117 protein-coding genes, 3 tRNA genes and 1 pseudogene (1 of these 121 running past the window's edge) are annotated in these 113,258 nt (G+C 50.5%); 56 read left to right on the top strand and 65 right to left on the bottom strand.

Going from position 1 to position 113,258, the window contains the following annotated elements; all coding sequences use genetic code 11:
- From R3E63_03000 to R3E63_02990, 3 genes are all read right to left on the bottom strand, one after another.
- On the bottom strand, positions 1-117 hold the 5' end (the start) of the coding sequence (locus R3E63_03000; GenBank protein ID MEZ5538929.1) for a hypothetical protein. It extends 711 nt beyond the left edge of the window; the window shows 117 of its 828 coding nt (coding positions 1-117); the start codon lies at positions 115-117; the stop codon falls past the left edge of the window.
- Positions 118-182: 65 nt separating this feature from the next.
- The gene (locus tag R3E63_02995) at positions 183-1,346 is read right to left on the bottom strand and encodes a hypothetical protein (protein ID MEZ5538928.1); all 1,164 of its coding nucleotides are present in this window, start codon (positions 1,344-1,346) and stop codon (positions 183-185) included.
- Positions 1,347-1,362: 16 nt separating this feature from the next.
- The gene (locus tag R3E63_02990) at positions 1,363-2,721 is read right to left on the bottom strand and encodes a cytochrome P450 (protein MEZ5538927.1); all 1,359 of its coding nucleotides are present in this window, start codon (positions 2,719-2,721) and stop codon (positions 1,363-1,365) included.
- A gap of 118 nt (positions 2,722-2,839) precedes the next feature.
- Between R3E63_02990 and R3E63_02985 the strand changes: the two genes are divergently transcribed.
- The 8 genes from R3E63_02985 (at position 2,840) to R3E63_02950 (ending at position 8,128) form a co-directional block, all read left to right on the top strand.
- Positions 2,840-3,196 carry an Rrf2 family transcriptional regulator gene (locus R3E63_02985; protein MEZ5538926.1) on the top strand — a complete coding sequence of 119 codons (357 nt, stop codon included), beginning with the start codon at positions 2,840-2,842 and terminating at the stop codon, positions 3,194-3,196.
- A 219-nt stretch (positions 3,197-3,415) separates the two neighbouring features.
- On the top strand, positions 3,416-5,086 hold the full coding sequence (gene hcp / locus R3E63_02980) for a hydroxylamine reductase (GenBank protein MEZ5538925.1): 1,671 nt from the start codon (positions 3,416-3,418) through the stop codon (positions 5,084-5,086).
- Between the two features lie 108 nt (positions 5,087-5,194).
- Positions 5,195-5,545: a histidine triad nucleotide-binding protein gene (locus R3E63_02975; protein MEZ5538924.1), complete on the top strand. Its 351-nt coding sequence runs from the start codon at positions 5,195-5,197 to the stop codon at positions 5,543-5,545.
- A 42-nt stretch (positions 5,546-5,587) separates the two neighbouring features.
- Positions 5,588-6,223, top strand: a complete 636-nt coding sequence (locus tag R3E63_02970) for a glutamate--tRNA ligase family protein (protein MEZ5538923.1) — start codon at positions 5,588-5,590, stop codon at positions 6,221-6,223.
- Complete coding sequence (locus R3E63_02965; GenBank protein MEZ5538922.1) at positions 6,220-6,498, top strand: glutamate--tRNA ligase family protein; 279 nt, start codon at positions 6,220-6,222, stop codon at positions 6,496-6,498. The genes R3E63_02970 and R3E63_02965 overlap by 4 nt, the downstream gene beginning before the upstream one ends.
- A complete protein-coding gene (locus R3E63_02960; GenBank protein MEZ5538921.1) occupies positions 6,441-7,085 on the top strand; it encodes a hypothetical protein in 645 nt (214 codons plus the stop codon). The genes R3E63_02965 and R3E63_02960 overlap by 58 nt, the downstream gene beginning before the upstream one ends.
- A gap of 41 nt (positions 7,086-7,126) precedes the next feature.
- Positions 7,127-7,202: transfer RNA gene (locus tag R3E63_02955), tRNA-Ala, on the top strand.
- A gap of 122 nt (positions 7,203-7,324) precedes the next feature.
- A complete protein-coding gene (locus R3E63_02950; protein ID MEZ5538920.1) occupies positions 7,325-8,128 on the top strand; it encodes a hypothetical protein in 804 nt (267 codons plus the stop codon).
- Here R3E63_02950 and coaE read toward each other — a convergent pair.
- From coaE to pilB, 4 genes are all read right to left on the bottom strand, one after another.
- Positions 8,066-8,674 (bottom strand): dephospho-CoA kinase, encoded by a 609-nt coding sequence (gene coaE / locus R3E63_02945; GenBank protein MEZ5538919.1) that lies wholly within the window; start codon positions 8,672-8,674, stop codon positions 8,066-8,068. The genes R3E63_02950 and coaE overlap by 63 nt on opposite strands.
- Complete coding sequence (locus R3E63_02940; protein ID MEZ5538918.1) at positions 8,671-9,426, bottom strand: A24 family peptidase; 756 nt, start codon at positions 9,424-9,426, stop codon at positions 8,671-8,673. Before R3E63_02940 ends, coaE begins: the two co-directional genes overlap by 4 nt.
- A gap of 122 nt (positions 9,427-9,548) precedes the next feature.
- Complete coding sequence (locus tag R3E63_02935) at positions 9,549-10,811, bottom strand: type II secretion system F family protein (GenBank protein MEZ5538917.1); 1,263 nt, start codon at positions 10,809-10,811, stop codon at positions 9,549-9,551.
- 3 nt (positions 10,812-10,814) lie between these two features.
- Positions 10,815-12,533 carry a type IV-A pilus assembly ATPase PilB gene (gene pilB / locus R3E63_02930; protein MEZ5538916.1) on the bottom strand — a complete coding sequence of 573 codons (1,719 nt, stop codon included), beginning with the start codon at positions 12,531-12,533 and terminating at the stop codon, positions 10,815-10,817.
- A 434-nt stretch (positions 12,534-12,967) separates the two neighbouring features.
- Between pilB and R3E63_02925 the strand changes: the two genes are divergently transcribed.
- The 7 genes from R3E63_02925 to aceF all read left to right on the top strand — a co-directional run bounded on the left by R3E63_02925 (position 12,968) and on the right by aceF (position 20,019).
- Positions 12,968-13,480, top strand: coding sequence for a pilin (locus R3E63_02925; GenBank protein MEZ5538915.1), 513 nt, complete (start codon positions 12,968-12,970; stop codon positions 13,478-13,480).
- A 92-nt stretch (positions 13,481-13,572) separates the two neighbouring features.
- Entirely contained in the window at positions 13,573-14,706 is a 1,134-nt protein-coding gene (locus R3E63_02920; GenBank protein ID MEZ5538914.1) for a DUF4124 domain-containing protein, read from the top strand.
- Positions 14,687-15,220, top strand: a complete 534-nt coding sequence (locus R3E63_02915; GenBank protein MEZ5538913.1) for an NUDIX hydrolase — start codon at positions 14,687-14,689, stop codon at positions 15,218-15,220. Before R3E63_02920 ends, R3E63_02915 begins: the two co-directional genes overlap by 20 nt.
- A 218-nt stretch (positions 15,221-15,438) precedes the next feature.
- Positions 15,439-15,720 (top strand): BrnT family toxin, encoded by a 282-nt coding sequence (locus R3E63_02910; protein MEZ5538912.1) that lies wholly within the window; start codon positions 15,439-15,441, stop codon positions 15,718-15,720.
- The gene (locus R3E63_02905) at positions 15,717-15,974 is read left to right on the top strand and encodes a BrnA antitoxin family protein (GenBank protein ID MEZ5538911.1); all 258 of its coding nucleotides are present in this window, start codon (positions 15,717-15,719) and stop codon (positions 15,972-15,974) included. The genes R3E63_02910 and R3E63_02905 overlap by 4 nt, the downstream gene beginning before the upstream one ends.
- Positions 15,975-16,053: 79 nt before the next feature.
- Positions 16,054-18,690, top strand: coding sequence for a pyruvate dehydrogenase (acetyl-transferring), homodimeric type (gene aceE / locus R3E63_02900; GenBank protein ID MEZ5538910.1), 2,637 nt, complete (start codon positions 16,054-16,056; stop codon positions 18,688-18,690).
- A 9-nt stretch (positions 18,691-18,699) separates the two neighbouring features.
- Positions 18,700-20,019: a dihydrolipoyllysine-residue acetyltransferase gene (gene aceF / locus R3E63_02895; protein ID MEZ5538909.1), complete on the top strand. Its 1,320-nt coding sequence runs from the start codon at positions 18,700-18,702 to the stop codon at positions 20,017-20,019.
- A 26-nt stretch (positions 20,020-20,045) separates the two neighbouring features.
- On the opposite strand, the gene hemB is transcribed toward aceF, so the two are convergent.
- From hemB to thiE, 3 genes are read right to left on the bottom strand one after another with little or no spacing between them, the layout of a single operon-like run.
- The gene (hemB, locus tag R3E63_02890) at positions 20,046-21,056 is read right to left on the bottom strand and encodes a porphobilinogen synthase (GenBank protein MEZ5538908.1); all 1,011 of its coding nucleotides are present in this window, start codon (positions 21,054-21,056) and stop codon (positions 20,046-20,048) included.
- 3 nt (positions 21,057-21,059) lie between these two features.
- On the bottom strand, positions 21,060-22,346 hold the full coding sequence (hemL, locus tag R3E63_02885; GenBank protein ID MEZ5538907.1) for a glutamate-1-semialdehyde 2,1-aminomutase: 1,287 nt from the start codon (positions 22,344-22,346) through the stop codon (positions 21,060-21,062).
- Positions 22,333-22,965: a thiamine phosphate synthase gene (gene thiE, locus R3E63_02880; protein ID MEZ5538906.1), complete on the bottom strand. Its 633-nt coding sequence runs from the start codon at positions 22,963-22,965 to the stop codon at positions 22,333-22,335. Before thiE ends, hemL begins: the two co-directional genes overlap by 14 nt.
- Before the next feature lie 58 nt (positions 22,966-23,023).
- Here thiE and msbA point away from each other — a divergent pair, with 58 nt between their 5' ends.
- Positions 23,024-24,784 (top strand): lipid A export permease/ATP-binding protein MsbA, encoded by a 1,761-nt coding sequence (gene msbA, locus R3E63_02875; GenBank protein ID MEZ5538905.1) that lies wholly within the window; start codon positions 23,024-23,026, stop codon positions 24,782-24,784.
- Here msbA and R3E63_02870 read toward each other — a convergent pair.
- From R3E63_02870 to rpsF, 7 genes are all read right to left on the bottom strand, one after another.
- A complete protein-coding gene (locus R3E63_02870) occupies positions 24,754-25,536 on the bottom strand; it encodes a hypothetical protein (GenBank protein ID MEZ5538904.1) in 783 nt (260 codons plus the stop codon). The two genes, msbA and R3E63_02870, sit on opposite strands and share 31 nt — an antisense overlap.
- Positions 25,537-26,167: 631 nt before the next feature.
- Positions 26,168-26,929: a glucose 1-dehydrogenase gene (locus R3E63_02865; protein MEZ5538903.1), complete on the bottom strand. Its 762-nt coding sequence runs from the start codon at positions 26,927-26,929 to the stop codon at positions 26,168-26,170.
- 31 nt (positions 26,930-26,960) lie between these two features.
- The gene (locus R3E63_02860; GenBank protein MEZ5538902.1) at positions 26,961-27,974 is read right to left on the bottom strand and encodes an LLM class F420-dependent oxidoreductase; all 1,014 of its coding nucleotides are present in this window, start codon (positions 27,972-27,974) and stop codon (positions 26,961-26,963) included.
- 45 nt (positions 27,975-28,019) lie between these two features.
- The gene (gene dnaB / locus R3E63_02855) at positions 28,020-29,423 is read right to left on the bottom strand and encodes a replicative DNA helicase (protein MEZ5538901.1); all 1,404 of its coding nucleotides are present in this window, start codon (positions 29,421-29,423) and stop codon (positions 28,020-28,022) included.
- A gap of 90 nt (positions 29,424-29,513) precedes the next feature.
- A complete protein-coding gene (rplI, locus tag R3E63_02850) occupies positions 29,514-29,960 on the bottom strand; it encodes a 50S ribosomal protein L9 (GenBank protein ID MEZ5538900.1) in 447 nt (148 codons plus the stop codon).
- 12 nt (positions 29,961-29,972) lie between these two features.
- Positions 29,973-30,212, bottom strand: coding sequence for a 30S ribosomal protein S18 (gene rpsR, locus R3E63_02845; protein ID MEZ5538899.1), 240 nt, complete (start codon positions 30,210-30,212; stop codon positions 29,973-29,975).
- A gap of 14 nt (positions 30,213-30,226) precedes the next feature.
- The gene (rpsF, locus tag R3E63_02840) at positions 30,227-30,646 is read right to left on the bottom strand and encodes a 30S ribosomal protein S6 (GenBank protein ID MEZ5538898.1); all 420 of its coding nucleotides are present in this window, start codon (positions 30,644-30,646) and stop codon (positions 30,227-30,229) included.
- Between the two features lie 199 nt (positions 30,647-30,845).
- Between rpsF and tsaD the strand changes: the two genes are divergently transcribed.
- The 10 genes from tsaD to R3E63_02790 are packed head-to-tail and all read left to right on the top strand — an operon-like array spanning position 30,846 to position 38,171.
- Positions 30,846-31,871 carry a tRNA (adenosine(37)-N6)-threonylcarbamoyltransferase complex transferase subunit TsaD gene (tsaD, locus tag R3E63_02835; protein ID MEZ5538897.1) on the top strand — a complete coding sequence of 342 codons (1,026 nt, stop codon included), beginning with the start codon at positions 30,846-30,848 and terminating at the stop codon, positions 31,869-31,871.
- A gap of 39 nt (positions 31,872-31,910) precedes the next feature.
- Positions 31,911-32,270: a dihydroneopterin aldolase gene (gene folB, locus R3E63_02830; GenBank protein MEZ5538896.1), complete on the top strand. Its 360-nt coding sequence runs from the start codon at positions 31,911-31,913 to the stop codon at positions 32,268-32,270.
- Entirely contained in the window at positions 32,267-32,785 is a 519-nt protein-coding gene (gene folK, locus R3E63_02825; GenBank protein MEZ5538895.1) for a 2-amino-4-hydroxy-6-hydroxymethyldihydropteridine diphosphokinase, read from the top strand. The genes folB and folK overlap by 4 nt, the downstream gene beginning before the upstream one ends.
- Positions 32,782-32,976, top strand: a complete 195-nt coding sequence (locus tag R3E63_02820) for a hypothetical protein (GenBank protein MEZ5538894.1) — start codon at positions 32,782-32,784, stop codon at positions 32,974-32,976. The genes folK and R3E63_02820 overlap by 4 nt, the downstream gene beginning before the upstream one ends.
- A 13-nt stretch (positions 32,977-32,989) precedes the next feature.
- Entirely contained in the window at positions 32,990-33,673 is a 684-nt protein-coding gene (locus R3E63_02815; GenBank protein ID MEZ5538893.1) for a M15 family metallopeptidase, read from the top strand.
- A gap of 21 nt (positions 33,674-33,694) precedes the next feature.
- Positions 33,695-34,516, top strand: coding sequence for a serine O-acetyltransferase (cysE, locus tag R3E63_02810; protein ID MEZ5538892.1), 822 nt, complete (start codon positions 33,695-33,697; stop codon positions 34,514-34,516).
- Complete coding sequence (locus R3E63_02805) at positions 34,506-34,904, top strand: diacylglycerol kinase (protein MEZ5538891.1); 399 nt, start codon at positions 34,506-34,508, stop codon at positions 34,902-34,904. The genes cysE and R3E63_02805 overlap by 11 nt, the downstream gene beginning before the upstream one ends.
- Before the next feature lie 18 nt (positions 34,905-34,922).
- On the top strand, positions 34,923-35,315 hold the full coding sequence (locus tag R3E63_02800; GenBank protein MEZ5538890.1) for an MAPEG family protein: 393 nt from the start codon (positions 34,923-34,925) through the stop codon (positions 35,313-35,315).
- 39 nt (positions 35,316-35,354) lie between these two features.
- Positions 35,355-37,730 carry a DUF1631 family protein gene (locus R3E63_02795; GenBank protein MEZ5538889.1) on the top strand — a complete coding sequence of 792 codons (2,376 nt, stop codon included), beginning with the start codon at positions 35,355-35,357 and terminating at the stop codon, positions 37,728-37,730.
- 57 nt (positions 37,731-37,787) lie between these two features.
- The gene (locus R3E63_02790; GenBank protein ID MEZ5538888.1) at positions 37,788-38,171 is read left to right on the top strand and encodes a PilZ domain-containing protein; all 384 of its coding nucleotides are present in this window, start codon (positions 37,788-37,790) and stop codon (positions 38,169-38,171) included.
- On the opposite strand, the gene ung is transcribed toward R3E63_02790, so the two are convergent.
- From ung to miaA, 12 genes are all read right to left on the bottom strand, one after another.
- Positions 38,168-38,845 (bottom strand): uracil-DNA glycosylase, encoded by a 678-nt coding sequence (gene ung / locus R3E63_02785; protein ID MEZ5538887.1) that lies wholly within the window; start codon positions 38,843-38,845, stop codon positions 38,168-38,170. The two genes, R3E63_02790 and ung, sit on opposite strands and share 4 nt — an antisense overlap.
- A 13-nt stretch (positions 38,846-38,858) precedes the next feature.
- On the bottom strand, positions 38,859-40,370 hold the full coding sequence (lysS, locus tag R3E63_02780) for a lysine--tRNA ligase (protein MEZ5538886.1): 1,512 nt from the start codon (positions 40,368-40,370) through the stop codon (positions 38,859-38,861).
- A 27-nt stretch (positions 40,371-40,397) separates the two neighbouring features.
- A protein-coding gene (gene prfB / locus R3E63_02775) for a peptide chain release factor 2 (protein MEZ5538885.1) occupies positions 40,398-41,493 on the bottom strand; the annotation gives its coding sequence in 2 pieces (ribosomal slippage) (positions 40,398-41,429 and positions 41,431-41,493; 1,095 coding nt in all).
- 89 nt (positions 41,494-41,582) lie between these two features.
- The gene (locus R3E63_02770) at positions 41,583-41,963 is read right to left on the bottom strand and encodes an aspartate 1-decarboxylase (protein MEZ5538884.1); all 381 of its coding nucleotides are present in this window, start codon (positions 41,961-41,963) and stop codon (positions 41,583-41,585) included.
- 50 nt (positions 41,964-42,013) lie between these two features.
- Positions 42,014-42,862, bottom strand: a complete 849-nt coding sequence (gene panC / locus R3E63_02765) for a pantoate--beta-alanine ligase (protein MEZ5538883.1) — start codon at positions 42,860-42,862, stop codon at positions 42,014-42,016.
- Between the two features lie 11 nt (positions 42,863-42,873).
- Positions 42,874-43,473: a GTP cyclohydrolase II gene (gene ribA / locus R3E63_02760; protein MEZ5538882.1), complete on the bottom strand. Its 600-nt coding sequence runs from the start codon at positions 43,471-43,473 to the stop codon at positions 42,874-42,876.
- Between the two features lie 78 nt (positions 43,474-43,551).
- Complete coding sequence (locus R3E63_02755) at positions 43,552-44,199, bottom strand: TIGR02281 family clan AA aspartic protease (GenBank protein ID MEZ5538881.1); 648 nt, start codon at positions 44,197-44,199, stop codon at positions 43,552-43,554.
- Positions 44,183-45,058 (bottom strand): protease modulator HflC, encoded by an 876-nt coding sequence (hflC, locus tag R3E63_02750; protein ID MEZ5538880.1) that lies wholly within the window; start codon positions 45,056-45,058, stop codon positions 44,183-44,185. Before hflC ends, R3E63_02755 begins: the two co-directional genes overlap by 17 nt.
- Positions 45,055-46,194, bottom strand: a complete 1,140-nt coding sequence (gene hflK, locus R3E63_02745) for an FtsH protease activity modulator HflK (GenBank protein ID MEZ5538879.1) — start codon at positions 46,192-46,194, stop codon at positions 45,055-45,057. The genes hflC and hflK overlap by 4 nt, the downstream gene beginning before the upstream one ends.
- Entirely contained in the window at positions 46,194-47,525 is a 1,332-nt protein-coding gene (hflX, locus tag R3E63_02740; protein MEZ5538878.1) for a ribosome rescue GTPase HflX, read from the bottom strand. The genes hflK and hflX overlap by 1 nt, the downstream gene beginning before the upstream one ends.
- Before the next feature lie 17 nt (positions 47,526-47,542).
- Entirely contained in the window at positions 47,543-47,848 is a 306-nt protein-coding gene (gene hfq, locus R3E63_02735; GenBank protein MEZ5538877.1) for an RNA chaperone Hfq, read from the bottom strand.
- A gap of 76 nt (positions 47,849-47,924) precedes the next feature.
- Complete coding sequence (gene miaA / locus R3E63_02730) at positions 47,925-48,899, bottom strand: tRNA (adenosine(37)-N6)-dimethylallyltransferase MiaA (GenBank protein ID MEZ5538876.1); 975 nt, start codon at positions 48,897-48,899, stop codon at positions 47,925-47,927.
- Positions 48,900-48,924: 25 nt separating this feature from the next.
- Between miaA and R3E63_02725 the strand changes: the two genes are divergently transcribed.
- Together R3E63_02725 and mscL are read left to right on the top strand one after the other, a co-directional pair.
- Complete coding sequence (locus R3E63_02725) at positions 48,925-49,701, top strand: ParA family protein (GenBank protein MEZ5538875.1); 777 nt, start codon at positions 48,925-48,927, stop codon at positions 49,699-49,701.
- Positions 49,698-50,102 carry a large-conductance mechanosensitive channel protein MscL gene (gene mscL, locus R3E63_02720; protein ID MEZ5538874.1) on the top strand — a complete coding sequence of 135 codons (405 nt, stop codon included), beginning with the start codon at positions 49,698-49,700 and terminating at the stop codon, positions 50,100-50,102. The genes R3E63_02725 and mscL overlap by 4 nt, the downstream gene beginning before the upstream one ends.
- On the opposite strand, the gene ilvD is transcribed toward mscL, so the two are convergent.
- Genes ilvD through R3E63_02705 form a run of 3 tightly spaced genes read right to left on the bottom strand, consistent with a single transcriptional unit; the run spans position 50,099 to position 56,258 of the window.
- Positions 50,099-51,934 (bottom strand): dihydroxy-acid dehydratase, encoded by a 1,836-nt coding sequence (ilvD, locus tag R3E63_02715; GenBank protein ID MEZ5538873.1) that lies wholly within the window; start codon positions 51,932-51,934, stop codon positions 50,099-50,101. The two genes, mscL and ilvD, sit on opposite strands and share 4 nt — an antisense overlap.
- Before the next feature lie 12 nt (positions 51,935-51,946).
- On the bottom strand, positions 51,947-53,281 hold the full coding sequence (gene argA, locus R3E63_02710; GenBank protein MEZ5538872.1) for an amino-acid N-acetyltransferase: 1,335 nt from the start codon (positions 53,279-53,281) through the stop codon (positions 51,947-51,949).
- Positions 53,282-53,321: 40 nt separating this feature from the next.
- Positions 53,322-56,258: an insulinase family protein gene (locus tag R3E63_02705; GenBank protein MEZ5538871.1), complete on the bottom strand. Its 2,937-nt coding sequence runs from the start codon at positions 56,256-56,258 to the stop codon at positions 53,322-53,324.
- Positions 56,259-56,398: 140 nt separating this feature from the next.
- Here R3E63_02705 and R3E63_02700 point away from each other — a divergent pair, with 140 nt between their 5' ends.
- Positions 56,399-57,313: an SdiA-regulated domain-containing protein gene (locus tag R3E63_02700; GenBank protein MEZ5538870.1), complete on the top strand. Its 915-nt coding sequence runs from the start codon at positions 56,399-56,401 to the stop codon at positions 57,311-57,313.
- 5 nt (positions 57,314-57,318) lie between these two features.
- On the opposite strand, the gene R3E63_02695 is transcribed toward R3E63_02700, so the two are convergent.
- Genes R3E63_02695 through R3E63_02680 form a run of 4 tightly spaced genes read right to left on the bottom strand, consistent with a single transcriptional unit; the run spans position 57,319 to position 61,805 of the window.
- Positions 57,319-58,086, bottom strand: coding sequence for a glutaminyl-peptide cyclotransferase (locus tag R3E63_02695; GenBank protein MEZ5538869.1), 768 nt, complete (start codon positions 58,084-58,086; stop codon positions 57,319-57,321).
- Positions 58,083-58,715 carry a TIGR01621 family pseudouridine synthase gene (locus R3E63_02690; protein MEZ5538868.1) on the bottom strand — a complete coding sequence of 211 codons (633 nt, stop codon included), beginning with the start codon at positions 58,713-58,715 and terminating at the stop codon, positions 58,083-58,085. The genes R3E63_02695 and R3E63_02690 overlap by 4 nt, the downstream gene beginning before the upstream one ends.
- On the bottom strand, positions 58,712-60,112 hold the full coding sequence (gene cysS, locus R3E63_02685; protein ID MEZ5538867.1) for a cysteine--tRNA ligase: 1,401 nt from the start codon (positions 60,110-60,112) through the stop codon (positions 58,712-58,714). The genes R3E63_02690 and cysS overlap by 4 nt, the downstream gene beginning before the upstream one ends.
- 7 nt (positions 60,113-60,119) lie before the next feature.
- Positions 60,120-61,805 (bottom strand): glutamine--tRNA ligase/YqeY domain fusion protein, encoded by a 1,686-nt coding sequence (locus tag R3E63_02680; protein ID MEZ5538866.1) that lies wholly within the window; start codon positions 61,803-61,805, stop codon positions 60,120-60,122.
- A gap of 100 nt (positions 61,806-61,905) precedes the next feature.
- On the opposite strand from R3E63_02680, the gene R3E63_02675 reads away from it, so the two are divergent.
- The 3 genes from R3E63_02675 to R3E63_02665 are packed head-to-tail and all read left to right on the top strand — an operon-like array spanning position 61,906 to position 63,549.
- Complete coding sequence (locus R3E63_02675) at positions 61,906-62,403, top strand: peptidylprolyl isomerase (protein ID MEZ5538865.1); 498 nt, start codon at positions 61,906-61,908, stop codon at positions 62,401-62,403.
- Positions 62,404-62,412: 9 nt separating this feature from the next.
- Complete coding sequence (locus tag R3E63_02670; GenBank protein ID MEZ5538864.1) at positions 62,413-63,159, top strand: UDP-2,3-diacylglucosamine diphosphatase; 747 nt, start codon at positions 62,413-62,415, stop codon at positions 63,157-63,159.
- Between the two features lie 27 nt (positions 63,160-63,186).
- Positions 63,187-63,549 carry a hypothetical protein gene (locus R3E63_02665; GenBank protein MEZ5538863.1) on the top strand — a complete coding sequence of 121 codons (363 nt, stop codon included), beginning with the start codon at positions 63,187-63,189 and terminating at the stop codon, positions 63,547-63,549.
- 71 nt (positions 63,550-63,620) lie between these two features.
- Here the strand turns inward: R3E63_02665 and R3E63_02660 are convergent, their stop codons facing one another.
- Together R3E63_02660 and rnk are read right to left on the bottom strand one after the other, a co-directional pair.
- Positions 63,621-64,238 (bottom strand): glutathione binding-like protein, encoded by a 618-nt coding sequence (locus tag R3E63_02660; GenBank protein ID MEZ5538862.1) that lies wholly within the window; start codon positions 64,236-64,238, stop codon positions 63,621-63,623.
- Between the two features lie 75 nt (positions 64,239-64,313).
- Positions 64,314-64,724, bottom strand: a complete 411-nt coding sequence (gene rnk / locus R3E63_02655; protein ID MEZ5538861.1) for a nucleoside diphosphate kinase regulator — start codon at positions 64,722-64,724, stop codon at positions 64,314-64,316.
- 200 nt (positions 64,725-64,924) lie between these two features.
- Here rnk and R3E63_02650 point away from each other — a divergent pair, with 200 nt between their 5' ends.
- The 3 genes from R3E63_02650 to R3E63_02640 are packed head-to-tail and all read left to right on the top strand — an operon-like array spanning position 64,925 to position 66,832.
- Positions 64,925-65,551 (top strand): energy transducer TonB, encoded by a 627-nt coding sequence (locus R3E63_02650; GenBank protein ID MEZ5538860.1) that lies wholly within the window; start codon positions 64,925-64,927, stop codon positions 65,549-65,551.
- A gap of 52 nt (positions 65,552-65,603) precedes the next feature.
- Complete coding sequence (locus tag R3E63_02645) at positions 65,604-66,386, top strand: MotA/TolQ/ExbB proton channel family protein (protein MEZ5538859.1); 783 nt, start codon at positions 65,604-65,606, stop codon at positions 66,384-66,386.
- Positions 66,386-66,832, top strand: coding sequence for a biopolymer transporter ExbD (locus R3E63_02640; protein ID MEZ5538858.1), 447 nt, complete (start codon positions 66,386-66,388; stop codon positions 66,830-66,832). Before R3E63_02645 ends, R3E63_02640 begins: the two co-directional genes overlap by 1 nt.
- Before the next feature lie 7 nt (positions 66,833-66,839).
- Here the strand turns inward: R3E63_02640 and R3E63_02635 are convergent, their stop codons facing one another.
- Positions 66,840-67,370 carry a hypothetical protein gene (locus R3E63_02635; protein MEZ5538857.1) on the bottom strand — a complete coding sequence of 177 codons (531 nt, stop codon included), beginning with the start codon at positions 67,368-67,370 and terminating at the stop codon, positions 66,840-66,842.
- 146 nt (positions 67,371-67,516) lie between these two features.
- Here R3E63_02635 and R3E63_02630 point away from each other — a divergent pair, with 146 nt between their 5' ends.
- Positions 67,517-68,266 (top strand): TorF family putative porin, encoded by a 750-nt coding sequence (locus tag R3E63_02630; protein ID MEZ5538856.1) that lies wholly within the window; start codon positions 67,517-67,519, stop codon positions 68,264-68,266.
- Between the two features lie 27 nt (positions 68,267-68,293).
- Positions 68,294-68,458 carry a winged helix-turn-helix domain-containing protein gene (locus tag R3E63_02625; GenBank protein MEZ5538855.1) on the top strand — a complete coding sequence of 55 codons (165 nt, stop codon included), beginning with the start codon at positions 68,294-68,296 and terminating at the stop codon, positions 68,456-68,458.
- Between the two features lie 63 nt (positions 68,459-68,521).
- On the opposite strand, the gene R3E63_02620 is transcribed toward R3E63_02625, so the two are convergent.
- A tRNA-Arg gene (locus tag R3E63_02620) sits at positions 68,522-68,598 on the bottom strand.
- Between the two features lie 110 nt (positions 68,599-68,708).
- On the opposite strand from R3E63_02620, the gene R3E63_02615 reads away from it, so the two are divergent.
- Positions 68,709-68,831 carry a hypothetical protein gene (locus R3E63_02615; protein ID MEZ5538854.1) on the top strand — a complete coding sequence of 41 codons (123 nt, stop codon included), beginning with the start codon at positions 68,709-68,711 and terminating at the stop codon, positions 68,829-68,831.
- A gap of 86 nt (positions 68,832-68,917) precedes the next feature.
- On the opposite strand, the gene R3E63_02610 is transcribed toward R3E63_02615, so the two are convergent.
- The 4 genes from R3E63_02610 to R3E63_02595 form a co-directional block, all read right to left on the bottom strand.
- Complete coding sequence (locus R3E63_02610) at positions 68,918-70,009, bottom strand: acyltransferase (GenBank protein MEZ5538853.1); 1,092 nt, start codon at positions 70,007-70,009, stop codon at positions 68,918-68,920.
- Between the two features lie 71 nt (positions 70,010-70,080).
- Positions 70,081-70,173, bottom strand: a tRNA-Ser gene (locus tag R3E63_02605).
- Positions 70,174-70,304: 131 nt separating this feature from the next.
- Positions 70,305-70,550: a carbon storage regulator CsrA gene (gene csrA / locus R3E63_02600; protein MEZ5538852.1), complete on the bottom strand. Its 246-nt coding sequence runs from the start codon at positions 70,548-70,550 to the stop codon at positions 70,305-70,307.
- Positions 70,551-70,687: 137 nt separating this feature from the next.
- Positions 70,688-71,908 carry an aspartate kinase gene (locus R3E63_02595; protein MEZ5538851.1) on the bottom strand — a complete coding sequence of 407 codons (1,221 nt, stop codon included), beginning with the start codon at positions 71,906-71,908 and terminating at the stop codon, positions 70,688-70,690.
- Between the two features lie 155 nt (positions 71,909-72,063).
- Here R3E63_02595 and R3E63_02590 point away from each other — a divergent pair, with 155 nt between their 5' ends.
- Positions 72,064-73,545 (top strand): FAD-dependent oxidoreductase, encoded by a 1,482-nt coding sequence (locus R3E63_02590; GenBank protein ID MEZ5538850.1) that lies wholly within the window; start codon positions 72,064-72,066, stop codon positions 73,543-73,545.
- A gap of 60 nt (positions 73,546-73,605) precedes the next feature.
- Here the strand turns inward: R3E63_02590 and cofD are convergent, their stop codons facing one another.
- Genes cofD through npdG form a run of 3 tightly spaced genes read right to left on the bottom strand, consistent with a single transcriptional unit; the run spans position 73,606 to position 76,008 of the window.
- The gene (cofD, locus tag R3E63_02585) at positions 73,606-74,562 is read right to left on the bottom strand and encodes a 2-phospho-L-lactate transferase (GenBank protein ID MEZ5538849.1); all 957 of its coding nucleotides are present in this window, start codon (positions 74,560-74,562) and stop codon (positions 73,606-73,608) included.
- Positions 74,559-75,326 (bottom strand): coenzyme F420-0:L-glutamate ligase, encoded by a 768-nt coding sequence (gene cofE, locus R3E63_02580; GenBank protein MEZ5538848.1) that lies wholly within the window; start codon positions 75,324-75,326, stop codon positions 74,559-74,561. Before cofE ends, cofD begins: the two co-directional genes overlap by 4 nt.
- A gap of 10 nt (positions 75,327-75,336) precedes the next feature.
- Complete coding sequence (gene npdG / locus R3E63_02575) at positions 75,337-76,008, bottom strand: NADPH-dependent F420 reductase (GenBank protein MEZ5538847.1); 672 nt, start codon at positions 76,006-76,008, stop codon at positions 75,337-75,339.
- A gap of 99 nt (positions 76,009-76,107) precedes the next feature.
- Between npdG and R3E63_02570 the strand changes: the two genes are divergently transcribed.
- The 10 genes and pseudogenes from R3E63_02570 to R3E63_02525 all read left to right on the top strand — a co-directional run bounded on the left by R3E63_02570 (position 76,108) and on the right by R3E63_02525 (position 87,722).
- The gene (locus R3E63_02570) at positions 76,108-77,121 is read left to right on the top strand and encodes a hypothetical protein (protein MEZ5538846.1); all 1,014 of its coding nucleotides are present in this window, start codon (positions 76,108-76,110) and stop codon (positions 77,119-77,121) included.
- A 10-nt stretch (positions 77,122-77,131) separates the two neighbouring features.
- A complete protein-coding gene (locus R3E63_02565; GenBank protein MEZ5538845.1) occupies positions 77,132-77,926 on the top strand; it encodes a carbon-nitrogen hydrolase family protein in 795 nt (264 codons plus the stop codon).
- Between the two features lie 33 nt (positions 77,927-77,959).
- A complete protein-coding gene (locus R3E63_02560; protein ID MEZ5538844.1) occupies positions 77,960-79,348 on the top strand; it encodes a DEAD/DEAH box helicase in 1,389 nt (462 codons plus the stop codon).
- A gap of 33 nt (positions 79,349-79,381) precedes the next feature.
- The gene (locus R3E63_02555; protein ID MEZ5538843.1) at positions 79,382-80,959 is read left to right on the top strand and encodes a peptide chain release factor 3; all 1,578 of its coding nucleotides are present in this window, start codon (positions 79,382-79,384) and stop codon (positions 80,957-80,959) included.
- Positions 80,960-81,071: 112 nt separating this feature from the next.
- Positions 81,072-81,362 (top strand): ribosome-associated translation inhibitor RaiA, encoded by a 291-nt coding sequence (raiA, locus tag R3E63_02550; GenBank protein MEZ5538842.1) that lies wholly within the window; start codon positions 81,072-81,074, stop codon positions 81,360-81,362.
- A gap of 59 nt (positions 81,363-81,421) precedes the next feature.
- Positions 81,422-82,717, top strand: a complete 1,296-nt coding sequence (locus tag R3E63_02545) for an ATP-binding protein (protein MEZ5538841.1) — start codon at positions 81,422-81,424, stop codon at positions 82,715-82,717.
- On the top strand, positions 82,714-83,250 hold the full coding sequence (locus R3E63_02540) for a response regulator transcription factor (protein MEZ5538840.1): 537 nt from the start codon (positions 82,714-82,716) through the stop codon (positions 83,248-83,250). The genes R3E63_02545 and R3E63_02540 overlap by 4 nt, the downstream gene beginning before the upstream one ends.
- A 71-nt stretch (positions 83,251-83,321) precedes the next feature.
- Positions 83,322-84,644, top strand: coding sequence for a homoserine dehydrogenase (locus tag R3E63_02535; protein ID MEZ5538839.1), 1,323 nt, complete (start codon positions 83,322-83,324; stop codon positions 84,642-84,644).
- A gap of 1 nt (position 84,645) precedes the next feature.
- Positions 84,646-86,054 (top strand): annotated as a pseudogene (gene thrC, locus R3E63_02530) (threonine synthase).
- A gap of 318 nt (positions 86,055-86,372) precedes the next feature.
- Entirely contained in the window at positions 86,373-87,722 is a 1,350-nt protein-coding gene (locus R3E63_02525) for a hypothetical protein (protein MEZ5538838.1), read from the top strand.
- Positions 87,723-87,726: 4 nt separating this feature from the next.
- Here R3E63_02525 and R3E63_02520 read toward each other — a convergent pair whose 3' ends face one another.
- Both R3E63_02520 and rpe read right to left on the bottom strand, forming a co-directional pair.
- Positions 87,727-88,191 carry a nitroreductase/quinone reductase family protein gene (locus R3E63_02520; protein MEZ5538837.1) on the bottom strand — a complete coding sequence of 155 codons (465 nt, stop codon included), beginning with the start codon at positions 88,189-88,191 and terminating at the stop codon, positions 87,727-87,729.
- Positions 88,192-88,203: 12 nt separating this feature from the next.
- Positions 88,204-88,872 carry a ribulose-phosphate 3-epimerase gene (gene rpe / locus R3E63_02515; protein MEZ5538836.1) on the bottom strand — a complete coding sequence of 223 codons (669 nt, stop codon included), beginning with the start codon at positions 88,870-88,872 and terminating at the stop codon, positions 88,204-88,206.
- 80 nt (positions 88,873-88,952) lie between these two features.
- Between rpe and R3E63_02510 the strand changes: the two genes are divergently transcribed.
- The 3 genes from R3E63_02510 to R3E63_02500 all read left to right on the top strand — a co-directional run bounded on the left by R3E63_02510 (position 88,953) and on the right by R3E63_02500 (position 91,228).
- Positions 88,953-89,123 (top strand): hypothetical protein, encoded by a 171-nt coding sequence (locus R3E63_02510; protein MEZ5538835.1) that lies wholly within the window; start codon positions 88,953-88,955, stop codon positions 89,121-89,123.
- 1,191 nt (positions 89,124-90,314) lie between these two features.
- Complete coding sequence (locus R3E63_02505; GenBank protein ID MEZ5538834.1) at positions 90,315-90,725, top strand: hypothetical protein; 411 nt, start codon at positions 90,315-90,317, stop codon at positions 90,723-90,725.
- Complete coding sequence (locus tag R3E63_02500; GenBank protein MEZ5538833.1) at positions 90,641-91,228, top strand: hypothetical protein; 588 nt, start codon at positions 90,641-90,643, stop codon at positions 91,226-91,228. Before R3E63_02505 ends, R3E63_02500 begins: the two co-directional genes overlap by 85 nt.
- On the opposite strand, the gene gnd is transcribed toward R3E63_02500, so the two are convergent.
- On the bottom strand, positions 91,206-92,129 hold the full coding sequence (gene gnd / locus R3E63_02495) for a decarboxylating 6-phosphogluconate dehydrogenase (GenBank protein MEZ5538832.1): 924 nt from the start codon (positions 92,127-92,129) through the stop codon (positions 91,206-91,208). The two genes, R3E63_02500 and gnd, sit on opposite strands and share 23 nt — an antisense overlap.
- A gap of 30 nt (positions 92,130-92,159) precedes the next feature.
- Positions 92,160-93,161 (bottom strand): folate-binding protein, encoded by a 1,002-nt coding sequence (locus R3E63_02490; GenBank protein ID MEZ5538831.1) that lies wholly within the window; start codon positions 93,159-93,161, stop codon positions 92,160-92,162.
- 37 nt (positions 93,162-93,198) lie between these two features.
- Between R3E63_02490 and R3E63_02485 the strand changes: the two genes are divergently transcribed.
- Positions 93,199-93,447: a succinate dehydrogenase assembly factor 2 gene (locus R3E63_02485; GenBank protein ID MEZ5538830.1), complete on the top strand. Its 249-nt coding sequence runs from the start codon at positions 93,199-93,201 to the stop codon at positions 93,445-93,447.
- A gap of 12 nt (positions 93,448-93,459) precedes the next feature.
- Here the strand turns inward: R3E63_02485 and nadB are convergent, their stop codons facing one another.
- The 8 genes from nadB to nadD are packed head-to-tail and all read right to left on the bottom strand — an operon-like array spanning position 93,460 to position 102,167.
- Entirely contained in the window at positions 93,460-95,082 is a 1,623-nt protein-coding gene (gene nadB / locus R3E63_02480; protein ID MEZ5538829.1) for an L-aspartate oxidase, read from the bottom strand.
- A 36-nt stretch (positions 95,083-95,118) separates the two neighbouring features.
- Complete coding sequence (locus tag R3E63_02475; GenBank protein ID MEZ5538828.1) at positions 95,119-96,066, bottom strand: septal ring lytic transglycosylase RlpA family protein; 948 nt, start codon at positions 96,064-96,066, stop codon at positions 95,119-95,121.
- A 57-nt stretch (positions 96,067-96,123) separates the two neighbouring features.
- Entirely contained in the window at positions 96,124-97,167 is a 1,044-nt protein-coding gene (gene mltB, locus R3E63_02470; protein MEZ5538827.1) for a lytic murein transglycosylase B, read from the bottom strand.
- Positions 97,167-98,309 (bottom strand): rod shape-determining protein RodA, encoded by a 1,143-nt coding sequence (rodA, locus tag R3E63_02465; GenBank protein ID MEZ5538826.1) that lies wholly within the window; start codon positions 98,307-98,309, stop codon positions 97,167-97,169. Before rodA ends, mltB begins: the two co-directional genes overlap by 1 nt.
- Positions 98,306-100,225 carry a penicillin-binding protein 2 gene (gene mrdA / locus R3E63_02460; protein MEZ5538825.1) on the bottom strand — a complete coding sequence of 640 codons (1,920 nt, stop codon included), beginning with the start codon at positions 100,223-100,225 and terminating at the stop codon, positions 98,306-98,308. The genes rodA and mrdA overlap by 4 nt, the downstream gene beginning before the upstream one ends.
- Positions 100,226-100,234: 9 nt before the next feature.
- Positions 100,235-100,702 (bottom strand): 23S rRNA (pseudouridine(1915)-N(3))-methyltransferase RlmH, encoded by a 468-nt coding sequence (gene rlmH, locus R3E63_02455; protein ID MEZ5538824.1) that lies wholly within the window; start codon positions 100,700-100,702, stop codon positions 100,235-100,237.
- A gap of 14 nt (positions 100,703-100,716) precedes the next feature.
- The gene (gene rsfS / locus R3E63_02450) at positions 100,717-101,508 is read right to left on the bottom strand and encodes a ribosome silencing factor (GenBank protein ID MEZ5538823.1); all 792 of its coding nucleotides are present in this window, start codon (positions 101,506-101,508) and stop codon (positions 100,717-100,719) included.
- Positions 101,505-102,167: a nicotinate-nucleotide adenylyltransferase gene (gene nadD, locus R3E63_02445; GenBank protein MEZ5538822.1), complete on the bottom strand. Its 663-nt coding sequence runs from the start codon at positions 102,165-102,167 to the stop codon at positions 101,505-101,507. Before nadD ends, rsfS begins: the two co-directional genes overlap by 4 nt.
- Positions 102,168-102,256: 89 nt before the next feature.
- On the opposite strand from nadD, the gene R3E63_02440 reads away from it, so the two are divergent.
- Positions 102,257-102,736 carry a MaoC family dehydratase gene (locus R3E63_02440; GenBank protein ID MEZ5538821.1) on the top strand — a complete coding sequence of 160 codons (480 nt, stop codon included), beginning with the start codon at positions 102,257-102,259 and terminating at the stop codon, positions 102,734-102,736.
- Between the two features lie 60 nt (positions 102,737-102,796).
- Positions 102,797-104,251: a bifunctional D-glycero-beta-D-manno-heptose-7-phosphate kinase/D-glycero-beta-D-manno-heptose 1-phosphate adenylyltransferase HldE gene (hldE, locus tag R3E63_02435; GenBank protein ID MEZ5538820.1), complete on the top strand. Its 1,455-nt coding sequence runs from the start codon at positions 102,797-102,799 to the stop codon at positions 104,249-104,251.
- A 10-nt stretch (positions 104,252-104,261) separates the two neighbouring features.
- On the opposite strand, the gene R3E63_02430 is transcribed toward hldE, so the two are convergent.
- Genes R3E63_02430 through R3E63_02410 form a run of 5 tightly spaced genes read right to left on the bottom strand, consistent with a single transcriptional unit; the run spans position 104,262 to position 111,410 of the window.
- Complete coding sequence (locus tag R3E63_02430) at positions 104,262-108,131, bottom strand: DUF3971 domain-containing protein (GenBank protein ID MEZ5538819.1); 3,870 nt, start codon at positions 108,129-108,131, stop codon at positions 104,262-104,264.
- A gap of 33 nt (positions 108,132-108,164) precedes the next feature.
- Positions 108,165-109,643 (bottom strand): ribonuclease G, encoded by a 1,479-nt coding sequence (rng, locus tag R3E63_02425; protein MEZ5538818.1) that lies wholly within the window; start codon positions 109,641-109,643, stop codon positions 108,165-108,167.
- A 40-nt stretch (positions 109,644-109,683) separates the two neighbouring features.
- The gene (mreD, locus tag R3E63_02420; GenBank protein MEZ5538817.1) at positions 109,684-110,181 is read right to left on the bottom strand and encodes a rod shape-determining protein MreD; all 498 of its coding nucleotides are present in this window, start codon (positions 110,179-110,181) and stop codon (positions 109,684-109,686) included.
- Positions 110,165-111,007 (bottom strand): rod shape-determining protein MreC, encoded by an 843-nt coding sequence (gene mreC / locus R3E63_02415; GenBank protein ID MEZ5538816.1) that lies wholly within the window; start codon positions 111,005-111,007, stop codon positions 110,165-110,167. The genes mreD and mreC overlap by 17 nt, the downstream gene beginning before the upstream one ends.
- A gap of 55 nt (positions 111,008-111,062) precedes the next feature.
- Complete coding sequence (locus tag R3E63_02410) at positions 111,063-111,410, bottom strand: DUF1820 family protein (GenBank protein MEZ5538815.1); 348 nt, start codon at positions 111,408-111,410, stop codon at positions 111,063-111,065.
- A 94-nt stretch (positions 111,411-111,504) separates the two neighbouring features.
- Between R3E63_02410 and miaB the strand changes: the two genes are divergently transcribed.
- On the top strand, positions 111,505-112,839 hold the full coding sequence (gene miaB, locus R3E63_02405; GenBank protein MEZ5538814.1) for a tRNA (N6-isopentenyl adenosine(37)-C2)-methylthiotransferase MiaB: 1,335 nt from the start codon (positions 111,505-111,507) through the stop codon (positions 112,837-112,839).
- A gap of 15 nt (positions 112,840-112,854) precedes the next feature.
- Here miaB and R3E63_02400 read toward each other — a convergent pair.
- Positions 112,855-113,258: phosphoadenosine phosphosulfate reductase family protein (locus tag R3E63_02400; GenBank protein ID MEZ5538813.1), on the bottom strand; the 404-nt coding region annotated here is incomplete at its 5' end.

The following is a 113,258-nucleotide window of genomic DNA, read 5'->3' as shown; positions in this document are numbered from 1 at the left end:
TTCTTGCCAAGACACGGGGCATTTTTCGCGCAGGGTTTTGAAATCTTCGAACGGCACGCCTTTCGCCATGCGCTCGGCATTCATCAAATCAAACTGGAAGGGACATTTCTCAGTCATGGTGGCGCTCTCCTTAAATAGTGTTGCCGGTACGCTAAAGGGCGCGTCACCGGCAAACAAGTTAGCTATTGCGCTGACTGACCGGTAGTGACAGCTATTTCACTGCTGTTTTCTGTTGGCAGTGTTTGCAGTAGGTAGTGGCGTGCGGCGCTGCGTGCGGGTGCATCCTCAGCAAACACGCTCTCCAAAAAGCTGTAGGCCGCTAGCGTGGTAAACATGTGTTGCCTGGCGGCTTGCATGGTGCGAGGTGGAATCTCGCCTGTGCAGGGCAGGGTGTGGTCACTGAGGTCGATGCCATCTGCCGCTGCATCCAGCCCGGGCAGGAATTCAATTTCCTTTTCATTGGCTGGTTTGTTTTTCAAACCTTTGATGACTTGTCGGCAGCCGAGCGTATCCGGGTTTGCCATGAAGCGCATGAAGGTAGAGGCCGGTTGTGCAAAACCGGCGTGCGAGGCATTTTTCAGATTGACGAGAATACTTCCCGGGTCTTTTTGCGAAATGGGTGCGGCATTTTTATCGAAGGGAATAATGGCATCGCCGTCACCGGCAATCATCATAAATGGTGTGTTCGTGCTGGTGAAAAAATCGGCGGTAAACATATTGGCCGGCCCTGCAATCGAGATTGCAGCCGTGATGCGTGGGTCGCGCACCTTGCGATGGAACGTGACGAGGGTGGATGTCATGCCGCCGAGCGATACACCGGCCACCGCAATTTTTTTCTCGTCAATTGTGTTGTGCAGTACATCGCTGGCATCACTGTTGCGTTTGAGCAAGGCGGTGATGAGAAAGCTCACATCGCCGGGCTGGTTTACCACATCACTGCCCAGTGGTTTGCCCGGCGCAAAGAAATTCGTCAGTGGATAATTAACAGCCACTACGGTGTAGCCGTGACTGGCGAGAAAGCGTACAAGGTACAGACCTTCCTGATGGAAAGACATAAAACCGTGACTGTAAACGAGCAGTGGCCCCGGTTTTTGCAAACCTTCCGGCCGCCAGATCTTGCCTTTCAATACACGCACATCGCTGCCTGCAAACGCGTTATTGGCTTGCGTTTTGCGCGAGGTGTCAACCGCTTTGAAATTTTCCGTGATGACTTTGTATTCACCTGTTTGAAACCATTGCAGACTTTCGCTGCCATCGGGCAAAACGCGTGCGGGAATAGCGGCGAACCAATACGCCGCACCGCTGAGTAATACCAGAATCAATAAAATGATTTGCCATTTGTTCATAAAAATATCTCGTTATTTAAGGTATTTGTCGATGGCTAATTTTCATGCGAAACCGATTCGGCAAGCTGGGCCCTGGATTAAAAATCATCGGGTAGCGTTTGCCGGGTTCGGTGGCGCTGAATTCATAATGCCGCAGCAGGCAAGCGGTGGTGGAGAGAAAAATGCTTTCTGCCAGCGCTGCGCCTAAACAAATATGCGGGCCGCGACCGTAAGGTGAGAAGGCGTAGCGTGCACGCTGTTCCATGCGCGGTTCGAGGAAGCGATCAATGTCAAATTGATCTGCGCCGCGAAAATAGCGTTCATCAAAATGCGGCGCCGCAGTGAAGAAAAAGATTTGTTGCCCTTTTTTTACTGCATGACCTTGGTATGAAAAATCTTGTGCCGCGTGGCGCAGTGTGCCAAACGCTACGGGGTAGCGACGCAGTGTTTCTTGGCATACGGCAAACAGCGCGGGAATGGTGCGCATATTTTCTGGTAGCGGCAACTGGCCATCATTTGCATCACATGCAGCATCAATTTCGTCGCGCACGCGTTTGAGCAAAGCGGGATTGTTGAGCAATTCCTGTAGTAAGAAAGTGAGCGTGCTGGCGAGTGTGTCGAGGCCAGCGATAAACGGCGTAATGAGGATGGGCAGTAATTCCGCCTCACTGCGTGATGGGTCGGCATCGACGCGTTTAATCATCATAGAAAACAAACTGTCTTCGTCTAATTTGCCGCGTGCGCGACGCAGTAAATCTGCGCCAAAGGCTTTGACGCGTTTTTCGTGACGGCGAAAAGAAGGAAAGTGCAATACAAAACTCGGCAAACTTTTATTGAGTTTGACCACCAATAACATTTTTAGGTATTCACCGATGGATTCGGATAAATCATCTGGTAACTGAATGATTTCACCGGTAAATAAGTAGGAGAGTTCGCGTGTTACCAAGGCGCGACTGAATAAGTTGGCGGATACTTCGTTTTGTTCAGTGTAGCCGTCCACTAATTGCCGAATCACGGTAAACATTTGATCTTGTTCACCGTGTGCCACTTCACGGGAAAGATAGCGTTTCCATTGGCGGCGCTCCTCAATGTGCGGCTGGCCATCCATCGCAATCAACATACGAGGTGATTCCCAGTAATCGCGCAAATCTTTCCACTGCTCACCCGAGATAATGCAGTCTTTGCCTTCTTCACTCATAAAACGGTTGACATCTACCCCGCCCATCACCAGCACTTTTTTGTGCAAAACCTTGATGAAGAACATGGAGCCGTTCTCTTGTGTCATTACCATGAGAGCAGTGAGAGGGTTGCGCGCCAGTTGCAGTATGGAGCCGATGATGGGCAGCCCTTTTGCGGTGGGTATGGTGTTGGCGTGCGGCGTGGTGGCTTGATTCACAGCAGTCTCCGCGAGCTGTTGTCATCGAATGGGTTCGACTATACGCGGCGGCTCGTTGTGCGTCAGCACGACTTATAGATGAATGAGTGATAGATAAGTGATTGAGAGTGGTTAAATCATGCGATTGAGTCGTTTTACAGATTATGCAGTGCGCGTACTGATGTATTCCGCGATGCATTCGGAGCGATTGGTAACACTGCATGAGTTGTCGAGTTTTTACGATATTTCGCTCGCGCATTTGCGCAAGGTCGTCCACAAATTGGGCAAGCTGGGCTACCTCAAAACGGCGCGCGGTAAAGGTGGCGGGCTGCGTCTGCAACAAACCGCAGAGTCGATCAATATCGGTGTCGTGGTGGCTGAGTTTGAAGGCAGAGCGCCACTGGTGGATTGTCTCACAATCCTGCGTCATATTGCCCGCGTGTGCTTTGCCTCCGTGCGCTGCGTCGCGCACAGACAGCTTTTTATAAAGAATTAGAGTGTTACTCATTAGCAGATATCGTGCGACAAGAGAAATTTTCTTGTGTGATTGATGCTGTTTCTACGCGCAAAGCGCAGAAAGAAGTTATCGCTTTTTCTTAAAAAAATAATCCAAATCAATAAATGGCCAGTTTGTTTTTTATGGCTGCTGGCAAACGGTCTTTTTAGATATATCTTTAATCCCGCACTTATCAAAACACTTCTGGAGCGTTTCTGTATGTTCTGTATTCAATGTGAACAAACCCTTGTTAATGAAAAAGTTACTGGCTGTCAGTTCAAGAAAGGAAAATGTGGCAAGGAAGCAGAAACAGCAGAATTACAAGATATTTTGATTTACCTACTGCAAGGCATTGGACAGTACGCGCATAGAGCGCGGCAGCTCGGTGCTGTGGATCCTGCTGTCGATCGTTTTATTCCACCAGCGTTATTTTCTACGCTGACTAATGTCAATTTTGACGCAGAGCGTTTTGTAAAAATGATTGCCGACGCAGAAAAAGTGCGCGGCTGGGCAAAAGCGATGTATCTCGCTTCTTGCGAGAAAAAAGGCATCGCACCAGAAGTGTTGTCAGGGCCAGCCGTGTTCCAACCAGCTAAAACACTGGATGGTTTGATGGAGCAATCGCATGAAGCGACGATCAAGCGTGAAGATTTAGATGTGCGCGGTTTGAACTGTCTGGCGCTGTACGGATTGAAAGGCAGCGCAGCGTACTGCGAACACGCCATGATGTTGGGCAAAGAAAGTGAAGAAGTATTCGGTTTATTTCATCAATATTTTTCTTACCTCGCGGATCAGCCAGAAGATATCGCAACGCTGTTGGACACTTGCTTAAAGATTGGCGAAATGAACCTCAAAATTATGGAGCTGTTAGATGCAGGGCATCGCGATAATTTTGGTATTCCAGAGCCGACGCAAGTGCGCGTTACGCCGTTGAAAGGTAAAGCCATTTTGGTGAGCGGTCACGATATTGTCGATCTGTATCATCTGCTGGAACAAACCGAAGGCAAAGGCATCAACATCTACACGCACGGTGAAATGCTGCCGGCGCACAGCTATCCACAGTTGAAAAAATTCAAACATCTGGCGGGTAACTTCGGCACAGCTTGGCAAAACCAGCAAACAGAATTTGCGGCATTTCCTGGCGCAATTTTGATGACATCCAACTGCTTGATCGACCCGAATATGAATGGCTACGGCGATCGAATTTTCACCACGGGCCCTGTGGGTTGGAATGGCGTGCCGCATATCGATATGGGTACTCACGGTAAAAAAGATTACAGTCAGTTGATTGATTGCGCTCTGCAACAAGCTGGTTTTGCTGAAGATCAAATCGAACAATTTATTACGATTGGTTTTGGTCGTGAAGCAGTACTCGGTGTGGCGGATAAAGTGGTCGATGCCGTGAAAAGCGGTGCTATTGAGCATTTCTTTTTAATTGGCGGCTGTGATGGCGCAGCGCCTGGGCGTGATTACTATTCAGATTTTGCGACCGGCGCGTCGGATCGCAGCGTGGTGATGACGATTGGCTGTGGTAAATACCGTTTTAACCGTCACAATTTCGGCGACATCGGTGGCATCCCGCGCCTGCTGGATGTCGGTCAGTGCAATGATAGTTATTCCGCCATTCAAATCGCTTTGGCATTAGCGAAAGCCTTTGATTGCAGCGTAAATGATTTGCCGCTGACGCTGGTGATTTCATGGTTCGAGCAAAAAGCGATTGCGGCGTTTTTGACGCTGTTGGCCTTGGGTGTGCGCAACATTCATCTTGGCCCAACACTGCCGCATTTCCTCACGCCCAATTTGCTCAATGTCTTGGTGGAGAAATTCGCTGTGCGTCCTTTGGGCAATGTGGAAGAAGATCGTGCTCGTGCGATGACGCGCGCTGCCTGATTTTCACGCGGTTAGTGCTCCGTTGCTGCGGTGTGGCTCTGCTCAGGGCGTACACCGCAGGCTTGTTTTGTCGGACAATGTGCGTCTTCCTCGTTTTTGGAGTGCACCATGTCCGACACTATTTTTGGCAAGATCATTCGCGGCGAAATTCCCGCCGAAAAACTGTACGAAGATGAGCACTGTATCGCCATTCGCGATATTCATCCGCGCGCGCCCGTGCATTTGTTAGTCATCCCTAAAAAAGCGATTGCGCGTTTGGTAGATGCCCAACCGGATGACCAAGCCCTGCTCGGCCATTTGATGTTGGTGGCTGGCAAATTGGCCGAGCAGCACGGTGTGGGCAATTCTTTTCGCTTGCTGATCAATAACGGCGAAGGTGCGGGGCAGACGGTATTTCACCTGCATCTGCATATTCTGGGTAATGACAAATACAGCGAAGCGGATATGGCGCAGGCTTAATCTATAATTCGCCTCCTTTCGCACACTCAAATGCTTGCCGCCATGACCACTGTTCGCACTCGTATTGCTCCTTCCCCTACTGGTGATCCGCATGTCGGCACCGCCTACATCGCACTGTTTAATTTGTGTTTTGCGCGCCAGCACGGCGGACAATTTATTTTGCGTATTGAAGACACCGATCAAGCGCGCAGCACAGCGGAGTCCGAGCAGGCTATTTTTGATTCGTTGCGTTGGTTGGGACTGAACTGGGACGAAGGCCCTGATGTCGGCGGCCCACACGGCCCGTACCGCCAAAGCGAGCGCATGGCGATTTACAAAGATTACGCGCTGCAACTGATCGAAAAAGGTCACGCGTTTTATTGTTTTGCCACGCCAGAAGAACTCGACCAAATGCGTGCCGAGCAGCAAGCGCGCGGTGAAACGCCTAAATACGATGGTCGCGGTTTGTTGTTGTCGTCAGAAGAAGTGCAACGCCGTTTGGCGGCGAACGAGCCTTATGTTATTCGCATGAAAATTCCCGCAGAAGGGCAGTGTGAAATTGATGATTTGCTGCGTGGAAAGATTGTCATCGACTGGCAACAAGTCGATATGCAAGTGCTGATGAAAGCGGATGGCATGCCGACCTACCATTTGGCAAATGTAGTTGATGATCATTTGATGCAAATTATACACATGTGATTCGCGGTGAGGAGTGGATTAATTCCGCGCCGAAACATTTGTTGTTATCAATATTTTGGCTGGCAAGCGCCGGTGTTGTGTCACTTGCCGCTGCTGCGCGCAATCCCGATAAATCCAAGCTCAGCAAACGCAAAAATCCCACTAGCATTAACTACTATCGCCGTATGGGCTATTTGCCGGAAGCCCTGCTGAATTATTTGCGCGCATGGGTTGGTCTATGCCCAATGAAGCTGAAAAATTCACGCTGGCTGAAATGTTTCAGCATTTTGATTTGAAAAATATCACGCTCGGCGGCCCCGTTTTTGATGTGGAAAAACTGGATTGGCTGAACGGCTGTTGGATTCGTGAAAACCTCGATGCAGAGGCTTTTGCGCAGCGCGTGCAGCAGTGGGCGCTGAATGCGGATTATCTCAAGCCGATGATTCCCTTGATTCAAACGCGCATTGAACGCTTCTCGCAACTGCCTGCACTGCTGAGTTTTTTCTTTTCTGGTATGCCGCCGGTGAGTAAAGCGGATTTTGATGTACTGAAAATGGATGAAGAGCAGTTGCGGCGCGTATTGCAGTACAGCAGTTGGATGCTGGATACCCAGCGCAGTTGGCAGCGAGATGATTTGTATGCATCGTTAAAAGGCTTGGCGGATGCGATGAACCTCAAAATCAAAGTGTTCTTGCCACCTCTGTTTATTGCGCTGACCGGCTCCACTTCCGCGCCGCCGCTGTTTGATGCGATGGCGCTGCTCGGTGCCGATCTCGTGCGTGCGCGCTTGCGTGAGGCTTTGCAATTAGTGGGCGGTGCATCCAAGAAAGAAGCCAAACAGTGGGAGAAAGATTACCGCGCGCTGGGCTTGACTGAGCGTTGATTGCGGGGCGGATGGCCAGTAGAATGCCGCCTCCCTATTTTGGGGCTATAGCTCAGCTGGGAGAGCGCTTGCATGGCATGCAAGAGGTCAGCGGTTCGATCCCGCTTAGCTCCACCAATTTCCAAGGCCAACTTTAGTTGGCCTTTTTTATGCCCCGTTGAAACACAGCGCGTGTTTGCTTGTCATCATTGTTCAATGGTAAAAAACAACTTCGTACCGACGCTTATTAGGAAACCATCATGTTCATCCGCCCCGCTAATCGTTGGCAGGCTTTTGGGATACACATCGTAGTAAGTGTGTTTCTGTTTCTTGTTTTAGCGTCCATTATTTATTTCTTTTGGTATCCCGGATTGTTGTTTCACTACGATGGCGGGCTTGAGGGCATCAAATTAATTGCTGGCGTGGACTTTTTTATTGGCCCTGTGTTGACGCTGTGCGTTTACAAGGTGGGTAAAAAAAGTTTGCCCTTTGATTTGTCTGTTATTGCTGCATTGCAGGCGGCTTGTCTAGCGGGCGGTATGTGGACGGTGTGGCAAACCCATCCCGCTGCTGTCGTTTATGCCGATGGTTTTTTCCGTTCAGTTTCTTATCAAACGTTTAAAGATTACGGTGTTGAGCCCAAGCAGGTGAAGCTGCTGCAAACTCTGAGGCCAACATGGATTGCAGTGGATATGCCGCCTGAAGAATTAGCAAAATGGCGAAAAAAATCAGCAGTCGCAGGAATGGTCGATCCAGATCTATTTTTTCAAACAAATTATTATGTGCCGTTGCAAGCTGCTCAGAAAGACATCGCGCAAGCTGGAAAAAAATCTACAGAAATTCTCGGTTTTCCTGTAGATCGCGCGAATGAAAGTTATCTGCAAGGTGAGAATATTCGCTATTACTATGCGGGATTGGGTGCTGGCGCGGGTTATATGGCCGTAGATATTTCAACAGTCGCCCCTGTTGGCTTTGTTGTACAGATGGATCGAGAAAAATCGCTATTGGAACGCGTGCGCCAAGTCGAGGTAGCTTTGATGAAGCTGATCGACAGCCTGCGTTAACGAATGAATATCCTTGTCGTTGAGAATGACATCATCTGCCTTGGCGAGTCGCTGCTCACGCGTTGCTTGCGTTGCCATGATGGCTTTCACTTGCTCGGCTGAATTGTTATCGCGAGACATGGCGCGCGCGAGTTGTAGTGCTTCAGGCGCATCAACCACCAAGGTGCGCTGACAAATAGCGTGCTGCCCCGCTTCAATCAACAGCGGTGATTCCAGAATGGCGTAAGGACTGGGGGCGGATTGCAGTTGCGCCCACAGTTCTTCAAAAATGAGTGGGTGGAGCAGAGCTTCCAACCATTTGCGTTCGGCTTCGTCGGCAAAAACTTTTTGGCGCAGTGCCGCGCGATTCAGTGTGCCATCTGCCTGCAAAATCTCGTTGCCAAAATGCTCCGCAATGGCCTGCAGAGCGGGCTTGCCAATTTCTACAACAATGCGCGCACAGACATCGGCATCGACCACGGTGATGCCGAGTTGCCTAAATCGTTCTGCTACTGCCGATTTTCCGCTGCCTATGCCGCCCGTGAGGCCGACGATGTAGCGGCTCACGGCGCTAGCCCACTGAACTGCCAGTACCAGTTTGTGATGTCATTGCCCCACATTAGGCTGATCCAGCCGGCGATGGCCAGATAAGGGCCAAAAGGAATGGGAATTTGCCGATCACGACCGCGCAGCACCATCATCAGCAGACCCAATACCGCGCCAGAGCAGGCAGAGAACAAAATGATTTGCGGTAAAGCCTGCCAGCCCAGCCAAGCGCCGAGTGCGGCCAGTAACTTGAAATCACCGTAGCCCATGCCTTCTTTGCCGGTGGCAAACTTGAACAGCCAGTACACGCTCCATAGCGATAAATAGCCCGCCGCAGCGCCGATCACAGCGGATTCTAAGGAGGTAAAAACATTGCCGAGTGCGAGTAGCAGGCCAGCCCACAGTAGCGGCAGTGTGATGTCATCGGGCAGTAGTTGTGTGTCGAAGTCGATAACCGCCAGCGTCAGCAAACTCCAAGTCAACACCAAGGCGGCAGCGCACTGCCAAGTAGCGCCAAAATGCCAAGCCACCACTGCGCTCAACAACCCACAGGTGGCTTCAACCACGGATAGCGCAGAAATTTTTACTTGGCAACCGGAACAGCGGCCTTTTAAAAATACATAGCTGATGATAGGAATGTTTTCCCAAGCACAAATCACATGCCCGCACTGCGGGCAGCGAGAAGGTGGGAAGGCAAGATTGAGCGGTGGTTCTTCAATCAGCGGTGTGCCAGTTAGCTCAGCACACTGCTCACGCCATTCGCGCTCCATCATGCGCGGCAGGCGTAAGCACACCACATTCAAAAAGCTGCCGATGGTGCAGCCCAATAAGGCCGCAAACGCAGCAGAATCAGAATAGTGATATTGCCTGCCACGAGGTTTGCTGTTACCACCACTTAGACGACAGAGCCGAGCTGGAAGATAGGCATGTACATGGCGATCATCAGGCCGCCGACCAGAATACCGAGCACCGACATAATCATCGGCTCCAGCAGGGCTGTCAGGTTATCGACCTTGTTGTCCACTTCGGCCTCGTAGTGTGTCGCCACTTTATCCAACATGGTGTCCAGCGCACCGGATTCTTCACCAATAGAGGTCATCTGTATCAGCAAAGTTGGGAACACACCCGCGCTGCGGAACGCGACATTGATCATGGTGCCGCCGGTTACATCATTGCGCACACGCTTGATGGCATCGCGGTACACGGCATTACCGGCAGCACCAGACACTGAATCCAAAGCATCTACCAAAGGCACACCGGCGGAAAAAGTGGTGGACAGTGTGCGTGAAAGCCTCGCAATAACGGCCTCGTTCACAATGTCGCCGACAACAGGCATTTTGAGGGTGACGCGGTCAACGGCATCCGAGAAGCTTTGGCTAGTTTCCCTTGCTTTGGAAAAAGCGATAAAGCCTACAACCGCTACAGCGAGTATGGGGAACCAATACGCCTGAGCGAGATTGGATAGGTTTAACACAAACAAAGTAAACGCGGGAAGGTTGGCGCCAAAAGAGGAGAAAGTTTGTGCGAATACTGGCACTACTTTGACTAACAAAATACCTGTAACAATGAAAGCAACGCACAATACCGCGATGGGGTAGGTGAGCGCTTTTTTGATTTTCTTTTTCAACGCTTCGGTTTTTTCTTTGTAAGTGGCTACGCGATCGAGCATGGTTTCCAAAGTACCGGATTGCTCGCCGGATTCGACCAAGCTACAAAACAATTCGTCAAAGTGTTTAGGAAATTTTCGCAGCGCACCGCCAAAACTGCCACCACCAGAAACCTCATCGCGGATGCTGAATATCATTTTTTTCATGTTGGGATTTTCCAAACCGTCCCCAACCAGCTCGAAAGATTGTACCAGCGGCACACCGGCTTTCATCATCGTCGCCATTTGGCGCACAAAGACAGCAATGTCAGCTGGTTGAATCGCTTTGCCTGCACCACCAAACAGCGGTTTAGGTTTTTTCTTGATTTTAGGATTGGTGTAGCCCTGTTTGCGCAACTGTGCTTTTGCATCAGTCATTGTTTGCGCTTTGAGCTCGCCTTTAGTGACTACCCCCTTGGGGTTTTTAAATTCCCAGAGGTAAATATCTGGCTCTTTGCCTTTTGGCTTTTTAGGTGCTGTTTTTGTTGCGGGTTTTGTTGTTGTAGTGGCCATGTTTTAATCCTTGGTAACACGGTTAATTTCTTCGAGGCTGGTTAAACCCCATGCGCATTTGCGTAAGCCGGAACGGCGTAAATCAAAAAAGCCTTCTTCTTTGGCAGCTTGGGCAATCTGTAAGGAATTGCCTTCTTCCATAATAATTTGTGAAATTTTTGGCGTGATGCGAACCACTTCGTAAACGCCCACACGGCCTTTATAACCGCCATTGCACAATTCGCAACCCACAGGTTTGAACACGGTGACTTCACTGCGTTCTAAACCGCAGTCAAACAAGCCTTCTTCTTCCAGTACGGATTCAGGAATATCCGTTGCCGGCTGTTTACAAGCGGGGCACAAACGGCGCGCCAAACGCTGCGCGATAATCAAGTTCACGGAAGTGGCCAAGTTAAATGATGGCACACCCATATTGAGCATCCGCGTCAGTGTTTCCGGTGCAGAGTTGGTGTGCAGGGTGGACATGACCATGTGCCCTGTTTGCGCTGCTTTAATCGCGATGTTGGCTGTTTCCAAATCTCGAATCTCACCCACCATGATGATGTCTGGATCCTGCCGTAAGAACGCGCGCAGGGCGGATGAAAAGTCGAGGCCGATCCTTGTGTTGACATTCACTTGGTTGATGCCTTCCAAGTTGATTTCTACAGGGTCTTCAGCGGTGGAGATATTGCGTTCTTCGGTGTTGAGAATATTCAAACCGGTGTACAGAGAAACCGTTTTACCAGAACCGGTAGGTCCTGTTACCAAGATCATGCCTTGAGGCTGCATCAGCGCCTTCATGTACATTTCTTTCTGGTAATCCTCGTAGCCGAGCGCATCGATACCCATTTGCGCGCTCGTAGGATCGAGAATCCGCATAACCACTTTTTCGCCCCACAGTGTGGGCAGCGTGTTCACACGAAAATCGATGGCCTTGGTTTTGGAGAGCTTCATCTTGATCCGGCCGTCTTGCGGCAGCCGGCGCTCAGAAATGTCCATTCTGGACATAACTTTTAAGCGCGATGACAATTTTGGCCCCAGTGACAACGGCGGGCGCGCCACTTCGTGCAGCACGCCGTCGGTGCGGAAGCGGATACGATAGGCTTTTTCATAAGGTTCAAAGTGCAAATCCGACGAACCGCCTTTGATGGCATCCAACAAAATTTTATTCACGAACCGCACAATCGGTGCATCATCCACGCCGGATTCACCGCCGTCACCTTTCGGTTCATCGTCGTCAACGGCTTCAACATCCAGATCGAAATCTTCGTCTAAACCTTTGAAGGCTTCATTGGCATCCTCCTCGGTGTCGTTGAGGAATTTTTCAATGGCTTTTGCCAGTTGGTCTTGCTGCACCAAAACGGCTTCTGAAGTGAGCCCTGTTTGAAAGCGCACTTCTTCCAGTGCGCGTAAATCCGTTGGGTCTGTCATGCCTAAAAATAGGCGGCTGCCGCGCTTGAACAGTGGCAACACTTGGTGTTTGCTAATCAATTCACGCTTCACCACATCCTTCGGTATTTGCGCAAGGTTGTGGCTGCTGATGTCGTATAAAGGCACACCAAATTCATCCATCGCCGCCAAGGCAATGGCTTTTGCGGCGACCACTTTGTTATCAACCAACCACTGCGTCAGCGGTATTTTGGCCTTGCGCGATTCCAGCAGCGCATTTTGTGCCTGCTCCATGCTGATGAGGCCATCATTGACGAGGCGTCGAGGAAGACCACTGACAGAAACTGTATTCATGTGTGTTGTTAAGGGCGCAAGCGAGTGAATAGGGGTTGTTTTGGGTGCAACGCCTTGAGTCTATCGGCAAAGTATTACCGGCGCAATAATTCAGATTTTACAATGTGATAGATGTCGCAGTTGAAGTGAAGTCACGCTAACACTGTAGGAGCGCCGCCTCGGCGCGATGTTTGGTTGCGGCAATAGGTCGCGGCAAGGTGCCGCTCCTACAGGAACAACACCTGAAGCGGCAACAACTGACCATTTTGGTCACAATGCAACGGTGTTCTTGGTGTGTGATACGCGCTATTTTTGCGTAACACATTGAATTTTAATAGGGTTGCCAAAGTTGGCACGGCATTTGTATTCTAATACGCAGAGGCGATGGCTCCCGCTGGGTGGCTAAAGTTTCTGTCCCATCCGGGCAAAAAACTAAACTTTTCGAGGTATACACCATGAAAAAGCAACTACAACAAGGTTTTACTCTGATCGAACTGATGATCGTAGTAGCGATTATCGGTATTTTGGCTGCTATCGCGCTGCCTGCGTACCAAGACTACACCGTGCGCACTAAAGTCACTGAAGGCTTGGTGTTGGCGGGTTCTGCTAAAACCACAGTATCTGAAGCGTATCAGTCCGGTGGTGCTACTGGTTTGCTCGCTGCGGCAACTGCATGGAACGCTGATTTCCTCGCGAATGGCGCAACCAAGTATGTAGCAACTATGACCATTGACGATACTACCGGCGTTATCACCATTGGTTACGATACTGCTGAAATCACGCAATTGGCCGGTGGCAACTTGCTGGTTCTGTCTCCTGGTATTGGTGGTGCGGTTTTGGCTGGCCAGTCTGGCAGTATTGACTGGGCTTGCTCTGGTGCCAGTGGCACAACAGCTGCTGCTCGCAGTCTCTATGATGCAGGTGGCGGCACTTTGGAAGTGCGCTACTCACCTACCGAGTGCAAATAAGGTATAGCTTGCTATAGGTTAGGAAAACCCCGCTTCGGCGGGGTTTTTTTATGGTGGAATAGAATGGATACATCAACAAAGAAAGGAGCTTTATGTATATTGTCTTAGTAGCATTCACAGGCTTACTTACGGCTTTCTGGGGCTGGCACAAAGGCTTGCTGCATTTACTGTTGCGCCTATTGGTATTGTTGTTGGCCTATGGGCTGGCTTGGCAACAAACGCCAGCGTTGGCGGCTTACTTCATAAAAGCCATGGCGCTTTCTGAGGTGGCAGCTTGGCCGGTTGCAGGAGTGTTGTTATTTTTAGGCGGCAGCATAGTCTTTGGCGCAGTAGCGAAAGGTATTTCGTTTTTGCTGGTTGAGCACTGGGAAGTGGGTAAAAAACGCTGGAGTGGCGGTTTGTGTGGCGCGTTCTTGGGGTGCGGCGTGGGTTTGTTGCTGGTGTGGACAGTGGGCACACTGCAAGACAGCCAGCGTTTGCGTCAACACGAGCCAGTTGTGCAAGCGACAGCAGCGCCCAGTTTGGACGATGAAGTTCGGCAGCTGTCGGGCGATATGATGGCTGCGCTTGCCGGTCAAGCCTTGGAGGGCAGTGCGGCTGCTCCGGTCGCGCAAGCGCTGGTGCGCAACCCAGTATCCATCGGCCAAGAATTGCAGTACCTCGCACAAAAACCAGAGTTGCAGCAGCTGTTTCAAGATCCTCACAATTATGCGGTGTTGGTGCGTGGTCCAGCCAGTGCGGTGGCGCAATTACCGGCATTTCGTGCGTTGGTAGCTGATGAGCGCGCCATGCAATTTTTAGCCTTGGTTGGGCTGCAAGGAAAAGACTTGGGTGAACAATCGACAACGCTTGCCAGCACACTGATACGCTATGCAGGCAACTACGAACGCCTGCGCGCGGAACCCCAGTTTCAAGCTCTGATGAATGACGCAGCTTTGCGTGAGCAATGGCAGCAGGGTAATTTGCTGGCGCTACTGACCAACCCCAAGGTACGGCAGATGACGGAGTTGCTATCACGCGATGAGGCGCAATCCAAAGAGTTATCGCCCGTGTTATCGGCAGTAGAAAGCAGCGACACAAAGCCAATGGTGGAGCCGATTTCTGCGGATCAAACAAAAGAACCCGCAAAGCTGCTGTATCGCTGGAAGGATGAGAAGGGGCGATTGCACATCACGGAACAAGCACCGCCAGAAGGAGTGAAAGCGGATGTCATCCAGCCCGAATAAAGAAGCGCCATTTCCGCGCCGCCGAGGTTCTTGGCAACAACTCGACCAGCAAACGGTTTACGACAATCCATGGATTCAGGTTACGCACGAAAATGTGCTCACGCCCGCCGGTACCGCCGGCATCTACGGTGTAGTGCATTTCAAAAGCCGCGCCGTGGGTGTGGTGCCGCTGGATGAGCATGGCAATGTGTGGCTGGTGAAGCAATTTCGCTACACGCTGAATCAATACAGTATTGAGATTCCCGAAGGCGGCTCGCCGCCGTGCGAGGAGATGCTCGCCACCGCGCAGCGCGAACTAAAAGAAGAAACCGGCTTAACAGCAGGTTCTTGGCAGCATTTGTTGGATTTGCATACCTCCAATTCCGTGACCGATGAAAGCGGCGCGATTTTCCTCGCGCACGACTTGGTGCATGGTGAAATGGCGCTGGAAGCCACGGAAGATATCGAGGTGTTGTGCGTGCCGTTGGTGGAAGCCATCGACTGGATTTTACGGGAAAAATCACCGATTCGCTAACGGTGATGGGCTTGTTGGCGGTAGAGCGCCAGTTGCGTATTCAGTAGATTGTTCCGTAGGAGCGGCGCTGCCGCGACAATTCCTAGCAGTGTTTATTCGCGGCAAGGTGCCGCTCCTACGGTGTTTTGTGTGCAGTGCAGTCGCGGCAAGGTGCCGCTCCTACGGTGTTTTGTGTGCATTGACAGAAATCGAGTCATACATACAATGTACATATGATTATGTTTGAGTGGGACTCAGCCAAGGCAGCCTCCAACCGAAAGAAGCATGGCGTTTCTTTTGAAGAGGCGCAGTCGGTCTTCTATGACGAATTTGCCGTCCAATTCTTTGACGGTGAGAGTGCAGAAATGGAAGACCGCTTCCTTATGCTTGGGCTAAGCAGTAACGCTCAATTGTTGATGGTTTGCCATTGCGAGCGACATGAAGGTAATGTCATTCGCATCATTTCTGCTCGCAGAGCCACAAAGAACGAAAGCCAGTTTTACCAAGGTGCCGTGCCATGAAAGCTGAATATGACCTCTCAAAAATGAAGTCCCGCAAGAACCCTTATGCAGCGAAGCTCAAGCAACCTGTCACCATGCGCCTGAGTGGAGATGTCATTGGTTACTTTAAAGAAATGGCAAACGAAGCTGGCGTGCCTTATCAGAGTCTCATCAATCTGTATTTGCGAGATTGCGTTGCACACCACAGAAAAATAGACATTTCATGGCAGGCAGCACCCAAATCGCTTGCTCAAGGCAGTGTGAATGCCTCTTAGCTAGGGTGTTTTGTAAAAAGTTTACCTATACTGCCGCCAGTGTTGGCGGTTTTATTGTTCGTATCGAGAGGTGTAGGTCGTGGACGATATTGATGTGCAAGAAACACAGGAATGGTTGGATGCCATGGAGTCGCTGGTGCGGCACGGCGGTAAAGATCGCGCTGCATTTATTCTCTACACCTTGGCAGCAAAAGCCTACGAGCAGGGCTTAAAACTGCCCTCGGCCATCACCACGCCCTATCGCAACACCATTCATTTTACCGATGAAAAACGCATGCCTGGCGATGTGTTCATCGAACGCCGTATTCGTTCGTTAATTCGCTGGAATGCGATGGCCATGGTGATGCGCGCTAATAAACGCGAAAGCGGTTTGGGTGGCCACATTGCTACTTTTTCTTCAGCAGCAATGCTGTATGACATCGGCTTCAATTATTTTTTTCGCGGCGGTGAAAAAGCCGATTTAATTTATTACCAAGGTCACAGTGCGCCGGGGATTTACGCGCGTTCGTTTTTAGAGCGTCGTTTAACCGAAGAACAGTTGGATAATTTTCGCCGTGAAGTGAATGGCGGCGGGCTGTCTTCTTATCCGCACCCGCATTTAATGCCGGATTACTGGCAGTTTCCTACCGTCTCCATGGGGCTGGGGCCGATTCAGGCGATTTATCAAGCGCATGTGATGAAATACCAACATTTACGCGGCTTGGTGGATCAAGGTGATCGGCGCGTCTGGGCATTTTTAGGTGATGGTGAGTGCGACGAGCCGGAATCTTTAGGTTCGATTTCTTTGGCAGGGCGCGAAAAACTCGACAATTTAATTTTCGTGATCAACTGTAATTTGCAAAGGCTGGATGGCCCTGTACGCGGTAACGGAAAAATTGTACAGGAGTTGGAAGGTGTATTCCGTGGTGCCGGTTGGAATGTTATTAAAGTGTTGTGGGGCAGGCTGTGGGATCCGCTATTAGAAAAAGATAAAACGGGCTTGCTGCAAAAACGCATGGACGAAGTGTGCGATGGCGAATTGCAAAACTATAAAAATATGGGTGGCGCTTACACGCGCGAACATTTTTTTGGCAAATACCCTGAGCTGTTGAAACTGGTTGAAGATTTATCCGATAACGATATTGCTGAACTCAATCGCGGTGGGCATGACCCCTACAAAATGTATGCCGCGTATTGGGAAGCTGTAAACAATAACGGTGGCAAGCCGACGGTGATTCTCGCGCAAACTGTAAAAGGTTATGGCATGGGAACATCGGGTGAAGCGACCAACGATACGCACGCCGTTAAAGAGTTGGACGAAAAAAATCTGCATTTATTTCGTGATCGTTTTGATATTCCTCTTTCAGATGAGGAATTGGAAAACATCCCGTTTTATTTGCCGCCAGAAGATAGCCCGGAAATGGAATACATGCGCGAGCGCAGGCAGGCCTTAGGCGGTAATTTGCCTGCTCGCCGCGCACAAGCAGATGAAGCATTAGTCATTCCACCACTTTCAGATTTTGAACCAATTTTAGCGGGCAGTGGCGGTCGTGCAATTTCTACCACGATGGCTTTTGTGCGTTTGTTATCCATTTTGGTGAAAGATAAAAATATCGGTCAACGCGTGGTGCCTATCGTGCCGGATGAAGCGCGCACTTTTGGTATGGAAGGGATGTTTCGCCAACTCGGTATTTATTCGCCGATCGGTCAAAAATACACGCCGGTTGATGCCAGCCAAATGCTTTACTACAAAGAATCTAAGCAGGGACAAATTTTAGAAGAAGGCATTAACGAAGCCGGTTCGATGGCAGCGTGGATGGCGTGTGCGACTTCCTACAGTACGCACAATTATCCGTTGGTGCCATTTTTTATTTACTACTCCATGTTTGGTTTTCAACGCTTTGGTGATTTGGCGTGGGCAGCCGGTGATAGCAGTTGTCGCGGCTTTTTAATTGGCGGCACAGCGGGTCGCACCACATTGGCGGGTGAAGGTTTGCAGCACCAAGATGGCCACAGTTTGATGCTGGCAGCCACCATTCCTAACTGCGTGACTTACGATCCGTGTTACGCCTATGAAATGGCAGTGATTATTCATCGCGGTTTGCAAGAGATGATGGTGGAGCAAAAAAATTGCTATTACTACATCACCGCGATGAATGAAAACTACGAGCAACCGGCTATGCCTGCCGGCGTAGAAGAAGGCATTGTGCGTGGTATGTATTGCTTGCATCGCGCTGAAAAATCACAAGTACAGTTATTGGGTTCTGGCACTATTTTGCGTGAAGTTGAAGCGGCTGCTGTTATTTTACTCGAGCAGTTTTCTATTGCGGCCAATGTGTGGAGTGTGACCAGTTTTAATGAATTGTGTCGTGATGGTTTTGAAACGGAGCGCTGGAATCGATTAAATCCAACGGCTACGCCACGCGTTGCTTATGTGGAATCTCAGTTAGCTAATGAGCAGGGGCCTGTGGTTGCTGCGACAGATTATATGAAGTTGTATGCGGGGCAAATTCATGCGTGGGTGCCTCATCGTTATGAAGTATTGGGAACCGACGGTTTTGGACTCAGCGATACACGCGCCAGTTTGCGACAGCATTTTGAAGTGGATCGCTCTTATATCGTGTTGGCAACACTGCACGCTTTGCAAAAAGAAGGCAAAGTCAAAGCGGATGTCGTTGAAAAAGCGCGTGTTCAATTTTCAATTGCGGCAGATAAAAAACCGCCGCTATACAGTTGAGGTGAGATCGTGGCAAAAGAGTCGGTAGCTATTCCAGATCTCGGTAATGCTGATGATGTGGAAGTCATAGAATTAAGCGTAAAAGTGGGTGATACCGTTGCTGTCGATCAATCATTGATTGTATTAGAAAGCGCAAAAGCCACCATGGAAGTGCCGAGTTCTGCAGCAGGAAAAGTGCTGGCACTGACGGTAAAAGTAGGGGACAAAGTCACCAGCGGCACCGTGATTGCTGAAATTGAAACCACGGCGAGTGCCGAGCCTGCACCAACAAGCGCTGCACCTGCACCAGCCGTAGCTGAAGAAAAAGTAGAAAAACGCGTAGAGCCTGTTGTTGCAAAACAGCCTGTTGCAACGCTGCCTACTGCAATGCCTTCTACAGAACAGCCGCAAGCCAATTCAGTAAAAACAACCAAATCAACCACGGAAATTTATGCAGGCCCTGCGGTGCGACAGTTGGCGCGTGAGTTGGGTGTCGAGTTGCACGATGTACAAGCCAGCGGGCCGCGCGGGCGTATGACGCAGGATGATGTGCGTCGTTATGTCAAACATTTGGTAGGAAAAATGGCGACGGTAGGTGCTGCGGTACAAGGCAGCGGCATCCCACCGATTCCCGCTGTCGATTTCAGTAAGTTTGGTGAAATTGAATTGTTGCCGATGACGCGTGTCGACAAAATTACGCGCGACAATATGCATCGCTCGTGGGTTAATTTACCGCATGTCACGCAATGGGATGAAGCGGATGTCACGGATCTCGAAGAGTTTCGTGCGGACATGAAATCCGATATGGAAAAACGAAAAATAAAACTAACGCCGTTGGCTTTCTTGTTGAAAGCGGCATCTAACGCATTGCGCGAATATCCAAAATTTAATCGCTCACTGCATGAAGATGGCGAACACTTTGTGCAGAAAAGTTATGTGCATATCGGCATCGCAGTTGATACGCCCATGGGTTTAATGGTGCCAGTGATTCGTGATGTCGATAAAAAAGGCTTGTGGGATTTGGGCGCAGAAGTTGCGCAGATGTCTGAAAAAGCGCGCAATGGCAAATTAATGCCGGCGGATATGCAAGGTGGCTGCTTCACAATTTCCAGCTTGGGCGCAATGGGCGGTAATGGTTTTACGCCTATCATCAATGCGCCGGAAGTGGCGATACTCGGCGTATCCAAAACACAAATGAAGCCGATGTGGAACGGCAAAGATTTTGCGCCGCGCAAAATGCTGCCATTAACTTTGTCTTACGATCATCGTGTGATTAACGGTGCAGACGCAGGACGCTTCTTCACTTTTCTGGTGGAAGAAATGTCGGATATTCGGCGTTTGGTGTTGTAGTAATTTAGTAGCTATTTATTCAGCAATTATTTGTTTAAGAGCAGCGCAGCTTCTTTCGCAAAATAAGTCAGCACTGCATCAGCACCAGCGCGTTTGAACGCGAGCAGTGATTCCAAAATCACTGCTTCACGCGCCAACCAGCCCTTTTCAAATGCCGCGCAATGCATCGCGTATTCACCGCTCACTTGATAAACAAAAGTCGGCGCTTTCAATTCATCTTTCACGCGGCGCACTACATCCAAATACGGCATCCCCGGCTTCACCATGATGATGTCGGCGCCTTCAGCGAGATCCAACGCACATTCGTGTAGCGCTTCATCGCTGTTGGCGGGATCCATTTGGTAGCTGTATTTATTGCCTTTGCCTAGATTGCCTGCCGAGCCAACCGCATCGCGAAACGGCCCGTAATAACTGGATGCATATTTGGCGGAGTAGGCGAGGATGGCGGTGTTCACAAAACCGTTGCTTTCCAACACGCGACGCACTTCGCCGATACGACCGTCCATCATGTCAGATGGCGCAACCACATCAGCACCAGCAACGGCGTGTGATAGCGCTTGTTTGACCAATGCTTCCACGGTGGCATCGTTCAACACATAACCGTTTTTATCGATCAAGCCGTCTTGACCGTGCGTGGTGAACGGATCGAGCGCCACATCCGTAATCACACCGAGTTCCGGCACCGCATTTTTCAGTGCGATAACGGCGCGTTGTGCGAGACCGTCAGGATTCCACGCTTCGCGTGCGTCGAGTGATTTAGCAGAAGCTGGCGTGACCGGAAATAAAGCAATCGCAGGAATGCCTAATTTATAAAGCTGCTTGGCTTCTTTGACTAACAGGTCAATGGATAAACGCTCAATGCTCGGCATGGAAGCAATCGCTTCGCGCTGATTTTTTCCTTCCAAGACAAACATCGGATAAATCAAATCTTTAACGCTCAATACATTCTCACGCACCAAATCGCGTGCAAACGAATTGGCGCGCAAACGGCGCAAGCGTGTGTGAGGGTATGCCGTGCGCGTTGGTTGGAAAGCCATGATTTACCCCTTCAAGTTGGCGAACACTTTTTCAGCCGCGTGAATGGTTTTTTCAATATCGGCATCGGTGTGTGCGCTGGACATGAATGCTGCTTCGTAACTGGCGGGCGCGAGATAAACGCCTGCTTGCAACATGCCGTGAAAGAAACGGTTAAAGCGTTGTGTGTCGCAAGCCATTACTTGTTGATAATTGCTCACGGTTTTTTCTGTTGTGAAAAATAATCCCCACATACTGCCCACATGATTGCTGGTTAGCGGAATGCCTGTTTTTTCAGCGGCGGTACGCAAGCCGCGTACCAGTGCGTCTGTTTTTGCAAACAGTGGCGCGTAAAAGTTATCTTGCGAAATGATATCGAGTGTCGCCAATCCCGCTGCCATCGCTACCGGATTGCCAGACAGCGTGCCCGCTTGATACACAGGGCCGAGTGGCGCAATTTTTTCCATGATGGCGCGCTTGCCGCCAAAAGCACCGACCGGCATGCCGCCGCCAATCACTTTACCCAAGCAAGTGAGATCCGCTTCGATGCCGTAAAAACCCTGCGCGCCTTGCAAACCTAAACGAAAGCCAGTCATCACTTCGTCGATGATAAAAACGCTGCCGTATTGCGTGCACTGTGCGCGAATTTCTTCCAGAAATCCTGCGACAGGTGGAATGCAATTCATGTTGCCCGCGACGGGTTCCACAATCACACAAGCGATTTGTTCGCCGTATTGTGCAAACGCATCGCGCAGGCCATTGATGTCGTTGTAGGTAAGCGTCAGTGTGTGATCAGCGAGTGCTGCAGGAACGCCGGGGGAGCTGGGTACGCCGAGCGTAAGCGCGCCGCTGCCTGCTTTGACGAGCAGCGAATCGGAGTGGCCGTGATAGCAGCCTTCAAATTTAATAATTTTGTCGCGACCGGTGTAGCCGCGCGCTAAACGAATTGCACTCATGGTGGCTTCGGTGCCGGAGCTCACCATGCGCACCATGTCCATGTTGGGCATGATGGAACAAATTTTTTCCGCGAGTTCAATTTCAATTTCTGTCGGCGCGCCGAAACTTAATCCGTCGCGCATTTTTTTCTCAACCGCCGCTAACACTTGCGGGTGTGCGTGACCGGCAATCATCGGCCCCCAGCTCAACACATAGTCGATGTATTGTTTGCCGTCTGCATCCCACAAATAAGCACCGTTGGCGCGTTTAATGAAAACGGGTGAGCCGCCGACAGCGCGAAAAGCACGCACGGGTGAATTCACGCCGCCAGGAATACTGCGCGCCGCGCGAGAAAATAAATCTTCAGAATGCGTCATAAGTGTGCTCATTAAACAGCGCGGTGTAAGCTCGCGCTTGTGCTGCGATATCGGGTGCGAAAAATAAATCGCCAACAACGGCGAGCATGTCTGCGCCTTCGCGTAAAACCATCGGCGCATTATCCAGCGTAATACCCCCTATCGCCACCACGGGAATACGCAACTGAGTTTTTGCGTCACGCAAAATTGATAAATCGGCTGACGGTGCAGATTGTTTAGTGTTGGAAGGAAAAAATCGTCCGAAGGCGACATAGTTCGCGCCGTCTCGCTCTGCTGCCTGCGCTAGCGCCAAGGAATCGTGGCAGGTGATACCAATGATGGCTTGATCGCCCAACACGCGCCGCGCTTCAGTGAGGGGTAGATCGTCTTGCCCCAGATGCACGCCGTCAGCACCGACGGTTTGTGCCAGCGCAACATCGTCGTTGATGAGCAGACTTGCTTGATAGCGATGACAAAGAACCAATAGCTGCTTGGCATCTTGTTCGCGCTGCTTGGCGTTGCGCTTGCTGCGATATTGCACCCAGCGGCAGCCACCAGAGAGCGCGGCTTCAACAGCAAAAAATAATTGATCGTCCAATGTGTCGTCAGTAATAGCGTAGAGACCGTGATAGCGCAGCATGATGATGTTTTTCCTGTCGGGCTATAATCGCCGTTCGAATCACGAGCCATTATCGCCCATGAAAAAAATTGTTTCAGCCAGCCCAGACAGCGATATGCAGGTCTATTGGCGTTTATTGCGCTACACCAAACCGGTTTTGGGTTTGTTTGCTATCAGCATGGTGGGTTTTGTTGCATTTGGATTGCTGCAGCCGTTGTTGCCGGAATTGTTAAAGCAAATGGTGAAAGCGATTGAAGTGAAAGATGTGTCGCATCGCTGGCAATTGCCACTGATGGCTGTGGGAATTTTTGCCGCACAAGGTGTTGCATCCTTTATTGGTAATTATTTTATGGCACAAGTTGCTGGTGCGATTGTGCGCAATATCCAGATAGAGATTTTTAATAAATTAACCATACTGCCATCAAGTTATTTTGATACCACACCCGCCGGACAAAGTATTGCGCGTATTACTAGCAGTGTAGGTATGGTCACCGGCGCAATCACCAGCGCAATCATTATTGTGATTCGTGAAGGTACAGTAGTGATCGGCATGATTGGTTATATTTTTTATCAAAATTGGATGCTGTCTCTGGCATTCGTGGTTATCGCACCGATCATCGGTTTACTGGTGCGTTATGTGGGAGGTCGTTTCCATAAAATCAGTCACAAAATGCAGGATGTCGCCGGTGATACTTTACAAGTGGCGGGTGAAATGATTCATGGGTATAGAGTCATGCGTAGCTTTGGCGGTGAAACTTATGAAAAAAATCGCTTTGCTGATGCTACGCATCGCAATTTTTTGCTGTATATGAAAATGCAAAAAGTGGCAGCATTAAATACACCCGTGATGCAGCTAATTGTTTCGCTGGCGATTGCAGGAATTCTTTACATGATTCTAAGCCCTGCCATGTTGGAGAAATATAGTACGGCGGATTTGGTGGCCTACCTCACGGCAGTGGCGATGCTGCCAAAACCCATTCGCCAATTGAGTGGCACCAATGGCGCGATTCAAAAAGGTATTGCCGGTGCACAGAAAATTTTTGAAATTTTGGATATGCAGGCAGAGCACGATGAAGGTACTGTTTTATGTTCGCGTGCAAAGGGCGATATCGAGATTCGTGGTTTAAGTTTTTCTTATCAAGGTGCGCAAGATTTGGCGTTGAAAAATATCCAAGTCACTATTCCTGCGGGGAAAACGGCAGCACTGGTAGGTCGTTCCGGTAGCGGCAAATCTACTTTAGCGAGTTTGCTACCGCGCTTTTATGATTACGAACAGGGCGAAATTTTGTTGGACGGTGTGCCGATTAAACAGTACACCTTGGCAAGCTTGCGTCAGCAAATCGCTTCCGTTACGCAGCATGTGGTGTTGTTTAACGATACGGTGGCTAACAATATCGCTTACGGCGATTTGGCGGGTATGCCGCGTGAAAAAATTCTCGCAGCTGCACAAGCGGCGAATGCGATGGAGTTCATCGAGAAATTACCGCACGGCTTGGATACAGAAATTGGTGAAAATGGTTTGCAGTTATCGGGCGGTCAGCGCCAGCGTTTAGCGATTGCGCGTGCATTGTTAAAAGATGCGCCAGTGTTAATTTTGGATGAAGCAACTTCGGCGCTGGATAATGAATCGGAAGCAAAAATTCAGCAGGCGTTAGAACGCGTGATGGAAAATCGAACCACTTTGGTTGTCGCGCATCGTTTATCCACCATTGAAAACGCCGATTTAATTTTGGTCATGGATCATGGCAATATTTTGGAACGCGGCACCCACGCTGAATTGTTGGCACAGGATGGATACTACGCGCGACTTTATCGTTCAGGATTTGATGAGGTAGGTTGAGCTACGCGATATGCTGGTGATGTAATTTCTCTAGCTACAAAAGCCCATAACATGGCAGGAATAACAAATTTAATCTGCTCGAAAAAATAAAGTGCTGCAGTTAGCGGATAGTGCTGCAGAAATATAAGAGAAGCTTTGGTGGTTTTATCTTGTTGTATTGCGGTGAGGATTTTGTTTCCTGTTTCATCAAGTTGATTGATGTCTTTAAACCATGTGGGTGCATATATATGTAGCCAACTTTGGCTTTCTATAAGTATTGCACCTGCACATAAAAGCAGGGCGCTTACACCTAGACTGGTTGGCCGTGCAATAACCCGATAAATGGCAATACAGAAGGCTGGAAAAAGCATGATGAGATAACTTAGCCAGTAGTTTGGAATGCAAATTAGCATCAGCGTTATAAAGAGAGCAAAAAAACTAATATCATGCGAAGCGGAGCGATATTTAATCGTGATCAGCAGGCTGATGCCTAACAGTATGAATCGGTAAAACTGAAATGCAATTTGCGCAAAGTTTAGATTTTGAGTCAGTCTAAATAATTCACTACCAAAACTGAGACTAAATTGAACGGGAGCAACTTTTTCTTGGAAGAGAAGCGTAAAAATATTTTTGGCGTAGAAAATATTTTCATCGATACCGAAGAGTGCTAGGGCTATCAATGAAAATAAAAGGGTCGACAGCAGAAAAGTTGGGATTGTTTTCTTTATTGTAGGTGTTCGCAGCAATAGTGCGGCCATAAAAGCTGGATATATTTTTGTTGCAGCTAAATATCCTATGGTTGTCGCTGATAGCCTTGGGTGCTTTCGTAAAGAAAAAAACTGGTGTTAAGAAAACAAAAATTGGAATTTCGTAGTTGGCATTGAGTATGCAGTCCCAAAAAGCGGGGTTGGATGTGGCTATGACGCTCGACAATGTAAATACTAAAAAAATATTTGTGATGGGCTGCTGGTGCTTGTTCATGGTCAAGCAGATTGAAGTTATTAGTATTAGGCATGCGGCTAAGTAGCTAATAATCATGGAGGTTCTGAGTGGGCGTAGTGTTTCTGGTGTCCAGTGATTTACAAAAGGTAGTATTTGAAGCTGGAAGGCGGGTGGGAATTTGAACACAGGTGCCATTGGGTAATAGGTTGAGGCAAAGGTTTCGCCTTGTGCTGGACGCTTATATAGCTGTTTCGTTTCCTGATATTGTTTTGCCGCATCAACATAAAAATTGAAGTCTGTATAAAACTGTGGCGTTCCAGATGTTTTTTCCATTGCAGCTATGTAAGAAAGCTTGTTTGTGCAGTGAGCAATAGAAAGTAATAAGCTGATAAACGCAAGACAACACAGAATCAGTGTCGATAGTTTTTTTAGTTGCTGCATATCTTAAAAGAGTTATATTTTTTATAGATTGGTATTTTCTGTTCCGCCATCCACTTGCAGATCTTTTCCCGTCACCCAACGGGCAGCGGGTGAGGCGAGATACAGCGCAGCCATGGCGATATCTTGCGGTTTGCCGAGGACTTGCATGGGTGTCAGTTTGCGCATTTTTTCGCGGTTATCGGTATCAATAAACGCTTCCAACGCTTCCGTCATGATGGAGCCGGGGCTGATGACATTGACGCGCACATCAGGTGCTAATTCTGCTGCCATCATTTTGGTTAAATGAATTAAGCCTGCTTTGACTGTGCCGTAGGAAGTAAATAATGGCTGCACTAAACGACCGGCAGCCGAGGCAATGTTGATGATATTGCCGCGACTGGCGCGCAAATGCGGCAGTGCGTATTGCGATAATAAAAATGCGCTGGTGAGATTGAAATCCAAAGCGCGGCGAAAAGATTCTGCGCTGATTTTTCCCATTGGTTTTGGCATTGTGCCGCCGGCATTGTTCACCAAAATATCAATGCGCTTGAAATGCTCTACTGTGGTGATAACCAATTGCTGCAGTTGTGCATCAACCAAAACATCACACTGCACGCCGAGTGCATTGCCACCAAAAGTTTTGGCTTGCGTGACCACTGCATCTAAATCCGCTTGTGTGCGCGCAGCAAAAACCACCGTTGCGCCCGCTTCAGCAAAGGCAAGGCCGATGGCTTTGCCGATGCCTTTGCCGCCACCGGTGACGATGGCGACTTTTCCTTTCAGTGAGAACTGTTCAGCGAGCATGGCGTACTCCTCGTTACAGGATTATTTTGCGTTACAACACCATTTCCGCAAATTGACGAATGCGGCTGACATCGGCATTTGGATCGTCGGTGCGGCTGATCATGATGGTAGTGACTTGTGATTTTTTCCAATCGGTAATGCGTTCTTTGATGCGATCGATGGAGCCCGAGAGAGAAATTTCATCCGCTAATGCATCGGGCACCGCTTCAAACGCGCCCATGTGATCGCCAGCGAGATATTTGTCTTGCACTTCCTGTACATCAAAACCCATGCGTTCCATCAAATTTTTGTGGAAGTTTTCATCTTTCGCGCCCATGCCGCCGACATACAGTGCCAACATCATCTTGGTGGGGAACAGCGCGTCTTTGAGGTTGTCGTTGACATTCACTTGCACCATCGCCGCAATTTCAAAATTGTCGGGTTTGTTTTTCAACGATTCGTCAAAAATGTTCATGCGATACGGCGACACAAAAATAGGAAACCAACCGTCAGCAATTTGTGTGGCGAGCTCAATATTTTTAGGGCCTTCCGCACCCATAAAAACAGGGATATGTGGGCGCAGTGGATGCGTGATGGATTTCAGCGGTTTGCCCAAGCCCAGTGAGTTTGCGCCTTGGAAAGGTAGTTGATATTGGTTGCCTTGAAATTGTAGCGGCTGTTCGCGCTTGATCACTTGGCGAAAAATATTCATCCATTCTTTGGTGCGTTCCAAAGGTTTTTTGAAACCTTGCCCGTACCAACCTTCCACCACTTGTGGGCCGGAAACGCCGATGCCCAATTGAAAGCGGCCGTTGGACAAATGATCCATCGTCAATGCCGTCATCGCAGCGCAAGTGGGCGTGCGTGCAGAAATTTGCATCACCGAAGTGCCGAGTTTGATTTTACTGGTGTGTGAGCCGAGCCAAGCCAGCGGTGAAACGCAATCAGAACCGTAAGCTTCTGCTGTCCAAATGGAATCGTAGCCAAGATTTTCTGCTTCTTTCGCAATTTCAATGCCAGGGTAAGGGTTGCGGTTCCAGTAACCGAGATGTAAACCAAGTTTCATAAAAAATACCTCTAAAGTGAAAATAAAAATTAAAATTTACGGTAATCAGTATTTGTTAGCAGAATCGGATGAGCTGGCTAAGTTATCAAAACGCGTGAAGCGATCTTGAAACGCGAGCTTGAAATCGCCGATGGGGCCATTGCGGTGTTTGCCGATAATGATTTCTGCTGTGCCTTTGTCCGGCGACTCTGGGTTATATTTTTCGTCGCGATAAATAAACATGATGAGATCCGCATCCTGTTCGATGGCGCCGGAATCACGCAAGTCGGCATTGGTGGGTCGTTTGTTGGGGCGGCTTTCTACGGCGCGGTTGAGCTGTGAGAGTGCGATCAACGGGCAATTAAATTCTTTGGCGATTGCTTTCAGTGAGCGCGAAATTTCCGAGACTTCCGCTGTTCTGCCTTCAGAAGCGCTGGGTGCGCGCATCAATTGCAAATAATCCACAACGACCAAGCCAATCTGGCCGTGATCGCGCTCTAGTTTGCGAATTCGTGCGCGCATTTCTGCGGGAGAAATAGCTGGCGTGTCATCAATAAACAATGGGCGATCTTGTATTTTGACCATGGCGGCAGATAGCTTCTCCCACTCGTCTAGTTCTAATTTTCCGTTGAGCATGTGTCCTTGGTTGATGCGCCCGACAGAGGACAACATACGGAAAATGATAGAGCGTGCTGGCATTTCCAAGCTAAAAATCAGCACGGGCTTTTCTTGACGCAACAAAATATTTTCAGCGAGATTTACAGCCAATGCTGTTTTGCCCATTGAGGGGCGCGCAGCAAGAATGATGAGGTCTGCGGGTTGCAGTCCAGCTGTCATTTCGTTCAGTTTGTAAAAGCCTGTATCTAGACCGGTGATCGCGCTGTCAGATTGAGACAACTCACTGATGCGTTGTAGTGCATCTGACAGCAATACATTTGCTGTGGTGAAGCCACCTTCATTGGGGCGTTGCTCAGCAAGGTCTGCGATACTTTTTTCCGCTTCCGCCAAGATGTCGCCGCTGTCGCGACCATCCGGTGTATAGCCGCGATCGGCGATAGTGTGCGCGGTGCGAATGAGTTGGCGCAACACGGAGCGTTCGCGCACGACATTGGCGTAAGTCAGCAGGTTGGCTGTGCCTGGGGTGTGTCGTGCGAGTTCAGCGAGATGCGCAATGCCGCCGACTTTGCTGAGTTCGCCGCTTTGATCTAACAGCTCGGAAACGGTGACGATGTCCAGCGGCTTGCTGTTTTCCGACAGCCGCATCATGGTGGTGAAAATCAGGCGGTTGTCTGGGTTGTAGAAGTCGCGCGCTTGCAGCACTTCTAGCACTTGATCAAAACTTTGGTGATCGATCAGCAGGCCGCCAATCACGGCTTGTTCGGCTTCTAGCGAGTGCGGCGGTGTGCGCAGCAGTGCGCTGTCAGCGGTGCTGTCACTGCCGGTGATGGCTGTGTCGAAACTGGTGGTCATGCGGTGTGGTTTCCCTGAAAAAGCGCAGTCCCAAAAACAAGACAGGCACCCGAGAGTGCCTGTCTTTATACCCTAAATTGCCGTTGCCAATCACTCAGCAATAACAACAACCTTCACGGCTTGCATCACATCGCTGTGCAGTTGGATGTCGATTTCAAACTCACCCACTTCACGCAGAGGACCGTTAGGCATACGCACTTCGTTTTTGCCTGTCGCGTGACCGGCTTTGGTCAACGCTTCCGCAACATCGCGCGTACCGATAGAGCCGAACAGCTTGCCTTCATCACCCGCGTTAGCGGCGATGGTGATGCTCACTGTCGCCAATACTTCAGCGCGTTTTTGTGCTTCAGCGAGTTTGGCAGCGGCAGCAGCTTCCAATTCAGCGCGACGGGTGGCGAAATCAGCGATGTTGCTCGCTGTGGCCGGAATCGCTTTGCCAAACGGGAACAGAAAGTTGCGCGCGAAGCCAGGCTTCACATTGACTTGAGTGCCTACGCCACCGAGGCGACCCACTTTATCCAGCAGAATAACTTGCATGTGTGTGTCTCCTTATCTGAAATGTTGATCGGTGTAAGGCAGCAGAGCCAAGTAGCGTGCGCGCTTGATGGCTGTGGCCAACTGGCGCTGATATTTGGCGCTAGTACCGGTGATGCGGCTAGGAACGATTTTGCCGGTTTCGGTGATGTACGCTTTGAGCACATCGAGATCTTTGTAATCGATCTCTACGGTCTTCTCAGCGGTGAAGCGGCAGAACTTGCGGCGACGAAATTGCTGTTGTTGGCGTGACATAGTCTGTTTCTCCCTTATTCAGCGTCGTCGCTGTCGTCAGCGGCGTCGTCATCTTGTGCTGCTTCAGCGCGTGGAGCGCGGGCAGGCTGTTCAGCCTTGCGGCGGCGATCTTCGTTTTCAGCTTTCATGATCAACGATTCGTCGAGCACAGCTTCGTCACGGCGCATCACCATGTTGCGCAACACAGCATCGTTGTAGCGGAAGTTGGTGGTCAGTTCATCCAGTGCTGCTTGGCCACACTCGATGTTCATCAGGATGTAATGCGCTTTATGAATGTCGTCGATCGGGTAAGCCAGTTGACGGCGACCCCAGTCTTCTAAGCGATGGATTTTGCCGCCGGTGGCTTCGATAGCGCTTTTGTAGCGATCGACCATGCCGGGGACTTGTTCGGATTGATCTGGATGAACCAGAAATACGACTTCGTAATGTCTCATGGATGACTCCTTGTGGATTAAGCCCCCCAGCGAGGCTGGTGGAGCAAGGGAACCGTTGTTGGCAAACAGCGCCTAGCAAACGGGGCGGCAATTCTAGGGGAAGGCATGGCGCATTACAACCGCGCCGATAGACCGCCGCGAGGGCGAAGGACTATCATGCCGCACTAATTTCGAGTGCAGTTTTCGGCGGTGATTTTGCATGCGTGTGCTGGGCATAGAAACTTCTTGTGATGAGACCGGCGTTGCTGTTTACGACAGCGAGCAGGGCTTGCTCGCGGAAGCTCTGCACAGCCAAATCGCCATCCACAATGAATACGGCGGCGTCGTGCCGGAACTCGCCTCGCGTGACCATGTGCGCAAGTTGCAGCCCATGGTGGAAGAAGTGTTGGCGAAGGCAAATTGCACCAAGCAGGATATCCATGGTATTGCCTACACCGCAGGCCCTGGCTTGCTGGGCGCGCTGTTAGTTGGTGCCACTTTTGGGCGCACGCTGGCGTGGGCTTGGGGTGTGCCAGCCGTGGGTGTGCATCACATGGAAGGGCATTTGCTGGCGCCGATGTTGGAAACACCGGCACCGGCTTTTCCTTTTGTCGCGCTGTTGGTTTCTGGTGGTCACACGCAGTTGGTGGCTGTGCGGGGTATCGGCCAGTACCAGTTGTTGGGCGAATCGCTGGATGATGCCGCTGGTGAAGCTTTCGATAAAACCGCCAAATTATTGGATTTGGATTACCCCGGTGGCCCGCAGATCAGCAAGTTGGCGGAACGCGGCCAACCGGATCGTTTTGTATTTCCGCGCCCGATGACCGATCGCCCTGGATTGGATTTCAGTTTCAGCGGCTTAAAAACTTTTGCGCTTACCACCATTCGTCAGCATGCACAGGAAAATGGTTTGCCGGATGCGCAAACCGCTGCTGATATTGCGTGGGCGTTTCAGGAGGCGGTGGTGGATACGCTGGTGATTAAATGTCGCCGCGCCATCGAGCAGACTGGTATGCCGCGTTTAGTGATTGCCGGCGGTGTGAGTGCCAATCGCCGTCTGCGTGAAAAATTGCAGCAGGCCTTGTTGGGCAAAGCTGAAGTGTTTTATCCGCGTCCGGCTTTTTGTACCGATAACGGTGCGATGATTGCGTTCGCCGGTTGTCAGCGTTTGCTGGCAGGGCAATCGGAGCCGTTAACCATCAGTGCATTTCCGCGTTGGTCGCTGGAATCACTCCCCGCTATTTGATCGCGTATTTTAATAACGGTTTTAACAAACGAGAGTGTTATGGATATTGTTTACATTCGTGATCTGCGTATCGAAACCATCATCGGCATTTTTGCGTGGGAGCGCGAAGTGTTACAGGTGGTGAGTTTAGATTTAGAAATGGCGACTGACATTCGCGCCGCTGCCGAAAGCGATGACATCAGCGACGCGCTGGATTACAAAACCATTTCTAAGCGTCTGATTCAGTTTGTCAGCGAAAATCACTACCAATTACTTGAAGCTTTAGCCGAAGCGGTTGCCGATATCGTGCGCACAGAGTTCGGTGTGCAATGGTTGCGTTTGCGTATCAGCAAACCCGGTGCATTGCGCGGCGCGCAAGATGTGGGCTTAGTGATTGAGCGTGGAGAAAAACCAGCGTGAACAGGGTTTATCTCGGCCTAGGCAGCAATATTGAGCGTGAGCAACGCATCACAGCGGCGTTAGATGCACTGCAAAAACAATTCGGCCAGTTGGTAATTTCTTCCGTGTATGAAAGCGAAGCGGTGGGTTTTGCTGGCGATCATTTTCTCAACTTGGTGGTGGGAATTGATACGGTGATGAGCGTGGGTGAGCTCTCTACTTGTTTGCGTCATATCGAACATGAAAATGGTCGCGCGCGCAGTTCAGAACGTTTTGCCGCGCGCACACTGGATATCGACATCCTAACTTACGGCAACACGAGTGGAAAAATGGATGGCATTCAGTTGCCGCGCGATGAAATTTTGAAAAACGCTTTCGTATTGCTGCCCTTGGCGGAAATTGCTGGCGAAGAAATTCATCCCACAGAAAAACAGAGCTATGCCGCCTTGTGGCGCGCTTACAGCAAAGAGCAAAAATTATGGGCGATCGATTTTTCTTGGCGCGATAAAAAAATCAGCAGTGGGAAAGCGCTGTGAGCGAAGTCGTTTCTCTGTCGCAATTTAAGAAAGCGGCGCTGAAGAAAAAAGGCAAGCAATCAACTTTATGCGGCAACGGCTTTCACAGCTGGGAAGTGGTGAAAGACAGTGTGTTTGATGTGAAGCAGGGGAAGCTGGTAACGCAGTATCGCTGCAAGCGCTGTGGCGCGGAAAAGAACGAAGCGAAATAAGTCTGTGCAGGTGATGATGGAAGTAAATTGGGAAGCATGGGTTGGGCAGTCGCGGGATGCTTTGGTGCAGGTTGATGAACAATCTGCATTGCTGCTGCACAACGAAGTGTTGCCGCATTGGCAAGATCTAGTGGTGCGTGCTGCAACAGCAGGCTTTGATTTGCAGATCGCCAGCGCGTGGCGCGGTTTTGATCGTCAGCTAGCGATTTGGAATGGCAAGGCCTCAGGGCAGCGTCCGGTATTGGATGCCCAAAGCCAGCCGCTGGATATTGCCTGTTTGTCAGAGGATGAACTGTTGTTTGCGATGCTGCGCTGGTCCGCTATCCCCGGCTGCTCGCGTCACCATTGGGGCACGGACTTGGATGTGTACGACGCCGCTGCCGTGCCTGCAGACTACCGCGTGCAATTGACGCCGGATGAATGTGTAGGCACAGGGCCTTTTGCGAAATTTCACTGCTGGTTGGACGAGCAGCTACAAGAGCCGAACGCGGTTTTTTATCGCCCGTATCACACAGACTGCGGCGGCATTGCGCCTGAGCGCTGGCATTTATCCTGTAAACCAATTGCTGATCGCTACGAGCATTTATTGGATGAGAAAAAATTATTGGATTGGTTGATGGCGCAAGACATCGTGCTGAAAGAGCGCATTCGCGTACACTGGCGCGAAATTTTTCAACGCTTTGTGCAGATTCCTTGAGAAAGGGCGAGGAGTTTTTTGATGACTGTTGCACTGAAATCGGATGCTTTGTGGCAAGTGCTGCGTGAAGAAGCGCAGACCATCGCGGCGAGCGAGCCGGTGTTGGCGAGCTATATTCACAGCACGATTTTGCATCATCGCAATTTGGCGGAAGCGATCAGCTTTCATTTGGCGCGTTTGCTGGATAGCGCGGCTGCGCCCGCGTTGTTGTTGCGCGAAGTGTGTGCCGAAGCGTTGGAGCAAAATCCAGAAATTTTGCAGCAAATTTGTCGCGACATTGTCGCGTGCTACGAGCGCGATGCCGCTTGTGATCACTATTTAATGCCGCTGCTGTATTTCAAAGGCTTTCAGGCGTTGCAGTCGTATCGTATCGCGCATTGGTTGTGGCGGAACGATCGACGCTTGTTGGCGCTGCACATCCAAAGCCGTATGAGCGAAGTGTTTGCGGTGGATATTCATCCGGCTGCGGTGATTGGTTGTGGCATTTTGATGGATCACGCCACTGGTGTTGTGATCGGCGAAACTGCCATCGTCGAAGACGATGTTTCTATGTTGCACGAAGTGACATTGGGCGGCAGCGGTTTGGCGCGCGGTTGCCGTCGTCATCCCATCATTCGTCGCGGCGTATTGCTAGCCACGGGTGCAAAAATATTGGGGCCGATTGAGATTGGTGCAGGCGCAAAAATTGGTGGAGGCAGTGTGGTGTTGACCGATATTCCTGCACACACCACGGCAGCGGGTGTGCCAGCTAAAGTAGTCGGCGCAGCCAAAGTGACGCAGCCAGCGTTAGAAATGGATCAGGCTTTAGACGAACACGACGAGGAAAATAACGGTGACAAATGAGCAAGTACAGGGTTCCTGCAAACCGGGGCGAACGGGGATAGCACGCATCATTGCGGCGACGGGCTATTCTTGGGCGGGTTTTAAACAAGCATGGAAATGCGAAGCAGCGTTCCGCCAAGAATTGGTACTGACTCTGCTGTTGATACCAGCTGCCTTTTGGCTTGGCAGCAGTGCAATAGAAGTTGCATTGCTGATCGGCAGCTGTTTTGTGGTTTTAATCACGGAGCTGTTGAACTCGGCCGTGGAAGCGGTGGTGGATTTGGCGAGCCCTGAGCAACACCCATTAGCCGGCCAAGCAAAAGACATGGGCTCAGCAGCAGTATTTGTTTCACTGACGCTGGTGGCGTTAGTATGGGGCGCGTGTGCGTACCAACGATTTTTTGCCTGATCAGGTTAGGAGACCGATATGACTTCCTCCGTTGTTTTAACTGTCGCTGACTGGTGTATTTTGCTGGCAGGTCTCATTGTTCCATTTGTTTTTACGGTGTATGCCAAAGCCAATAAAGGCTTTGATAATGCCAAGCCGCGCGAGTATATGGCGCAGTTGGAGGGTGCGCGTAAACGCGCGTCGTGGGCGGTACAAAATGGCTACGAAACTTTTCCTCTGTTTGTCGCCGCCGTGTTATTGGCGGAACGCGCTGGTGTGGTGCAATCGACAGTCGATATGTTGGCAGTTGGGTTTGTTGTGAGCCGCGTGGTGTACGGTGTGTTGTATATGTTGGATCAAGCAACACTGCGCAGTGTGGTGTGGATGGCTTCAATGGTTTGTGTTGTTTCGCTATTTGTTTTTGCGGCTTGAAGTTTTTTAACAATTCATTCTAAAAAAATAGGAACTATCGTGGACGCAGGTCAAAGCGCTAAGCACATTACTATGCTGCAAAACATGGCGCAGCAGTTTGGTATGAAGGTGCAGGATCTTTTTTTTCAGGCAGCAGAAGCGCGCTTGCAAGAAATGATGGATGCAGCAAAAAGTAACGATGATCAATGGCTTTTGTTACAGATGCAAAGAGAATTGCGTCGTCAAAAATCAGCGATGGTGGCAGCGTTTAAGTTGAGTTTGTCTGAATGTTTTCAGTTATTTAGAAAAGATCAGCTGGGCGGTAAAGACACTAGCCAGCAAGATATGTCGCGTGACTTATCGCTGCTGGCAGATGATGAACTTGAACAAGATATTGCTATCTCTTCGATTGCTCGCCGTGCGGATACGCGCTTCTCAGAAGAGTTGTTTGGCCTAACGCAGCGCTTGGCTATTTTGCGTGGTGGAAAAAAATTACCCGATGATGGCAATCCGTTAGGGGCAAATCAGTTTGCGACGGCACTACAGGCAGAGTTGCAGTTATTGAAGTTAAATATTCGTTTTACGGTTATATTCTTTCGTGTTTTTGAGAAAATTTTATTGGAAAATTTGGGCGAGCTTTACCATTCGTCTAACGCCTATTTGAAACAACAAGGCGTACTGCCCAATTTACGCTTTGGTGCGGGTATTGTCAGATCAAGACCGGATGCAGCTAAAAAAACATCGACTACCGAAGAAAGTGCTGATGGTGCAGCCGCAGAGCAAGCAGAAGCCGGTGCGACGCCACAAAATACGGCTGAAGTTGTGCCGCATCCAGCGCGTTTAGAGCTGACTAAACGCGTTGAAATGGAAACGCTACAAAACCCTGCTTTTCAGCAATCTTTAGCGGCAGAGCGGCAGTTGTATGCGGATATCAGTCGCCTACAACAAGGTAATGTTGCCGAGTCAACGCATTCACCTTCTCCGCCTTCGCCGAACTCTCCAGGTTCTCCAAGTTCGCCTAGCTCGCAGCCCTCAGCAACGACAGCGCATCCACAGTTTTTTAGTCAGCCAGCTTTTGCAGGGGCGACAAACACGGCTGCTGCGGCCTGCTCATCCAGCGAAGTGGTAACGGCCTTGTCGCAGTTGCCTACGCTGCAACACGCTGAGGCATTGAGTAGCGACGCTGTGCCTCCTGCAATGACAGTGGAGCAGTATCAAGATGTTGCACGACAGATGCGCGAAAATTTGGGCGATGACAAGCGTATTGCCGAAGAGGATGGTCGCATCATCGACTTGGTGGGGATGATTTTTGAGTACATGTTGGGTGATAAACAATTGCCGGACGCAGTAAAAGCGGTACTCAGTTATTTGCACACGCCTTATCTTAAAGTGGCGTTTCTTGAAAGAAAATTGTTTGAAAAACCAGAGCATTCATCGCGCCAACTTTTAGATTGTTTGGCGGAGGCGGGGATGCGTTGGGTGAATACCGATGGCGACAGCCAATTCAAAGTATTCCCTAAAATTAAATCCATTATTCGTCGAGTTCTAACAGATTTTCACAGCGATACCAGCTTGTTTGATGAATTACTGTTAGAAATGCGCGAGTTTAATCAGAAGGTTGCTCGCAGCGTCGATGTTATGGAACGGCGCGCACGAGAAAAAGCTGAAGGTGAAGCCCGCTTGCGCGCAGTCAAACGACGCGTGCTGCATGAAGTGCGCACCCGTATGTCTGGGTATGATCTGCCCGCACACATCATTGTATTGTTGCTACACCCTTGGTTGGATTACTTAACTTTTATTTCATTGCGCTATGGCGAAGACTCTAGTCAGTGGCATGAAGGTGTGGGCGACATCAGTGAAATTATTTGGAGTGTGCAGGAAAAGTCAGATATCAACGAGCGCAATCGCTTGCTGATGATTCAAGAATCTTTATTGCATCGCGTGCAAACTGGTTTAGAAACCATTGCGCACGACCAAGTAAAAAGCAATAAATTATTAGAAGCGTTATCCAAATCCCAAATGCTGGTTTTACAAAGCTTGATTGCCGAACCGGTATCAGCAGAAAAACGCGCAGCAATGGAAGAAGAGGTCTGTGCTGATCTTATAGAGGTTGAGATTGATAAGGACGCGCTGACAAACGAAGAGCGAAATATGTTGGAGACGCTAAGCCAAGTTCCCATTGGTACATGGTTGGAGTTTGATCGTTTAAATGACAGCAGTGCAGTGCTGGCACGCGTCGCTTGGTTTAATCAACAAACAACCAATTTTATGCTGGTGGATCGCGGCGGAAAGCAGATTGCCATGAAAAATGGATTGGAGATTGCGCGAATGATTCTTGCGAGTCAGGCTCGAATAGTTGTCGAGTCAGGCAAGCCATTTTTTGAAAGAGCGTTAGAAAATATTTTGTCGCGCTTAAAATCCATTATGGCTAATTAAGAGAAAAAGTAGTCGTATTGATCGCGGTAACTCTTGAGGTTTTTTGAGGATGATTCAATGGATGATGACAGCAAACATTTAAATAGGCGCAAACATCCTCGTCATGCACTGCATGATGCCGTGCGTGTTATTGATAGAGTCACAGGGCAGTCCGTGGGTACTCTGGCTAATCTATCGCTTGATGGATTGATGTTGGTGAATAACGATCCGCTGAATGCTGATTGCTTGTACCAGCTAAAAGTGTCAGTCAATGGCAGTGTGATTGGCGATGACGCAAATAAAACTTACGAATTGCATGTGGGCGTGGATTGCTTGTGGAATAGCCCCGCCGCCTCCGTAACGGCTGCTGCGTATTGGTCCGGCTGTCAGATTATCGATGTGTCTGATGAAGATTTAGCCGTGATACAGCGTGTGGTTGATGTGTTGGCAGAAGACAGCTAAGGCAGCTGCCAGTTGATCGCTGATACGCCGTGTTGCTGCAAATAACGATTTGCCTGCGAAAAATGCCCACAGCCAATAAAACCGCGATACGCAGAAAGCGGTGAAGGGTGCGGCGCGGTGAGCACCAAATGTTTTTTGCGATCAATCAGCGCGCCTTTTTTTTGCGCATGACTGCCCCACAATAAAAACACCAAATGCTCACGCTGCGCATTGAGCAGAGAAATAATTTTATCGGTAAATAATTCCCAGCCTTTGCCTTGATGCGAACCCGCTTGGCTGTGCTCCACCGTGAGTGTTGCATTGAGTAATAGCACACCTTGATCGGCCCACGCGGTGAGATCCCCATGTGCGGGTGGATCAATATGCAAATCGCGTTTTATTTCAGCAAAAATATTCACCAGTGACGGCGGCTGCTTCGTACCAGCTAACACAGAAAAGCAAAGACCGTGTGCCTGCTGTGGGCCGTGATACGGATCTTGTCCGAGTATCACCACTTTTACCGCAGAAAAAGGCGTGTGATTGAGTGCGTTAAACCATTGTGAGCCTGCTGGGTAAATGGTTTTCCTTGCTGCTTTTTCTGCGGCGAGAAACGCGCGCAGTTGTTGCATATAAGGCGCATCAAACTCCGATTGCAGAAGTTGCCGCCATTCTGCGTCGAGTTGAATGCTGCTCACAGGTGTAAAACAATCAGTGTTGTGGACGCATGTGAGGGAATAACACGACATCGCGAATGGAGGGCGAATCCGTCAGCAGCATCACCAGTCGATCAATACCGATACCTTCGCCTGCCGTTGGCGGCAAGCCGTATTCTAATGCAGTGATGTAATCCGCATCGTAGTGCATAGCCTCTTCATCACCTGCGTCCTTGTCTTCCACTTGTTTGCGGAAGCGTTCGGCTTGGTCTTCGGCGTCGTTTAACTCGGAAAAGCCGTTGGCAATTTCTCGGCCGCCAACAAAAAATTCAAAGCGATCCGTGACAAACGCGTTGTTGTCATTGCGGCGCGCCAGTGGTGAAACTTCAGTCGGGTATTCAGTAATGAAAGTTGGCTGAATCAAGCGGTGCTCAACCGTTTTTTCAAAAATTTCAATTTGTACTTTTCCTAAGCCGTACGAATTTTTTAGCGGAATGTTCAAGCGCGTGGCGATGGCGCGTGCGCCTTCCAGTGTGGCGAGCTGTTCAGCGTTGATATCGGCATTAAAATGCAGAATGGAATCAAACACGCTCATGCGCGTGAACGGTTTATCAAAATCAAAATCAATCTGCTCAATAACTTCGCCCGCTTCGTTGCGCACCGTGTTACAAAATTGTGCGCTGCCCAAAGCGCGGTGTGCGACATAGCGCAGCATCGCTTCGGTGCGATCCATTAAATCGCGATAATCAGCATACGCTTCGTAAAACTCCAGCATGGTGAACTCTGGGTTGTGGCGCGTGGATAAACCTTCGTTGCGGAAGTTGCGATTGATCTCAAACACTTTGTCAAAACCTCCGACCACCAAGCGTTTGAGATATAACTCGGGCGCGATGCGCAGATACATCTGCTGATCGAGCGCGTTGTGATGCGTGACAAACGGTTTTGCTGTCGCACCACCTGGGATCACTTGCATCATCGGTGTTTCCACTTCGAGGAAATCGCGGTCAGTGAGAAAGTCGCGGATAGCATCAATCACGATAGAGCGCGTGCGAAACACGCGGCGCACATCGTCGTTCACAATCAGATCGACATAGCGTTGGCGGTAGCGCATTTCGGTATCTGACAGCCCGTGCCATTTGTCAGGCAGCGGGCGCAGTGCTTTCGTGAGCAGTTGCGCGGATTCAATCAACACATACAAATCACCTTTGCCGGATTTATGCACGGGGCCTGCCGCGCCGACGATGTCGCCAATGTCCCAGCTTTTGATTTCTTCGGCTTGCGCGTGTGTTTTGTCGATGTAGAGTTGAATGCGTCCAGCGACATCTTGTAGCACCAAGAACGGGCCGCGTTTTGCCATGATGCGACCGGCAACAGCGGTTTGGCGATTTAACGCTTCTAGCTCTTCTTTGCTGCGTTCGCCCAATTCGTTTTGCAGCGCAGTGGTGAGGTCTTGCGGGCGAAAGCTGTTGGGAAAGGCAATGCCTTTTTCACGAATCGCAGCCAGTTTTGCGCGTCGTTCAGCAATCAATTTGTTTTCTTCTGGCTGTGTATTGGTTTCTTCAGTCATAGGGGTATCCATATTTGCTTGCTAATTTTAGAGTCCACTTTTCAAACTGGCTTCGATGAATTTATCCAAATCGCCGTCGAGTACGGATTGTGTGTTGCGCGTTTCCACGCCGGTGCGTAAATCTTTGATACGCGAATCATCCAATACATAAGAACGGATTTGGCTGCCCCAGCTGACATCGGCTTTGCTGTCTTCCATTTTTTGTTGTTCTGCTTGCTGTTTTTTGATTTCCATTTCATACAACTTCGCTTTCAACTGCTTCATGGCAAAATCGCGGTTGGCGTGCTGTGAACGCTGCGATTGGCATTGCACCACAATACCGCTGGGCATGTGTGTGATGCGCACCGCAGATTCAGTTTTGTTGACGTGCTGACCGCCCGCGCCAGATGCTCGGTAAACATCGGTTTTCAAATCCGCAGGATTGATTTCAATTTCGATGTTGTCATCAATTTCCGGTGAAACAAAGACGGATGAAAACGAAGTGTGGCGGCGATTGCCTGAATCAAACGGCGATTTGCGCACTAAACGATGTACGCCCGTTTCCGTGCGCAGCCAGCCGTAAGCGTATTCGCCTTGAAAACTGATAGTGGCGGATTTAATGCCGGCGACATCACCTGCGGAGGCTTCTACCAATTCGGTTTTGAAACCTTTGGCATCACCCCAACGCAAATACATACGCAACAGCATTTCTGCCCAGTCTTGCGCTTCCGTGCCGCCGGAACCGGCTTGGATATCGAGGAAGCAGTTGTTGGGATCCATCTCGCCAGAAAACATGCGGCGAAATTCAAGCAGTGCTAATTTTTTTTGCAGTGCATCTAAATCAGCTTCAATCGCGGCGACGGTATCGGTGTCGTCTTCCGCTGCGGCCATTTCCAATAAATCGGTGACATCGTTGAGGCCGGACTCCATGTCGTCCAGCGTGCTGACAACAGCGCTGAGCGCAGAGCGTTCGCGGCCTAATTCTTGTGCGCGCTCAGGTTTATCCCAAACGCTGGGATCTCCCAGTTCTAACTCAACTTCGGTTAAACGCTCTTTCTTGTTGGCGTAGTCAAAGATACCCCCTCAGCACATCGGAGCGCTGGCGCAAGTCTTTGATTAAGTTGAGCAGTGGATTAATTTCCAACATAACTATTCTCGAAATTTTTTGAAAAAACAGCAGTAGTAAAAACGCGAAAGCCGACCCGAAGGTCGGCTTTCGCACGAGCAGTGTGGTCAGGCTGCTTGAACAGGAATAATGTTGGCAGTGCGCACAACTTTATTTTGTTCGTTGAGATAAACCAGTTTCGGTGCATGATCTGTCAGTTCATTTTCGTCGTAGTTGGCGTAGGCGCAGATAATGACGCGGTCACCGGGTTTAGCGCGATGCGCGGCAGAGCCATTGACAGAAATGATGCCAGAGCCCGCACCACCCAAAATAATGTAAGTAGTAAAACGCTCACCGTTAGTGATGTTGTAAATTTGAATCTGTTCAAATTCACGCATGCCAGCCAGCTTGACCAAATCGCTATCAATGGCGCAGGAGCCGTCGTAGTCGAGTACAGAATGTGTCACGCAGGCTTGATGGAGTTTGCCTTTCAGCATGATATTTTGCATGGAGAGTCTCCGTAGGAACTAGGAGGAAATGGTCGGCGCATATCCTACCGTTAAACGGTCAAAGTTACATTATCAATCAGGCGGGTTTTTCCGAGATAAACCGCGCCGAGTATGACTAAATCGGTATCACCTGCCGCCGCAGGTTCTAGCGTTTTGGCTTGGCGAATAGAGAAATAATCGGGACGCATATCCACTTGTGTCAGTTGTGCCAGCGCCTCGTTTTCGAGCTGCGCGTAATCGCGACGGCCGGCCTGCACAGCCGCACTGGTTTGCACCAAAGCTTGGTACAGCGCCGTGGCGCGAGGACGCTCCTCAGCGGTGAGATAGCCGTTGCGAGAGCTGAGCGCGAGCCCATCTTCCGCGCGGGCGATGGGTGCTGCCACCAGCTGCACGGGGATGCTGAGGTCTTCCACCATGCGACGAATTACGGTCAGTTGCTGGTAATCCTTAATGCCGAAGATGGCGATGTCGGGTTGCGTCATGTTGAGCAGCTTGGCGACCACGGTGGTGACGCCAAGGAAGTGGCCAGGGCGCGATGCGCCGCAGAGGATGTTGGTCATGGTGGGGACTTCGACCTTGGTCTGTGTCTCCATGCCGTTGGGGTACATGTCGTTTTCGGTGGGGCAGAACAGCAGGTCACAGCCTTCGGCGGTGAGCATGGCGCTGTCGCGCTCCAGAGTGCGCGGGTATTGCTCCCAATCTTCATTGAGGCCGAATTGCAGGGGGTTGACGAAGATGCTCGCCACCACAAAATTCGCTTGTGCCTTGGCCAGTCTGATCAGTTGCATGTGGCCTTCGTGCAGGTTACCCATGGTGGCAACGAGGGCGATGCGTTTGCCGGCGTGGCGCTCTTGATTGAGTTGCTCGCGCAGGGTGCTGAGGCGTTGACAAGTCTGCATAGCGGCTCCGATCAGGGGGAGGGCGGTGTTAACAGGTGTCCCAGTTTGCCGGCCTTGGTCGCTAGGTATTGACGATTGTGCGGGTTCACACCCACTTGCAGCGGGATGCGTTCTTCGATGGTGATGCCTGCGGCTTCCAGTGCTGCCAATTTGCGAGGGTTGTTGGTCATCAAGCGCAGCTTGCGTACGCCCAGATGGCTGAGCATGGTGTTGAGCATATCGTATTGGCGCAGGTCAGCTTCGAAGCCGAGCTGTTTGTTGGCCTCGACCGTATCCGCACCTTGGTCTTGCAGGTGGTAGGCGCGAATTTTGTTAACGAGGCCGATGCCGCGTCCTTCTTGGCGCAGATAGAGCAGAACCCCGCGCCCTTCTTCTGCAATCGCTTGCATGGCGGCATTGAGCTGTGCGCCGCAATCACAGCGCAGGCTGTGCAGCACATCGCCCGTGAGACACTCCGAGTGGATACGCGCAAGCACAGGGCTGCCGTCACTGACATCGCCCATCGTCAGCGCAATATGCTCTTGTTGCGTATCGCTATCTTCAAAGCCGTGGAGCGTGAAATCACCCCAGGTAGTCGGCAGCTGAGAGGATGCTACGAAATGAAACGGCACGGGAGAACCCTCAATTAAGGCCGCGCATTTTACGCGCATTTATCGCGTGAGCGCAGTGTTTGGGTGTAAGGCGGAGAGTCAGTATTTTTTGCGCAGGATGAGGACATTGTTCTCCTCACGCATTTCTGTTTTTTCCAAGAAACTCATGCCGAGCAGAATATCGGGCGAGGAGTCGGCGACGATAACGGCAGCCGTAATGTTGTGCAGCGTGATACTGCCTACGCTGACGCTATCGAGCGTGATTTTGTAGCTAGGCGTGCCACCGCCCGCCGTATTGGCAACAAACCGTTCACCGCTGCGCCAGTTCAAGCCGAGGCGATCCGCTTCAGGCGGTGTCATGGCGATGGCAAACGCGCCGGTATCGACCATGAAGCGCACAGGCTGGCCGTTGATGTTGCCGGTGGTGAAGAAATGCTTGTCGCGCCCGCGTTGGATGCGGGCTTCTTGTTCTGTACGCACGGCATAGCTCGATTGGATTTCACGCGACAGCGTGCGTTCCACGCGCTGCCCCTGCCATTCCAGCACAGCTTTCTGGCTGTCGGCGGAAATCAGTGTGACACCTTCCGCGCTAGGTACGCCTGCTTTGAGGATGCGCTGCTTGCCGTCGATCGTCACCACGGCTTGGTTGGGCATCAAGCCGTTGACGCGGATATCGGGCATAGCCGCTGCTGCTGCGCTGAGCAACAGCAAGAACAGATTGGCAATGTATTTAGCGCGCTGTGCCATTGGGGTTTTTTAGGTAGCTGAAAAAGCTGTCGTTGGGATCGAGTACCAACATATCGCCACCCGATTTAAAACTGTCGCGATAGGCTTGCAAGCTGCGTGTGAAGTTAAAAAATTCTGCGTTCTTGCCGTAAGCTGCTGCATAGATCGCTGTCGCTTTAGCGTCGCCTTCACCGCGAATTTTTTCGGCTTCACCGTAGGCTTCAGCTTCCAAAACAATTTTTTGGCGATCGGCATCGGCACGAATGCCTTCAGCCACTTCTTTACCTTCCGAGCGATGTTTGCGCGCTTCGCGTGCGCGTTCGGAGTTCATACGATTGTAAACATCGACGCTGACTTCGTCGGGCAACTCGATGCGTTTGACGCGCACATCCACCACTTCGATACCCAGTTCTTTGCTGGTAATTTCCGTGAGTTTTTTCGTCATGTTAACCATCAACGCGTCGCGCTCACCGGAAACCACTTCGTGCAGCGTGCGCACGCCAAACTGGTTGCGCAAACCTTCGTTGATACGCTGCGAGATCAGCAGTTCTGCGCGAATAGCATCGCCACCGGTTGCTGTGTAATAGCGAGCGACATCGGTAATTTTCCAGTGCGCGTACAAATCCACCATCACCGATTTTTTCTCGACAGTGGGATAGCGTTCTGCGCGTGTGTCGAGTGTTTGAATACGGCCATCAAAACGGTGCACTTCATCCACGAAGGGAACACGAAAATGGATGCCGGGTTTAATATCCGATTTCACCAGTTTGCCGAATTGCAGCACCACGGCTTTATCAAATTCATACACCACAAAAATAAACTGCCCAGCCAACCAAACGACAGCCAAGATGGTTAATAAAATATTGCCGATGCGGTTCATGGGCGGCCCTCTCGACGGCTGGTGCGCGTTTCATTGCTGGTACTACGCGTTGCTACATTGCTATCGTCAATAGCGGTTGGCGTAGTGCGTGTTGCATTGTTGTTTGCGTCGTTGCCGCTGTTGTTTGTGATGCCGTTGCGATTGGCTAAGCGATCAAGCGGTAAATAAAACACATTGTTGCCATTTTGCTGTGTATTGATCATCACTTTGCTGTTGTCTGCGTAGAGTGATTGCATGGTTTCCAGATACAACCGCTTGCGTGTAATTTCTGGCGCTTTGTTGTATTCAGCAAGCAGTGCTTCAAAGCGTGCTGCTTCACCGGTGGCGCGCGCAACGACGCGGTCGCGGTAGGCCAGTGCTTCTTCATGCACGCGTTTCACTTGGCCACGCGCTTCGGGGATGACGGTGTTGGCATAAGTTTGCGCTTCGTTTTGTACACGCTGTTCGTCTTCACGCGCTTTGATTACATCGTCAAATGCCGCTTGTACCGCAGTCGGTGGTTGTGTTTTTTCGATGTTCACAGTGCTGACGATAATGCCGGTTTGATACGCATCGAGATATTTTTGCAAACGCGTTTGCACATCGGCAGCAATTTTGTCGCGCCCCGTCGTTAAAACATCATCCATTTTTGAACTGCCGATGGCATGGCGCACCGCGCTGTCGGTTGCTTCTTCCAACGCGTGTTGCGGATCGCGAATGCCTAAAATAAATTTTTGCAAATCGCCAATGTTGTATTGCACGGATACTTGCACTTCAACGATGTTTTCATCTTCCGTCAGCATCGCGCCCTGCGTAGTGTAAGAGCGCTGTTGCGTGACATTTTCTTTCAAAATGGTGTCAATCAAAGGTGGATTCCAGTGGATACCGGGGCCGACGATGGAATGAAATGCACCTAAGCGCAAAACGACGGCGCGTTTTTGTTCATCCAACTGATAAACACCCAGTGCAGCCCACAGCACAGCCAGCACGACGATGATTAATGCGGCAAGTTTGCCTAAAGGTTGTTCGTTACTCGGACCGCCATTGCCAAAAATATTGTTTAATTTTTTGAACAGTGCGTCCAACTCATTTTTGCTGTTCGGTGGGCCGCCCCAAGGGTTGCCGCCGCCTTTGTTGCCGGGTTCATTCCAAGCCATTAGTGACTCCGAGAAGTTTTTTTCGTGCGCTTGCCGCGTGAAGGAGGGGATTCTAACAGTTCTTGCTCGCTCAACTTTTCAGTCGTGAGCAGGCGTTGCCAATCTTTTTGCGCGAGGCGCACGGCGATGGTTTGGCTGCCATCGTCATTGAATTGCTCTTGCGTAATGGCTTGCAGTGCAAACAGTTTTGCACGCAGGCGTGCTTGCTCTGGTTTTAGATGCAGTGTGCCAGTGAATTGTTCATCGGCGAGGTATTCGTCCATCGCCTGCCGCAATAAATCCAGCCCTGTGCCTTCACGCGCGGAGAGCCACACGCGAATCGCACGACCTTCGTCATTGCGATCAATGCGTGGTTCCATTTCCAGCAAATCAATTTTGTTAAACACTTCCAAGCGTGGCACATGGTCAGCGTGAATTTCACCGAGCACATCTTCCACTTGATACATTTGTTCAGCGCGTTCGTCGCTGGCGGCATCGACCACATGCAGCAGCAAATCAGCCAGCGCGACTTCTTCCAGTGTGCTGCGAAACGCCTCCACCAATTGGTGCGGCAGATGGCGCACAAAGCCCACGGTATCCGCCAACACGGTGGTGCCGGTGTCGGGCAGGTTGATGCGGCGCATGGTGGGGTCTAGCGTGGCGAACAACTGGTTGGCGGCGTAAACATCCGCTTCTGTGAGCGCGTTGAACAGCGTGGATTTACCGGCGTTGGTGTAACCGGCGAGGGAAACGGTGGGCGTGGCGCTGCGTGAGCGACCGCGCCGCCCCTGCTCGCGCTGGCTGCGTACTTTTTCTAATCGCGCCTCAATGAATTTAATGCGGGCGCGCAGTAAACGACGGTCCGTTTCCAGCTGCGTTTCACCGGGGCCGCGCATACCGATGCCGCCTTTTTGTCGCTCCAAGTGCGTCCAGCCGCGCACCAAGCGCGTGGACATATGTTGCAGTTGCGCCAGTTCCACTTGCAGCTTGCCTTCGTGCGTGCGGGCGCGTTGAGCGAAGATGTCGAGTATCAAACCGGTGCGATCCAACACGCGACATTGCAGGGATTTTTCCAGATTGCGTTCTTGGCTGGGTGAGAGCTCGTGATCAAAAATCACCAGCTGGGCACAGTGTTCTTGTACGGCGGCTTGGATTTCTTCCAGCTTGCCTTTGCCGACAAAATGGCGCGCGTTGGGCGAAGTGCGTGAACCGCAGATCAGCGTGACGGGGTCGCCGCCTGCGGACAGGACGAGCTCCTCAAATTCGCGCAAATCTTCGTGGGTGTGCGGACGGTGCAGATCCAAGTGAACCAGCACAGCCAGCTCACCGGATGCGGGGCGATCAAAAAACAAGTGCAGTGGTTTCCAAATTAGCTGCCGAGGTCGGTGTAACCGTCATCGTCGTCATAGTTGTCGTAGTTGCCTGAGCCTGGGTTAGAGCCACCAGCAGGAGGATTCATCATCGGCAGGCGCACAGGGCGCGAAGGTACGACGGTAGAGATGGCGTGCTTGTAAACCATTTGGCTGACAGTGTTTTTCAGCAGCACGACGAATTGGTCAAAGGAGTCAATTTGGCCTTGCAGCTTGATGCCGTTGACCAAATAAATGGACACAGGCACGCGCTCTTTGCGCAGCACATTCAAATAAGGGTCTTGTAAGCTCTGCCCTCTGGACATAGGAAATCTCCTCAAAATAAAAAAAAGAAAAAGGCTCGAAAACCGAGTATCAAAAAGAAAAGCACTTGCAAGCTGACTATATGCCGACTTCGGTCAGTATTTTCAAGGCTGTCTGTGTGACTTTTTCTAAGCAAAAAGGTTCCGCCACAGGAATTGTGTGGAGATTGGGCCAACCGCGCAGCCAAGTAAGCTGGCGTTTGGCGAGCTGGCGCGTGGCGGCGATGCCTGCAGAGCGCATTTCTGCCTCGGTGGTGTTGCCCGCCAGATGCTCCCACACCTGCCGATAGCCCACTGCGCGCATGGACGGCAGGTCGGTCGATAGGTCGCCGCGTTGATACAACTGTCGCACCTCCTCGATAAACCCCGTGGCGAGCATCTGATCAAAACGCCGTTCTATGCGTTGATGTAGCGCTACTCTATCGCTGGGAATCAGCGCGAGTTGGATGGGGCGAAAAGGCAGCGGTTCGGCTTGCTGTTGTTTTTGCTGTTTCTGTAGAGAGGAGAGCGGCACGCCGGTGAGCGTGTGCACCTCCAGCGCGCGCAAAATGCGCTGCGAATGATTGGGGTGCAGTTGTGCTGCTGCGATGGGATCCACCTCGGCTAATTTCGCGTGCATGGCCGGCCAGCCGCATTGTTCCGCTTCTGCACTGAGTGCAGCGCGCAAGGCGGCATCAGCAGCGGGCATTTCGGCGATGCCTTCCAGCAAAATTTTGAAATACAACATCGTGCCGCCAACAAAAAGTGGAATGCGTCCGTTTTGCACAATGTTGGTGCTTTCGCACAGCGCATCACGACGGAACTGCGCCGCAGAATAAGGCTCTGATGGATCAAGAAAACTGATTAAACGATGTGGTGCGCGCGCTAAAGTTTCTGCATCCGGTTTTGCGCTGCCGATATCCATGTCGCGATACACCAGTGCAGAATCCACGCTGATGATGTCGCAAGGTAATTGCTCGGTGAGCGCAACAGCGAGATCCGTTTTTCCCGATGCAGTAGGGCCCATCAGAAAAATGGCGCGCGGCAGAGTTTGTGTGGGGTTTGCTGATAACATGGCAGGCAGTTTACAGGAGTGGTCTATGAAACGAGTCGTTTTTAATCAAAAAGGCGGCGTGGGTAAAACCAGTATCAGTTGCAATTTGGCAGCGATTAGTGCGCAACAAGGCCATAAAACTTTATTGATTGACTTGGATACGCAGTGCAACAGCTCTGAATATTTACTCGGCGCCAATTACGGTGAAAAGAGCAATACTGCGTTGGATTTCTTCAAAAGTTTTCTGAGTATGTTTGGCGGCAAACCTTACTTGCCCAATTTTTGCCATCCCACCCACTTCAAAAATTTATCGGTCATGCCGTCGAGTGCGGATTTGGCGAGTATTGAGCGTGATTTGGAAAGTAGACATAAAATTTACAAATTTCGTGATGCGTTGAAAGAAGCGGGAAAGCATTACGACCGCATTTATATCGACACGCCGCCTGCGCTCAATTTTTACAGTATGGCAGCGTTAGTGGCTGCGGACAGTTTGTTGATTCCGTTTGACTGCGACAGTTTTTCGAGGCAGGCACTCTACAATTTAGTGAATACCGTTGCGGAAATTCGTGAAGATCATAACGAAGGTTTGAGGATTGAAGGTATCGTCGTCAATCAATTCAATCCGCAGGCAAAGTTTCCTCAAGAGCTTGTTGATCAGTTAATCGCCGATGGTCTGCCTGTGCTGGATACTTTTCTCAACACCTCTATCAAAGTCAAAGAATCGCGCGAAGAGCATGAGCCTTTAGTACACTTTGCGCCCGGCCATAAAGCCACCCAGCAATTTATTAACTTATACCAAAAATTAGAGAGTATCGAAGAATGAAAATTTTACAGGAATTTAAAGATTTTGCTGTTAAAGGCAATGTGGTCGATATGGCGGTCGGCGTCATTATCGGTGCGTCTTTTGGCAAGATCGTGACTGCATTAGTCAATCAGGTAGTAATGCCACCGATTGGCTTGTTATTGGGCAATGTGGATTTTTCTAGTCTTTCTATCGTGCTGAAAGAAAAAACCGATACTGCGGCGGCGGTGAGCATCAATTACGGCGTGTTTATCAATACCGTTCTGGATTTCACAATTGTCGCGTTTGTGATTTTTATTTTAGTGAAGCAAATCAATCGCCTGAAAAAAGAAGCAGAGGTGACAACAAAAGAATGCCCGAAATGTATTTCGAGCATTTCTATTAAAGCCACACGCTGCCCTTGTTGTACCTCTGAACTTTAATCCAACAAACTTAAATCACGCACTGCGCCGACATCCGCGCTGGTTACAAATTTGGCGTAAGCCTTCAATGCAGCAGAGACTTTGCGCGGGCGCGGTGCTGCTGGTTTCCAGCCGAGTTTGTCTTGCTCAATGCGGCGTTGCGCGAGTTCTTCGTCGCTGACTAATACATTGATAGTGCGTTTGGGGATGTCGATATGGATGCGGTCGCCGTTGCGTACCAAACCGATGGCGCCGCCCGCTGCTGCTTCTGGCGATACATGGCCGATAGACAAACCGGAAGTGCCGCCAGAAAAGCGACCGTCAGTGAGTAGGGCGCAGGCTTTGCCTAAACCTTTGGATTTGATGTAACTGGTGGGGTAGAGCATTTCTTGCATGCCGGGGCCGCCGCGTGGGCCTTCGTAGCGCACGATCACCACATCACCTGCTTTTACTTTGTCTTCCAGAATGGAATGCACGGCTTCGTCCTGGCTTTCGCACACAAACGCAGTGCCTTCAAAAATAAAATTTTCTTCATCGACGCCAGAAGTTTTTACCACGCAGCCGTTGAGTGCGATGTTGCCGTGTAGCACTGCTAAACCGCCTTCCGTTGAATAGGCGTGATCAATCGAACGGATGCAACCTTCAGCGCGATCGTCATCCAGTGAAGGCCAGCGCGTGCTTTGACTGAAGGCTTCTTGTGTGGGAATGCCTGCGGGGCCTGCCGAGTAAAAAATTTTCACTGCCTCGTCTTGGCTTTGCTTAATGTCCCACTTTTCGAGTGCTACTCGCATGGTTTTGCTGTGTACCGTGCTGGTGTTGTGGTGCAACAAACCAGCACGATCCAATTCACCGAGTATGCCCATGATGCCGCCGGCGCGATGCACATCTTCCATGTGATATTTCGGCGTGTTGGGCGCCACTTTGCACAACTGCGGCACGCGCAGTGACAAGCGATCGATGTCTTTCATGGTGAACGGTACTTGCGCTTCTTGCGCAGCTGCTAACAAATGCAAAATGGTGTTGGTGGAACCGCCCATGGCGATGTCGAGGCTCATCGCATTTTCAAACGCGTCAAAAGTGGCGATGTTGCGCGGCAATACCGATGCATCATCCTGCTCGTAATAACGGCGCGTGATATCGACAATCACACGGCCTGCTTCGAGAAATAAATTTTTGCGGTCAGCGTGCGTGGCGAGTAGTGAGCCGTTGCCCGGCAGTGAAAGACCGAGTGCTTCCGTCAAACAGTTCATCGAGTTAGCGGTGAACATACCGGAGCAAGAGCCACAAGTGGGGCAGGCAGAGCGTTCGTATTCTGCAACCGTTTCATCGGATACGCTGCTGTCTACCGCAATCACCATCGCGTCGACCAAATCCAGTTTGTGTTCAGATAATTTGGTTTTGCCCGCTTCCATCGGGCCGCCAGAAACAAATACAACGGGGATGTTTAAGCGCATCGCTGCCAGCAACATTCCCGGCGTGATTTTGTCGCAGTTGGAGATACATACCATTGCGTCTGCGCAGTGCGCATTGACCATGTATTCCACCGAATCGGCGATGATGTCGCGCGAAGGCAGCGAATACAGCATGCCGTCGTGACCCATCGCAATGCCGTCATCGACGGCGATGGTGTTGAACTCTTTCGCTACGCCGCCGTGTTTTTCGATTTCACGCGCAACGAGTTGACCGAGATCTTTTAAGTGCACATGCCCTGGCACAAATTGTGTAAAAGAATTAACGACTGCGATGATCGGTTTTTGAAAATCGGCATCTTTCATGCCGGTGGCGCGCCACAGTGCGCGAGCGCCCGCCATGTTGCGGCCAGCAGTAGAGGTTTTTGAGCGATAAGTAGGCATGGCGGTATCTCGTTAAATGTTCTTGATAAAAATTTTTGAATTGCGTTGATAGTTATAGAGCTGCTGTTTTTTAGAAGGCAATTGTTCCAGTTTGGCGGGTGAAAAGCCTTTTTCCAAAAACCAGTGTTCGGTTTGTGTGGTGAGTACAAACAGTTTTTTGATGCCGGATTTCTTTGCTTGTTTTTCTACATGGGAAAGCAATAGCGAGGCGCGGCCGCTGGCGCGATACTGTGTATGCGTGGCAACACAGGCGACTTCCGCCATTTTCTCGCGTTTATTGCCTTCGTCTGTATAAGGATAAAGTGCCACGCAGGCAGCGATTAAGCCTTCGTGTTCGATCACGGTGAAGTTGTGAATTTCCGCTTCCAGCATTTCACGCGAGCGGCGTACCAAAATACCGTCCGCTTCCATGGGCTGAATCAAATTCAAAATGCCGCCGACATCATCCAGCGTTGCAGGTCGCACAAATTCTGCGCTGTCGTGTGCAATCAAAGTTCCGCTGCCTTTGCGCGTGAATAATTCACTCAACAAGCTGCCGTTTTCGCGGTAGCTGATTAAATGCGCGCGTTCGATGCCATTTTCTACAGCTAAGCAGCAAGCATCTAAGGTCGAACAGGCTGCGATGTTTTTTTTCTGTAGCAAGCTGCGCGCTTGTGAAGGTTTGAGTTCGCGCAGCAAAATATTTTTGTTGGTGTGCACACCGCTATCAGCAATAAAAGCAATCAATTTATCCGCATGAATTGCCTGTGCAACAACCGTAGCGACATGCTCAATGCTCAAATTAAAAATTTCGCCGCTAGCGGAATAGCCGAGGCAGGGCAGCACTACGATGGCGTCATTATCCAAGGCATCGTGTATCGCATTAACATCCACGCGCCGTACTTCACCGGTGTGGTGAAAATCTACACCATCGCGCACGCCTATCGGTTTGGCGGTAATAAAATTGCCACCCGTGACGCGAATTTGTGCACCGTGCATCGGTGAATTGATTAAACCAGTAGACAGCAACGCTTCCACTTGTGAGCGCACACTGCTCGCGGCTTCCACCACGAGCGGCAGTGAATCGGTATCGGTAATGCGTATGCCATCATGAAATTTGGCATTGATGTGTGCGCGAGCGAGTGAAGTTTCAATTTGCGCCCGAGCGCCCACCGCCAACACTAAACGCACGCCCAAACTGTTGAGCAGGGCGATGTCGTGAATGGTGTGTGAAAACTGCGCGTCGAGCAGCGCGTCGCCTGGCAACATCAACACAAAAGTTTTTTCGCGATGCGCGTGAATATACGGCGCGGAGTGGCGGAACCAATCCACCATACTTTTCGCAGTTTCCGACTCATTGTTGTGCATGCGTTCAATTCCGCTCACGGTTGCCGCCTATTGTATGGCTTCAGGCATCCAGCTTGCAGATCTCCAAACCCAGCTTGATGGCTTCATCGGTGCTATTTGCGCCACTCATCACCGCGGTGTTGGCCTTTTCTGACGTGAGATACAACGCGCCGACGCGCTGTAAATCTTGCCCTGTGACGGCGAGGATGCGGCTGCGGAATGCGCGGCGCACATCGTCGTGGCGACCGAACAGACGGTTGTGGAAAGCGGATTTCGCTTCGCCTGCCGGTGAGCCTGGTTTGTCGAGCGAAGCGATCACACCCAAGATGGCTTCTTCCACTTTCTGCGCGTCAGGCGCAGTGGTAGCGAGCCAGTCCAGCGAGCGGTCGAAATCAGCCAGCGTGTCTGTTAGACGCGGGTCGCGATACGAGTACAAGCGGAAAGCGCCCAGCGTGCTGTCTTGGCTGGCACCACCACCGTAAGCGCCGCCCTGTTCGCGAATGGCGCGATGCAAATAGCCGTTGCGCAAATAGCCGCCCAGTACCGAGAGCGCAGCAGCATCGGGATGGTTCATCGCCACCGTAGGCCAAGCGCGCGCGCAGAAGTTCACTTGCGTGCTGGTCTGCCACAGTTGCTTCACGCTGTGTGCAGAAAAAGGCAGTGCAAAAACAGAAGGATTTTGTGCGGGTGCTGTGTGCCACAGTTTTTGCAATTGCGCAGCGCATTCATCCGCGCGTTCTTGTTCAGACACCAACAACAATTGTGAAGATTGCAGCAACATTTTTTGATGCAGTTGCAACAATTGTTGTGAGAATTTTTTCAACACCGCTGCATCATCCAATGCGCGATCCAACTGCTTGATCCACGCCACACCCGCTAAACCACCGACTGCGTGTTGGAATTGCGTCAGCGGTGAAAGGCCGGCACTGGCGGCTGACATGGCGAGCGCGTGACCATTGCCGGTGAGGCTGCGCTCACGGCGAGTACGCATTTGTGCGATCAATTCGCGCAGGCGTTGCACTTCATCAAAACGCGCGCGCTGCCAAGTGTCGAATAACAGTTGTGCCGCTGCTTGTTGATTGCGCACCAACATTTTTGTTGATAACACCAAGAAACCTTGCACAGCATTCACATCGTCAATGCTGCCACGCATGGACGGATACGCGCTGATACCGCCACACACCGCCGCTTGCTGTTGTTGCGCTTGCAAATAATCTAACGCGCCGTGACCTACCTCTGTGAGACAGGCGCAGTACAGTGGTAGCAAATGGGTTTCTTCGGCATTCAGCGCCGGTAAATCGACAATCAATTGCTGATACACCAAACCGTTAGTGCCGATGTTGTAGCGCGTGAGCGGTACAGCGTTATTGTCTACGCGATCCGCCTGTGCGATGTGCATATCGGCTGGCACATCCGCCAGTGTGACGCGCGGCAAGATGTTTTCATCGAGCACCGCTTCTTGGCGTTCTTGCAGCGCGAGGCTTTGTTCAATAATTGTTTTGCATTCGTCGTCGCTGAGTGCCGCGCGAATACTCGCTAGCTGCGCGGCTTCTGCCGCTTCGCTGCGCTGCGATAATTGCGTGTCAGGTTTGAGTGTCAGCGTAACGCGGTGTGTGTTGTTGAGCAGCAAATCGCGCGCCAAGCGTTTAATAAAATCAGGATCACGAATGGCTTCATGCAAAGCAGCAATCGCAGGATCTAAATCAAGCAGTGCAAAAGCATCACCGCGATGGGTCGCGCTAGTAAGTGCCTGCAGAATCAGTTGCAAACCATAAGGGTAGCCATCGCCACTCAATTCGCGCTGTTGCAATTCCAGTTGATGCAAGCAGGCGTCGATTTGTTCTTGCGGCACACCGTTTTCAGCAACATCGCGCAACACATCGAGAATTAAAGTTTCAACTGCTTGCGTATGTTCTGGGTCCGAACCCTCTAAACCGGCGGCAAACAATAATTCTTTTTGTGAGTTTTCTAAGCCGCACATGGGCGACGGCGAACTGCCCAGCGGTGAAGTTTCTAAGGCTTGTTGTAGCGGTGAGGCAGCATTGTCGAGCAACACGGCAGTAAGCAATTGTGCTTCTAAATTGGTTTTTAAATCGGCGCTGTGACCCAGCAGCCAAGCCATGACGATATGTGTTTTACCTTGTGTATTTTCTTCATCCAGCGCGTAAAACTCTGCCACGGAAACGGGCGCGAGATAGCGCTTTTCATCACTGACGCTGATGGTGTGATCCAAATAATCAAAATGCGACAGCGCTTGCGCTTCAAATTTTTGTTGATGCTCGGCAGCGGAGATGTTGCCGAAAGTCATAAAAATAGAATTAGAGGGATGGTAATGCGTGCGATAAAACGCAACCAATTGCTCGTAAGTTAAATCAGGAATGCAGGAGGGTTCGCCGCCACTGTTGTGATGATAAGTGGTAGTGGGGAAAACATAGCGCGTCAGCGTTTGCCACAGCGTGGAAGTTACCGAGCTCATCGCGCCTTTCATTTCGTTAAACACCACACCTTTGAAAGTCAGTGGCGAAGAAGCATCTTGCTTATTTTCAAACTCAAGACGATGACCTTCTTGTGCAAAATCCAAAGGATCGAGTCGTGAGAAGAAAACGGCATCCAAATACACATCGAGTAAATTATTAAAATCTTGTTTGTTTTGGCTGGCGAATGGATAGGCTGTCCAATCCGAACTGGTGAACGCATTCATAAATGTGTTGAGCGAACGGCGCGTCATTAAAAAGAAAGGATCGCGCACGGGATATTTTTTACTGCCGCACAGCGCTGTGTGTTCCAAAATATGCGCCACGCCGGTGGAGTCGTGCGGCACAGTGCGCAGAGCGACGAGAAAAACATTTTCTTCATTGTCTGCAGCGATATGGATGTGTTGTGCGCCAGTTTTTTTGTGTCGATATTCTTCCACGCGCACATTGAGGGCTGCGATCTGTTGGCTGCGCAGTAATTCAAACGAAGGTGCGGCAACTGGAGTGGAGGTCATAGTCGACATGGTGATACTCGTGTTTTTGCGGGTCGGTCATTGTAGGGATTGCCTAGGTACTTGTCGCCTGCGGTATCGCGCAGCCTGTGAATTTCAGAGAGAATGCCGCGTTGCTGCATGTAATGTGGCTAGTTGTGCTGGAGAGATTGATGTCGCGTTCAAAAAAAATAACAGTAGTTGCACTGGGGTTGTTGCTGGTCGTCGCGCTACTGTTAGCGAGTGGCTATCACCAAGGCATGCACCATCAAATTCGATTCGCGTGGTGGCAGTGGGGGCAAGAGGGGGAGCCATCTGAGAAGGCAATTCAGCTGGACACATTTTATGCGGTGGTTGATGCGAAGCCGATAGAAAATTTGAATGATGAAATTTCCGCGCTGACTTTTGATCCGGATCGCCGCACACTTTTTGCTGTCACCAATCAAAACCCCAGTATCGTCGAATTGTCCTTGGATGGGCGTTTATTGCGCCGTGTAAAACTGCAAGGTTTTATTGATCCTGAAGCCATCGAGTATTTTGCGAAAGATCAGTATGTGGTGAGCGACGAGCGCGATCAGCGCTTGGTGAAAGTGCGTTTGAAAGATGGCGTGACGGAAGTGAATTCTGCAGATTTTCAACAGCTGTCTTTTGGATTGGAATTAAATGGCAATAAAGGTTTTGAGGGGCTGGCTTACGATCACCGCAACAAGCGATTGTTTGTGGCAAAAGAGCGCGATCCTGTGCGTATCTATGAGATAAAAGGCTTCCCGCAGGTAGATCAAACAAAACCAATGGCTGTGAAAATTGTTGATGATCCTGATCGCAACGCCGGATTGTTTGTCAGTGATTTATCCAGTTTGCAGTACGATGATTACAGTGGGCATTTATTGGCGCTATCGGATCAATCGCATCTTATTCTGGAGTTGGATGTAACTGGATGGCCGATCAGTAAATTGTCTTTGCGCGGCGGAAAGCACGGTTTGAAAGACACAGTGCCTCAAGCAGAGGGCGTGGCGATGGATGATGAAGGCGTGCTCTATTTGGTGAGTGAGCCGGATTTGTTTTATGTTTTTCACAGAAAAAAATAATGCCTCTAGTGTTGTGGCTGCGTGATTTTCACTACAAACCACACGGGCCAGTTCTTCCCTGTCATAAGTAGGGTTTGCGTGTAAGGGCTCCACGCGAGGCCGTTTAGAACATCGTCTGGATTTTTTTCTGGATTTTCTTGCGAAGTTTGTGTGGCAGCGAGCGCAGTGAAATCGTAGCGATTGACCACCTCTCCGCTGCGCGCATCAATTAGCAGTACAGTATTGCTGAGCCATACATTGGCCAGAATATAGCCGTCAAGCCATTCCAATTCATTGATGTTTTTCTGTGCCTTGTTGTCATCGCGCACGCTAATTTTGCGCTGCAAGTTGCCCGTTTCTGGATCTAAAAACTGCAGGGTATCCGATCCGTTGCTTACGATAAGCGATGTGCCGTCGGTTGTGAGCCCCCAGCCTTCACCGCGCATGGGCAGAGTTTTTAATAATTGCAGCTGCGTGTTGTAGATAAATATTTTTTGTGATTTCCAGCTCAGTTGATATAGCTTGCCGTTTAATACAGTGAGTCCTTCACCAAAAACATTATCCGGTAAATAGACGCGTTTTTTTTCGAGCAGAGTTTTCGCGTCGTAAGCAATGACAGCGGATTGTCCGTAACGCCCTGTGCTTTCGAACAATTGCTCGCCAGAAAAAACTAAGCCCTGCGTGAAATGTTGCGGTGCGCGCGGCACTGTGTGCAACAGTGTCCATGATGCAGTTTGTGCAAACACGGACAACGGCAGGAGCAGTGCCAATGCAAAAAGAAGAGTGCGCCTCATGAAGCGGATTGAATGAACGATGCCATTTTTTGAAACAGTGTGCCGCTCGAGGGTTCACTCAGTACGGAAATGGTTTGTCCTTGCCAATCAAAAGCCAGTTGCAATGCGTGCAAATAACCGCGATCTGCGGGTGTGCCACCGTAGCGTTCGTCACCGATGATGGGGCTGCCGAGGGCTTTCATCATCACGCGCAATTGATGTGTGCGTCCCGTTTGCGGTTTGAGTGTAAATAAGCGCAAGTTGGGCGCCAGTGAGCGCGATGCAAAACGCGTGACGGCGGGGTTGTCTTGGCTGCGCAGCAACTTCCACTGCCCATCACGGCTGCGCGCCATATCGCCACTGACCGTACCTTGTTTTTTGGATGGCGTTTTATCACTCAGTGCAATATAAGTTTTGTGGATTTCGCGCGATTCAAACATTGTGCCCAAAGTGTTAGCAGCTGCTTTGTTGCGTGCGACGAGTAACAAGCCAGAGGTAATGCGATCTAAGCGATGAACGGGAAACAATGTTTCGTTGGGAAAGTGTTGTTGGCATTGCACAAAAAAGCCGGTGCCGTTTTCGCTGTGAAAACTGACACCGGCCGGTTTGTCGAACACAAAAAAATCTTCATGTTCGAGTAAGGGAATCATTCGCTCCGCCATGTGGTCTTACCATTACGAGTATCTTCTAAGATGATGCCATGCGTTTTGAGTTCATCGCGGATTTGATCGGCGCGCGCAAAGTTTTTGTCTTTCTTGGCTTGCACGCGATCCGCAATCAATTGCTCGATAGCTTCTGCACTCAGGCCTTCGCTGCTGCCCGCTTGCAAAAAAGTATCAGCATCAGCCTGCAAAATACCTAAAACAGCGCCGAGTGATTTCAAAATAGTGGCTAACTCAGTGGCTTGTTGCTCGTCGCTTGCTGCACGTGCCGTGTTGAGCTGGCGCGCTAAATCAAACAACACTGCAATCGCTTCGGGCGTGCCGAAGTCATCGTCCATTTCAGCAATAAAGCGCGCAACGGAGGGATGCTCCGCATCCAGTTGTGACAGTGGCAGCGTGGGAATATTGTCTAAACCGCGTAGCGCGGTATAAAAACGCTCCAGTGCGCCGCGTGCAATGTGTAAGTTCTCTTCTGAGTAATTGATTGCGCTGCGGTAATGGCTGGCGAGCAATAAATAGCGCACCACTTCGGGGTGGTATTGATTGAGAATTTCACGAATGGTGAAAAAGTTGCCGAGTGATTTCGACATTTTTTCATTGTTGACGCGCACCGCGCCGGCGTGCATCCAGTAGCCAGCGTAAGTTTTTCCTGTTGCTGCTTCGGATTGCGCAATTTCATTTTCGTGATGTGGAAACGGTAAATCGGGACCGCCGCCGTGAATGTCGAAAGAATCACCGAGGCAGCAAGTGGACATCGCCGAGCATTCGATATGCCAGCCGGGGCGACCATTGCCCCACGGTGAAGGCCAAAAAACTTCACCCTCTTTGGCAGATTTCCACAGCGCAAAATCGCGCGGATCGCGTTTGGCTTCATCGACTTCAATGCGCGCACCAGCGAGCAATTCTTCTGGATTTTTGCCCGACAATTTGCCGTAATTTTCAAAGCGGCTGACGCTGTAATACACATCATTGTTGTTAGCGTGATAAGCGTAACCTTTGGCTATGAGCTGTTGCGTCATCGCAATGATTTGCTCGATATGCGCTGTAGCGCAAGGTTCGAGATCGGGGCGCGCCACGCCGAGGCGCTGCTCATCTTCGTGCATCGCCTGAATAAAACGCGCAGTCAGTGCGGTGTAGGCTTCGCCGTTTTCGTCGGCGCGTTTCAAAATTTTGTCGTCGATGTCGGTGATGTTGCGCACATAAGTCACCTGCCAACCGCGTGCGCGTAAATAGCGGGTGATGGCATCAAACGCCACCAAAACGCGCGCGTGACCGAGGTGACAGTAGTCGTACACCGTCATGCCGCAGACATACATTTTAATGTGACCGGCGACCAGCGGTACGAACTCTTGTTTTTGGCGCGTGAGCGTGTTGTAGATTTTCATACGCGGCTCACTTACCAAAAGAATCTTTCAAACCGATGGTGCGGTTGAACACCAAGAGGTTTGGTGTGCAGTCGTAGCGATCACTGCAAAAATAGCCTTCGCGCTCAAATTGAAAACGCGTTTCTGGCGCGGTATTTTTCAAGCTGCTTTCTGCTTTGGCGTGAATAACCGACAGCGATTGCGGATTGATGAAGTCGAGAAAGGTTTTGTCTTTGTCGGCTTCTGGATTTTCTGCGGTGAATAATCTTTCATACAAACGCAATTCGACATCGACGCACTGTGTTGCCGACACCCAATGAATCACACCTTTCACCTTGCGACCATCTGCAGGGTTTTTGCCGTGAGTGTCTGGGTCATAAGAGCAGCGCAGTTCGATGATTTCGCCGTTTGCATCTTTAATCACTTCGTCGGCGCGGATGACATAGGCATTGCGCAAACGCACTTCTTGGCCGAGCACGAGGCGTTTGAAATCTTTTTCTGCTACTTCGCGGAAATCATTGCGGTCGATAAACAATTCACGCGTGAAGGGCAGTTCGCGTGTGCCGAGATCTTCGCGCTGTGGATGTTTCGGAGCAGTGAGTTGTTCAACGCGTGTGGCATCAAAATTGGTGATGACGACTTTCAATGGATTGAACACACACATGGCGCGCGCGGCGTTTTTATCTAGATCGTCGCGAATAGCAAATTCCAACATGCTGACATCGACGATACCGTCGCTGCGCGTCACGCCGATCATTTCGCAAAATTGACGCAGGGCTTGTGGTGTCACACCGCGACGGCGCAAACCGGCAATCGTCGGCATGCGCGGATCATCCCAACCGCTGACATGCTTTTCATCCACCAACTGTTTTAATTTGCGTTTGCTGGTGACGGTGTAATTGAGATTCAAACGCGCAAATTCGTATTGGCGCGGACGCGCTGGTACAGGCAAATTATCGAGATACCAATCGTACAGCGGTTTGTGATCTTCAAATTCCAGTGTGCAAATGGAATGCGTGATGCCTTCAATCGCATCGGATTGACCGTGGGTGTAATCGTAAGTGGGGTAGATGCACCAAGCGTCGCCCGTTTGATGATGATGCGCGCGCCGAATGCGATACATGATCGGGTCGCGCAAATTCATGTTGGGGCTGGCCATATCAATTTTGGCGCGCAGCACGCATTCACCGTCGGCAAATTCACCGTTTTTCATGCGCGTGAATAAATCGAGATTTTCTGCTGCGCTGCGTTCGCGATACGGGCTGTTTTTGCCTGCTTCCGTGAGTGTGCCACGATGCGCGCGCGCTTCCTCGGGCGTGAGATGGCAGACATAGGCTTTGCCTTGCTCGATCAAATACACGGCCCAATCGTACAACTGCTGAAAATAGCCAGAGGCGTGGCGCACTTCGCCACTCCATTGAAAGCCGAGCCAGCGCACATCGTCTTGAATCGAACGAATATATTCGTCGTTTTCTTTTTCGGGATTGGTGTCATCAAAACGCAAATTGCACAGTCCGCCAAATTCTTCGGCCATGCCGAAATTGAGACAGATGGATTTCGCGTGGCCGATGTGCAGATAGCCGTTCGGCTCGGGCGGGAAACGGGTTTGCACCTTGCCATCGTGTAGACCCGCCGCGACATCGGCGGCAATGATCTGGCGAATAAAATGGGCAGGCTTGGTAGCTTCTGAAGACTTGCTGGGCTGTTTGCTCATGATGTCCGGCAAAAAATAGGGAATATTTAGGTTTGGCGAGGGTAGCGGTGAGCGCGTATTATAGCCACCCCCTCGATATAGCTTAAACACAGGAAATCACATGTCCGTAGTTACCCTGCACACCACCCACGGCGATATCACTCTCGAACTGGATGCGGCAAAAGCGCCCGCCACCGTCGCCAGCTTTCTGGAATACGCGCGCAGCGGCTTCTACGCAGGCACGATTTTCCATCGCGTGATTGACGGCTTCATGATCCAAGGCGGCGGCATGGATGAAAACATGAACCAGAAAAAAACCAACGCGCCAGTGAAAAACGAAGCCAACAACGGTTTGAAAAACAACACTGGCACCATCGCCATGGCGCGCACCATGGATCCGCACTCAGCTACGGCGCAGTTTTTCATCAATGTGAAAGACAACGATTTCCTCAATTTCAAAAGCGAAACTTCGCAAGGTTGGGGCTACTGCGTGTTCGGCAAAGTGAGCGATGGCATGGATGTGGTGAATAAAATCAAAGGCGTGAAAACAGGTTCTAAAGGCGGTCACCAAGATGTGCCGGTAGAAAACATCACCATCACTTCCGTCACTGTGAAATAAAGGTGATTGATGAACGCACTGTTCATCTCTGATCTGCATTTATCCGAAGAAAGGCCGCACATCACTGCGGCCTTTTTTGCTTTTCTCGACCAGAAAACGCAGGGCGTTGATCATCTGTACATTTTGGGTGATTTTTTTGATGCGTGGATAGGCGATGACGATGATCGCCCTCTGGCTGAAACCGTTGCCAACGCCTTGCAGTGTGTTGCCGCGCACGGTGTGCAAATTTTTTTCCAACACGGCAATCGCGATTTTTTATTGGGCGAACACTACGCTGCGCGTTGCGCTATGCAGTTGTTGCCGGCATTGCATGTGATCGAAACAAACGGGCAGCGCGTGTTGTTAGCGCACGGTGATCAATTCTGCACGCAAGATGCTGCCTACCAACAATTCCGCGCATTGGTGCGCAATCCTGCATGGCAGCAAGATTTTTTGGCGAAATCATTGGTAGAACGCCGCGCTATTGCTGCGCAACTGCGTGCGAAAAGCAAAGAAGCCAATAGCTTGAAAGCGGAAGATATCATGGATGTCACCCCGCAAGAAATTGAAACTGTATTGCTGCAACAGCAGTGCAGCGTGTTGATACACGGACATACCCATCGCCCTGCGCGCCATGCGCTGGCTTTATCGAATGGTGTAGAGGCGGAGAGAATCGTGTTGGGCGATTGGACGGATCAATACTGCTACTTGCAGTGGAAAAATGGTGCTGCTGAGTTGTTGTGGGAGCGTGCGCCCAGTGCGGACGCAGATGTTTAATCTAAAGTTGGAGTTCAAGAAGACTGCATGAATAACATTGCAGCCATCATGCTTATGCTACCCATACTTCCCGCATCGTGGGTTTTTGCATCATTTCTCCTGCGTGGGCGTAAAAAAACCACAACAAAAATAAGCGTTCAGTTGCAAATTCTACCGTTTCTATTTTTTGCGTTACTTTTTATTGGGATGACTAAAGGAATCTACGATGGGCTATTAACCGGTGAGATGTTTAGCCTAATAGGAAAGTCGCGTAAATCCGTTAGCCTCTCGTTAGAATCCAATAAATACTGGTTTAATTTTTTATTTAATTGTTTCTGGGATGTATTTCTCGGAGTAGTACTTTTAGTCATTGCAAGATTTCACGCTGGATCTCTAAGGTTTTGGCGCTAATAAGTTACTCACGTCACCAGCCTCAAACGGCGCGGCTTCACAGCTTTGCACCGGTTGAGATTGTCTTGGCGTTATAAATTGCTCAACCCTTCCATTGCCAGCGCTTTTTGTACGCCGCTATCCGCTTCCATGCGTTGCACAAAAGCGTGCAGTGCTTTCAGCGAACTCACATCAATGTGTAAAGATTTTACCCAGCGCAGGATGACATACAGATAGGCGTCCGCCATTGAGCGATGCTGTGCCAAGTAATCTTGTTTGGCTAAATGTTCGTTGACCATGGTGAGCATACGCACAACATTTTTCTGTGCGTTGTCTTTGGTTTGTGCGATGACTTTTTCATCGCCGAGATACATCGTGCCGCCAAACAGCGGTTTGAAAGCGGTGTGTAAATCAGAATTCAAAAATCCCAGCCAGTGATTCACTTCTGCGCGACATCTTGCGCTGTTGTCACCGCACAGATTGGCTTCGACGGCGGAGTCGGCAAGGTAATTCATGATGGCGAGGTTTTGCGTCAACACCCAGCCGTTTTCTTCCAAAACCGGCACAGCGCCTTGCGGATTTACTTGCAATAATTCAGGAGATTTTGGCGAATGAATGCTGGCTTTTTGTAAGTCATACGGTTTGCCTATCCACTCTAAAACGATGTGGGAAGCGAGTGAACAGGCACCGGGGGAGTAATACAGTTTCATGGTGGCAACTCCTAGCAGAATGAATGCCGCTCCATGCTAAAACTCACGCAGGCATTCGTCTAGGAGATGCCACGCTCAGCGATAGTGTTCGCCTGCGCGTTCGGGCTGATAGGTGATTTCTTCGACTTTCACTGTCGTCATGCCACCGCCGGGCTTCGGCCACTCAATTTCATCGCCTTGCGATAAGCCGAGCAGGGCGCTGCCCACGGGCGCGAGGATAGAGACTGTTTTGCCACTGGTATCAGCATCTTTGGGATAAACCAGCGTCAGTTCAAATTCTTCGTTGGTGGCCGCCATTAAAAATTTCACGGTGGAATTCATGGTGACCACATTGGGTGGCATTTTTTGCGGCTCAACAATGTTGGCGCGCGCCAATTCCGTTTCGAGTGCCGTGCCGCCAGCGTGATTAGCTGGCAGTGTTTCCAGTAAATGCTCCAAACGCTCTGCATCGAGGCTGGAAATAGTGATGGTGGGCTTCTTGCTCATGGTGCTCTCTCTAAATGTTCTACAGCAAAAGTTCTGCAGCAAATTTGCTGACATCGTATCTAAAAAATAAAGGAAAATAACCGAAGGAATAATCATCCGATCAGAGACAGTTGACGATACCGTATCTGAGAATTATTATCGTTCGCTTTTTTGAGGTTGTAGTGCGGCAGTATACAAGTGATTCAGGCAATAGGCATACAGTGAGCCACTTCGCTGTGCTGTTTGGCGTTGTTTTTTCGCTTGGTTTACACGCCAGTGCTGTGTGTTGGTGGATGCTGCGGGAGAAACCGCCGACAGTGAAATTGGGCATGCAAGAAGTGACGGTTGAGATCATCGCGCCTCCCGCGCCGATTGTTGAACCTGCACCGCCGGCTCCAGCACCGCCACCACCGCCAATACCTGAAATACGCGATGACGAGATGGCTGAGCAGCGCAAGGTGGTGAAGAAGAAAAAACTGCCTGTGCTGCCTAGACCGCAGCCACCGATAGCGCAGCCCGTGAAGCCGGTTGAGAATCCGGTAGCGAAACCCGCAGCGGTAGCGGTGACACAGGCGCGCTATGACGCGGATTATTTGAACAATCCGAAACCTGCTTATCCGGCGCTGTCGAATAGGTTGGGTGAAGAAGGCAGGGTGTTGTTGCGTGTGAAAGTCTCGGCAGAAGGCAAGCCGTTAGAGGTCAGTGTTAAAACATCGTCCGGCTTTTCACGGCTAGACGAAGCGGCAGTAAAAGCCACTTATAAATGGCGATTTGTACCAGCGCGTCAGGGTGATGTCGCTTTGACGAGCTGGGTAGAGGTGCCGATTCAATTCGGTTTGAAGAAATAAGTTTTGCGCATTGAAACGCAATGATTGGCCAGTTTGATAGAGAGGCAATGACATGACTTTTGATCTCAATTTCGTCACCTTTTGGCAGCAGGGCGATGCTATTTCACACGGTGTATTGATTTTGTTGCTGCTGATGTCGGTGATTAGCTGGAGCATTATTTTGGGAAAAAGTGTGCAGCTCGCTTGGTGGCAGCACGCTAACAGCGGCGCAGTGGATCGCTTTTGGCAGGCGCAGGATTTGGAAACGGGCATGAGCAAGTTATCGCGTATGCAGCCGTTCTATCTGCTGGTGAAGCACGGTATTTTGGCGGTGTCACATTTTCAAAACCATCGCCCTGGCATTCAGGCGCATTTAGATGCAGAAATGTCTCTGAATGAAATTGTGACGCGCGCGCTGCGTCAAGCATTGAACCGCGCCACTTCCGATTTGGAGAGAGGCCAAGTGTTTCTCGCTTCCATTGGTTCGGTTTCTCCTTTTGTTGGGCTGTTTGGTACGGTGTGGGGGATTTATCACGCACTGGCGGCCATCGGTGTCACAGGTCAGGCATCACTGGACAAAGTGGCGGGCCCCGTGGGTGAAGCTTTGATCATGACGGCCATTGGTTTGTTTGTGGCGATTCCCGCTGTGCTGGGCTACAACGCTTTTAACCGTGTGCAGCGTTTGATTGCCGCTGATCTCGATGGTTTTGCCCATGATCTGTTGATGTACTTCACCACAGGCACGCATCAAAGCGTCAATAAAACGGCCTTACTGCGCTCGGCGAAGGTAAAGCCGCTGGCTGCCGGCGTACCGCCCAGCACGCACGCCAGTAACAACGGTGGGAGCCAAAACTAATGGCCTTCGGTGGATTTGAGCAGGGCGCTTCGCAGCCGATGTCGGAGATCAACATGACGCCGCTGGTCGATGTCATGTTGGTGTTGCTGATTATCTTCATGGTCTGTGCGCCGCTGATGACGCAGTCGATCACCGTGAATTTGCCCAAGGCGGCAGGAACCACGACACAGGACAAGCCGAAGGCGATTAAGCTGTCCATCGACCCAGTGGGCAAAATCACTTGGAATGGTGAAAGCGTAGCGGATGAAAATTTGGTTGTGCGTTTAACCGAGGCTGCCACACAACAACCGCAGCCGGAGTTGCATTTGATGGCGGACAAAGAAGTGCGCTATGAGCGCGTGGCGCAAGTGATGGCGCAAGTCAAAGAAGCGGGCATCACCAAGCTGGGTTTTGTGATGCTGCCAGGTGGCGGCGTACAGCCAGTGGGCGCTGTGCCTAATCAGTAGGCTGCAATCAATGCAGCACTTGTCCTGCGGCATACAGAGTTTGCTGCATACGGCGCGCGCGGAACTCCTCAAACTGAAAAATCTGCGCCGGTTGGCGTGTAAACAGGGGCACCACAATCTCCGCTTTGCGCAGCGCTTCGGCGAGGTGCATGGCGCACAACAGAGCCATGCCTTGCACGGGCAGCGGCACCCAATCAGCCAGAATGGCCTGTGCTTCCCAGTGTTTGTTGTCTTGCAGCAGAGCCAACATCTGTAGAAATAAACCTTCATCAAGCCCCAAGCGTTCGTTACAAGTGCACCGCATATCCATCGCGCGCGCGCTGTAGGACAACAGTATGTTCATGAAGGCATCCATCGCGGCACAGGCTTGGTCGCCCGCATCACATTGGTAGAGGCCGGTGCGCCAGTCTGGGCATTGCTTGTGCGGGCTGTGATGAGGGATAGCCCAAAGCCGCAGCGTCATCAACATCAAGCGTTCGCTGGCGCTGATATCGCTGACGGTGATGTTTGTCGGGTAGATCGAGCTGCTGTTTGCCATGGCACGGTATCCTTTCTGCAGATGAGAATCATTATCATATTTGCGCCAGAGATAAATGTAAATAGGAATCAATATCATTTAATAGGCTGTGGGTGGTCACTGCGGCAGATTTTGTCTTTACAATTTCCATCATGAGGTAGTTTGAAATGAAAATTTTCAACGCAGTAAAAATTGCCACAGCCAGTTCGTTGCTGCTGGTTGGTTTACCAGTCATGGCTCTGGAATTGGGCGCGGGTTTTGAAGGCAGCGGCAACATTGGTTTATCCAGTAACTATATGTGGCGTGGCATCAGTCAAACGCGCAACGGTGTGGCGGTGCAAGGCGGCGTGGATATCACGCATTCTTCTGGCTTCTACACAGGCACTTGGTTGTCGAATGTGGATTTTAAACTGGCGCCTCGCGCGCACACTGAGCAAGACATCTACGCGGGTTACGGCTTCAACATGGGCGATTTTGCCTTCGATCTCAAACACACCAAGTATTTGTATGACAACGCCAACGCGCTGGATTTCAACGAAACTCACGCACAAGTGAGCTACAACGCCGGTAGTATCGGTTCGTTTGCTGTGGGCCTCGATTACTCAAAAGACACACCGATTGTTGATGCCGATAGCGCCGTGCATTACTACGGTTCGCACACTTACGCACTGCTCATTGGCGCGACACTGACCACGACTTTGGGTCAATACGATTACAAAGATGCCGGTTGGCTTGGTGGCACGGATTCAAAATACAGCTACTACAACATCGGTGTTAGCAAAGAGTTTTATGGCGTTAATGTCGGCTTGGCGTACACCGATAGCAATATCGATGAAAATAACTGCAAAATTTTTGCCGGCGGTGATGGCTATTGTGGTGGCAGCTTGGTGCTATCTGTCGTTAAAGTTTTTAAATAGTTTTATGCGAAAATACGGTTTTTTCTTTTGGGTATAACATTGCTACAAGAAGTGTGTGGCGCGGCTTACAGCGAAAGAACACACTACTTGCGTATCCACATGGGGTATTTGCGACCAAAGCTCGAAGATGATCCAGCACAGCCCCAATACCTACTTACGGAAACAGCAGTGGGATATCGCTTGCAGCCGTAGAGCTGATGGGAGTTTCTGAAAAGAAAAAGGCTTAGTGCGCAAACACTAAGCCTTTGTTTTATATGGCGCGCCCGGAGAGATTCGAACTCCCGACCACCTAGTTCGTAGCCAGGTACTCTATCCAGCTGAGCTACGGGCGCGTAGGGTGCGCACTATAGGCATCGCCCCTTGATGCGTCAACCGCTAAATGAAAAGTATTTGGTTTTTTTGTTCGATAATGGGCTGGTGGGAATATTGTTGAGGAGAGTGAATGAAGTCTTGGTGTTATCAAGTGCGGCACAGCGTCGCCAGCGGCGTTGTCCTGTTATTGGTATTGTTGTTGGCAGGCTGCGATGGCTATCCGTCTGATTGGAGTCGCATCAACAAACCTTAGGTTTCTTCTTGTGCAGGCATTGGTGCACCAGAAGGCCAGTATCTGCGTATGGGAATTTGTGCGGGGTTGAGCAGCATATCCCTAGATCAGTTCCCTCTGCGCTGCTCGATAGCGCTACGCACGAGGCTCAGCTTTTGCTGGCCGAAATCGGTGAGTGTATTGAGTGCGCGTTTCATCGGGCTGGCAAATCTTTTCTCAATAAAAAAATGAACAGCATATGCGATAGCAATGACGACGAGAATCATCCCCCAAAATAGGATGTGCGCGTTAACTTGAGGGTATGCCAAGTTGAAAACCATAAAGCCGATATTTTGATGCAAAAGATATAGCGGGTAGGTGAGTACACCTGCTAACAGCCATTGGTGACGCCCGATAAACCCTGTTCGTCTTAATGACGCCAGCGCCATGAGCACAAAGAACAAAGTGACTATTCCTGCGACCACGTAGCTGCTGATTGGTGTTGCATAGTGCTTTTCAAAGACATCCAGTTTGTCGGTGGATTTAAATACTGCCAATGCCCATGATGTGATAATCATGGCTATCCTTGTATTGGAAAGGCCTTTCTCCCAAATAAAAAAGAAAGTTGCCCCAGCAATAAAAAATGCAGAATATTCTGTGATGAAAAAATTACGCAGCGTTCTAGTTGATTTAATTTCTAGGATGATCGTAAGCACTAGCCACGCTAAAGTGAGCGTTTGCGCTTTGTGGATTTTTCCAACAAGCAACACAATGGCCACTAATAAATAGAAACGAATTTCTATAAATAGGGACCAGTATGCGCCATCAATTGATGGGATTTTTGTAAAGCCACTTAGCATCGTCATATTGGCTAAGTATTGGCCAATGGATGCTGTGTAGCGCGCTCCACCTATGGTAATAGTGAGCAAGAAAGTAATAGTGCAACAAACCCAGAAGGCGGGGTAAAGCCTAACGATTCTTGAAATAACAAAGCCTCGTAAGCTGCCACTAGCGGCCGTCATCAGAATAACGAATCCGCTAATCATAAAAAAAAGTTCAACGCCGAGGTAACCGTATTTAGAGGCTGAAGCAAATAGAGGGTAAGGCATGACCGACATATCGTCAGCGGCATAGCCTCTAAACGAATAGTGAAAAAAAACAACAGCGATAGCCGCTAAAAAGCGCAGTAAATCAATTTCATTAACGCGAGTGTTTGTCATGCGCAGTGGCTTCCCTCGAATCAAGAAGCTGCGAAAAATGCTAATTAACAGGACTTTGTTGGATAAGTAAATGGCGGAGAGAGAGGGATTCGAACCCTCGATCAGGCTTTTGACCCGATACTCCCTTAGCAGGGGAGCGCCTTCGGCCTCTCGGCCATCTCTCCAGAGGGGCGGCATGATAGCAACAAGTTGATGCCATTCAAAGCAGACAAAACAAAAATTGAAGTTGAGCATCCGTGCTCATCGACAGCACACACAAAACTTCAGGCGCGAGGCCTGAAGCAGTGTTCAGGGATTAACGATTGCCGTGGCTATCGTGGCCGTAATCGTCATCATCGTAAGAGGGTTTGCTGTAGCTGCTAGCACCGCCACCTTGTTTCTCTTGCTGAATGCGTTGATAAATTTCTTCGCGATGAACTGAAACATTTTTCGGTGCATTGATGCCAATACGCACTTGATTGCCTTTAACACCCAATACAGTCACGGTGACATCATCACCAACCATCAGGGTTTCGCCGATACGACGCGTTAAAATAAGCATAACGATATCTCCATGTTAATGCGGCGAACATAAATGGATTCGCCAAAATCAGCAGACAGGGTAACGATACTCCTTTGTTACCGTGCTGCCAGTGTTTTACCTCGGGAGAGCAAAATCCGAGGAAGTCTAAATATTTACTACGCCTTTTCTAGTTCAAAAGCCTCGTGCAGTGCGCGCACGGCGAGCTCCATGAACTTTTCTTCGATCACCACGGAAATTTTGATTTCTGAAGTGGTGATCATCTGAATATTGATATTGTGTGCAGCTAGAGCTTGAAACATTTTGGCGGCAACGCCTGCGTGTGAACGCATACCTACGCCAACGATGGACACTTTAGCTATCTTGTCATCTTGGACGACTTCGCGCGCACCAAGTTCCTTCGCCAACTTTTCCAAAATGGCAGCTGTCTTTGTCATTTCACTTTTGGCGACGGTGAAAGTGAAATCGGTGGTGTTGTCCGCCGCAACATTCTGCACGATGACATCCACTTCAATATTGGCTTCGCTAACAGGGCCGAGAATGCGCGAGGCAATGCCGGGTTTGTCGGGTACGCCGCGCACGGTCAACTTGGCGTCGTCGCGAGTGAAGGCAATACCAGAAATAATGGGGTGTTCCATGGTGGATTCATCCTCAAGAGTGATCAGCGTGCCGGGGCCGTCTTGAAAACTGTGCAGCACGCGCAGGGGGACATTGTATTTACCGGCGAATTCAACCGAGCGAATTTGCAGCACTTTAGAACCGAGGCTCGCCATCTCCAGCATCTCTTCAAAAGTGATGCGGCTCAGGCGGCGCGCTTCTGGCACGACGCGAGGATCCGTGGTGTAAACGCCATCGACATCAGTGTAGATCTGGCATTCGTCGGCTTTCAGCGCAGCAGCGAGCGCAACGCCCGTGGTGTCTGAGCCGCCGCGACCGAGCGTAGTGATGTTGCCGTTTTCATCGACACCTTGGAATCCAGCGACCACAACAATGCGACCCGCCGCTAAATCTGCACGGATGTTTTGATCGTCGATATGCTCGATGCGTGCTTTATTAAAAGAACTATCAGTCAGGATGCGTACTTGTGTGCCGGTGTAAGAACGCGCATCCACCCCGCGTTTTTTTAGCGCCATCGACAGCAAGCCAATCGTGACTTGCTCACCGGTAGAAACGATGACATCCAATTCACGCTGATCAGGTGGATCAACAATCGATTTGGCGAGCGCAATTAAGCGGTTGGTTTCGCCGCTCATGGCAGACACAACCACGACTAATTGATGCCCTTGTTGATGAAACTTCACCAGTTTGTCAGCAACAGCCTCAATGCGCTCCACCGAGCCCACCGAAGTGCCACCAAATTTTTGAACCAAAAGACTCATGTCGAACTCGGCATGGAGGGAAATATAAAGAGGCGAGCATTAAACAATAAAGCCATAGGAAAGTTAAGCGCGGTTGCCCGCAACACAAGGTGCGCAGTACAGCGAAAAGCCTTGGTATCATGCGGGTTTTCCCATCACCACAGCGAGATTGCACCATGAGTGAAGCGCGTTTTAGCCCCGCCCGTTCTGTTCTGCTGAAAGATGTCCCGCAGTGGGATTTTGAAACCGATGTCGCCGTGGTCGGTTTTGGTGGCGCGGGTGCTTGCGCGGCATTGGAAGCGGCAGACGCCGGTGCCGATGTCATGATTTTTGAATTGGCGAGCGCGAGTGGCGGTTCGACAGCGATGTCATCCGGTGAAGTGTATCTCGGTGGCAACGGCGGTACGCGCGTACAAAAAGCCAGCGGTTTTGAAGATTCCACGGAAAACTTTTTCAATTTTTTGATGGCTTGCCATAACCCGCAAGCGGACGCAGCCAAAGTGCGCGCCTATGCTGAAGGCGCGGTTGATCACTTCAATTGGCTAGTGGCGCGCGGCGTGCCGTTCAAAGATTCTTTTTTGGATAAACGCGCCATCGTTGCTTTAACAGATGACGGTTTGCTCTACACCGGCAATGAAAAAGCGTGGCCGTTTCGCGATATAGCAAAACCCGTGGCGCGCGGTCACAACTTGCAAGTGGAAGGCGATAATGGCGGTCCGTTATTGATGAAAATTCTCACGGAAAATGTCGAGCAGAAAAAAAATATTCGCGTGCATTACGACACGCGCACCCTGTGTTTGATTGCCGATGAGCAGGGCGCGGTGCACGGCATCGTTGTGCGTATCGACATGCAAGAGCGTTTTGTCAAAGCGCGCAAAGGCGTGGTGTTGTGCGCAGGCGGTTTCATCATGAATCGCGAAATGCTGCAAAAGTACGCGCCAAAATTGTTGCGTGGCAATATTCCCATCGGCAATCCGGGCGACACTGGCAGCGGTATACAAATGGGTATCAGCGTGGGTGGTGCAGCCATCAATATGCACGAAGGTTTTATGACGATTCCGTTTTATCCGCCAGGCAATATGACTTACGGCATTTTTGTCAATGCGATGGGGCAGCGTTTTATCAATGAAGATGCCTATCACGGTCGCGTCGGTACTTACGCTGCGCAGCAGCCGGGCGATCGTTTGTACATGATTGTTTCGGTAGAAGATTACGGCAATGTCGATCGCAAACCGTTTTTTAATGGCGATATTGTTGGCACTGGAGAAACGCCAGAAGAGTTGGAACAGGAACTCGGTTTTTCGCCTAATTCACTCGCGCACACCATCAATTTTTACAACGAACACGCCGCAAAAGGTGAAGATCCTTTATTTCATAAATCGGCGCAGTGGTTGAAACCGATGCTGCCACCATTAGTGGCGTTAGATGCCACACCAGAGCGCGGCGCAATTTTTCCCTGCTTCACACTCGGCGGTTTAGATACGCTGCCTTCTGGCGAAGTGTTGCGCGCGGATGGCTCGGTGATCCGCGGGCTTTACGCCGCAGGGCGCACAGCAGCGGGTGTGCCACGACGCGGCGACGGTTATGGCAGCGGTATGTCAGTGGGCGATGCCACTTTTTCAGGGCGCATGGCGGGTAAAGCGGTAGCAGCACAATGAAAATGAATACTTGTACTACACAATGCTTAGAAAAAAGTTTGCCGATGATTGAGCATTAAATTAGCAAGCGCCGAGCAGGTTTTTTGCTAACCCAATCTTATCCGCATCACTGCGCATCAAAGTTTTGAACACCGTGACGTGGATTTTTTCTGCTCGTAAGATTTCAGTATCTTGCGCATCGCAGTCATCAATCACCAGTATGCCCAATAAATCACGGTAAAAATCGGCGATGCTGAATGAATCGGTGGCGATTTGCATTTCCGCCATCATTTTTGCGGTGGGGCCTTTCACGGCTTGCCCGCCAATCAATGGTGAAACCACAGTAATTTTTTCGCGCTGAGTTTGCAGCAGCGCACGCAGTTCCGGCACGGCCAAAATAGGCGCGATGCTGAGCCAAGGGTTGGACGGGCAGATGATGATGTGGGTGAGTGCGTGATCGGTTAACGCAGCGCGCACTTCATCGGACATCTGTGCATTGTTTGCCTGCTGATAACGCACGCCGCGCACAACAGGTTTGCACTGTTCGCGCACAAAATAATGTTGAAACGCGAGTGTGCTTTGTTCTGTATCTACCAGTGTTGGTTGTGCTGTGTCGCACATTGGTAATATGCGATGTGTAATGCCCAACGCGCTGCTCAATTGCGCAGTCACTTGCGTGAGTGTTTTGCCGCTGGCGAGTAGCTGCGTGCGAAAAAAATGCGTGGCGAGATCTTTATCGCCTAAACGAAACCAAGTTTCTCCGCCCAATTGTTCGAGTGCCGCCATGCACTGCCACGACTCGTCTTGCAACCCCCAGCCGAGTTCGCGGTTGTTGCGATGGGCGAGGGTATACAACACGGTGTCGATATCGGGCGAAATGTGTAAACCCAAATGTTCAAAATCATCGCCAGTGTTGACGATGAGCGTGAGTTGTTCTGGCGATAAAACTTGCGCCAAGCCCCATGCCAATTTTGCACCGCCAACACCGCCACACAGCGCAATAACTTTGCCTGTTTTTTTCAATGAGGCATCGCTCACCGAAACATATCCTCGTGAGGTTTGCGCAGCAGTGTTTGTATGGATGCGTTTTCATTCGCTTGCCACTGCGCGCCGCGCAATAGCACTACGGGTGAGCCTTCGCCCGCTTGCCCCATCAACAGTGAAGCCGCTGCCGCCATTTCATCGGCGATACCCACTTGCGTAATTTCCAGTGTGCGACCAAATAAATCCGGCGCGCCGCGTAAATCCAATAAAGGCTCAATGCCGGCGACGCCAATGGCAATGCCGCAAGTGCCGAGTCGCCACGCGCGACCAAAACTGTCGTTGATGATGACGGCGATTTGCGCGCCGTAGTGTTGTTGTAATGCTGCGCGTAATTGCTGTGCGCTGGCATCGGGGTTTTCTGGCAGCAGCAAGGCCGTTTCTGAATCGCTGTTGTCGGGCAAGTTGGATTGATCAATGCCGGCGTTGGCGTGCACGAATCCCAGTTTGTGTTCGACCACGATTGAACCAAAACGATGGCGCAAAACGCGATTAGATTCTTGCAGCACCAATTCCACTAAACGCGCATCTTTGCCGGTTTCTTGCGCGTAGCGTTCGGCGTCTGCAGAAGGAATAAAAGTATTGAGTTGGCGATAGCGATTTTCAGCTTTGGAAACAATTTTCTGTGCGATGACGAGAATATCGCCATCGCGCAGCGTGTGTTGATTATGTTGCAGGGATTGCACAATGTGCGCTGCGATATCATCCTCTGGTTTGATCAGTGGAAAATCGCGCAGCGCAAACAGTTGCAGTGAGCTCATAGCAATAAACTCATGCGCCCACTTCGCCGGTGATGGTGATGCCTGCACCGCCTGCAATTTTGTAGCGTTTGTTCATAAAAATTAAAACGGAAGTCAGCGCTTCCGTCGCAGCGGAGTTGGCGAGAGGACCTGCGTGCCATGCTTTCATGCCAGCGGCTTGCGCGATTTGCACCACGGTTTCGCGTGCATCAACATCATCGCCCGTCACCAACACATCGCAGTGAATATCGTGTGCATCATTGAGATGCGCCGCAGCGATATTTTGAAACGCAGAAACCACGCGCACATTGTCACCGAGTGTTTGTTGTGCAATCACACCGGCAGAACCTTCGGCGGGCAGTTGCACGGTGGCGACTTTGGGTGGTTTCAGTGACACGGTGACATCAATAAAAATTTTGCCTTGTACCGATTCGCGAATCACCGCGAGTGTGTCTTGTTGATGCGAAAAAGGTACCGTCATGCACACGATGTCTGCTTTGGCAGCGGCGGCGCTGTTCTCCATGCCTTCAACATTGGCACCGGCAACGCGCGCTTTCATCGCGGTGGCAGCTTCGGCTGCGCTCTCTGCTTTGCGCGAGCCAATCACCACATGGTAGCCTGCTCTAACCCAGCGAAAAACCAGACCGGTGCCTAAGTCGCCCGTGCCGCCCACCACTGCAATTACAGGTTTTTTCTCACTCATGTTGCCATCCTCGTCAGTTCATCAAACAGTGCGCCATCATAGCGATGAACCCCGATGCGTCACCAGTGGGCTTCCCCACTTGGCAGTGGCTCTCGTTTTATGGCTCTGCGCACAATGAACCTCTCGGTGAGTTCGTTCAATTTGTGCAATTTGCAGTTGCCCAGCAAGCAAATGTTTGGCGAATTTTCGTGGACGCCCGCGCAGTATCAAAAAAAAGTCGGTTGGACGGCAGAGCAGTTGCGCGCGCAGCCAGCCAGCATCATGGCGTTTCAAGAAGTGTGGAGTGCAAAAGCCTTACACGATGTTTTTGCTACAGCAGGTTTAGCAGAACAGTATCAATTGCTGTGTCACGATGGCGAAGAAGAGATGCAGGTCGCCACGGCTGTGCATCGCGATTGGGAAATCATCAGCGCGGAATGGATCACCGATTTCCCCAGCAGTTTAGATTGGCGCAGTGAAGACGCGCGCTATCGTATGGCGGTTGGTATTCAACACTTTTCGCGCCCGATTTTGAAATTGCGCTTGCGCAATGCCGATGCGCGCACGCTGACTGTTTTTAACGCGCATTTGAAATCGCGCCGACCGATTTCACCGAGTGATGATCGCTATTACGGCGCACCCGCCGACAGTTGGTTGGATATCGGTCGCGCTCTATCGGGTATGCGTCGCTTGGCAGAAGCAGCGGTGTTGCGCGTGTTGGTCAATCAGCAATTGATACAATCCAATGATGCGGTGATCGTGGCGGGCGATTGCAATGATCGCCACCCCAGCGGCGTCACCGATTTGCTGAAAGGTGATGTGCGTTTTCGTCGCGGAGCGAATAATCGCAGTGGCCGGCGCGCCGATTGGGGTTTGTATCATTTATTGGATTTAGACAACGGCGCTGAACGCATCGACGAAAAAAAATACGCGACTTTTTATGGCGATGATGAAGCTTTGGCGCTCGATCATTTATTTTTTTCGTGGCATTTTCATCATCGCGCCGCCGATAGCCGTTGGCGTTTGCAAGAGTGGTCATTGCGCAGTGCGCACTTGGGCGTCAATAAACCGCATGTCAGCGATCATGCGATGGTGGTGGCGAATTTTCATGCCAAAACGACAGCAAAGAAGTGAGTTTGTGACGATGAAGTTGGCCGCCATCCAAATGATTTCCACACCGGTCGTAGCGGAAAATATCACCACGATGCAGCGCTTGGTGCGTGATGCTGTTTCTCGCGGCGCGCAGTTAGTTTTACTGCCGGAATATTGGTCGATCATCGGTATGCACGAGCGCGATAAAGTGGCACAGGCAGAAGCGTTTGGCGACGGTGTAATGCAAACTGCTATGCGTGAAATGGCGCAGCAACACGACATTTGGTTGATTGGCGGCACGATACCCTTGCAATCACCAGAAGCAGAAAAAGTGCTGAACACGACGCTTGTGTTTAATCCGCAAGGCGAATGCGTTGCTCGCTATGACAAAATGCACTTATTCGGTTTTCAGCAGGGCATAGAGTGTTACGACGAATCGCGCACGATTACGGCGGGTGATGCAGTCGGTTTTTTTGAAGCGCCTTTTGGTCGTGTGGGGCTTTCGGTTTGTTACGATTTGCGCTTTACTGAATTGTTTCGCGCATTGGGTGATTGTGCGCTGCTGGTTGTGCCTTCGGCGTTCACTTACACCACAGGGCTGGCGCATTGGGAAGTGTTGTTGCGCGCCAGAGCCATCGAAAATCAGTGTTATGTGTTAGCGGCGGCGCAGGGCGGCGTGCATCGCAACGGTCGCCACACTTGGGGTCACAGTATGTTGATCGACCCTTGGGGTGAGGTGTTGTCGGTATTGCCGCAAGGTGAAGGGTTTGTGATGGGTGAGTGGCAGTCTTCGCGCATGGCGGAAGTGCGCGCGCAGTTGCCGGCACTCACGCATCGTCGTTTGTGATTTTTTTGATTGCGTTTTTCTATTGAGTGATTTATGAATTTTTCTGAATTGGCATTACACGAACGCTTGTTAAAAGCGATTGAGACTTTGGGTTTTTCTGAAGCGACACCCGTGCAGCAAGAAGCTATTCCTGCTGCCTTGCAGGGCAGTGATTTGCGTGTGATGGCGCAAACCGGCAGCGGTAAAACAGCCGCGTTTGTGTTGCCGATGTTGCACCACCTCCTGCAAGACGCGAAACCGCGCACAGCTACGCGTGCGCTGATTTTATTGCCGACACGCGAGTTGGCACAGCAAACGCTGAAGCAAGTGGAATTGTTGGCGCAGTTCACTTTTATCAAAGCGGCACTGATTACCGGCGGTGAAGACTACAAAAAACAAGCAGCGAGTTTACGCAAAAATCCCGACATCGTGATCGGCACGCCGGGGCGTTTGTTGGAGCAGCGCAATGCAGGCAATTTGGAGTTGCAAGATTTGGAAATCTTGGTGTTGGATGAAGCGGATCGCATGCTGGACATGGGCTTTAGCGAAGATGTGTTGCAGTTGATTGAAGCGAGTAACGCCGAGCGGCAGACACTGTTGTTTTCCGCCACCAGTAATGGCGCGCTGTTTGATTTGGCGGCAAAAGTGATGCGCGAGCCGCAAGTGCTGCGTTTGAATCCTGTCAGTCAAATGAACAGTGCCACGGTGCAGCAAGTCGTCCCTGCGGATGATGCGAAACACAAAGAAAAAATTGCACTGTGGTTGCTGGCGAACGAGCCGTATGAAAAAGCGATTATTTTTACCAACACACGCGATCAAGCCAATCGTTTGGGCGGCGTGTTAATCGCTGCGCACAAGGCGGGCAACAGCACAGCGAAAGTGTTTGTGTTACACGGCGATAAAGATCACAAAGATCGCAAGCAAGCGGTGTCGCGACTCAATCAAGGTCACATCAATGTGTTAGTGGCAACCGATGTCGCGTCACGCGGTTTAGATATTGAAGGCATGGATTTGGTGATCAACTTTGATATGTCGCGTCGCGGTGATGATTATGTGCATCGTGCGGGCAGAACAGGTCGCGCGGGTAATGCCGGTTTGGTGGTGTCGCTGATTACGGCACAAGAATGGAATTTGATGGTCAGCATCGAACGCTATTTGAAACAAGTGTTTGAACGACGCATCATCAAAGAAATGAAAGGCAGTTTTCTCGGCCCCAAAAAATTGAAAGCATCGGGCAAAGCAGTCGGCAGCAAAAAGAAAAAACCTGATAAGAAAAAAACCGATAGCAAAACAGCAGATAAAAAAGCAACAGAAAAAAAATCCAGCGCCAGTAAAAAATCAGCGCCGAAAAAGCCAAGTGCAGCCAAGCCTAAACCTGCGCCCAATGCGGCTGAAAGCAAGCCGCGCGACGGTTCGGCGCCGCTGCGGCGCAAGTCTGTATAATCGCCGCCCGCCTTATTTTGCCTGACTGCCGTTATGAGCCTGCGTGAAGACATCGACCTGCGCCGCACCTTTGCGATTATTTCGCACCCGGATGCCGGTAAAACCACTATCACCGAAAAGCTGTTGTTATTCGGGCAGGCAATTCAGGTCGCCGGTTCGGTCAAAGGCAAGAAGGGTGATCGCCACGCGACATCGGATTGGATGACGATGGAGCAGGAGCGCGGTATCTCGGTCACATCCTCAGTGATGCAGTTTCCGTACAAAGGAAAAACCGTCAATTTGTTGGATACGCCGGGGCACGAAGATTTCTCGGAAGACACTTACCGCACACTGACGGCGGTGGATTCGGTGTTGATGGTGATTGACGGCGCGAAAGGTGTTGAAGATCGCACGATTAAATTGATGGATGTCTGTCGTTTGCGCGACACGCCGATACTCACTTTCGTCAACAAAATGGATCGCGATACGCGCGACCCGATGGAAGTGCTCGACGAAGTGGAAAATGTTTTGCACATCAAAGTTGCGCCTATCAATTGGCCGCTGGGCATGGGCAAAGAATTCAAAGGCGTTTACAACTTGTACACCGATACCGTGCATGTGTATCAGCAGGGATTTGGTCACACTATTCAAGACGATGTGCAAATTAAAGGTATCGACAGTGATGAATTTTCTAAACTGCTCGGCCCTTATGCGGATGATGTGCGCAGTGAAATTGAATTGGTGCGCGGCGCGGCACATGAATTTAATTTGGAAGAATATTTAGCCGGTACTTTAACGCCAGCATTTTTCGGCACAGCACTGGGAAATTTTGGCGTGCGCGAAATGTTGGATGGTTTTGTCGAATGGGCGCCCGCGCCGCAATCGCGCGCCACTGAAACGCGGGTGATTGATCCGCACGAAGAAAAGTTTTCCGGTTTTGTTTTCAAAATCCAAGCGAATATGGACCCCAAGCACCGCGATCGCATCGCGTTCATGCGTATTTGTTCTGGCAGTTACACGCAGGGCATGAAAATGCAGCATGTGCGCATCGGCAAAGATATTCGTATCGCGGATGCCGTGACTTTTATGGCGGGTGAACGCGTATTGGTGGAAGAGGCGCTGGCGGGTGACATCATCGGCTTGCACAATCACGGCACGATACAAATTGGTGACACTTTTACTAGCGGCGAACACTTGCGCTTTACTGGTATTCCGCATTTCGCACCGGAATTGTTTCGCCGTATCCGCTTAAAAGATCCCTTAAAAGCCAAGCAGTTGCAGAAAGGTTTGCGGCAGTTGTCAGAAGAAGGTTCGGTGCAAGTTTTTATGCCACTGAACAACAACGATTTGATTGTCGGCGCGGTGGGTGTGTTGCAGTTTGAAGTCGTCGCGTATCGTTTGAAGGATGAGTACAAAGTCGAATGCGTATACGAGAATATCAATGTGTATACCGCACGCTGGTTGACTGCCGAAGACCCAAGAAAGCTGGAAGAGTTCCGCTTAAAAACCCACGAAAATTTAGCGATAGATGGCGGTGATCACCTCACTTATTTGGCGCCTACGCGCGTGAATTTGGCGCTGACCGAGGAGCGTTGGCCCGATATTCGCTTCCGCGCTACGCGTGAACATTGAAGAATCAACGAGTTGGCAAATATTGCTAAAAACACTGCATAAAGTTAGTTGACTGTTTTTTTTTCTGTCGTACAGTGGAGGTGCAGTACACAGGAAATCACAGGAGAGTCTTATGCAGTTGAATATCAGTGGTCACCATGTTGAAGTAACTCCCGCCCTTAAAGATTATGTCAGCAGTAAATTAGAGCGACTGGATCGTCACCACGACAAAATTACGGGCGTTGATGTCACCATGACAGTTGATAAGATGGAGCAGAAAGTTGATGCCCGCGTATTCCTGAGCGGTGCGGATTTTTTTGCGGATGCAATTGGTAGTGATATGTACGCCGCGATTGATTTGTTGGTCGATAAATTGGATCGCCAGCTGATCCGCCATAAAGAAAAACTGAAGTCTCATCGTTAATTGCAAGCCTTCCGCTCCCAGCGCCTTTGCTGGGAGCATCTACATACCGTCCCACCCCTATGCTTTTTCCGCAATCTTCTTCTACACCCGATACCACCGACTCTTTGCAGCAGTTGCAAGTGTTGCGTGCGTTGGTGTGGCTGGCGCAGTTGGTTAGCCTGCTACTGGGGAGGCAATGGCTCAGTGTGGTGCAATTCCGTGTGCTGTTTGGCTTGCTGGTGATAAGCGGTTTAGTGTGGCTGGTTGGGCACTGGCGCTTGCGACGGTTTTTACAGTGCGGGCAGATGCCGGATGAGCGCGAATTTTTGCTGCAGTTGTTTATTGATTGCGCCGTGTTGGCAGGTTTGCTGTATGTCGCAGGCGGCGCGACCAATCCGTTTGTCTCTTATTTTTTAGTGCCAATTGCGCTGGCGGCGGCGACACTGCCGCGCCATTTCACGGCGCTGCTAACGGCGTTCTGCCTGCTGGCTTCCGGCCTGCTGATGTTTTATTACATGCCGCTGCAGGCGCTGTCGCCCATGACAATGACGATGCCTGAGCATCGCGGTCATGCAGACAGCGGTATGAGTCTGCATGTGATGGGCATGTGGCTCAATGTCGGCATCAGCGCAGTGTTGATCACTTATTTTGTGACTTCGATTGCTGCGACGGTGCGCCGCCAACGCGAAGCGATCAACCGTCTGCGTGAACAGCAGTTGATGGATGAAAACATCCTCACTGTGGCGACGCTGGCAGCGAGTACGGCGCATGAAATGGGTACGCCTTTGTCTAGCCTCGCTGTGCTGTTGGGTGATCTAAAAAGCGAGTACGCGCAGGATGCGGCGCTAGCTGCGGATTTACAGTTGATGGCAGAGCAAGTGGCACGCTGTCAGCAATCGTTACAACAATTGGCAGATACCGCGCGTGAGCATCAGCGCGGCGGTGAACGCTGGCAGCCCATCGCAGAATGGGTGGAGCGATTACTGCGCAATTGGCAGTTATTGCGGCCGGAAGCACAGGCGGCATTTACCGTGCAAGCGGGCGAGCCCTGCCGTGTGGCGTGGTCTTTGGTGGTGGAGCAGGCGGTGATCAATGTGCTGAACAACGCGGCGGATGCGGGCAGCCAGTTACAGGTGCAAGTGCAGTGGGATGAGCAGGCTTTGCGCATTGAGATTGCCGATGACGGCCCCGGCATCGATGAGCGCATCACCAGCAAACGCGCACAGGTTAAAGCCAGCGAGAAAGGCATGGGGCTGGGCTTGTTGTTATCGCACGCCAGTTTGGAGCGCGCGGGCGGCACGCTGTCTCTGCAAACGCGCCCTGAGGGAGGCACGCTGACGCGCATCGTGTTGCCGTTGATGGGAAGTGCGGTATGAGTGATGCGTTGGACATCCTATTGGTGGAGGACGACGAAGTATTTGCCAGCGTGTTACAGCGCTCGTTAACGCGGCGCGGCCATCGCGTGCAGTGGGCGGCAGATGTGGCGGCGGCACAGCAGTGCATCACGAAGCAGCATTTCTCGCACGCCATTCTGGATTTGAAATTGGCGCAGGAATCCAGCCTGCCGCTGATTCCGCTGCTACTACAAGCCAATCCTGCCATGCAGATTTTGATCTTGACCGGCTACGCCAGTATTCAAACGGCGGTGCAGGCGGTGAAACTCGGCGCGGTGAACTACCTGTGCAAGCCTGCGGACACTGACAGCATTTTGCACGCGCTTTTGCATCCCTCCGCCAACGAAGAAACGCCGCTGGCGGAAAATCCGCTCTCGGTGGATCGCTTGGAGTGGGAGCACATTCAACGGGTATTGGCGGAGCACGAGCAAAACATTTCTGCCACCGCGCGCGCACTTGGTATGCATCGCCGCACCCTGCAACGCAAGCTCGCTAAGCGACCAGTCTCTCGCTAAATGGCGCACTGAACACAGCCTCGCCGACTGCCCTGCGCTACAATGCGCGGTTCCTGTTGTGAGGTTTTATCGTGAAAAAAGTAACTGTGGGTCTGTGTGGCCTCGGCACCGTGGGTGGCGGCGTTTTGAATGTGATGCAACGCAATGCTGCGCTGATCAATGCGCGCGCGGGCTGTGAAGTGAACATTGTGCATGTGGGTGCGCGCCGCGACCGCGAAGGTTGCGATACTTCAAATGTCACGCTGAGCCGCGATATTTTTGCGGTGTTGGAAGATCCCAAAGTCGACATCATTGTCGAATTGATTGGCGGCACGGATGTGGCGCGCGATTTGGTGTTGAAAGCCATCGCTAACGGCAAACATGTCGTCACTGCGAACAAGGCATTAATTGCACATCACGGCGCAGAAATTTTTGCTGCGGCGGCAGAAAAACAAGTTGCGGTTGCGTACGAAGCGGCAGTGGCAGGTGGCATTCCTATCATCAAAGCCTTGCGCGATGGTTTGGTCGCCAATCGCATCGAGTGGCTCGCGGGCATCATCAACGGCACCACCAATTTTATTCTCACCGAGATGAGCACCAAGGGCAGCGCGTTTGCCGATGTGTTGAAAGAAGCGCAGCGTTTAGGTTACGCCGAGGCAGATCCCACTTTTGATGTGGAAGGCATCGACGCCGCGCATAAATTGGTGATACTCGCATCTATCGCGTTTGGCATGCCGCTGGAAATTAAAAAAATTTACACCGAAGGCATCACAAACATTACGCAAGAAGATATTCGTTCAGCGAGTGAATTGGGATACAGCATTAAGCATTTAGGTATCGCGCGCGAAACCGAAAAAGGCGTGGAGTTGCGTGTCAATCCAACGCTGGTGCCAGACGATAGTTTGATGGCGCAAGTGAGTGGTGCGAAAAATGCCGTGATGGTGATGGGCGATGCTGTCGGTCCTACGCTGTACAACGGCGCGGGTGCGGGCGGTGAGCCTACGGCATCAGCCGTGATTGCCGATATTGTTGATGTGGCAAGAGCTATCTCACATGACAAAACTAAATACGAACACCACTTGCCTGTGCCGTACATGGGCTTTGTGCCTTCAGCCATCAAAGCGCGCCATATTTTGCCGATAGATGAAGTGCAATCCGCGTATTACTTGCGTGTGGTGGTGATGGATAAGCCAGGGGTGATGTCGGCTGTTACGCAATTATTGAGCAACGCAGGTGTCAGTATCGAAGCAATTATTCAAAAAGAACCGCAGCGCGGCAGTACACAAGTGAGCATCGTGTTGATCACGAATGTGGTGCAAGAAAAAGCGATCAACAGCGTGATCGCCGATATCGAAACTAAAGATTTTGTGGCGGAAAAAGTTGTAAAACTGCGCGTAGAAACATTGGGAACTTGAGATGAAATACATCAGTACGCGCGGCCAAGCGCCTGCGCTCAATTTTGAAGAAGTATTGTTGACCGGTTTGGCTTTCGATGGCGGTTTGTATGTGCCGGAAACTTATCCGCAATTTTCTGCCGCAGAAATTGCTTCGTGGAGTGGTCTGCCTTACAGCGAAGTTGCGATCAAAGTCATTTCGCCTTTCGTTGCTGGCTGCATTCCACAAGCAGAGTTGGAAGCCATTATTCGCGACACCTACACCACATTTCGTCATCCCGCTGTAACACCCTTGGTGCAGCTCAATAGCAATGAATGGGTGTTGGAATTATTTCACGGCCCCACGCTGGCCTTTAAAGATGTGGCGTTGCAATTGCTCGGTCGTTTACTGGATGCGGTGTTAGCCAAACGCAAAGAGCGCGTAGTAATTATGGGTGCGACTTCCGGTGATACCGGTTCAGCGGCGATTGAAGGTTGCCGCCGTTGCGACAATATCGATATTTTTATTTTGCATCCGCATCAGCGCGTGTCGGATGTGCAGCGCAAACAGATGACAACCGTGCTCGCGCCCAATATTCACAACATCGCAGTGCAAGGCAATTTTGATGATTGTCAGCAGATGGTGAAAGATTCGTTTGCCGATCAATCTTTCTTAAAGGGTAAGCCACTGGTTGCAGTGAACTCGATTAACTGGGCGCGCATCATGGCGCAAGTGGTGTATTACTTTTATGCTGCTGTGCAATTAGGTGCGCCGCATCGCGCGATGCAATTTTCCGGACCGACGGGCAACTTCGGCGATATTTTTGCCGGCTATGTTGCCAAGCGTATGGGGTTGCCGATAGAGCGGTTGATTATCGCTACTAATCGCAACGATATTTTGCATCGTTTCATGAGTGGCAATCGTTTAGAGAAAACGGAATTGATGCACACGCTGTCACCCAGCATGGACATCATGATCTCCAGCAACTTTGAGCGCATGTTGTTTGAATTGCACGATCGCGATGGCGCGGCGATTGCACAATTGATGGACGATTTCAAAAACGGTGCGGTGTCGATTGATGCCAACCGTTTCGCTAAAGCGCGCGAATTGTTTGCCAGTTTGGCGGTGAATGACGAGCAAACTTGCCAAACCATCGCGCAAGTATTGGCGGAAAGTGAATATCTGCTGGATCCGCATTCCGCCATCGGTGTGCAAGCGGCGCGCCAGTGTCGCAGCAGCAAAGATTTGCCGGTGATTACATTAGCGACGGCGCATCCGGCGAAATTCCCAGAAGCGGTGCGCAAAGCAGGCTACTCGCAAGATCCGCCACTGCCATCGAACACATGAGTGATTTGTTTGCGCGCGAAGAACGCTGCACGGTATTGCCAAAAGATTTACAGGCCGTGCAGCAATTTATGACGGCAAACATTACGAGCATAAAGTGGACATGATGCAGCGCAGTGAGACAGGGAGTCGTTCTGCGCAAACTGCCGCTACTGCTTTAAGCAAGTCTTTGCGGTTGTTTGGTTGGCTGCTGGCCCTGTTTATTGGCAGTGGCTGGCGCACAGCGATGGCATTTCGGCGAAATGTGGGACACGCTGCCTGCATTTCGTCAGCTCGGTGAGTTAAGTTTTCGCTGCCGGCATTGCCCAAGAACTGCTGCGTAAATACGCGTTGGTACATATTTTCGCGGTACCAAAATTATTCTTCTGGATTGATTTGCGTGGTTTGGCGCGTCTGGGCGCTTTATCCGCGTCGCTTCTTTTGTGGTGTCTTTCACTTGCTCGTGGTGTTTGTGGCGTATCGCGCTGCATGATTTTCAACGACCCATCGCCTGCACAGTGCTCGCGTTATTGTTGTTTTTTAATCCACTGCAAGCATATGTGATTAATTGGGAATTTCAGCTTCAGCACTATCTGTCTGTATTTTTTGCGTTGACGGCATTTATGGTGATTTGGGAATCGCCAAAAAAACTATGGCTGTCATGCTTGTTTTTGATGCTCTCATCATTTTCTTCTGGCTCAGGTATCGCCGCAATTGCCGCTTTTCTATTCTTTTTGTTGGCGCAATGGCTGAAAGGAGAGAGGCCATCGACATCAGTTGTAGCTAGTTTAGGTGTTTTTATATTGTTGATGGTTTGGTTGCTGATTCCAGAGGCTGATGCCAGTCAAATCATACAGAAACATAATTCTTTTTTTTGGCATGCACCTAATTTGTTACTGCAGTATTTGGCTTTTCCCTTTAGTGCTTTCGGCGACTTCCGCTGGCTTGGTATCTTGATTGCTATTTCTGCTGGGCATAGTGCATGGCGCTGTTTGATTACTCGTAACGGCAATTTGTCTGACTGTATTTTGATTTTATTTTTTTCAGTGGCGGGTGTGATTGCTGTTGGTCGTTATAAATGGATGGGGCTAGATGCTGATGTGTCCCGCTTTTATATGTATATCGCACCGCTGTGGTTTTTCTCTGGTTTAAAGTTGCTAGAAACAAACAAAAGCTTTCTTTCTGCCATTGTTGTTTTGATGGTTGCGGGGATATTGGCTGTTAGCTTGTCAGCTTGGGCTTTACTAGGAAATTACGCCAATAAAATGGAGATGGCCAAGGTTGTGGCGTTGAATGGCAATATGCAGCATCTGTCGCGCTTGCGTGAGGATGTGTTGCGCAGTTTGCCGGCGACACTGGAAAACAGCCGCGAGTATCTGCGTGCGCAGCAGATGGATATTTATTACCAGTTGCGAACATCTGTTGTGCCAACAGATGTGGTGTGCAGCGCGCATCTTGTGCGTCAAACCCCGACAACGCGCAATACTTTTGTCGATTACATTCTACAAGAAGATTTAGGCAATACAGAAAAAATCGCCAAAATCTATTTAGCGGATCAGCAAGGGGCTATTCAGTATTACGGCACAGCTTTTGCCGCGCAAACACATATTGCAGGCTGGAATATCGCGCTGCGTGAAGTGCGTTTCAGTGATTGGTCGCTGCTACTGCCTGTGCAATGGTTGTCGTTGGCGCAGCGGCAGTTATTTGTGCATTTGCCGCGCGCTGTCGATCCTGTGAGTTTGCAGTGGTGGGGTGAGGATCACGGTGGTGGTTTGTGCCGATTGGTGATTGATTGACCAGTTAGCGTGGTTCAAGAATAAACAAGGGAATATGGCGCACACCTTCGGTACGAGCGCGGTATTCGGCGAAATCCGCGTAGATATTGGTTAGTTTGGGCCACAGATCTTTTCCTTCTGTTTCAGTGGCGATGCGTGCAATCATCGGACGGTTGCGCGAGCCGATTTGAATTTCACAAGTGGGCGTTTTCTTTAGGTTATGCATCCATAACGGTGCTTTAGACATACCACCCTTTGATGCTGCAATCACTACGGTTTCGCCCTGCTCTAAAAATAACAAGGGCGTGCGTCGAATTGCGTCGGATTTATGTCCGGTGCTGGTGAGAATGGCCACGGGGGCACCTAGAAACCGATTCCACACACGACCACCTGTGGCGCGGTACACGGCAACCTGCCACTTGCCGATATTTTTAATCAGCCAAGTGCCAAATTTTTCCTGTTTTTCACTGTAGGGTTTGATCGCTTTCATGTTTTGTTCTCCTCAAATAGCCGCCAATGCTGTGCGCATGGCATCGATCACGGTTTTGTAGTCGGGTTTGCTAAAAATGGCAGAGCCGGCGACAAAAGTATCCGCACCCGCTTGCGCGATTTCTGCGATATTTTTTTCGCTCACACCGCCGTCCACTTCCAAACGAATATCAAAGCCGCTGTTGTCGATCAGTGCGCGCACTTCGCGCAATTTTTCCAGTGTGGTTGGAATAAATGATTGTCCGCCGAAGCCTGGGTTTACCGACATCAATAAAATCATGTCGAGTTTATCCATCACATATTTCAAGCAGTCGGGTGAAGTGGCTGGATTCAGTACTAAGCCCGCTTTGCAGCCACCGCTGCGCACTAATTGCAACGAGCGGTCGATGTGTTCGGAGGCTTCTGGGTGAAAAGTAATATAGCTCGCACCCGCTTCAATAAAATCACCGATGATGCGATCAACGGGCTTCACCATTAAATGCACATCGATGGGTGCAGTCACGCCATAATTGCGCAGCGCTTTGCACACCATCGGGCCGATGGTGAGGTTGGGCACATAGTGGTTGTCCATCACATCAAAATGCACCACATCGGCACCAGCGGCTAATACTTTGTCGACTTCCTCGCCGAGGCGTGCAAAGTCAGCGGAGAGAATGGACGGGGCAATCCAGAAATTACGCATGGGAGCGGTCTCGTGTGTTCGATAGAAAGTAGCATTCTACCTGTAGATAGCGTTAAAACATTCAATCAAAGGAGGTCTGTGTGCTCAAGTCTCAAGTGTTGCGTTCGTTGCCGCTCAGTGCAGCGAGTGGCTTGGTGGTGTTGGAGCGCTATTTTTTTGTGGTTGCTGATGACGATCTGCATCTGTATGTATTAGCTGTGAAGATAAGATGGCAAGTGCAAGAAAAATTTGGATTGATCCGCGTACGATAATAAAGTGGTCGCCAAGCCAATCAAAAGCGATATCGGAAAATTTTGTGCCAAAGCTCCGGAATGGTAATAACTATCTGTACTACTAGCATGGCAGCTAAGAGCAATAAAGGAAAAAGTATCGTCGGTAATTCGACAAGCTAAACAGATGGCAATGGTGCCAGGCAATAAATTAAGTATTTGATAGTTCCACCAGAAGTTTGGCATGTAAATCAGCATGATGGAGAAGATGGCAGCAAAATCTATGCTTACTCCGATAGGATCATTTGTATTCTGGTGTTAACATGCGTGCTGCGGTTATGGCTAGAAGAACAATTGCCGTGTGTGTGAATAATTGAGGGAAGTCTGGTCGGATGTTGGGGCAGAGTCATCGTATAAGGGATTAACATGTAATAGAAATATTTTCTGAGTTGGAAACACCTTCCTGCATTAGTACGGGAACACGCTTAAAAAGTAGAAAGTGTGTTCACTCCATTCAAGCATCGGTAGGGTTAATGCAAGAGTACAGGCAACACCAAGACAGGCACCAGCTAAAGAGCGCCATCGTCCGGATAATATAAAAAGAGGAAGCATGAACAATGTGTATACTTAATGCGGCGGTTATTCCGATCCAAAAGCCACATCGAAAGTCTTTGTTTTTGATGAAATCTGAAATGCTAGCGAAAGCATCAAAAGGATATAGGGTTCGAGTTGTAGGCGGTAAGCATTTTGGCGGAAGTAGTCATTGGCAAACAGTATGTACAGATAATGCTAATGAGCATCCATGAGTAATGGTTGGATGAGACTTTGCTGCAGCGATAGGTGACAATAAATGCTGCAAACCAACAGAGAATTTGTAACAGCCATCCAATGTGGTTGAGGGTTGCACAGATAGCCCTGTTGCAGACCTGCAGCTAGCAGAGTGCCATACAGTGGAGGGTACTGTATGTGCTCCAGGGCCGTAGAGTGATACTCTTTCATACAGCAGTCCGGATTCCAGCATTTTTTTAGCCTGTTCGGTAAAAAATGAAAATCAAGATAGCTACCTACAGCCTCATTATTGACAAAAGATCGAGATAAATTGCCGTAAGTGAAACAAACAGCAAGGTTAGGTAGAGCACTGATTTACTCAGGGATAATGTAATGGAATTCATATGTCTCCGGTTTCTGTATGCGTCATATCCATTCATCGGCAGTATTTGCCAGAAATCGCGCATGGCGTCATCCGTTGGGGTGATGGAGCCTGTATTCTACTCGCAGAAGTGGGCCGAACGAAAAGAGGTGTGGCAATTGATTGCAGCGCAAGTCGTTCGCAGCTTGCCGCTCAGTGCAGCGAGTGGTTTAGTGATACAGGGGCAATATTTTTATGTAGTGGCGGACGCGCTGCACCTTGGCATGTTTCGTTTGGATGACGGAATATTTTCAGCCACTGCGTTTGTAGTGGAATGCCGCCGAGAAAAAGCGCGCAAAGCAGCAAAACCAGATTTTGAATCTCTGCTGTTGTGGCCTGGTGTGGATTATCCTTTCGGCGCTTTGTTGGTGTGGCAGGTTCAACAAACAGTCAACAGGCTGTGTTACTGCCGTTTGATGAACAGACTGCGTTGTCGAATACAGCAATTATTTTGAATTTGGCACCTCTGTATGCAGCTCTGTCATTGGCAGACTGCAATATCGAAGGCGCGGTGGTGTGCTGTGAAAATATGGTGCTGTTGCAGCGCGGCAATCAACAGCAGGGCAGTGCATTACTTATTGTTTCTTTGGAAGATTTTTTGACAAGTGATGCTGCTGTCTTTGCGAAAAAACCGCCACAAATGATTCCTGTGTCTTTGCCAAAAATAAATGATGTGCCTTTAACTTTTACCGATGGCGCGTTGTTATCAAACGGAAATATTTTATTTTCTGCAGTAGCAGAAGCGACCAACGACAGCTACAACGACGGTGCTTGCATGGGCACAGCGATTGGCGAAATCACAGCGTGCGGTGAATTGCTTCGCTGTGAAATACTGCAAGAAATTCACAAAATTGAAGGGATCGCCATTGCTCAGGATGGTTTATTGGCTGTCACTGATGCAGACGATCCTGATATTGCCGCGCTGCTGCTAATAATTACTTTTCCGCTTGATGCGTGATGGCGTGACCGCCAAAACCTGCGCGCATTTTTACCAGCATTTTTTCGCCAAAATCACTTTTGCCTTGGCTAGCAAAACGCATCATTAATGCGAGGCTCATCACGGGTGCTGGAATGCCTTGTTCAATGGCTTCTAGCGCTGTCCAACGACCTTCGCCAGAATCGGCAACGATGGGTGCAATGTCATCGAGTTGTTGATCGTGTTTTAGAAAATCGCCACACAAATCCAATAACCAACTGCGCACCACGCTGCTGTGTCGCCACAATTCAGCAATCGCAGCAATATCGAGCGAAAACTCTTCGCGCGCTTTTAATACGGAAAAGCCTTCGGCAAACGCTTGCATCATGCCGTACTCAATGCCGTTGTGAACCATTTTGGTGAAATGTCCGCTGCCAGTAGGCCCCGTGTGCAGCCAACCGCGATCTACAGCGGGCGCTAAAGTTTGTAATAAAGGCGTGACAATATTGATGGCAGTTTTTTCACCGCCCGCCATGATGCAGTAGCCATTGGCTAAACCCCACACGCCACCGGATACACCGGCATCCACAAAATGTACGCCCGTTTTTTGGATTTGCTCTGCGCGTTGCAGCGTGTGTTTGAACCAAGAATTGGCACCATCAACTAACACATCACCTGCAGAAAGTAGCGGCAACACACTGTCGATATGTTGTTGCGTGGCGTCACCGGCTGGCAGCATCAGCCAAACAATGCGCGGCGAAGGCAATTGTGCAATCAGTTGTTCGATAGAAGTAGTTGCAACTACGCCGCATTCTTGCGCGAGTGCGTCCGTCACGCTGCGGCTGCGATTCAAAGCAATGACATTAACGCCTTGTTGTCGCCAGCGCCGTGCCATATTGCCACCCATGCGACCTAAACCGATCAAACCGACTGTTGTAGCCATTGTGTGCCTCCAGTTTTGTGTTTTCTGGTTTTATTTTTCCGTGATGGAATAAGGTAGCGGCAATACAGCAATGTCGCTGCTGTTTTCAAGAGTGAGTGTGTGTTCAATAGCGTCATGATTGATAACAGCAAGTGCTTGCCACTGTGTGCTGTTGCTGTTTTCTGCGCAGACAATATGTCCCACTGCTTGCGTATTTTCTGCTTGAAAAATGGCGGTATTAGGTATCGGTGTTACACCTGCACCGCCAATACGATACATTGCTTTTTTCAAAATGCCGCGATACTGCATGCGCGCGACAATTTCTTGTCCTGTGTAACAGCCCTTGGTGAAGCTAACGCCATCCAACACTTGCAAGTTCAGCATTTGTGGAATGAATTCTTCAATCGTGTCTGCACGCACGGTGCCGAGGCCTGAGGCAATGTCTAGCCAATTCCAGTAATGGGCATCGCTGGTGAGTGATGCAGACAATGCTTCGTCAAACTGTGTTTGTGAGGCAGATGGAATAATGCAAAGAAAACGCGCTGGATGGCTGTCTATACAAATGGCTGTGCCATTTTCATGGCTGATTTGTGCGAGTGCGGCAGTGGGCGCTGCGCCAAAAATATCGGTGATTTTTTTCGCTGCATTCTCGCCGCTGATACCGCGCAGAATGTATTCGTTCGTTGCATCGCTTAATTTGGCTTTAGAAAAAACGATATATTTTTGTAATGATTTTTGCAGCGCGCTCAGTGTTTCTAGCGGCAGTACAAACAAATAATGCTGCTCGCTGATTTGCAATAAATAAAAACTCGCAACCATGCGACCTTTGTGCGTGCAGTGCGCGCCGCGTCTGGCTTGCTGTGCGGTGACTTCTTGTACATTGCAGGTGAGCTGGCCTTGCAGAAATTTTGCGCTATCGATGCCTTGTATGCTGAGTACGCCGTAGTTGCCATCCAACTGGCTGACAACGCTGTTATTCGCCAGTGCGTTAAAGTCGGCATGTTGAGTGAGGGTATTGGCTGCGGCAGGCATGGGAGTAAATCCGAAAGGTATAATGTGAGCATTAAAAAACTTTCGGGAGCGCGTCGCAATGACGAGTGAACATAATTTTCAGCGTGTGCGTTGGCACAGTCGGCGCGGGTTGCTGGAATTGGATTTGGTATTAGTGCCGTTTGCGGACCAATATTTCCAAACGCTGTCGGCAGCCGATCAAGATGCTTATGTAAAACTGCTTACGATGGAAGATCAGGATTTACTGGCGTGGATGTTAGGGCACGCTAAACCAGCTGAATCCGATATTGCACACATAATAAATCTCATCCGCAGCCGTCGCGGATAAGTGTTGGTGCGTTCAATCTAAACGCACATCCTGCGCGGCAAAATTAGTCGGCACCAAAATCGTGTCGCGCGCAATCGCACTGGTTTCTGGATAGTCGATGTTGTAATGCAAGCCGCGACTTTCGCGGCGCGACATCGCTGAACGAATAATCAATTTTGCGACAATGGCGAGATTGCGCAGCTCCAGAAAATCACTGCTCACGCGGTAGTTGGAGTAGTACTCCAAAATTTCGCGCTGTAACACTTCGACGCGATTCAACGCGCGCTGTAAGCGTTTACAACTGCGCACAATGCCGACATAGTCCCACATGAAACGGCGCAGCTCGTCCCAGTTGTGTGAAATGACTACTGCCTCATCAGAGTCAATAACGCGTGAAGCATCCCAAGCTGGTGCATGGCTCGGTGCGCTCACTTTTTCCCAGCGTTGCGCAATATCGTGTGCCGCAGAACGCGCGTAAACAAAACATTCCAGCAGCGAATTGCTCGCCATGCGATTTGCGCCGTGCAAACCCGTGCAAGAAGTTTCACCGATGGCGTACAAATTGCTGAGATCGGTACGACCGTGTTTATCAACAACTACACCACCGCAGGTGTAGTGTGCGGCGGGTACAACGGGAATCGCTTCGCGGGTGATGTCGATGCCGTATTGCAAACAGTTTTCATACACGGTGGGGAAATGTTCGCGAATAAAATCTGCCGGTTTGTGACTGATATCGAGCAGCACAAAATCAATACCGAGGCGTTTCATTTCGTGATCGATAGCACGCGCCACGATGTCGCGCGGTGCCAATTCCATGCGTTCATCAAAACGCGCCATAAAGCGTTCGCCAGAAGGTAATTTGAGATGCGCACCTTCGCCGCGCAATGCCTCCGTCATCAATAAAGATTTGGCTTTAGGGTGAAATAAACAAGTGGGATGGAATTGATTGAATTCCATATTCGCAACGCGGCAACCTGCGCGCCACGCCATCGCAATGCCATCGCCGGATGCGCTGTCGGGGTTGCTGGTGTATAGATATACCTTGCTGGCACCGCCGGTGGCGAGCACCACAAAACGCGCGTGTATCACTTTGACTGTGTTGTTGTCGCTATCAAAAACATACGCACCTGTGCAGCGCATTTTTCCGCTCACGGCATCGGCCTGTACAATCAAATCAATCGCTAAATGATTTTCAAAAATGTGGATATTTTTTTGCGCCAACGCTTGCTCCGTGAGCGTGCTAGACACTGCGCGCCCTGTGGCATCCGCGCTGTGAATAATGCGCCGCGTGCTGTGGCCACCTTCGCGTGTGAGGTGAAACTCCGTGCCGCCGGGTTCGCGCGTGAAATCCACACCAATATCAATCAACCATTGAATGCTGTCTCGCCCGTTTTCCACGGTAAAACGCACGGCATCTTCGTTGCACAAGCCAGCACCAGCGACGAGTGTGTCGGCGATATGCGCGGCGGTGGAATCGTTACTGTCTAATACCGCAGCAATGCCGCCTTGCGCATAGCGCGTCGAGCCGTCCTGCATTTTGCCTTTGCTGATAACAGCAACGCTGCCTTTATCCGCTAAGTGCAGCGCTAGCGTTAAACCAGCAGCGCCGCTGCCGATCACTAAAACATCGTGGTGTAGGTGTGCAGAGGTGTGCATGATGTGAGAGCAAAAAAATGAAAAATAATGCAGGTGTTAAAAATAAACCACTTGCGGTTTTGGCAGATTACGCTGCATCAATAATTCGCTGATGTTGTGTGTTTCGCTAGGATCTAAGGGGCCGATACGCACTTTGAAATAGCCGCCGATGTTGTCCACGCTGACGGGTTTTCCTGTCAACTGAATCAATTGGTCGCGCAGTGCGAGTGCAGAATCTTGTTGACGAAATGCACCGGCTTGTAAATAGGTATCGGTGTGTGCAGCGGGTGTTTTCTGTGGAATATCGTGTGAGTTGCTACTTATTTTGGGGGCAACAGTGGGTAGTTTTTTGCCTGTATTGGGTAAGTGGTCTTGCGCGGCTTCATGCGAGGCTTGTCGATAATTGGATGGGTCGATGGCTTCGAGCCGCACTCTGGCTGTGCCGCTGCGTACGATGTCGAGCTTCACGGCGGCAGCGTAAGAGAGATCCATGATGCGCTCGGAGTGAAATGGTCCACGATCATTGACGCGCACTATCGCTGTGCGGTTATTGGCGAGATTCGTCACGCGTACATAGCTAGGAATGGGCAATGTACGGTGAGCGGCGGTCATTTTGTACAAGTCATAAATTTCACCGTTGGATGTTTTGTAGCCGTGGAATTTTTTGCCGTACCACGACACTTTGCCCACGGCGCTATAGCCGTTGCTCTCTGGCATCACCTGATAAGTTTCGCCGAGTACGGTGTAGGGCGATTTGTTGCCAGCGGCGGTGCGTGGCTCCAGTTTCGGCACAGCATCGGGGATGTTGTCTGGATCGAGGATACGGCCATCATCGGGCATGCCGTCTTGATCCAGTGCGTAACGGCCGCCGCTACTGCTGCTACTTGAGCCACTTGTACAGCCGTTCAGTGCGAACAGTGAGAGGCTGGCGAAAATAATAAGCAGACCGCGCAGCAGTTTTGTGCGCGAGCCGTGGTGGGTAAAAGAGGTGTTCAGGTTGCTCATCACGATGGGCTCCGTGGTTTGGCGGGGCTTGCTGTGCGATCGCCTGTGCGATTGCGGTTAGTGGGAAGCGAGCTTTTTACGCTGCTGGTATTCCGCTTTGATGGCATCAGCCAGCTGAAAAGCGGCCATCGCGTACATGCTGCTGTTGTTGTAGCGCGTGATGGTATAGAAGTTGTTGAAGCCCAACCAGTATTCTGTGCCGTAGTCACCCTCTTGGCTGATCAACACAGCTTTGCGGTCATTGCCCAAGCCGCCCACCACGGGAGAGGCACCGCGCAGCGCGATGTCTTCCAGCGACAACTGTGGTTTGAAACCTGTGGTGTTGGCGAGCAAGCTGGGATCTACGCTGGCGATGGTGTTAGCGCGCACCAGCACGGGTTCACCCGTTTGCCAGCCGTGTTGTTTGAAGTAGTTGGCGACACTGGCGATGGCATCGCGGGTGTTGCTCCAGATATCGGCAAAGCCGTCTTTGTCGTAGTCAGCGGCGTAGTTGCGGTAGCTGGACGGCATAAATTGCCCGTAACCCATCGCGCCAGCATAGGAGCCTGTTAGCGCCAGTGGGTCTTTTTTCTGTTCGCGCGCCAGTAAGAAAAAGTTTTGTAATTCTTTGCGAAAAAAAGGTGAGCGTGGCGGGTAGTCAAAAGCCAAAGTGGATAGCGCATCAATTACGCGATAGCTGCCGGTGTTTTTTCCGTAACTGGTTTCGATGCCGATGATGGCGACGATCATTTCCGGTTCTACACGATAAGTATTGGAGACTTCTTGCAGGATTTGTTCGTGTGTCAGCCAAAAGTCAGCACCGTTTTCAATGCGCGCACCGGTGAGAAAAATTTTGCGGTAGTCTTTCCATGGCTTGGCTTTTTCTGCGGGTCTGGCAATTGCGTCCAAAATGGCTTGTTTTTTTTCTGCTTTCGATAGAACCGCTAATACATCGGCTTTTTTGAATTGATAGCGTGATTGCATCTCATCGGCAAATGCTTGCACATCGGGGCGTTGAGCGTAGTCACCTGCTTGCGTGTGGCTAGTGGATAGCAGTGCGGCAGACAACAAAAATAAACTGGAATGAAAGCGAGACACAATACGAGCGAGCATGTTGTTCATCAGTAAACCGGCCTTTTTTTCTCAGTGCTGATTGCCATCAAAATACCAAAACCAATCATCAAAATTACAATAGCGGTGCCGCCTTGGCTGATCAGCGGTAGAGGAACACCGACGATAGGCAACAAGCCAGCTACCATGCCCATGTTAACAAAAGCGTACAGAAAAAAAGTAATGCTGATGGTGCTGCCGAGTAATCGCCCAAAAGTTTCTTGTGCGTGCCAACTGATCCACAGGCCGCGCATCACAATCAATAAGTAGAGACAGAGCAGCACAATCACGCCGCGATAGCCCAGCTCTTCCGACAACACGGCGATGATGAAATCCGTGTGGCTTTCTGGCAAGAAATTGAGCTGTGATTGCGTACCCTGTTGCCAGCCTTTGCCGGCCCAGCCACCAGAACCTATCGCCGTTTGTGATTGGATGATGTTCCAGCCTGCGCCGAGTTTGTCGGACTCGGGATCAAACAACATCAACACGCGTTTGTGTTGGTAATCGTGCATGACAAAAAACCACATGATCGGCGCCATAGCGGCAGCGAGGGTGGCGGCGGCGGCAATGTAGGCCCAGTTGAGCCCTGCCATGAACAACACGATCAAGCCAGAGGAGAGCACGAGTATGCCGGTGCCGAGATCTGGCTGCTCTACGATCAGCACCACCGGTACCAAAATCATCACCAGCGACCAAAAAATATGCTTGAAGCGCGGCGGTGTGCTGCGATCGTGGAAGTAGGTCGCAAGCATTAATGGCAAGCCAACTTTCAGGATTTCAGAGGGCTGAAAGCGCGGCAGGCCCGGGATATCCAACCAGCGCTGCGCGCCCATCGATATCTCGCCAAAAATGGCGACGGCGATCACCAGGAGCACGCCTACGCCGTACAGCACCGGTGCAATTACACGCAACGAACTTTGGCTGATTTGCGCGACGATTAGCATGATCACAAAGCCCAAAACGAAGAAGCCGCCCTGTTTTTCCATGGCGATCAGGTGGTCTTCGGCGGCGCTGTAAAGAACGAACAAGCCATAGCCTGCGATAGCTAGCAGCAGCAGTAGCAGCACAGGGTCAATGTGCAGGCGCTGCCATCCAGTACGATGAATCGCACCGGTAGATGGGAGCTGGCGAATAAAATCATGCCCAGCGTTCATTCTTCCGCTCCGTTGTCTGGGGTGGATTCAGGCGTTGAAGCTTCCGTTGGCGTTTGCCCAAGCAGCCAAGCGTCGAACACTTTGCGTGCAACAGGGGCGGCAGCGCCTGAACCGCTGTTGCCGTTTTCAACAATCACCGCTACGGCTATTTGAGGTTTGTCCACGGGAGCAAAGGCAACAAACAGGCCGTGATCGCGCTGGCGTTCGGCGAGTTTTGCGGCGTCGTATTTTTCATTCTGCGCAATGCCCACCACCTGCGCCGTTCCCGTTTTACCTGCCACGGTGTAGGGCACGCCTAAAAAGGCTTTGCGCGCCGTACCGCGCGGCCCTTGTGCCACTTCGTGCATGCCGCCAATGGCGACATCCCAGTTGCGCGGGTTATTCAGCAAGATGGGTGGATCAAAGGTGGGGAGTACATCGACGCCGTCTATTGCTTTGACCAAATGTGGCCGTATGCGTATACCGCGCCGCGCCAGCGTGGCCGTGGCCTGTGCTAGCTGCATGGGCGTGGCGAGGTGGTAGCCTTGGCCAATGCCTGCATTGATGGTGTCACCCGGATACCACGCCTGTTTGAAGCGTTTGCGCTTCCATTCGCGCGAGGGCAGCACGCCTTTGCGTTCGCCGCTGAGATCCACTTGCGTCGGTTGGCCGAGATCAAAAGGGGCTAGAAAATCGTGCATACGATCAATGCCCATGCGGTGGGCGAGCTGGTAGAAATAGATATCGCAGGACTGTGCGATAGCGAGGTGCGCATTGATGCCTCCACCGTGCCCTCCTTTTTTCCAGTCGCGAAATTTGCGCGTTTGACCCGGAAGCTGGAAGTAGCCAGGGTCCGCGAATTGCGTCTCTGGTGTCACCACGCCGCTTTCTAAACCTGCCAACACGAGGAGAGGCTTGATGGTGGAGCCAGGAGGATATTCACCGGCGATTATACGGTTGAGCAAAGGAAGGTCGGGCGAATCGCGCAGTGCGCCATAATCCTTACCGCTGATGCCAGCAACAAATAAATTGGGATCAAACGAAGGATTACTCACTGCGGTGACCACACCGCCGGTGTTCACATCAATCGCCACCACTGCGCCACGCCTACCCGCTAAGGCCTCAACGGCAGCGCGCTGCATGCGCACATCAAGGTACAGCGTGAGTGTTTTACCGCGCACCGGATCTTTGCGATCCAGTGTGCGCAAAATGCGTCCACGCACATCGGTCTCAACATTCTGCGCCCCCGGTATACCTAATAAAGTTTTTTCGTAATATTTTTCGATGCCGACTTTGCCCATCGAAAAAATACCGTAATAGCTTTCCTCTTCTCCTTCCTCTTCAATTTTCCGCAACTCTTTTTCGTTGATGCGGCCCACATAGCCGATGCTGTGTGCAAATAAATCACCAAAAGGATAATCGCGCACCAACTCGGCAGTGACTTCCACGCCAGGGAGGCGATAGCGATTCACGGCAACCAAAGCAATTTGTTCATCGTTGAGATTGCCGCGCAACATCACGCCTTCAAAAGGGCGCTGTCTGCGTTTGAGGCGATCGCGAAAACGCGCAATTTCTGCATCATCCAATTGCAAAACTTGTTGCAGTTCGCGCAGCGTGTAATCCATGTCTTGCACGCGCTCTTTGATAATTTCCAGCGTGAAACTCGGCTTACTTTGCGCCAGCACAGTGCCTTCTAAATCTTGAATCACACCGCGCGCAGGTGGAATGGCCATGGTGTGAATGCGGTTGGCGTCCGACTGCGTGGTGAAGTGATCATTGCGCACAATTTGCAGCAGGTAATAACGCGCGAGCAATACGATGGCGAGCAAAAAAATCAGCACGACAACAAATTTCAATCGCCCAGCAAACAAGCTGCGCTCGCTGCTTTTATTTTCTGACAGCAGCGTTTGTGCGTAATGTGAAGAATGCGTGGCCACGGCAAAAAATCAGCGGTGGTAGGGGTGATTGTTGAGCAGCGACCAAGCGCGATACAGCTGCTCGGCCAACACAATGCGCACCAACGGATGCGGCAGCGTTAAACCCGATAGCGACCAACTTTCTTGCGCGCGCGTAATGCAAGCGGAGGAAAGACCGTCAGGCCCGCCGATTAAAAAGCTGGTGTTGCCACCTTGCATTTGCCAAGTGCGCAGTGCGTCTGCCATCGATGCGGTGGTTTGTGGTTTGCCGGGGATGTCTAGCGCAATCACGCGTTCTTGAGCGGGAATCGCGGCGAGCATGGCTTCGCTTTCTTTCTCAATCGCGCGCGCGGTGTCTGTGTTTTTGCCGCGTGTCGCCAGAGGAATTTCACGCAACGACAGAGAGCAGTCACGCGGCAGGCGTTTGGCGTAATCCTCGTAGCCTGCCTGTACCCATGACGGCATACGCGTGCCGACAGCGACGAGCGTGAGTTTCATCGGTGCTTAGTCGATCAAGATTTTTTAGGTGCACGCGGTTTGCTGGTAGCACTTTTGCTGACCGCTGGTTTTTTGGCTGCTGGCTTTTTAATAGCTGGCTTTTTGCTGGCCGCGACAGGTGCTGATTTAGCGGTTGCTGGTTTGCGCGTACCGGTTTTGGCGTAAGTGCCAGCTTTGGCGGGTGCTGCTTTTGTCGTTGCTGTATTTTTTGCGACGGGTTTTTTAGCGACAGGCTTCGTAGCGGCTTTTCTTCTGCGCGCTTTGCTGGCATCCGATTGGCTGACAAGCACATCGCTGTCTTCTTTTTTGCGCGTTGTGGTTTTTGCTGTTTTCGCGCGCGAAGGTGCCGAAGGTTTTTTCGCAGCGACAGGTTTTTTTGTACTGGCTGTTTTTGTCGCAGTTGTTTTTTTGGCTGCCGATTTTTTTGCGGGTTTGATGCTGCTGATATCAATAGTGCTGCTAGTACCTGGAATCAACCACAGTTTTTCCAAATCATAAAAACTGCGCGTTTCCGGTTGCATGACATGCAATACCACATCGCCGAAATCGACCAGCGCCCATTCGCCATCGTCTAAGCCTTCGGTGCCGAGTGCACGCATACCTTGTTTTTTAGTTTCTTCGGCCGCGTGCTGTGCAATACCGCGCACTTGGCGATTGGAAGAGCCGCTGGCGATGATCAGCGTGTCCATCACATCCGATAAATTTGTCACATCAATGATGAGAATATCTTGCGCTTTGAGATCTTCTAAAGCGTTGATGATGATCGACAGCAGTGAAGGATTTGTGGCAGTAGATTTCTTTTTCATGGGATGTTTTGTATCTCGTCAGAGGCGTAGAGTTGGTGGTTGAGAATGTATTGCCAAACACGCGCGGGTAAACCATCCGGTTTGTGTGATTGCGCACTGCGCTGCGTCAGTTGTTTGCGAATGCTGGTGGAGGAAAAAGGTTGCGGTGGCAAAGCCATGCGCAGCCATAATCCGTGTGCACGGCATTGTAGCTGATCGGGCTGCTCCGCACGGGTTTGTGTTGCCAGCCAAGCCGCCACTTCTGCACTGGGCTGGCTGGGTAGGTCTGGGCGATCAATCACCACCAAGTGCGCCAATTGCAGCAGCGATTGCCACGCTTTCCACTGCGCCAAACCGGCGAGTGCATCCGTACCCAAAATCCAAATCAGCGGCACTTGCTCTCCCAACTCACCGCGTATTTCGCACAAGGTATCGACGGTGTAGGAGGGCGGTGGGCGACGCAGCTCGCGCTCATCAATCGTCAGCGCTGAGTAGTCTTGTATTGCACAGCGCAGCATCGCCAAGCGGTGATGGTCAGCAGTGCCTGCGGATTTCAAGGGTGAACGGGCGGCGGGCAGCAGTGCGGCTTGTTTGGCATGGAGTGCAACGCGCACTGCTTCGGCTGTCGCTAAATGTCCTGTGTGGATGGGGTCAAAGCTGCCGCCAAACAGAATATGCATGGGAATCCAACAAAAGGCTTTGCGCGATTATAGCGGTGCACACTGCTAGAATTGCTCGCTTATTCTTATGCGCTGGGAGAAAACCGTCGATGCAACAGCTATCAGTACAACAGTATCGTTTTGATGATGTGGCAGCATTACAAACTTTGGTTTCCGATCAGTGGGGCGAGTGGAGCAATGCATTCACGGTGACGCAGGAAATTATTCAGCAGTTTGCTGATCTCACCAATGATCACAACTGGATACATTTGGATGTCGAACGCTGCAAAAAAGAAAGCCCATTTGGCGCGCCGATTGCACACGGTTTTCTCACGCTGGTTTTAATGGCGCAGATGCGTATTCCGCCTTCGTATGAAATTGTTGGCTATCGCAATGCTGTGAATTATGGCGTCAACAAAGTGCGCTTCACCGGCAATGTGCCAGCGGGTTCAACCATTCATCAACACATGCGTGTTGCCAGTGTTGAAGGTGGGCCTAAAGGCACACAAATGACTTTAGCAGGTGCGATTCATATCGTCGGCCAAGACAGGCCGGCAGTGGTGTATGAAATGGTCATGCTGTACATGTAATGTGCACTGGTAATTTTTGAAAAGATTTTGAAAAAAAATTTTTGCGGAAAGTAAAACGGTATGCCTAGCGATAAACAATGGATTTCCCCGCCACAATTTAACGGTGCACAAGTATTGGTCGTGGGCGATGTGATGTTGGATCGCTATTGGCACGGCGCAACCGCGCGTATTTCACCTGAAGCGCCAGTACCCGTTGTGCAAGTGCAGCAGCGCGAAGATCGCGCGGGCGGCGCAGGCAATGTCGCGCTCAATATTGCCGCACTGGGCGGCGGTGTTTCGCTGCTCGGTTTAGTGGGCGCGGATGAAGAAGCCAAAATTTTGGCGCAGCGTTTGCAGGCGGCGCAGGTACATTGCGATTTTGAAACCGTCGCCACGCACCCAACCATTACCAAGTTGCGCGTCATCAGCCGTCATCAACAATTATTGCGCATGGATTTTGAAGAAAGTTTTTCTGCGCAAGACAGTGCTGCATTAGCCTCTCGTGCAATTCCATTGTTTAACCATGTCGGTGTGGTGGTGTTATCCGATTACAACAAAGGTGCGTTGCACGATGCGCCTGCAATGATTGTCGCTGCAAAAAAAGCTCAAAAAATGGTGCTGGTGGATCCCAAAGGTACAGATTTTGCGCGTTATCGCGGCGCGACACTGCTCACGCCCAACTTGCATGAATTTGAAGCAGTTGTTGGTGAATGCAGTGACGAACAAACGCTGGTGCAAAAAGGCTTGGCGTTAATCGAGCAGTTGGATTTACAGGCGTTGTTGGTCACGCGCGGTGAACACGGCATGACACTGTTGCAGCGCAACGCGGAACAACATCCGCTGCATTTGCCGGCGCAAGCACGCGAAGTGTTTGATGTCACGGGCGCAGGTGACACCGTGATTGCAACGCTGGCTATTGCACTTGCCGCCAACATCGCGCTGCCGCAATCGGTGGCGTTGGCAAATGTCGCAGCGGGCATTGTGGTCGGCAAATTGGGTACGGCTACCATCAGCGGGCCCGAGTTGCGTCAGGCACTGCGTCAAGCGCATGGCGTGGGTCGCGGTGTGATGACAGAAGATCAATTGCAAATTGCTTTGGATGATGCACGCAACAACGGCGAAAAAATTGTGTTCACTAACGGTTGTTTTGATTTATTGCATCCGGGGCATGTGACTTATTTGGAAGATGCTAAAAAACTTGGGCAGCGTTTGGTCGTTGCTGTAAATTCTGATGCGTCGGTGAAGCGCTTGAAAGGCGAAGGTCGCCCGATTCAATCGGCTGAAAGTCGCATGGCAGTGCTCGCAGGCTTAGAAGCGGTGGATTGGGTGGTGGTATTTGAGGACGACACGCCTGAGCGTTTGTTGCAGTTGTTAAAGCCGGATGTATTGGTTAAAGGCGGCGATTACAGCGCCGATCAAGTCGTCGGTGCGCCTATCGTTCGCGCTTACGGCGGTGAAGTAAAAGTGCTGTCCTTTGTCGATCAGTGTTCGACGACTTCCATCGTCAAAACGATTTTGTCGCGCCACAATCCGTAATCATTTTTTATTATAATAATTTTTTGACAACGGATTCTTCTTTCTTTTTGTTTTTAGGTTTTTCTTCCAGCGGCGCAATGCGCTCAAATTCTATTTTGGGTTCGCTGGACGGGCCTGTGATGCGATAGCTGAGGCTGCTGAGCGTACTAATTTGTTTGTCAAAAATTTTGCTGGCGACATATACGCCAGCAGCAGCGGGTAAGCCACCGGCGAGTGCGGCAATCCAAGTGGCATTATTGCCAACAGGGAGTGTCGCAATTAAACGCAGATCCAATACATTGCTTTCTAACAATACTTTTCCGCTGAGTTTGAAGGTGCTGGATGGGCTTTCAATTTCCAGAGGTTCAACAAAGCGCATTTCACCTTTGCCAAATAATATTTTCCCCTTGTATTCATCAAAGCTGATGCCGTCATTGCTTAGGTCGGAAAAATCCAATTGTAGGCGACGCAACCATGTGGTGATGTTGACGATGCTCAGTGCGTGCAGCGCAATATTGGGTTTGGCTTGTAAATATTTTCCGTCGCGCCCTTCTGTATAAACGCTGCCAGCCATTGTGTTGATATCGATATCTTGTGGTGCGCCAGGCCAAGAAAGATCAGCAAAGATAGAGACGCGTTTGCCGATAATAAAAGGATCGATGCCTAAATGTTCTAGCACGGGCTGCTCGCCAGACATTTGCAACAAGCCGTGAAATTCGCTGCTGGTGCTGCCATCCGGTTTTTGATGCCACAGCAGTGTGCTGCCATTGAGTCCGCTGCCATCACGCAGCCAGTAGCCTTTGCCAACAACCTTTAGGTTGTTGAGTTGTAGCGTAGTTGGTGTGCTGCGCAACGCTGTACTAATGCTACCTATATCCATTGCATCAACAATTAAATGATCAATTTTTATGTTGAGTGCTGGAATAGTAGAAAAGTCGATATTATTTTGTGTTGCCTTGTTTAAATTGCTGTCGTTATTTTTTGTTTTACTGCGATTGATCGTTAAAGTATCAACAATAACATCCGGTGTTTTCCCTGAATCGTAAAAGAGAATTTTTCCCTGTGCTTCTTTGGTGTTGATTGATAAGTTCCATGCTGAGTTGTTGTGATCGGCATTAACGGCAAGCGAAGAAAATACAAAGTCTTTCCATGTTGCATTGTTGGCAGTGAGTGAAATAGAGGGGAAAATTGTGTTGCCTGTGTTGTTGGATTGGCTGCCGATAAGCTTGTTGTAACTCGCCACCATGTCGATCCACTGTTGGATGTCGGCATTGGATAAGTTGCCGTGAATAAGCAACTCTCCACTATTTTCAATGGCGTTTAAGTTGCTTGTATTGGCGGTGTCTCCGAGCAATTGAATGTCACCGCCGGTGAGGCTTCCTTCGTGTGCAGTCAGTGTGCCAGTAATGAGTTGATCATAATTAAAGCGATAGCGTTGTCGGCTATTGCTTAGTAAATCAACCGTCATAGTAAAAGGAGCAGCTTCGCCGGTATTTTTTGTGAATGGCTCTGGCAAAACAGCAGAGATTTGTTTGAGCTGGCTGTTAACTTGTACTTGTCCGATGCGCTCAGAGTTTTTCTGATGATTAAATGGCCCCAGTTGTACGCCAATGGAATAATCGGCAGAACCTGTTAGCATTTTAAGTGGAGTGATATTTGCCCACGCGGCGATATCGCTCATGTTTGCGCTGCTATTGGCTGCAATTTGAATGGTTGATCCTTGCGTTGATTTTTTGCTATCGATTGTTGCAGTAACGACTTTGTTAAATAGCGTGGCTTTGATGGCTGGGGCTTGTAAGCCGTTGGTCGAGTCGTAACTGAGATTGCTGTTGACATCGCGAAACGGTAAACGCAAATCCTGCATATCGAGTTGTGTGTTGCTGAGCTGCAATTGCACATTCTCAGTTTGTGGCAGCGTTGCGCCAGAGAGCGGGATTTGTAATTGCAAAGCGGTATTCAGGTTGCCTTGCGTAATTTTCCATGCATCCATACCGTTGCCGACTGCTTGGTGCAAAGGTGATTCGCGCAACAAACGCAAACCGTCATCGGGTGAGCCGTGTGCACGACCGTTGATGCCGAGCACCGTGCCTGGATGTTGCTCTTGTACGGTAATTTGTGCGGCATCAATCACGGTGTTGTACAGCGTGGCGTGTTGTGCGCGAATTTCAGCGTTGTGGTTGTCTACCAAAATATGCGCGTCAATGTTTTTCAGTGGCGGCCATTCAGGATGAAACTCCAATTCGCCTTTTTGAATATTGCCGTAAAACTGCACCGCGCCTTCTTTGGTTTCACCGTGACTTAAACCACTGCGGTATAAAAATCCGGCATCGGATAAATCTGCCTCTTTGATACTGCTGTCTAACCATGCCAATAAATCTTTTGGCAAAATGTAAGGGATAAGCATATTGCGGTATTTGGCTTTGCTGTTGCGCAAGCCAATCGATAAATACAATTCGCTGTGAAAATCCGCGCCGTGAAGTGGTAAATGCAGCCAAAAATTGCCGCGTGCTTCACCGGGGTCGCCGGATAAACTGGCGTAATCACTACCCACTAAAACAGTTTTTTCTTCAGGCTGCCAATGCCACTGCACGCGCCCTGCTGCACGCTGAAACACAATCGGTTGGTGATACACATCAGGGTAGAGCATCGAAAAGCCGTTATTGCTATCCAGATCAATAAAGCCGTAGCCGATACCACTTTGTAGATAACCGCTAACACCGGTAAATGCCGGCACGCCAGACCATGGGCCGCTGCTGATGTTGTCGGCGTTGGCTTGCAACTTCATACGCTCAGTCAAGGGTTTGCTGTTGTCCCATGCGATATCAAGATTGCGTAAATATCCATTGAGATGCAGTGAAGAAAATAGCTCCTTGAGTTCGCCTTCGGGTAAAAAAGGCAATAGTTTTACAGTGCTATCCAGTGATAGCGCAGGCGTTTGTATTCGCCATTTTTGCAAATGGTTGTTGTTGAAAAGAAGGCGAACTGTAGAGAGTAATGTGTCGTCGGCCAGCGATAGTGATTGAATATCGATATAGCTGTCGCCGTGTTTGCGCCACTGGCCACTGAGTGTGCTGTTGATTTCTGGTGGGATGGTGATATCGCCAATGGTTTTACTATTCGATGGCGAGAGTAATTTAAGTTTTGCAGTGAAGTCTGTTTGTTGCATGCCATCCCATTTCAGCCACGCTTCACCACTGGCGGTGCTGTTTTGTGCCAGTGTGGGTATCCAATCATTGAGTGCTAAATTGTCCGTTTTTATGTAAAGCAGGCCTTGGCTTTCGCGCAGAGAATCGCCAGAGAAACGACCGACGGCAGATAAACTTTGTGCGTTGTTTCCTTGCAGGCGCAAAAAGAATTTCTTATTGATCATGCCCTGCTCAACACGAAAATTATCAAGCTTTACTGTTTTTTGCCAGCCTTGTCGCTGCAGAGTGATGGCGATATTTTTTATTTGGGTGTCATTATTAAAGAGGCGGTTGATGAAACGCCAATCGCGTTCTAAATCGGGTGGGGTGGTGCTGCTGTTTTCTGGCAAGGTATAACGAATATCAGCTTGTTGCAGTTTTAAGCTATCCATTACCGGCGTGCGCTGTAATAGACTTTGGAGTAGGTTGATGGTGAAGAAAACTTTGTGCAGTTCTACATGTGCATCTGCTGTGTCAATGGTGAAGCGTTCGGCACTCACCTCGGGATAAATAGAAACCCATTTAACTTGTAGTTGTGCCGCATCAATTTGTGCGCCTGTGTGCTGATTGATGTATTGCAGAAATTGCTTGTCAGCGAGATCAGTGCGCGGCAGGGCTTCGCGCCCAATAATAATCAGTGAGGCGGCGACAATAATGCCAAGAGCAATGCTGTACCAAAGCCCATTGAGCAATTTCAATGCTATCCGCCGCGCCATTTGCTTTACTCGGTCGCGAGCAGAGTGAGAGTGTTACAGCGGAACGATGTCATATTGTTCACGGTTGTATGCAGATTCAACGCGAAAGCGAATCGATTTTTTGGTGAGGTCTTCAATGTCAGCCATGCTGGCGGAGTCTTCATCAAGTAAACGATCAATCACTTCCTGTGAGGCGAGAACCAAAAGCTGTTTGCTATCGTAAGTGCGTGCGCCACGCAAAATTTCACGCATGATTTCATAACACACCGATTCAGCCGATTTCAAAATGCCGCGCCCTTGGCAGACAGGGCAGCTTTCGCACAGAGTGCGGCTCAAACTTTCGCGTGTGCGTTTGCGCGTAATTTGCACTAAACCTAATTCTGAAATACCGGTCAGTGAGATTTTGGCGGGATCTTTCTCGATGGCTTTTTCTAGTGCGCGCAGTACCTGTCTTTGGTGTTCGGCATCTTGCATGTCGATAAAATCAACAATGATGATGCCGCCTAAATTGCGCAAACGCAGTTGGCGCGCCAGTGCAGTCGCTGCTTCTAAATTGGTTTTGAATAGCGTCTCTTCTTGATTGTGATGGCCGAGAAATGCGCCGGTATTGACATCAATCGTCGTCATCGCCTCGGTTTGATCGATGATCAAATAGCCGCCGGATTTTAAGTTGACGCGCCGCTCCAAGGCTTTTTGAATTTCCTCCTCTACGCTGTAGAGATCAAAAATAGGGCGCTCGCCATCGTAGTGCTCGATCATGCTGCGCGCGCCCGGCTCGTAGTCGGCAGCAAAGCGTACTAACCGCTCGTACTCTTCACGAGAATCTATGCGCACTTTTTCTACGCCGGGTTTTACCGCATCGCGCATGGTGCGCAGAAAAAGCGGCAAATCGTTGTACACCACATTGGGCACAGAAAAAGAGCCTAATACAGGTTTTAATTCATTCCATAGTTTTTGCAAAAACAAAGCGTCCGTTTGTATTTCTTCGGCTAAAGCATTTTCAGCGACTGTTCGTACAATAAAACCGCCAACACTATCGCTGTTGTCGGTGGGTAAGCAGGATTCAACGATGCGAAGTAAGCGTTCGCGTTCTTCTTCGTTTTCAATTTTTTGGGAGATGCCGATGTGCGTGGTGTAAGGCATGTACACCAAAAAGCGCGATGATACCGAGAGGTGTGTTGTAAGGCGCGCACCTTTAGAGCCGATCGGTTCTTTGATGACTTGTACAATTAAGTTTTTGCCTTCGTGCACCAGTGTGCGAATGTCTGGCACCGTGACTTTGCGATGTTCCATGCCGTTTTCATCGAGTGTCACAATGTCGGCAGCGTGAATAAATGCTGCGCGATCAAGTCCGATATCAACAAACGCCGCTTGCATGCCGGGCATCACACGCACGACTTTGCCTTTGTAAATATTGCCCACCAAACCGCGTTTTTCTGCGCGCTCGATGTACACCTCCTGCAGTACGCCGTTATCAACAACGGCGACGCGTGTTTCCATCGGTGCAACATTGATCAGAATTTCTTCGCTCATGATTTTTGTCAGTTAGGAATTAGCTGCACTATAGCTGTGATTAGGCTCGATGCGGACGGCGCGAGTAGCCGTGTTCTAACAAGTTGAGCGCCAGAAAACAAATAGGCCAGCATACCGTGGTGGCAATGATGGGAGCCGGCAGTAGCAATGAAGTTTCCGCATGGCGCAGCAGTTCAATCAAATTGCCGATGATTTGGTATAGCGTGCACAGTGCGCCAACAGCGAGCGCTTGCTGCCATAAGGCAAACGATCGCAAGCGTTCGGCCAGTAATTGCGTGAGATAAGCTGTCAGCACTAAAGCTAGCCCGTGCGTACCCAAAGCGGTACCTGCGATGCCGTCACGCAGTAGCCCTATGATGAGCGCCCAGCCACTGCTCATGCGCGGCGGCCTCTGCATCATCCAATACAGGGTGACGGCAACAATGGCATCGGGAGCAAGCTCCCTCACTGAAGGCGGTAACGGCCAAAACTGCCAGAGAAACGCAAAAATAAAGCTGGTGGGAACTAGCCACCAGTAGCGATCAGGGTTGAGCAGCATTGGCTTCTGCGCTCGTGCTGCTGGCTGCAGGCGGCGTAATTTTGGCTTCGGGGCGATAGACCAGCAGCAATTGCTGCAAGCGGTCCAACTGCGCTAAAGGCTTTACGACTACGCGCAGGAATGAAGCAGCATCGTCGTACTCAATACGCGTCACTTCACCAACGGGATAGGCCGGCGGGTAGCGTCCACCCAACCCCGAGCTGACAATCAAATCGCCCTGCTTGATATCGGTGGTAGGTACCAGATTGCGGATGTACAGCTCATCGAGCCGCCCGCTGCCTTCGGCAATGCCGCGTACGCCGTTGCGGTTGACCTGTATCGGCACGGCGTTACTGGTGTCGGTGATCAGCAAAATATGAGCAGTGTGCTCGGAAAACTCGGTCACGATGCCAACCAAGCCGTGTGCATCCAGCGCGGGCTGCCCTTCAAACACGCCATCGGCTTTGCCCCGATTGACTACCATTTCCATTCGGCGCGGATCCGACGACACGCCCAGCAAGCCAGAGACCAGCGCAGAGTCATCCAGCATCTCGGTGGAGTTCAGCAATTCTTTGAGGCGTGCATTGTCGGCTTGTAGTGCTGCCATACGCAGTACATTGCGCTGCAGGATGAGGTTCTCGTGCTCAAGGGCGCGATTGCGTTCTTCTAGCTGCACACGGCTGCTGAAAGTGTCATCGAACCAATGTAGCGCTTGCGAGGGAAAGTTGGTGAGCCAGTACAGCGGGCGCGCCACATGGTCAGACAGCAGCGAGCGCATGCCAACCAAGGCTTCTGGGCGAAAATAACCCACACCGAGCAGCGCCAGTGCCACCACAATAGGTGGCAAGAAGCGAGCAGTGATTGAGCGTCGGCTGGAGAAAATCCGTTTGATAACGCGCCCCTTACTCGTCGGAGTCTGGCATCAGCCCAGGCAGGGGGCGTGGCGTAAACGGAAAATGCGTGACATTGGAGCCAGGCTTCACTTCTGTCATACGCACGGGGCCTTCTTTTTCCACCTCGTCGATGCGCACGATGGCGTGCAGGGGAATAAAGCTGCGTTTTACACCGTTGAACTCATTTTTCAGCTTTTCTTCCGCAGGATCGACGATCATCGCCGACTTTTCGCCGAAAACATAATCTTCAATTTCGATGAAGCCGTAGAGATCGCTCTGGAAAATCTGGCGAGCGTACAGCTCAAACACCTGACTTTGATTGACGAAAACGACTTTATAGAGAGCTTGCTTGGCCATGATGCTTGCCGAGGTCTTGCGAGGGTGCGACAGGATACCAGAGCGAGGCAGCCTGTATAATGCCGAACCCCCGAAACACCCTAGAAAAGACGCTATGAGCAAGCTGTATATCGAAACCCACGGTTGCCAAATGAACGAGTACGATTCCACGCGTATGGGGCAGCTGTTGTCGGATAGCCATGACTTGCAGTTGACCGATGATCCGGCGCAAGCTGATGTCATCTTGCTCAACACCTGTTCCATTCGTGAGAAAGCACAGGAGAAAGTGTTTCATCAGTTGGGGCGTTGGAAAAATCTGAAAAAAGATCGTCCCGAATTGATTATTGGCGTCGGCGGTTGTGTGGCGAGCCAAGAGGGTGAAGGCATCGCCAAACGCGCACCGTTTGTTGATTTAGTGTTTGGCCCACAAACACTGCATCGTTTACCGGAAATGATTGATCAGCGCCGCTCATACGCGGATGCAAAAACCACCGTTGTCGATATCAGTTTTCCTGAAATTGAAAAATTTGATCGCCTGCCGTTGCCAGAAGCCGACGGTGTTTCTGCGTTTGTTTCCATCATGGAAGGTTGCAACAAATATTGCACTTTTTGCGTTGTGCCTTACACGCGCGGCGAAGAAGTCAGTCGTCCATTAACCGATGTGTTGGTGGAGATTGCACACTTGGCAGCACAAGGCGTGCGCGAAGTGAATTTGTTAGGGCAAAATGTCAACGCGTGGCGCGGCAACAAGCCCGATGGCAGTGCTGCAGATTTTGCTGATCTATTGTTTTGTGTGGCGGCGATTGAAGGCATTGATCGCATTCGCTACACCACTTCGCATCCCGTTGAATTCACTGATAGCTTGATTGATGCCTACGCAGAAATTCCAGAATTAGTCAGTCATTTGCATTTGCCGGTGCAACACGGTTCTGATCGTATTCTTGCGGCGATGAAGCGTGGTCACACAGCCATTGAATACAAATCAAAAATTCGTCGCCTGCGTCAAATTCGCCCAGACATCAGCATTTCATCCGATTTTATTGTCGGTTTTCCTGGCGAAACGGAAGATGATTTTGCCAAAACCATGAAGCTGATTGACGATGTGGGTTTTGATACTTCGTACAGTTTTGTTTACAGCGCACGCCCTGGCACACCGGCGGCGAATTTGCCGGATGACACGCCAGAGACTGTAAAAAAAGAGCGCTTGGCGATTTTGCAGCAGCGCATTACCAACAATGCGCAGATGATTGGTCGTCAGATGGTTGGTACCACGCAGCGCATTTTAGTCAGCGGTTTCTCGAAAAAAGATCCGGGGCAGTTGCAAGGTCGCACAGAAAATAATCGCGTGGTAAATTTTAGTTCGACAGATACCGCGTTGATCGGTCAATTTGTCGATGTGGTGATTACTGAATCGCTCGTTAATTCTATGCGTGGAGAGTTGGCGCGCTAGTTGTTGAAAGTGTGGTTAGAGGTGTAAACCGCACTCAGTTTTGGCTTTGCCCGCCCAACGACCTTTTCTACCTTCACCGGGCTGCGTGCAATGCGAGCAGCCAATCGAAGCATAGCCCTGAGCAACCAAAGGGTGTACCGGCAACTGGTGTTCGGCGATATACGCATCTAATTCTGCACGCGTGACATCAATCATCGGATTGAATTTGATGATGTTGTGGCTCTCTTCGAAGATGTGCAAATCCGCACGAAAATCGGTTTGCCAGCCCATCAAATTGGATACCCACACATCGTAATTACCTTTGATGTTATCCAATGGTGAAACCTTGTTGATCGAGCAACAAAAATCAGGATCGGTTTCGTACAGTTTTTCTTTCTGGCTGTATTCGTGCTGATAGTCATCGGGGCGCAAGTTCACCA

It is taken from the genome of Pseudomonadales bacterium (assembly GCA_041395665.1).
Taxonomy (GTDB): domain Bacteria; phylum Pseudomonadota; class Gammaproteobacteria; order Pseudomonadales; family UBA7239; genus UBA7239.
The sequence above is the reverse complement of the archived record's forward strand: the minus strand, read 5'-3'. Positions and strand labels throughout refer to the sequence as shown.

Excerpts from the sequence above, each read along its gene's own strand:
- R3E63_02635 (MEZ5538857.1), bottom strand. The coding sequence starts at position 67,370 with ATGGCAAACAGCAGCTCGATCTACCCGACAAACATCACCGTCAGCGAT.
- R3E63_02660 (MEZ5538862.1), bottom strand. The coding sequence starts at position 64,238 with ATGAAACTGTATTACTCCCCCGGTGCCTGTTCACTCGCTTCCCACATC.
- miaA (MEZ5538876.1), bottom strand. The coding sequence starts at position 48,899 with ATGTTATCAGCAAACCCCACACAAACTCTGCCGCGCGCCATTTTTCTG.
- R3E63_02755 (MEZ5538881.1), bottom strand. The coding sequence starts at position 44,199 with ATGGCACAGCGCGCTAAATACATTGCCAATCTGTTCTTGCTGTTGCTC.
- msbA (MEZ5538905.1), top strand. The coding sequence starts at position 23,024 with ATGAAAAAAATTGTTTCAGCCAGCCCAGACAGCGATATGCAGGTCTAT.
- R3E63_02565 (MEZ5538845.1), top strand. The coding sequence starts at position 77,132 with ATGAAGTTGGCCGCCATCCAAATGATTTCCACACCGGTCGTAGCGGAA.
- R3E63_02665 (MEZ5538863.1), top strand. The coding sequence starts at position 63,187 with ATGAATAACATTGCAGCCATCATGCTTATGCTACCCATACTTCCCGCA.
- R3E63_02725 (MEZ5538875.1), top strand. The coding sequence starts at position 48,925 with ATGAAACGAGTCGTTTTTAATCAAAAAGGCGGCGTGGGTAAAACCAGT.
- nadB (MEZ5538829.1), bottom strand. The coding sequence starts at position 95,082 with ATGCACACCTCTGCACACCTACACCACGATGTTTTAGTGATCGGCAGC.
- R3E63_02860 (MEZ5538902.1), bottom strand. The coding sequence starts at position 27,974 with ATGAAACTTGGTTTACATCTCGGTTACTGGAACCGCAACCCTTACCCT.
- R3E63_02815 (MEZ5538893.1), top strand. The coding sequence starts at position 32,990 with ATGATGGAAGTAAATTGGGAAGCATGGGTTGGGCAGTCGCGGGATGCT.
- thiE (MEZ5538906.1), bottom strand. The coding sequence starts at position 22,965 with ATGCTGCGCTATCACGGTCTCTACGCTATTACTGACGACACATTGGAC.
- R3E63_02595 (MEZ5538851.1), bottom strand. The coding sequence starts at position 71,908 with ATGAGTCTTTTGGTTCAAAAATTTGGTGGCACTTCGGTGGGCTCGGTG.
- R3E63_02615 (MEZ5538854.1), top strand. The coding sequence starts at position 68,709 with ATGAAGTCTTGGTGTTATCAAGTGCGGCACAGCGTCGCCAGCGGCGTT.
- R3E63_02430 (MEZ5538819.1), bottom strand. The coding sequence starts at position 108,131 with ATGGCGCGGCGGATAGCATTGAAATTGCTCAATGGGCTTTGGTACAGC.
- R3E63_02985 (MEZ5538926.1), top strand. The coding sequence starts at position 2,840 with ATGCGATTGAGTCGTTTTACAGATTATGCAGTGCGCGTACTGATGTAT.
- argA (MEZ5538872.1), bottom strand. The coding sequence starts at position 53,281 with ATGCACAACAATGAGTCGGAAACTGCGAAAAGTATGGTGGATTGGTTC.
- R3E63_02940 (MEZ5538918.1), bottom strand. The coding sequence starts at position 9,426 with ATGATGGAGCGCGAATGGCGTGAGCAGTGTGCTGAGCTAACTGGCACA.
- cysE (MEZ5538892.1), top strand. The coding sequence starts at position 33,695 with ATGACTGTTGCACTGAAATCGGATGCTTTGTGGCAAGTGCTGCGTGAA.
- pilB (MEZ5538916.1), bottom strand. The coding sequence starts at position 12,533 with ATGAATACAGTTTCTGTCAGTGGTCTTCCTCGACGCCTCGTCAATGAT.
- npdG (MEZ5538847.1), bottom strand. The coding sequence starts at position 76,008 with ATGAGTGAGAAAAAACCTGTAATTGCAGTGGTGGGCGGCACGGGCGAC.
- R3E63_02670 (MEZ5538864.1), top strand. The coding sequence starts at position 62,413 with ATGAACGCACTGTTCATCTCTGATCTGCATTTATCCGAAGAAAGGCCG.
- R3E63_02555 (MEZ5538843.1), top strand. The coding sequence starts at position 79,382 with ATGAGCCTGCGTGAAGACATCGACCTGCGCCGCACCTTTGCGATTATT.
- R3E63_02695 (MEZ5538869.1), bottom strand. The coding sequence starts at position 58,086 with ATGAGGCGCACTCTTCTTTTTGCATTGGCACTGCTCCTGCCGTTGTCC.
- rplI (MEZ5538900.1), bottom strand. The coding sequence starts at position 29,960 with ATGCAAGTTATTCTGCTGGATAAAGTGGGTCGCCTCGGTGGCGTAGGC.
- hemL (MEZ5538907.1), bottom strand. The coding sequence starts at position 22,346 with ATGACGCATTCTGAAGATTTATTTTCTCGCGCGGCGCGCAGTATTCCT.
- cofE (MEZ5538848.1), bottom strand. The coding sequence starts at position 75,326 with ATGAGCTCACTGCAACTGTTTGCGCTGCGCGATTTTCCACTGATCAAA.
- cysS (MEZ5538867.1), bottom strand. The coding sequence starts at position 60,112 with ATGAAAATCTACAACACGCTCACGCGCCAAAAACAAGAGTTCGTACCG.
- mltB (MEZ5538827.1), bottom strand. The coding sequence starts at position 97,167 with ATGAACAACATGCTCGCTCGTATTGTGTCTCGCTTTCATTCCAGTTTA.
- raiA (MEZ5538842.1), top strand. The coding sequence starts at position 81,072 with ATGCAGTTGAATATCAGTGGTCACCATGTTGAAGTAACTCCCGCCCTT.
- R3E63_02410 (MEZ5538815.1), bottom strand. The coding sequence starts at position 111,410 with ATGGCCAAGCAAGCTCTCTATAAAGTCGTTTTCGTCAATCAAAGTCAG.
- R3E63_02920 (MEZ5538914.1), top strand. The coding sequence starts at position 13,573 with ATGTATATTGTCTTAGTAGCATTCACAGGCTTACTTACGGCTTTCTGG.
- rsfS (MEZ5538823.1), bottom strand. The coding sequence starts at position 101,508 with ATGAAAAAGAAATCTACTGCCACAAATCCTTCACTGCTGTCGATCATC.
- R3E63_02630 (MEZ5538856.1), top strand. The coding sequence starts at position 67,517 with ATGAAAATTTTCAACGCAGTAAAAATTGCCACAGCCAGTTCGTTGCTG.
- dnaB (MEZ5538901.1), bottom strand. The coding sequence starts at position 29,423 with ATGACCACCAGTTTCGACACAGCCATCACCGGCAGTGACAGCACCGCT.
- R3E63_02440 (MEZ5538821.1), top strand. The coding sequence starts at position 102,257 with ATGCAACAGCTATCAGTACAACAGTATCGTTTTGATGATGTGGCAGCA.
- hcp (MEZ5538925.1), top strand. The coding sequence starts at position 3,416 with ATGTTCTGTATTCAATGTGAACAAACCCTTGTTAATGAAAAAGTTACT.
- R3E63_02675 (MEZ5538865.1), top strand. The coding sequence starts at position 61,906 with ATGTCCGTAGTTACCCTGCACACCACCCACGGCGATATCACTCTCGAA.
- hflC (MEZ5538880.1), bottom strand. The coding sequence starts at position 45,058 with ATGAACCGCATCGGCAATATTTTATTAACCATCTTGGCTGTCGTTTGG.
- miaB (MEZ5538814.1), top strand. The coding sequence starts at position 111,505 with ATGAGCAAGCTGTATATCGAAACCCACGGTTGCCAAATGAACGAGTAC.
- R3E63_02640 (MEZ5538858.1), top strand. The coding sequence starts at position 66,386 with ATGGCCTTCGGTGGATTTGAGCAGGGCGCTTCGCAGCCGATGTCGGAG.
- folB (MEZ5538896.1), top strand. The coding sequence starts at position 31,911 with ATGGATATTGTTTACATTCGTGATCTGCGTATCGAAACCATCATCGGC.
- R3E63_02645 (MEZ5538859.1), top strand. The coding sequence starts at position 65,604 with ATGACTTTTGATCTCAATTTCGTCACCTTTTGGCAGCAGGGCGATGCT.
- ilvD (MEZ5538873.1), bottom strand. The coding sequence starts at position 51,934 with ATGCCTACTTATCGCTCAAAAACCTCTACTGCTGGCCGCAACATGGCG.
- R3E63_02610 (MEZ5538853.1), bottom strand. The coding sequence starts at position 70,009 with ATGACAAACACTCGCGTTAATGAAATTGATTTACTGCGCTTTTTAGCG.
- R3E63_02865 (MEZ5538903.1), bottom strand. The coding sequence starts at position 26,929 with ATGCTCGCTGAACAGTTCTCACTGAAAGGAAAAGTCGCCATCGTCACC.
- R3E63_02485 (MEZ5538830.1), top strand. The coding sequence starts at position 93,199 with ATGACGAGTGAACATAATTTTCAGCGTGTGCGTTGGCACAGTCGGCGC.
- hemB (MEZ5538908.1), bottom strand. The coding sequence starts at position 21,056 with ATGGCTTTCCAACCAACGCGCACGGCATACCCTCACACACGCTTGCGC.
- csrA (MEZ5538852.1), bottom strand. The coding sequence starts at position 70,550 with ATGCTTATTTTAACGCGTCGTATCGGCGAAACCCTGATGGTTGGTGAT.
- R3E63_02475 (MEZ5538828.1), bottom strand. The coding sequence starts at position 96,066 with ATGAGCAACCTGAACACCTCTTTTACCCACCACGGCTCGCGCACAAAA.
- rng (MEZ5538818.1), bottom strand. The coding sequence starts at position 109,643 with ATGAGCGAAGAAATTCTGATCAATGTTGCACCGATGGAAACACGCGTC.
- R3E63_02915 (MEZ5538913.1), top strand. The coding sequence starts at position 14,687 with ATGTCATCCAGCCCGAATAAAGAAGCGCCATTTCCGCGCCGCCGAGGT.
- R3E63_02570 (MEZ5538846.1), top strand. The coding sequence starts at position 76,108 with ATGGCTCTGCGCACAATGAACCTCTCGGTGAGTTCGTTCAATTTGTGC.
- R3E63_02960 (MEZ5538921.1), top strand. The coding sequence starts at position 6,441 with ATGCCCAATGAAGCTGAAAAATTCACGCTGGCTGAAATGTTTCAGCAT.
- nadD (MEZ5538822.1), bottom strand. The coding sequence starts at position 102,167 with ATGCATATTCTGTTTGGCGGCAGCTTTGACCCCATCCACACAGGACAT.
- gnd (MEZ5538832.1), bottom strand. The coding sequence starts at position 92,129 with ATGGCTACAACAGTCGGTTTGATCGGTTTAGGTCGCATGGGTGGCAAT.
- R3E63_02700 (MEZ5538870.1), top strand. The coding sequence starts at position 56,399 with ATGTCGCGTTCAAAAAAAATAACAGTAGTTGCACTGGGGTTGTTGCTG.
- rpsF (MEZ5538898.1), bottom strand. The coding sequence starts at position 30,646 with ATGAGACATTACGAAGTCGTATTTCTGGTTCATCCAGATCAATCCGAA.
- panC (MEZ5538883.1), bottom strand. The coding sequence starts at position 42,862 with ATGCAGACTTGTCAACGCCTCAGCACCCTGCGCGAGCAACTCAATCAA.
- R3E63_02545 (MEZ5538841.1), top strand. The coding sequence starts at position 81,422 with ATGCTTTTTCCGCAATCTTCTTCTACACCCGATACCACCGACTCTTTG.
- R3E63_02690 (MEZ5538868.1), bottom strand. The coding sequence starts at position 58,715 with ATGATTCCCTTACTCGAACATGAAGATTTTTTTGTGTTCGACAAACCG.
- R3E63_02520 (MEZ5538837.1), bottom strand. The coding sequence starts at position 88,191 with ATGAAAGCGATCAAACCCTACAGTGAAAAACAGGAAAAATTTGGCACT.
- R3E63_02770 (MEZ5538884.1), bottom strand. The coding sequence starts at position 41,963 with ATGCAAAATATCATGCTGAAAGGCAAACTCCATCAAGCCTGCGTGACA.
- R3E63_02950 (MEZ5538920.1), top strand. The coding sequence starts at position 7,325 with ATGTTCATCCGCCCCGCTAATCGTTGGCAGGCTTTTGGGATACACATC.
- tsaD (MEZ5538897.1), top strand. The coding sequence starts at position 30,846 with ATGCGTGTGCTGGGCATAGAAACTTCTTGTGATGAGACCGGCGTTGCT.
- rnk (MEZ5538861.1), bottom strand. The coding sequence starts at position 64,724 with ATGAGCAAGAAGCCCACCATCACTATTTCCAGCCTCGATGCAGAGCGT.
- rpsR (MEZ5538899.1), bottom strand. The coding sequence starts at position 30,212 with ATGTCACGCCAACAACAGCAATTTCGTCGCCGCAAGTTCTGCCGCTTC.
- R3E63_02705 (MEZ5538871.1), bottom strand. The coding sequence starts at position 56,258 with ATGTCGACTATGACCTCCACTCCAGTTGCCGCACCTTCGTTTGAATTA.
- R3E63_02975 (MEZ5538924.1), top strand. The coding sequence starts at position 5,195 with ATGTCCGACACTATTTTTGGCAAGATCATTCGCGGCGAAATTCCCGCC.
- R3E63_02970 (MEZ5538923.1), top strand. The coding sequence starts at position 5,588 with ATGACCACTGTTCGCACTCGTATTGCTCCTTCCCCTACTGGTGATCCG.
- hfq (MEZ5538877.1), bottom strand. The coding sequence starts at position 47,848 with ATGTCCAGAGGGCAGAGCTTACAAGACCCTTATTTGAATGTGCTGCGC.
- hldE (MEZ5538820.1), top strand. The coding sequence starts at position 102,797 with ATGCCTAGCGATAAACAATGGATTTCCCCGCCACAATTTAACGGTGCA.
- mreD (MEZ5538817.1), bottom strand. The coding sequence starts at position 110,181 with ATGCTGCTCAACCCTGATCGCTACTGGTGGCTAGTTCCCACCAGCTTT.
- R3E63_02910 (MEZ5538912.1), top strand. The coding sequence starts at position 15,439 with ATGTTTGAGTGGGACTCAGCCAAGGCAGCCTCCAACCGAAAGAAGCAT.
- mscL (MEZ5538874.1), top strand. The coding sequence starts at position 49,698 with ATGAAAATTTTACAGGAATTTAAAGATTTTGCTGTTAAAGGCAATGTG.
- rlmH (MEZ5538824.1), bottom strand. The coding sequence starts at position 100,702 with ATGAAACTCACGCTCGTCGCTGTCGGCACGCGTATGCCGTCATGGGTA.
- R3E63_02935 (MEZ5538917.1), bottom strand. The coding sequence starts at position 10,811 with ATGGCCACTACAACAACAAAACCCGCAACAAAAACAGCACCTAAAAAG.
- rodA (MEZ5538826.1), bottom strand. The coding sequence starts at position 98,309 with ATGAACGCTGGGCATGATTTTATTCGCCAGCTCCCATCTACCGGTGCG.
- R3E63_02800 (MEZ5538890.1), top strand. The coding sequence starts at position 34,923 with ATGACTTCCTCCGTTGTTTTAACTGTCGCTGACTGGTGTATTTTGCTG.
- R3E63_02540 (MEZ5538840.1), top strand. The coding sequence starts at position 82,714 with ATGAGTGATGCGTTGGACATCCTATTGGTGGAGGACGACGAAGTATTT.
- rpe (MEZ5538836.1), bottom strand. The coding sequence starts at position 88,872 with ATGCGTAATTTCTGGATTGCCCCGTCCATTCTCTCCGCTGACTTTGCA.
- R3E63_02790 (MEZ5538888.1), top strand. The coding sequence starts at position 37,788 with ATGGATGATGACAGCAAACATTTAAATAGGCGCAAACATCCTCGTCAT.
- R3E63_02925 (MEZ5538915.1), top strand. The coding sequence starts at position 12,968 with ATGAAAAAGCAACTACAACAAGGTTTTACTCTGATCGAACTGATGATC.
- R3E63_02680 (MEZ5538866.1), bottom strand. The coding sequence starts at position 61,805 with ATGAGCAAACAGCCCAGCAAGTCTTCAGAAGCTACCAAGCCTGCCCAT.
- hflK (MEZ5538879.1), bottom strand. The coding sequence starts at position 46,194 with ATGGCTTGGAATGAACCCGGCAACAAAGGCGGCGGCAACCCTTGGGGC.
- lysS (MEZ5538886.1), bottom strand. The coding sequence starts at position 40,370 with ATGACTGAAGAAACCAATACACAGCCAGAAGAAAACAAATTGATTGCT.
- R3E63_02590 (MEZ5538850.1), top strand. The coding sequence starts at position 72,064 with ATGAGTGAAGCGCGTTTTAGCCCCGCCCGTTCTGTTCTGCTGAAAGAT.
- R3E63_02505 (MEZ5538834.1), top strand. The coding sequence starts at position 90,315 with ATGGCGTCATCCGTTGGGGTGATGGAGCCTGTATTCTACTCGCAGAAG.
- R3E63_02560 (MEZ5538844.1), top strand. The coding sequence starts at position 77,960 with ATGAATTTTTCTGAATTGGCATTACACGAACGCTTGTTAAAAGCGATT.
- R3E63_02905 (MEZ5538911.1), top strand. The coding sequence starts at position 15,717 with ATGAAAGCTGAATATGACCTCTCAAAAATGAAGTCCCGCAAGAACCCT.
- R3E63_02995 (MEZ5538928.1), bottom strand. The coding sequence starts at position 1,346 with ATGAACAAATGGCAAATCATTTTATTGATTCTGGTATTACTCAGCGGT.